Annotated in this window: 78 protein-coding genes and 1 pseudogene (1 of these 79 only partly in view); 37 read left to right on the top strand and 42 right to left on the bottom strand. The window is 66.6% G+C overall.

Features of this window, described 5'->3' with window-relative positions:
- The 3 genes in view from Q8T13_00950 to gnd are tightly spaced (each overlapping or abutting the next) and all read right to left on the bottom strand, a layout consistent with a single transcriptional unit that may run on beyond the window.
- Positions 1-1,229, bottom strand: partial view of a glucosidase gene (locus tag Q8T13_00950; GenBank protein ID MDP3716317.1) — the start only. The gene continues 1,402 nt to the left of window position 1, outside the view; 1,229 of the gene's 2,631 nt are visible here — the first part of the coding sequence; the start codon lies at positions 1,227-1,229; its stop codon lies beyond the left edge, outside the window.
- Positions 1,226-2,605, bottom strand: coding sequence for a glucose-6-phosphate dehydrogenase (gene zwf / locus Q8T13_00955; protein ID MDP3716318.1), 1,380 nt, complete (start codon positions 2,603-2,605; stop codon positions 1,226-1,228). The genes Q8T13_00950 and zwf overlap by 4 nt, the downstream gene beginning before the upstream one ends.
- Positions 2,602-3,615 carry a decarboxylating 6-phosphogluconate dehydrogenase gene (gene gnd / locus Q8T13_00960; GenBank protein ID MDP3716319.1) on the bottom strand — a complete coding sequence of 338 codons (1,014 nt, stop codon included), beginning with the start codon at positions 3,613-3,615 and terminating at the stop codon, positions 2,602-2,604. Before gnd ends, zwf begins: the two co-directional genes overlap by 4 nt.
- Positions 3,616-3,908: 293 nt before the next feature.
- Here gnd and Q8T13_00965 point away from each other — a divergent pair, with 293 nt between their 5' ends.
- Positions 3,909-4,955, top strand: a complete 1,047-nt coding sequence (locus tag Q8T13_00965) for a formylglycine-generating enzyme family protein (GenBank protein MDP3716320.1) — start codon at positions 3,909-3,911, stop codon at positions 4,953-4,955.
- Position 4,956: 1 nt separating this feature from the next.
- Here the strand turns inward: Q8T13_00965 and Q8T13_00970 are convergent, their stop codons facing one another.
- Both Q8T13_00970 and Q8T13_00975 read right to left on the bottom strand, forming a co-directional pair.
- Positions 4,957-5,763, bottom strand: a complete 807-nt coding sequence (locus Q8T13_00970) for a DUF4159 domain-containing protein (protein ID MDP3716321.1) — start codon at positions 5,761-5,763, stop codon at positions 4,957-4,959.
- Between the two features lie 113 nt (positions 5,764-5,876).
- Entirely contained in the window at positions 5,877-7,382 is a 1,506-nt protein-coding gene (locus tag Q8T13_00975; GenBank protein MDP3716322.1) for a radical SAM protein, read from the bottom strand.
- Between the two features lie 111 nt (positions 7,383-7,493).
- Between Q8T13_00975 and Q8T13_00980 the strand changes: the two genes are divergently transcribed.
- Entirely contained in the window at positions 7,494-8,699 is a 1,206-nt protein-coding gene (locus tag Q8T13_00980; protein MDP3716323.1) for a M28 family peptidase, read from the top strand.
- Positions 8,700-8,848: 149 nt separating this feature from the next.
- Here Q8T13_00980 and Q8T13_00985 read toward each other — a convergent pair.
- Together Q8T13_00985 and Q8T13_00990 are read right to left on the bottom strand one after the other, a co-directional pair.
- Positions 8,849-9,034, bottom strand: a pseudogene (locus Q8T13_00985) (hypothetical protein).
- 11 nt (positions 9,035-9,045) lie between these two features.
- Entirely contained in the window at positions 9,046-9,426 is a 381-nt protein-coding gene (locus Q8T13_00990) for an RNA-binding protein (protein MDP3716324.1), read from the bottom strand.
- A 229-nt stretch (positions 9,427-9,655) separates the two neighbouring features.
- Between Q8T13_00990 and Q8T13_00995 the strand changes: the two genes are divergently transcribed.
- Entirely contained in the window at positions 9,656-11,497 is a 1,842-nt protein-coding gene (locus Q8T13_00995) for a histidine kinase N-terminal 7TM domain-containing protein (GenBank protein ID MDP3716325.1), read from the top strand.
- Here the strand turns inward: Q8T13_00995 and Q8T13_01000 are convergent.
- Both Q8T13_01000 and Q8T13_01005 read right to left on the bottom strand, forming a co-directional pair.
- The gene (locus tag Q8T13_01000; GenBank protein MDP3716326.1) at positions 11,398-12,114 is read right to left on the bottom strand and encodes an HAD family hydrolase; all 717 of its coding nucleotides are present in this window, start codon (positions 12,112-12,114) and stop codon (positions 11,398-11,400) included. The two genes, Q8T13_00995 and Q8T13_01000, sit on opposite strands and share 100 nt — an antisense overlap.
- Positions 12,111-14,381 carry a fused MFS/spermidine synthase gene (locus Q8T13_01005; GenBank protein MDP3716327.1) on the bottom strand — a complete coding sequence of 757 codons (2,271 nt, stop codon included), beginning with the start codon at positions 14,379-14,381 and terminating at the stop codon, positions 12,111-12,113. The genes Q8T13_01000 and Q8T13_01005 overlap by 4 nt, the downstream gene beginning before the upstream one ends.
- A gap of 50 nt (positions 14,382-14,431) precedes the next feature.
- Here Q8T13_01005 and Q8T13_01010 point away from each other — a divergent pair, with 50 nt between their 5' ends.
- The 4 genes from Q8T13_01010 (at position 14,432) to Q8T13_01025 (ending at position 18,715) form a co-directional block, all read left to right on the top strand.
- Entirely contained in the window at positions 14,432-14,896 is a 465-nt protein-coding gene (locus tag Q8T13_01010; GenBank protein ID MDP3716328.1) for a BlaI/MecI/CopY family transcriptional regulator, read from the top strand.
- Positions 14,893-15,873 (top strand): M56 family metallopeptidase, encoded by a 981-nt coding sequence (locus tag Q8T13_01015; GenBank protein MDP3716329.1) that lies wholly within the window; start codon positions 14,893-14,895, stop codon positions 15,871-15,873. The genes Q8T13_01010 and Q8T13_01015 overlap by 4 nt, the downstream gene beginning before the upstream one ends.
- 112 nt (positions 15,874-15,985) lie before the next feature.
- On the top strand, positions 15,986-18,169 hold the full coding sequence (locus tag Q8T13_01020) for a TonB-dependent receptor (protein MDP3716330.1): 2,184 nt from the start codon (positions 15,986-15,988) through the stop codon (positions 18,167-18,169).
- Positions 18,170-18,172: 3 nt separating this feature from the next.
- The gene (locus tag Q8T13_01025) at positions 18,173-18,715 is read left to right on the top strand and encodes a PepSY-associated TM helix domain-containing protein (GenBank protein MDP3716331.1); all 543 of its coding nucleotides are present in this window, start codon (positions 18,173-18,175) and stop codon (positions 18,713-18,715) included.
- On the opposite strand, the gene Q8T13_01030 is transcribed toward Q8T13_01025, so the two are convergent.
- The 3 genes from Q8T13_01030 to Q8T13_01040 form a co-directional block, all read right to left on the bottom strand.
- Complete coding sequence (locus Q8T13_01030) at positions 18,687-19,124, bottom strand: 6-carboxytetrahydropterin synthase (protein ID MDP3716332.1); 438 nt, start codon at positions 19,122-19,124, stop codon at positions 18,687-18,689. The genes Q8T13_01025 and Q8T13_01030 overlap by 29 nt on opposite strands.
- 115 nt (positions 19,125-19,239) lie before the next feature.
- Entirely contained in the window at positions 19,240-19,635 is a 396-nt protein-coding gene (locus tag Q8T13_01035; protein ID MDP3716333.1) for a four helix bundle protein, read from the bottom strand.
- A gap of 118 nt (positions 19,636-19,753) precedes the next feature.
- A complete protein-coding gene (locus tag Q8T13_01040) occupies positions 19,754-22,252 on the bottom strand; it encodes an ABC transporter permease (protein MDP3716334.1) in 2,499 nt (832 codons plus the stop codon).
- A 102-nt stretch (positions 22,253-22,354) separates the two neighbouring features.
- On the opposite strand from Q8T13_01040, the gene Q8T13_01045 reads away from it, so the two are divergent.
- Entirely contained in the window at positions 22,355-22,699 is a 345-nt protein-coding gene (locus Q8T13_01045; GenBank protein ID MDP3716335.1) for a n-acetylglutamate synthase, read from the top strand.
- The gene (locus tag Q8T13_01050; protein MDP3716336.1) at positions 22,696-23,157 is read left to right on the top strand and encodes an EVE domain-containing protein; all 462 of its coding nucleotides are present in this window, start codon (positions 22,696-22,698) and stop codon (positions 23,155-23,157) included. The genes Q8T13_01045 and Q8T13_01050 overlap by 4 nt, the downstream gene beginning before the upstream one ends.
- On the opposite strand, the gene Q8T13_01055 is transcribed toward Q8T13_01050, so the two are convergent.
- From Q8T13_01055 to Q8T13_01070, 4 genes are all read right to left on the bottom strand, one after another.
- Entirely contained in the window at positions 23,143-24,612 is a 1,470-nt protein-coding gene (locus Q8T13_01055) for an aldehyde dehydrogenase family protein (protein ID MDP3716337.1), read from the bottom strand. The genes Q8T13_01050 and Q8T13_01055 overlap by 15 nt on opposite strands.
- A gap of 129 nt (positions 24,613-24,741) precedes the next feature.
- Positions 24,742-26,169, bottom strand: coding sequence for an NCS1 family nucleobase:cation symporter-1 (locus Q8T13_01060; GenBank protein MDP3716338.1), 1,428 nt, complete (start codon positions 26,167-26,169; stop codon positions 24,742-24,744).
- A gap of 77 nt (positions 26,170-26,246) precedes the next feature.
- Positions 26,247-27,344, bottom strand: coding sequence for an NAD-dependent dihydropyrimidine dehydrogenase subunit PreA (locus Q8T13_01065; protein ID MDP3716339.1), 1,098 nt, complete (start codon positions 27,342-27,344; stop codon positions 26,247-26,249).
- Complete coding sequence (locus tag Q8T13_01070) at positions 27,341-28,543, bottom strand: serine hydrolase domain-containing protein (protein MDP3716340.1); 1,203 nt, start codon at positions 28,541-28,543, stop codon at positions 27,341-27,343. Before Q8T13_01070 ends, Q8T13_01065 begins: the two co-directional genes overlap by 4 nt.
- Positions 28,544-28,619: 76 nt before the next feature.
- Here Q8T13_01070 and hydA point away from each other — a divergent pair, with 76 nt between their 5' ends.
- The gene (gene hydA, locus Q8T13_01075) at positions 28,620-29,996 is read left to right on the top strand and encodes a dihydropyrimidinase (GenBank protein ID MDP3716341.1); all 1,377 of its coding nucleotides are present in this window, start codon (positions 28,620-28,622) and stop codon (positions 29,994-29,996) included.
- A 191-nt stretch (positions 29,997-30,187) separates the two neighbouring features.
- Entirely contained in the window at positions 30,188-31,342 is a 1,155-nt protein-coding gene (locus Q8T13_01080) for a patatin-like phospholipase family protein (GenBank protein ID MDP3716342.1), read from the top strand.
- A gap of 18 nt (positions 31,343-31,360) precedes the next feature.
- Here the strand turns inward: Q8T13_01080 and Q8T13_01085 are convergent, their stop codons facing one another.
- Positions 31,361-31,861 (bottom strand): hypothetical protein, encoded by a 501-nt coding sequence (locus Q8T13_01085; GenBank protein MDP3716343.1) that lies wholly within the window; start codon positions 31,859-31,861, stop codon positions 31,361-31,363.
- Between the two features lie 171 nt (positions 31,862-32,032).
- Here Q8T13_01085 and Q8T13_01090 point away from each other — a divergent pair, with 171 nt between their 5' ends.
- Together Q8T13_01090 and Q8T13_01095 are read left to right on the top strand one after the other, a co-directional pair.
- Positions 32,033-32,956: an MBL fold metallo-hydrolase gene (locus Q8T13_01090; protein ID MDP3716344.1), complete on the top strand. Its 924-nt coding sequence runs from the start codon at positions 32,033-32,035 to the stop codon at positions 32,954-32,956.
- Positions 32,957-34,513 (top strand): carbon-nitrogen hydrolase family protein, encoded by a 1,557-nt coding sequence (locus tag Q8T13_01095; protein MDP3716345.1) that lies wholly within the window; start codon positions 32,957-32,959, stop codon positions 34,511-34,513. It begins immediately after the preceding gene.
- A 3-nt stretch (positions 34,514-34,516) separates the two neighbouring features.
- Here the strand turns inward: Q8T13_01095 and Q8T13_01100 are convergent, their stop codons facing one another.
- Genes Q8T13_01100 through Q8T13_01110 form a run of 3 tightly spaced genes read right to left on the bottom strand, consistent with a single transcriptional unit; the run spans position 34,517 to position 37,250 of the window.
- Positions 34,517-35,359: an amidohydrolase family protein gene (locus Q8T13_01100; protein MDP3716346.1), complete on the bottom strand. Its 843-nt coding sequence runs from the start codon at positions 35,357-35,359 to the stop codon at positions 34,517-34,519.
- Positions 35,360-35,362: 3 nt separating this feature from the next.
- Positions 35,363-36,025 carry a hypothetical protein gene (locus Q8T13_01105; protein ID MDP3716347.1) on the bottom strand — a complete coding sequence of 221 codons (663 nt, stop codon included), beginning with the start codon at positions 36,023-36,025 and terminating at the stop codon, positions 35,363-35,365.
- Positions 36,018-37,250 carry a hypothetical protein gene (locus Q8T13_01110; protein ID MDP3716348.1) on the bottom strand — a complete coding sequence of 411 codons (1,233 nt, stop codon included), beginning with the start codon at positions 37,248-37,250 and terminating at the stop codon, positions 36,018-36,020. Before Q8T13_01110 ends, Q8T13_01105 begins: the two co-directional genes overlap by 8 nt.
- Positions 37,251-37,385: 135 nt before the next feature.
- Between Q8T13_01110 and Q8T13_01115 the strand changes: the two genes are divergently transcribed.
- From Q8T13_01115 to Q8T13_01125, 3 genes are read left to right on the top strand one after another with little or no spacing between them, the layout of a single operon-like run.
- Positions 37,386-37,700, top strand: coding sequence for a hypothetical protein (locus Q8T13_01115; protein MDP3716349.1), 315 nt, complete (start codon positions 37,386-37,388; stop codon positions 37,698-37,700).
- The gene (locus Q8T13_01120) at positions 37,681-37,932 is read left to right on the top strand and encodes a hypothetical protein (GenBank protein ID MDP3716350.1); all 252 of its coding nucleotides are present in this window, start codon (positions 37,681-37,683) and stop codon (positions 37,930-37,932) included. The genes Q8T13_01115 and Q8T13_01120 overlap by 20 nt, the downstream gene beginning before the upstream one ends.
- Before the next feature lie 51 nt (positions 37,933-37,983).
- Positions 37,984-38,784, top strand: coding sequence for a cyanophycinase (locus Q8T13_01125; protein MDP3716351.1), 801 nt, complete (start codon positions 37,984-37,986; stop codon positions 38,782-38,784).
- Positions 38,785-38,809: 25 nt separating this feature from the next.
- Here Q8T13_01125 and Q8T13_01130 read toward each other — a convergent pair whose 3' ends face one another.
- The 4 genes from Q8T13_01130 to Q8T13_01145 all read right to left on the bottom strand — a co-directional run bounded on the left by Q8T13_01130 (position 38,810) and on the right by Q8T13_01145 (position 48,670).
- Positions 38,810-39,355, bottom strand: a complete 546-nt coding sequence (locus tag Q8T13_01130) for a hypothetical protein (GenBank protein MDP3716352.1) — start codon at positions 39,353-39,355, stop codon at positions 38,810-38,812.
- Positions 39,356-39,673: 318 nt separating this feature from the next.
- Positions 39,674-40,228, bottom strand: coding sequence for a hypothetical protein (locus tag Q8T13_01135; GenBank protein MDP3716353.1), 555 nt, complete (start codon positions 40,226-40,228; stop codon positions 39,674-39,676).
- A 77-nt stretch (positions 40,229-40,305) separates the two neighbouring features.
- The gene (locus Q8T13_01140) at positions 40,306-47,304 is read right to left on the bottom strand and encodes a tandem-95 repeat protein (GenBank protein ID MDP3716354.1); all 6,999 of its coding nucleotides are present in this window, start codon (positions 47,302-47,304) and stop codon (positions 40,306-40,308) included.
- Positions 47,305-47,311: 7 nt separating this feature from the next.
- Entirely contained in the window at positions 47,312-48,670 is a 1,359-nt protein-coding gene (locus Q8T13_01145) for a choice-of-anchor L domain-containing protein (GenBank protein MDP3716355.1), read from the bottom strand.
- A 101-nt stretch (positions 48,671-48,771) separates the two neighbouring features.
- Here Q8T13_01145 and Q8T13_01150 point away from each other — a divergent pair, with 101 nt between their 5' ends.
- From Q8T13_01150 to Q8T13_01160, 3 genes are read left to right on the top strand one after another with little or no spacing between them, the layout of a single operon-like run.
- The gene (locus Q8T13_01150; GenBank protein MDP3716356.1) at positions 48,772-49,290 is read left to right on the top strand and encodes a sigma-70 family RNA polymerase sigma factor; all 519 of its coding nucleotides are present in this window, start codon (positions 48,772-48,774) and stop codon (positions 49,288-49,290) included.
- Complete coding sequence (locus tag Q8T13_01155) at positions 49,283-49,885, top strand: hypothetical protein (protein MDP3716357.1); 603 nt, start codon at positions 49,283-49,285, stop codon at positions 49,883-49,885. The genes Q8T13_01150 and Q8T13_01155 overlap by 8 nt, the downstream gene beginning before the upstream one ends.
- Positions 49,882-52,746, top strand: a complete 2,865-nt coding sequence (locus tag Q8T13_01160) for a CHAT domain-containing protein (GenBank protein MDP3716358.1) — start codon at positions 49,882-49,884, stop codon at positions 52,744-52,746. The genes Q8T13_01155 and Q8T13_01160 overlap by 4 nt, the downstream gene beginning before the upstream one ends.
- Positions 52,747-52,881: 135 nt before the next feature.
- On the opposite strand, the gene Q8T13_01165 is transcribed toward Q8T13_01160, so the two are convergent.
- A complete protein-coding gene (locus Q8T13_01165; protein ID MDP3716359.1) occupies positions 52,882-55,647 on the bottom strand; it encodes a TonB-dependent receptor in 2,766 nt (921 codons plus the stop codon).
- A gap of 177 nt (positions 55,648-55,824) precedes the next feature.
- Here Q8T13_01165 and Q8T13_01170 point away from each other — a divergent pair, with 177 nt between their 5' ends.
- On the top strand, positions 55,825-56,907 hold the full coding sequence (locus Q8T13_01170) for a HAMP domain-containing sensor histidine kinase (GenBank protein MDP3716360.1): 1,083 nt from the start codon (positions 55,825-55,827) through the stop codon (positions 56,905-56,907).
- 5 nt (positions 56,908-56,912) lie between these two features.
- Here Q8T13_01170 and Q8T13_01175 read toward each other — a convergent pair whose 3' ends face one another.
- Both Q8T13_01175 and Q8T13_01180 read right to left on the bottom strand, forming a co-directional pair.
- On the bottom strand, positions 56,913-60,704 hold the full coding sequence (locus Q8T13_01175) for a PAS domain S-box protein (protein MDP3716361.1): 3,792 nt from the start codon (positions 60,702-60,704) through the stop codon (positions 56,913-56,915).
- 158 nt (positions 60,705-60,862) lie between these two features.
- Positions 60,863-61,261 (bottom strand): response regulator, encoded by a 399-nt coding sequence (locus Q8T13_01180; GenBank protein ID MDP3716362.1) that lies wholly within the window; start codon positions 61,259-61,261, stop codon positions 60,863-60,865.
- Here Q8T13_01180 and Q8T13_01185 point away from each other — a divergent pair.
- Entirely contained in the window at positions 61,260-61,478 is a 219-nt protein-coding gene (locus Q8T13_01185; GenBank protein ID MDP3716363.1) for a CsbD family protein, read from the top strand. The two genes, Q8T13_01180 and Q8T13_01185, sit on opposite strands and share 2 nt — an antisense overlap.
- Here the strand turns inward: Q8T13_01185 and Q8T13_01190 are convergent.
- Both Q8T13_01190 and Q8T13_01195 read right to left on the bottom strand, forming a co-directional pair.
- Positions 61,468-63,288, bottom strand: a complete 1,821-nt coding sequence (locus Q8T13_01190; protein MDP3716364.1) for an AAA family ATPase — start codon at positions 63,286-63,288, stop codon at positions 61,468-61,470. The two genes, Q8T13_01185 and Q8T13_01190, sit on opposite strands and share 11 nt — an antisense overlap.
- Before the next feature lie 285 nt (positions 63,289-63,573).
- Positions 63,574-64,311 (bottom strand): polysaccharide deacetylase family protein, encoded by a 738-nt coding sequence (locus Q8T13_01195; GenBank protein ID MDP3716365.1) that lies wholly within the window; start codon positions 64,309-64,311, stop codon positions 63,574-63,576.
- 271 nt (positions 64,312-64,582) lie between these two features.
- Between Q8T13_01195 and Q8T13_01200 the strand changes: the two genes are divergently transcribed.
- The 3 genes from Q8T13_01200 (at position 64,583) to Q8T13_01210 (ending at position 68,505) form a co-directional block, all read left to right on the top strand.
- Entirely contained in the window at positions 64,583-64,825 is a 243-nt protein-coding gene (locus tag Q8T13_01200) for a CsbD family protein (GenBank protein MDP3716366.1), read from the top strand.
- A gap of 89 nt (positions 64,826-64,914) precedes the next feature.
- A complete protein-coding gene (locus Q8T13_01205; protein MDP3716367.1) occupies positions 64,915-67,692 on the top strand; it encodes a phosphoenolpyruvate carboxylase in 2,778 nt (925 codons plus the stop codon).
- Positions 67,693-67,758: 66 nt separating this feature from the next.
- Positions 67,759-68,505: a hypothetical protein gene (locus Q8T13_01210; protein ID MDP3716368.1), complete on the top strand. Its 747-nt coding sequence runs from the start codon at positions 67,759-67,761 to the stop codon at positions 68,503-68,505.
- 93 nt (positions 68,506-68,598) lie between these two features.
- On the opposite strand, the gene Q8T13_01215 is transcribed toward Q8T13_01210, so the two are convergent.
- The 3 genes from Q8T13_01215 to Q8T13_01225 form a co-directional block, all read right to left on the bottom strand.
- Positions 68,599-69,393, bottom strand: a complete 795-nt coding sequence (locus tag Q8T13_01215; protein ID MDP3716369.1) for a PHP-associated domain-containing protein — start codon at positions 69,391-69,393, stop codon at positions 68,599-68,601.
- 202 nt (positions 69,394-69,595) lie between these two features.
- Entirely contained in the window at positions 69,596-70,726 is a 1,131-nt protein-coding gene (locus Q8T13_01220; protein ID MDP3716370.1) for a M42 family metallopeptidase, read from the bottom strand.
- 97 nt (positions 70,727-70,823) lie between these two features.
- Positions 70,824-71,213 (bottom strand): VanZ family protein, encoded by a 390-nt coding sequence (locus tag Q8T13_01225; GenBank protein MDP3716371.1) that lies wholly within the window; start codon positions 71,211-71,213, stop codon positions 70,824-70,826.
- Between the two features lie 235 nt (positions 71,214-71,448).
- Between Q8T13_01225 and Q8T13_01230 the strand changes: the two genes are divergently transcribed.
- The 6 genes from Q8T13_01230 to Q8T13_01255 all read left to right on the top strand — a co-directional run bounded on the left by Q8T13_01230 (position 71,449) and on the right by Q8T13_01255 (position 77,642).
- Positions 71,449-73,644, top strand: coding sequence for a molybdopterin-dependent oxidoreductase (locus tag Q8T13_01230; protein MDP3716372.1), 2,196 nt, complete (start codon positions 71,449-71,451; stop codon positions 73,642-73,644).
- A 1-nt stretch (position 73,645) separates the two neighbouring features.
- Positions 73,646-74,179, top strand: a complete 534-nt coding sequence (locus Q8T13_01235; GenBank protein ID MDP3716373.1) for a 4Fe-4S dicluster domain-containing protein — start codon at positions 73,646-73,648, stop codon at positions 74,177-74,179.
- 39 nt (positions 74,180-74,218) lie between these two features.
- Positions 74,219-75,553 carry a selenite/tellurite reduction operon porin ExtI gene (gene extI, locus Q8T13_01240; protein MDP3716374.1) on the top strand — a complete coding sequence of 445 codons (1,335 nt, stop codon included), beginning with the start codon at positions 74,219-74,221 and terminating at the stop codon, positions 75,551-75,553.
- A 38-nt stretch (positions 75,554-75,591) separates the two neighbouring features.
- Complete coding sequence (locus tag Q8T13_01245; GenBank protein ID MDP3716375.1) at positions 75,592-75,921, top strand: hypothetical protein; 330 nt, start codon at positions 75,592-75,594, stop codon at positions 75,919-75,921.
- Between the two features lie 92 nt (positions 75,922-76,013).
- The gene (gene nrfD, locus Q8T13_01250) at positions 76,014-77,066 is read left to right on the top strand and encodes an NrfD/PsrC family molybdoenzyme membrane anchor subunit (protein MDP3716376.1); all 1,053 of its coding nucleotides are present in this window, start codon (positions 76,014-76,016) and stop codon (positions 77,064-77,066) included.
- Positions 77,067-77,183: 117 nt separating this feature from the next.
- On the top strand, positions 77,184-77,642 hold the full coding sequence (locus Q8T13_01255; protein MDP3716377.1) for an SRPBCC family protein: 459 nt from the start codon (positions 77,184-77,186) through the stop codon (positions 77,640-77,642).
- A 31-nt stretch (positions 77,643-77,673) separates the two neighbouring features.
- Here Q8T13_01255 and Q8T13_01260 read toward each other — a convergent pair whose 3' ends face one another.
- From Q8T13_01260 to Q8T13_01285, 6 genes are all read right to left on the bottom strand, one after another.
- The gene (locus tag Q8T13_01260; protein MDP3716378.1) at positions 77,674-78,084 is read right to left on the bottom strand and encodes a type II toxin-antitoxin system VapC family toxin; all 411 of its coding nucleotides are present in this window, start codon (positions 78,082-78,084) and stop codon (positions 77,674-77,676) included.
- On the bottom strand, positions 78,077-78,331 hold the full coding sequence (locus tag Q8T13_01265) for a hypothetical protein (GenBank protein MDP3716379.1): 255 nt from the start codon (positions 78,329-78,331) through the stop codon (positions 78,077-78,079). Before Q8T13_01265 ends, Q8T13_01260 begins: the two co-directional genes overlap by 8 nt.
- Positions 78,332-78,418: 87 nt before the next feature.
- Positions 78,419-79,474, bottom strand: a complete 1,056-nt coding sequence (locus Q8T13_01270; protein ID MDP3716380.1) for a 2-oxoacid:ferredoxin oxidoreductase subunit beta — start codon at positions 79,472-79,474, stop codon at positions 78,419-78,421.
- Entirely contained in the window at positions 79,471-81,270 is a 1,800-nt protein-coding gene (locus Q8T13_01275) for a 2-oxoacid:acceptor oxidoreductase subunit alpha (protein MDP3716381.1), read from the bottom strand. Before Q8T13_01275 ends, Q8T13_01270 begins: the two co-directional genes overlap by 4 nt.
- Before the next feature lie 94 nt (positions 81,271-81,364).
- A complete protein-coding gene (locus Q8T13_01280; GenBank protein MDP3716382.1) occupies positions 81,365-83,167 on the bottom strand; it encodes an FAD-dependent oxidoreductase in 1,803 nt (600 codons plus the stop codon).
- Positions 83,168-83,262: 95 nt separating this feature from the next.
- Positions 83,263-84,858: an alkaline phosphatase D family protein gene (locus Q8T13_01285; GenBank protein MDP3716383.1), complete on the bottom strand. Its 1,596-nt coding sequence runs from the start codon at positions 84,856-84,858 to the stop codon at positions 83,263-83,265.
- A 71-nt stretch (positions 84,859-84,929) separates the two neighbouring features.
- Here Q8T13_01285 and Q8T13_01290 point away from each other — a divergent pair, with 71 nt between their 5' ends.
- Positions 84,930-87,212, top strand: coding sequence for a PAS domain S-box protein (locus Q8T13_01290; protein MDP3716384.1), 2,283 nt, complete (start codon positions 84,930-84,932; stop codon positions 87,210-87,212).
- Between the two features lie 15 nt (positions 87,213-87,227).
- On the opposite strand, the gene Q8T13_01295 is transcribed toward Q8T13_01290, so the two are convergent.
- A complete protein-coding gene (locus tag Q8T13_01295; GenBank protein ID MDP3716385.1) occupies positions 87,228-87,725 on the bottom strand; it encodes a methylated-DNA--[protein]-cysteine S-methyltransferase in 498 nt (165 codons plus the stop codon).
- Between the two features lie 115 nt (positions 87,726-87,840).
- On the opposite strand from Q8T13_01295, the gene Q8T13_01300 reads away from it, so the two are divergent.
- The 6 genes from Q8T13_01300 to Q8T13_01325 all read left to right on the top strand — a co-directional run bounded on the left by Q8T13_01300 (position 87,841) and on the right by Q8T13_01325 (position 93,459).
- Positions 87,841-89,007 (top strand): DUF1343 domain-containing protein, encoded by a 1,167-nt coding sequence (locus tag Q8T13_01300; protein MDP3716386.1) that lies wholly within the window; start codon positions 87,841-87,843, stop codon positions 89,005-89,007.
- Positions 89,008-89,010: 3 nt separating this feature from the next.
- Positions 89,011-89,511 carry an SRPBCC domain-containing protein gene (locus Q8T13_01305; protein MDP3716387.1) on the top strand — a complete coding sequence of 167 codons (501 nt, stop codon included), beginning with the start codon at positions 89,011-89,013 and terminating at the stop codon, positions 89,509-89,511.
- Positions 89,508-89,873: a DoxX family protein gene (locus tag Q8T13_01310; protein ID MDP3716388.1), complete on the top strand. Its 366-nt coding sequence runs from the start codon at positions 89,508-89,510 to the stop codon at positions 89,871-89,873. The genes Q8T13_01305 and Q8T13_01310 overlap by 4 nt, the downstream gene beginning before the upstream one ends.
- A 198-nt stretch (positions 89,874-90,071) precedes the next feature.
- Positions 90,072-91,295, top strand: coding sequence for an ankyrin repeat domain-containing protein (locus Q8T13_01315; protein ID MDP3716389.1), 1,224 nt, complete (start codon positions 90,072-90,074; stop codon positions 91,293-91,295).
- A 146-nt stretch (positions 91,296-91,441) separates the two neighbouring features.
- On the top strand, positions 91,442-92,269 hold the full coding sequence (locus Q8T13_01320) for a cupin domain-containing protein (protein ID MDP3716390.1): 828 nt from the start codon (positions 91,442-91,444) through the stop codon (positions 92,267-92,269).
- A 2-nt stretch (positions 92,270-92,271) separates the two neighbouring features.
- The gene (locus Q8T13_01325) at positions 92,272-93,459 is read left to right on the top strand and encodes an FAD-binding oxidoreductase (protein ID MDP3716391.1); all 1,188 of its coding nucleotides are present in this window, start codon (positions 92,272-92,274) and stop codon (positions 93,457-93,459) included.
- 6 nt (positions 93,460-93,465) lie between these two features.
- Here Q8T13_01325 and pyk read toward each other — a convergent pair whose 3' ends face one another.
- The 3 genes from pyk to Q8T13_01340 all read right to left on the bottom strand — a co-directional run.
- A complete protein-coding gene (gene pyk / locus Q8T13_01330; protein ID MDP3716392.1) occupies positions 93,466-94,872 on the bottom strand; it encodes a pyruvate kinase in 1,407 nt (468 codons plus the stop codon).
- Between the two features lie 9 nt (positions 94,873-94,881).
- Positions 94,882-95,436 carry a response regulator transcription factor gene (locus Q8T13_01335; protein MDP3716393.1) on the bottom strand — a complete coding sequence of 185 codons (555 nt, stop codon included), beginning with the start codon at positions 95,434-95,436 and terminating at the stop codon, positions 94,882-94,884.
- A 2-nt stretch (positions 95,437-95,438) separates the two neighbouring features.
- A partial coding sequence (locus tag Q8T13_01340) for an Hpt domain-containing protein (GenBank protein MDP3716394.1) occupies positions 95,439-95,836 on the bottom strand: 398 nt, incomplete at its 5' end.

Genomic DNA, 95,836 nt, shown 5'->3' on the forward strand with positions numbered 1-95,836 from the left:
ATGTCCTCGTTGAGCATGTGGAACCAGTTGAGGTTCCTGATGGTACAGCCCGGCGGCGGATGCAACGGATTCACGCCGTGCTCGCGCAGCCACAGGTTCACATCGAAGAAGTAATACTGCTTCGTCCAGAACAGACCGGCAAACGCCTGCCGCATGGTCAGCGCCGCGTCGGCCTCGACCGACGCCGGCGTCAGCGTTGCATAGAACTCATCCGCCTCGCGCTGGCGAATCGCGATCGTCTGATCGAACGACGCGAACGCCTCGGCCGACGTCGCCCGATCGCTCAGGCACAGCCGCACCGAGGCCGACTGACCGGCGGCGAGGTCGAGCCGATAGTGCGCGGCCGCCTTGGTGCCGGTCCGTGCTGGATTCACCGCGGCGGCGTTCCCGTGCACGACGAACTCGTGAAAGGCGTCCTTGACGTACGGCTGCGCATTCGGTGTCCCGTACAACCGGGCGGTGTTCGTGTCATTCTCGGTGAACAGCAGCGACGCCTCGCCCTGGCAGTGCAGCCAGCGCTCGCCCAGCTTGGCGTGCGAGGCCTTCACCCTGCGCCCATCCGCCTCGAGCCGGGGCTTCTTGGCGTCGGGCCACCAGCTCCACGTGTTGCGAAACCACAGCGTCGGCAGCAGGTCGATCGTGGCGGCTTCCGGCCCCCGGTTGGTCGCCGTGATCAGGATCAGCACTTCCTCCGGCGACGCCTTGGCGTATTCGACCTGCACGTCGAAGTAGCGATCGCCGTCGAAGACACCGGTGTCGATCAGCTCGTACTCGAACTCGTGGCGCGACCGGCCGGCGTTGGTGCGCACCAGGTCTTCATACGGGAACGCCGCGTGCGGATACTTGTACAGCCACTTCATGTACGAGTGCGTTGGCGTCGCGTCGAGGTAGAAGTAGTATTCCTTGACGTCCTCGCCGTGATTGCCCTCACCGTTGTTCAGGCCGAACAGCCGTTCTTTCAGGATCGCATCGCGGCCGTTCCAGAGCGTGAGGGCGAAACACAGGCGCTGCTTGTGGTCGCTGAAGCCGGCCAGGCCGTCTTCGCCCCAGTGATAGGCGCGCGACCGGGCCTGGTCGTGCGTGAAGTGACCCCACGCGTCGCCATCGTCGCTGTAGTCCTCGCGGACGGTGCCCCACTGCCGCTCGCTCAGATATGGTCCCCACAGTCGCCAGGGCGCGTTCCACTCGTGATCGCTCTCGAGTCGCTCGCGCTCCGCGGAACCCTTCACTTCGGCGTATTCCAGCCGCCCACGTCAGCGGTGAGCCGCTCGGCTTCCGCCGGCCCCCACGTGCCCTGGTCGTAGAAGTGCAAGCCGGTCGGCGGCAAGTCCAGCAGCGGATCGACGATCGCCCAGGCCGCTTCGACGACGTCCTGGCGGGCGAAGAGCGTCGGGTCGCCGTCGAGCGCATCGCCCAGCAGGCGCTCGTATGCATCCATCGTCCCGTGCGATGGCGGCACGGCCAGCAGTTCCACCGGCCGGCCGGTGAGTCCGTCGCCCGGCTGCTTCACGCGCGCGCCAATGGCAATTTCCACATCCGGGCCCAGTCGAAACCGCACGTAGTTTCCGTGGGCCGGCGCCGCCTCGTCGAACACCACCTGCGGCGAGTTCTTGAACTCGACCATCACTTCCGTGCAGGTGGTCGCCAGCTTCTTGCCGCCACGCACGAAGAACGGCACGCCCTGCCAGCGCCAGGAGTCGATCCACAGCTTCAGCGCCGCGAACGTGCCGACCTCGGAGTCGGCCGCCACGCCGGCTTCGTCGCGGTAGCCTTTGAACTGGCCACGCACGAGGTCGCCGGGATCCAGGGGACGCACTGTGCGCAGCACCTTGGCTTGTTCCGAGCGAATCGCGTCGGAGACCGTGCTCGATGGCGCTTCCATGGCCAGCAGTCCCAGCACCTGGAACAGGTGATTCTGGATCACGTCGCGAATGACGCCGGTTTCTTCATAGAAGCTGCCGCGGCCGCTCACCCCGAACGACTCGGCCATGGTGATCTGCACGTTCTCGACATAGTGCCGGTTCCAAATCGGCTCGAGCATCGCGTTGGCGAAGCGGAAGTAAAGGATGTTCTGGACCGCTTCCTTGCCGAGGTAGTGATCGATCCGGAAAATGCTGTGCTCGGGAATGAACCGGTGCAGCGTCTCGCTCAACTCACGCGCCGAGGCGAGGTCGCGGCCGAACGGTTTCTCGACAATGACGCGCGCGCCGGCCACGCAACCGGCGGCGGCCAGGTTCTGCACCACGGCGGGGAACAGGCTGGGGGGAATCGCGAGGTAATGCGCCGGCCGCTTCGCCCCGCCAAGCTCCTTCTTGAGCGCGGCAAACGTCGCCGGATCGTTGTAGTCGCCGTCAACGTAGCGCAGGCGGGCGGCGAGGATCGCAAACGCGTGCTCGTCGAGGCCGCCGTACTCGGTAACGCTGGCGCGCGCGCGCTCGACGAGTTGGTCGCGCGTCCATCCCGACCACGCCACCCCGATCACCGGGACATCGAGTTGACCGCGCCGGGCCATGGCCTGCAGGGCCGGGAAAATCTTCTTGTAGGCGAGGTCACCGGTGGCGCCGAAGAAGACCAGCGCGTCGCTGCGGTCGCGGCTCCCGGTCACGCCTTCTTCTCGAGGTGACCGCCGAACCCCAGGCGCATGGCCGACAACACCTTGTTCTGGAACAGGTCCTGATCGCGCGACGCAAACCGCGCGAACAGCGAGGCCGCCAGAACATGCGCGGGCACGCCCGCGTCGTTGGCCGCCTGCACCGTCCAGCGGCCCTCGCCGGAGTCCGACACGTGGCCGCCGAACTGATCGAGCGCCGGATCGGTCGCCAGTGCGTCAGCCGTGAGATCGAGCAACCACGAGGTGACCACACTGCCACGACGCCAGACTTCGGTGATGTCGGCCAGGTTGAAGTCGTACTGGAAATGCTCGGGATTGCGCAGCGGCGTCGCGTCGGCGTCGTGCGGGTGGGTCGGCTTGCCGATGTTGGCCCGATGCAGGATGTTGAGGCCCTCGGCGTAGGCGGCCATCATGCCGTATTCAATGCCGTTGTGGATCATCTTGACGAAGTGGCCGGCGCCAGCCGGGCCGCAGTGCAGGTAGCCATGTTCGGCGGTGCCGCCGAGCGCGGCGCGGCCCGCGGTGCGCGGGATCGCGCCAATGCCGGGCGCCAGCGTCTTGAACATGGGTTCGAGCCGCTGGACGATGGCGGCTTCGCCACCGATCATCAGGCAGTAGCCGCGCTCGAGCCCCCACACGCCGCCGGAGGTGCCCATGTCGATGTAGTGCAGGCCGTCGGCAGCCAGCCGGGAGGCGCGGGCGATGTCGTCGTGATAGTGCGAATTGCCGCCATCGATGATGACATCGTCGCTCGACAGCAGGGGCCGCAGCTCGTCAATCACGCGATCGACGATGGCGGCCGGCACCATCATGCAGATGGTTCGCGGAGGGGACAGCTGCTGGACGAACTCCGCCAGTGACGCGGCGCCGGTCGCGCCATCGGCGGTCACTTCCGCCACGGCCTCGGCAGAGCGATCGTAGCCGACCGCGGCATGGCCGCCCTTGATCAAGCGTCGCACCATGTTCGCGCCCATCCGCCCCAGTCCGATCATGCCGATCTGCATCGTGTGCTCCTGATGAGGTACTCGCCCGACTCGCCGGCGCGGCCAAAGCCAGTTTACGGCCGTTCGTGCTCATCCGCGGCGGCGACGGCAGGGAGCGGTAGCATAAGGAATCAATGGGCGGTAGAAGTTCACGAAAGCAGCATCCTCGCGCGGGGTCCCCGCACTCGTCCGCCACCCCGCCATGGGGACCCATTCTCGTGGCCGTCGCGTTGATTGTGGGAGCCGGATGGTGGTTTGCGCGCCCTGATCACTCACCGGTGGGTGGGTCGCCGAACGGGCCGGCCACCTCAGCGATGACCACAACCGCAACGGTGTCGGAGTTTCGGCCAACCGTCGAGAATTCGAGCCGGCCGGCGGGCGGACCTCCAGAGGGCATGGTGTGGATTCCCGGCGGTGAGTTCTCCATGGGCGCCGCCGAGGCGCCGGGCATGAACGAGGTCGGCATGCAAGCGACGCGGGACTCGCGGCCGATTCACCGCGTTTACGTCGATGGCTTCTGGATGGACGCTACCGAGGTCACCAATGCGCAGTTCGCGACGTTTGTCGCCGCGACGAAGTACGTGACGATTGCGGAGCGCGTGCCTCGCGCGGAAGACTTCCCCGGCGCCTCGCCCGAGGACCTGTTCGCCGGCTCCGTCGTGTTCACGCCGCCGGCGCACCCGGTGCTGCTGAACGATCACTTTCAGTGGTGGTCGTACGTCAGGCATGCGAACTGGCGGCAGCCGGAAGGCCCCGCGAGCAACCTGAAGGGCCGCGATCAGTTTCCGGTCGTCCAGATCGCCTTCGATGATGCCGTGGCTTATGCCACGTGGGCGGGCAAGCGGTTGCCGACCGAAGCGGAGTGGGAATTTGCCGCGAGAGGCGGTCTGGACGGAAAGCTCTATCCGTGGGGCGACGACTTCATGCCGGCCAACCGCGCGTCGGCCAATAGCCGTCGCGCGATGGCCAACAGCCATCAAGGACACTTCCCCGATCACGACAACGGCGAAGACGGCTTTCGCGGCATTGGGCCGGTCGGCCAGTTCACCCCGAATGGCTACGGCCTGTACGACGTCGCGGGGAACGTGTGGGAGTGGGTCGCCGACTGGTATCGGCCTGACTACTACGCCCGGCTCGCTTCGGCGGGGGGCGTGGCGCGCAACCCGCAGGGACCCTCGACATCGTTCGACCCTGCGGAGCCGGGTGAGAAGAAGCGCGTCCACCGCGGCGGTTCGTTCCTGTGCACGGACCAGTACTGCTCGCGCTACATGGTGGGCACTCGTGGCAAAGGCGAAAGCAGCACCGCAACCAACCACGTCGGGTTCCGCTTGGTCAGCGCGGCGAGACCGGGCGTGCCGTAGGTTAGTGGGACATCGCGTAGACCAGCACATTGATCCCGAACGCGTAGCCCTTGCTGGACATTTCGTAGAAGTACTGGGGGTTCGACGCTTCCTCTTCCCACGAATCGCCAATGTCGGTGTTGTGCGACATCAGCACGAGAATGCGCCCGTGGCCGTCAACAATGGCGCGTGCGTTTGGCACCGCGCTGTCGGAACCACGCTCGGAAGTGCCGCCGCCGCTGTTCCACCAGTGGCCGATCGAGGCAATCTGCGGCATACCGGCGAGGATGAACTGCGCGCGAAACAACGGGTGATCCGGCGGCAGGTCAATGATTGGGTACTGGGCGGGCGGCAGGGCCTTCGCCAGCTGTTCCGCCCAGACCTGGAAGGCATACTCGCCCCAGAAGTCGTCGGCCCACAGGAAGCCGCCCTTGTCGACGTAGGTGCGCAGGGCAGCGGCCTCTGCCTCATCCAGGTACGCGGCGCCCACCTCGGTCATCATCACGAACGGACATTGGAACAGCGCGTCATCGGTCAGGCGGACGACGGCGTGACGGGGATCCTGGGGACCGTCGAACGCGACCGTGGTCTTGGTGAGTTCCGACAGGCGAATCGATAGGTTAATGTCGGCGCGGGGATAGTCCACAGCCCAGTTGGCGCCATCGCCGGCACGGTTCTGGCGGAACGCGGCGCGGCAGAACTGGAAGCGGCCGTCGAAGTCGTCGGTCGTGGCAAACTGCAGGTCGAAGCCGCGGCCGCCGCGGCGCTGCGCTTCGCCGCTGGCAGCGGCGACAAGCGCTAACGCGACGACCAGAGCGAGGCGTTTCACCGGGTCAGTATAGGAGAAACGGGGCGTGGCGGCCGGCGGGTAATTCCGTTCGGCCGCCGCGAACCAAGAGCAGGTCCAGTTCGGCCCCACCGTAGGGACCGCAGGGCAAGCGACTACACCGGCACCTGCAGCAACGGCATCGGCGTGCCTTTCAGCAGCTTCACCAGCGGCCGGACGATCAGGCGAGTCATCCGCCGCGCCCGGTCGGAGCGCGCGCTGTCGGTGGAAATGCCAGTGTTGGCGTACATCTGCCGGTACAGCTTCGAGATCATCACGAACGCGAGGCGCGACTTCAGCGACTTGACGCACTTGGCGCGCTGCCACACCAGCGGCAGGCGGTAGAACTCGTCCCACACCCGCTGCGTGCGTTGACGGATCTCATCGGCCGACATCACCGGGTGCGGCGCGTAGATCTTGGGCCGCAGGTGCTTCGGGATCAGCCAGTGACGCGTCACCGGCACGCCGCCAATCTTCGGCGCATCGCCGGCCACCGAGGCCTCCCACTTCTTGAAGTCGAGCGTGCCCGGAAACGGCGTCAGCATCACGAACTGCGCCAGCGTCACGTCGGCCTGCTGCGCCAGCGCCGCCGTGGCGTCGAAGGTCTGCGGCTTGTCGCTCGGCAGGCCGAAGATGAACGAACCGAGCACGTGCACGCCGCGCTTCTTGAACTCCTGCAGCCGCGACGCCAGCGCGTCGCCCGACAGATTGAAATCCTTATGGATGTCCTTCAGGCCTTCCGGGGTCACGGCTTCGATGCCAACCAGCGCGCCGCGAATGCGGGCGCGGCCCATCGCATCCAGGTACTCGGGATCCTCCGCCGCCTCCATCGTGATCTGCGTGAAGAACACCATGTCGGACGGCATTCTTGCCAGCAGCGCCATCAACGCGAAGCGCTCGTCGCGCAGCGCCTTGAGGTGCTGGTACGCGGTCTTGTCGACGCGCCGTTCGGCCATCCGCAGGTCGGCCAGCGTCACCGGATAGAAGTTGTCGTCGGCGAGTGCGACCAGGCGGAAGCCGAGGCGGCGCAACTGGACGATCTCGTCAATCACCGCGGCCGCCCCGCGCACGCGCGGCAGTTGGCCGTCGGTGCGCCACACCGAGCAGAACGAACAGTGCTTTGGGCAGCCGCGCAGAGTTTGCACCGACGCGATCATGTACTTGTCGGGCGACAGCAGGTCCCAGCGCGCCGCTTGCATGGCGCAGCCTGGGATGCGGCCGCCATCGTACACGCGTTGAAGGGAACCGGCGTGGCAGTCGGCAATCACCTGCCCCCACACCTGATCGCCATCGCCTTTGACCACCGCCTGCGCAGCGCCCTGCTCGAACGGCTCGTCGGGAAACAGCGTGGCGTGAATGCCGCCGTACACGACATGGGCGCCGCGCGCCCGCACGGCGCGACCCAACTCGTAGCCGCGCAGGGCATTCAAGGTGTGAATGCCAATGCCGACCACGTCGCCGGCGGCGACCGATGCCAAATCGAGCTGTTCGATGGTTTCGTCAACAATGTGGGGATCGCCGAACTGCGCTGGGGTGGCGGCCGCGAGTACGTACAACCATCGGGGGGTAATTACCGCAGCCCCAAATGACACGTCACTTGGGTTGATCAAATGGACAGGCATCAGGAATAACTCCTACCTCGACTGTGCTCCCCTTACGGAACGAAGTCAATTCGGACAGAATAGGGGGCCTGGGGTGCCTGAGGTGCCTAGGGTGCAAAAGGAGACAATGTGATGTCGCGTGTATTGCTCGCCCTCGTGACGACCGTGGTCGTCGCCACTAATCTGCATGGCCAGCAACCGGCGGCGCCGGCGGCGACCGCCGATCCGGTTCGGACGTTGGTCGGCCGGCTGGATCTCGAAAAGTACAAGGCCACGGTGAAGGGCCTGACGCAGTTCGGCGATCGCCGCCAGGGCACCGAGCGCAACCGCAAGGCGGTGGACTGGATCGAGGCGCAGCTCAAGAGCTACGGTTGCACCAACACCGAGCGGCTGAAGTACACCTACACCACGCCGCCGCGAAACCCGAACGCCGGCAGACCGCGCCCGGCGGCCGATCCCAACGCCATCCCGACCGCCTCGGGCGGCGGACGGCCGCGCGGCCTCCGCGCGCCGACCGGGGTCAACAACGACCCCATGAAGCAACCCGACGAGAAGCTGCGCGCGCTTAACAGCGAGCCCGCCACGGACGGCCCGCGCGAACAGGTCTACTGCACCAAGATCGGCGCGACCCGGCCCGACGAGATGTACATCATCGGCGCGCACATGGACGGCCACGGCTGGGGCGAGGCGGTCAACGACAACGGCTCTGGCACCGCGCTCGTCATGGAATTGGCCCGCATCTTCAGCTCACCCGACGTCGTCACCGATCGCTCGATCCGCTTCGCGCTGTGGAACAACGAAGAGACCGGTCTGAACGGCGCCTATGCCTACGTCGAGCAGCGTAAGGACCTGCAGGGCAAGGAAGATCCGCCGGGCTCGGGCCGCTACCCCGAACCGAAGTGGGTCGGCATGATCCAGCACGACATGATGATGTTCGACCACGGCATGCCACGCGCCGACGGCACGGTCAGCCCCGAACAACGGCCGGAAGCCGACGTCAACATCGAGTTCCAGGTCACGTCAAAGTTCCTCGCTGGTGCCAGGGACCTCGCGTGGGCCCTGCACGCGGCGAACGAGAAGTACGCCACCGACTATCCGTCGAACGTCGGTGAGCATATGACCAACACCGACTCCACCGCGTTCATGGATCACGTGCCGTCGATCAGCCTGCGCGAGAACGAGCGCGGCATTCACACCGGCAACGGCTGGAACCCGCACTGGCACCAGCCGACCGACGTGTTCGCGACCTACTCGGACAAGGATTTCCGTCTGGGATTGAACGCCGCGCAGACCACGCTGGCGGGTGTCGCGCAGTTGACCGGCGCGCGCCTGAAATAGAACAGGAGGTCAAGAGGTCAAGAGAAACCATTCTTGAACTCCTTATCTCCTGTTACGACAAAGAAAAAGGCCGGGGGTTAACCCCGGCCTTCGTCGTTGTCGGAAGTGTCTGAGTCCTCGGTTGGCTCGTCTTCCAGGTCATCGAGCCATGGATTGGGCTGCGGACCGGGGACGATGCCCGCGATGTCCGGATCCACTCCAGCTGGGTCGTTCGGGCCAACCTGGCTGCGACGCTGCTTGGTCTCCTCGCGGCGAAGCACTTTCTGCTTCTGCTTCTCCACGCGAGCCCGTTCGCGTTCTCGCTTACCTCTGCCGAGGGGTCCTCGTGTAGCCATTTAGCGTTGGCCTACCAGCGCGGCTCGCGCCGTCCGCCGCCACCGCCACCGCCGCCGTTACCGCCACGGCCGCCGCCGCCGCCACCGAAGCCACCACCGCCGCGGCCGCCGCCGCCACCACCGAAGCCACCGCCGCCGCGGGCTTCCTTGGGACGCGCTTCGTTCACAGTGAGAGTCCGGCCACCCAGCTGCGATTCGTGCAGCTCGGTGATGGCCTTCTGGGCGCCTTCATCGGTGCCCATCTCGACGAACCCGAAACCGCGGGCGCGTCCAGTAGCCATGTCGCGCATCACCGTGACCGATTCCACGGGGCCGACTTTTTCGAACAACTCCTGAAGATCCTGCTCCGCCGCGGTGTAGGGAAGGTTCCCCACGTACAACTTCCGACCCATCGTCTTCTCCTCGTCTCGCTACGCGAGAACGCTTCGCCACAACCCTTGCAGGCTGCCGGCCGCTGGCAGTGACCCCAATTGGCCCTGAAACACGAAAGACCGCCTCTGGGCGGTCCTCCCCTACAGCACCCTTGAGTCTACCAGAAATCACCGTGTCGCCAGCCCGGAGGGCCCCCGTCTGCACGAACGGTTGGGCTGGGACGAATGCCTGGCCGATAATGATTGCTCAGTGCTTTGGACGACCACGCTCCATGCCGCGATTCTCTTCGCCGCCACCGGCCTGTCGATCTGGGCCGCGGTGCTCGCGCGCACGCGCCGCGGCGTGCCCGGCGGCGCTCCGTTCGGCTGGATGATGATCGCCGTCGCGGTGTGGACTTTCACCAGCGCATTGCACGCGCTGGTACCCGACACCGGCACCCGCGTGGCCCTGGCCAAGCTGCAGTACCTCGGCGTGGCGCCGATCGGCGTATTGTGGCTGCTCTTCATCAGCGCCTACAGCCGCGCCGCGTGGCCGGAGAATCGCCTGCTGCGCGCGGCGATCTGGATCGTGCCCGTAATTACTCTGGCACTGGCCGCCACCAACGACTGGCATCACGCGTACTGGACGGCGATTACCGAAGTCGCGACCGCGTCCGGGACGCGGCTCATCTACACCGGCGCAACGTGGTACTGGGTGAATGCCGGCTACAACTACGTGATGATGGCGATCGGCACCTGGATCCTCGTGAGGGGGTTGCGCCGCTTCCCGCCGCCCTATCGCCGCCAGACCGTCTTGATGATCATCGGCGCGATCGTGCCATGGCTCAGCAACGTCCTCTACCTGTCGAGCGCGCTGCCGGCCACCGGCCTCGACCTCACGCCGATCGGCTTCACGGTGTCGGGGGTTTGTTTTACCTGGGCGCTCTCTCGCTATCGCCTGTTCGGCCTGGTGCCGGTCGCCCGCGACATGGTGGTCGACAGCATGGACGACGGCGTGCTGGTGCTCGACGCCGAGCGCCGCCTCGTGGACCTCAACGCCGCGGCCGAGAAGTTCACCGGCTGCACGGCGGCAAGCCTGGGCCGGCCGGTCGAAGAAGTGGTCGGCTGGTGGACGGCCGCAGTGGCCAACGACCGGCCGCTCGGCGAAGGGCAGCCGGCCATTGTCAAGGTGGAGCCCGGACCGCGGTTCTTCGAGGTCAAGGTGACGGCCGTGCGCGACGCCAAGCGCCGGTTCGCCGGCTGGCTGGTGACGGTGCACGACATCTCGGGCCGCCGCCGCAACGAAGCCGAGCGGTACGCCTTTGATCGGCGGGTGCAGGAGCAGCAGAAGGCCGAAAGCCTGATGGTGCTGGCCGGCGGCGTCGCCCATGACTTCAACAACCTGCTGACCGGCATTCTCGGCAACGCTGAGCTGCTGGCGATGCAGGCGCCGGCCGAGTCGGGCCAGCGGCGCGCCGCCGAGTCGATTGTGATCGGCGCCCAACGGGCCGCCGACCTGGTGTCGAAGATGCTGGCCTACGCCGGCGGCGGCCGCGTCGTCGCCGAGCGCGTCGACCTCGACGCGCTGGTGCGCGAGATGGTGGACCTGCTCGAGGCGTCGGTGGCGCGGCACTGTACCCTGACCTACCAGAGCCCGGGACCACTGCCACTGGTCGAGACCGACCCGACGCAGCTGCGCCAGGTGGTGATGAACCTGATCATCAACGCGACCGAAGCGGTCGAAGAAGGAGGCGTGGTGACGGTGGCGACCGGCGAGGAACGACTGGATCGCGAGCTGCTGAAGCGCATGACGTTCGGCGCCGACGTCGAGCCGGGCCGCTACGTGTTCATCGACGTGGTGGACAACGGCGCCGGCATGAGCGAGCACACGCTGGCGCGGATGTTCGATCCGTTCTTCTCGACCAAGGATCAGGGGCGCGGCCTCGGCATGGCCGCGGTGCGGGGCATTGTCGGCAGCCACCACGCCGCGCTGCGGGTGACGTCGGCCCAGGGTCAGGGCACGCGGTTCAGGGTCTGGTTCCCCCTGGTCGTGTCGAGCCACTCGACCAGGCCGGCAAAGGAACTGACCCGCGGGCAGTCGACGCCGCCGTAAAGACCGGCCATGTCGAACAAGACCGCGTCGCGCAGGCCGGCGCGGCGCGCGCCGATTACGTCCACGTGATAGAGGTCGCCAACGTGCACGGTGCGCCCGGGTTCGGCGCGCGCCTGCTGGAGCGCCAGGTGAAACAGCTGCGGGTCGGGCTTCTCAACGCCCCATTCATGTGAATCGAGCAGGTGGTCGAACCAGCGCGTGAGCTGCAGGCGGTCGAACAGGTGACGCAGGCGGCCGTTCGCGTTCGAGACCACGACCAGGCGCAGGCCGCGCTCGCGCAGCGCCGCCAACGCCGGCTCGACATCGGGTTCGACGTGCTCCCAGAGGTTTTCGGCCTTGTGGTACTCGCGCAACTCGGCGAGGGCGGCGTCGGTGGCGGCGCTCTGTGTCACGCCGGCATGCTGCAACACCAGGTTGAAGTAGAGCCAGCCGCGGGAGCGATCGTCGGTGGCGGCAATCACTGACGCCTGGTCAAGCTCGTGGGTGGCGCGTTGTTCGGCGGCGGCGAGCGCGGCTGCGGTCACCGGCGCGCCGTAACCCACCAGGGCCGCGGCCACGCGGGTCCACGACGGATGGCACAGCACGCCGCCCGCGTCGAGAAAGACGGTGTCGATCACCGGCCACCGCCGCTGATGATGCGGTTGACATCACCCTTGACCGACGACAGGTCCAGCGGCGGCTGCTCGCTGGCCGGTGGCAGCCAATGCTGGTACTCCACGAGCGGCCGGTCGTCGGTAAGCACCGGACCCGGACCAATCAAGGCCTGCATCTCCACGGCGCTCGCCGTGTACCAGCTGCGCAGCGCGGCAAAGCTGGTGAGGCCGACGGCGTCGAGCGCGGCGCGCGTCTCGGCCGTGGACCGCAAGCGCTCGAACCGGTCCGGGGCAATCGTCAGCGGCGTGCGCGAGCCGATCATGAAGTTGCCGTCGTACCAGAGCGTGGCGTCGGGAAACACGGCCAGGAACGTCCGCATGATCAGGCCGTACTCGATCGACGGGCGATGACCAATCCACTGGAGCACGAGGCCGTCATCGGTGAGCGCACTGCGGACCAGCTCGAAGTACTCACGCGAATACACGTGACCGGCGCCGGCGTGGCCGGGCTGGATGATGTCGGCGGTAATGACATCGAAGCGGCGGTTGGTCAGCGACAGGAAGTTGCGGCCGTCATCGATGCGAATCGTGACGTTGGGGCGCTCGAGCAGGTCGTAGTTGACGTGCGCGAAGAACGGCGCCGCGCGCCGCACGCTTTCCGACAACTCGACGACCAGCACCTCGGCTTCGGGGTACTGGCTGACCGCGCCCGGCGTGGCGCCGCCGCCCATGCCCACCACCAGGACGTCGCGGGGCGAGCCGTGCAGGACCATGGGCAGATGCCCGATGGCCCGGTGCAATTCCACCATTGGCGGCTGGTCGTTGGCCTGGTGCAGGCCGTCCAGGTACAGCACCCGCTGGAACAGGTTCGCGCGCACGCTGACGGCGGTCTGCGGGCCCTCGTCGCGCCACAACTCGCTCATCGTATTGCCGTAGCGGCGGTCGATCGCCACCGTGAACGGATCGGCCATCCCCCTGGCCACCGGTACGAACGCGATCACGATCAGGGCCACCGCAAGGAGGGCCCCTCGGCCACCGCGGGCCGCCACCATCAACCCGCTGGCGACGAACAACGCGGCCATGGCGATGAGCGCCTGTTGGGCACCGAGCCAGGGCAGCAGCAGGAACCCGGCCGCCAGCGAGCCGGCAATCGCGCCGGCCACGTTCAGCGCGTACATTACGCCGACACGCCGCCCGATTGCGGCGCGGTCGTGACCACCTGCCGCTTTACCAGTGGCGAGGCCGAGGGCCAAGGGGAAGCCGACGCCCATGGCGATCGCCGCCGGCAGGATCGCGATCAGCACCGCCGCCCACAGGCCGGTCGTCTTCCAGCCCGCGGCGATGGTCCACAGCAGGAAGCTCATCGACGCGACGGTGGCGAGCCCGGTGGCCGCCTGTACCACGGCCAGCCACATCGTCGCCCTCGCACCCGTCCGCAGGATGCGCGCGGCCAGGAAGCCGCCCATCGCAATGCCGAACAACACGGTCGCCAGCATCGCGGTAAAGGCCTCGGTGGTGGCCACCACGAACTGCAGCATCAGCCGGAACCAGAGAATCTCGAGACCAAGTGACGCAAAGCCGGAGATGGCCACAACGGCAGCGAGCAGGAGGGGCACGCGCGCGAGGGCCGGCGACGCCTGGGCCTCACTGGCGGTCTCTGGACGCCATGCGGGACCGTGCCCACGGCCGGCCCACAAGGCCAGTATGCCTACCGCAATGTTCACGGCCGCCGCGGTCATGAAGGCGCGCTGGACGCCGATGGCCGGTATCAACAGGAAGCCCGTGAGCACGGTGCCGACCATGGCGCCGGTCGTGTTGACCGCGTAGAGCAGGCTGATGCGCGAGGCGATCGGCGCGTTCGTCGCCGCCACCGAGGCGCTTAACAGCGGCAGCGTCATACCCATCAGCGCCGTGGGCACCACGAGGATTGCCAACGAGGAGGCCAGGCGCGCGACGGTCAACAGCCCCAGCGATTCCGGGGCGGCGGCCTGGAGCGCGCCGTACAGAGCCGAAGCTGCGCTCAGCAGGTACGGCGATGCGAAACCGGTGACGCCAATCAGGATCTCGGCGGCGCCGAAGGCCAGGAGCGGCGGGATGCGCCGGCGCAGGACGTACCCGGCCAGGAGGCTGCCGATCGCCAGCCCGGCCATGAACGCGGCCAGGACCGTGCTGGCCGCGTAGACCGTCACGCCGAACACCAGTGACAACCGTCGCAACCAGAGCACCTGGTAAACGAGGCCCGCGATTCCGGAAAAGAAGAAGAGGGCGAAGACCGCTCGCCGGTTGGACATCCCTTGCCGATTCTACCTTGTCCGTTCAGTCTCGCTATAATCGGGACGTCATGTCCGACACTGCGCGGCCGCCACGCACGCATTTCGACGCGGCTTTCGGGCCGCTCGAAAGCCGCGTGCTCGACGCCCTGTGGTCGCGCACCACGGCGGCGTGCGTCCGCGATCTGCAGCCCGCGTTCCCCGGCGTGGCCTACACCACGCTGATGACCACGCTCGACCGGTTGTTCCGCAAGGGGGTGCTGCGCCGCGACAAGATCGGGCGCGCGTTTTTCTATCAACCGCAGGTCACGCGAGATGAGCTGCGATCACAACTGGCCGGGTCGACGTTCGCGATCATGCTGCCGGGCGACGCCTCTTCGGCGCGGCCGATCCTGTCGCAGTTCGTGGATGCCGTGGGCGATCGCGATCGCGCGCTGCTCGACGAACTCGAAGGCCTGGTGCGGGCCCGCCGGCAACAGCTAGAACGCACAATGGCGACGCCGCGCGACGCCATCAGCCGGAAGGACGCCAAATGAGCCGCGCCATGCTCATGGTTTCGGTGGCGCTCGCCAGCTACGCGCTGCTCAGCAGCCTGGCCTCGCTCCTGGCAGTGGTCGCCTGGCAATGCGGCTGGCTCTCCCGCCAGAAATGGCCACCGGCCATCCGCGCGCGCCGTCTCGTCATGCTCCGCGCCTTCCCCGTTGCGTCTGCGGGCATCATCGTCTCGTTATTGGTCATGCCGGCATTCGTCATGTTCGAGCCGGTGCGGACCACCGAGCCGGTCGGGCCTCTACTTATCGGCCTGGCGCTCGTCGGCCTCGCGCTGCTCGGGTCCGGTGTCGCGACCGCCGCCATCAGCGCCCTTGCCACCTGGCGCGTCGAGCGCCGCTGGCTGCGCGCGGCCAGGCCTCTTGATCTCGATCCGCCGGCCGGCGTTCCCGCCTACGCCGTTGACTCGTTCACGCCAATCGTGGCCCTGGTCGGCGTGTTCGCGCCGAAGCTGATGGCGGCGCGGACCATCATCGATGCCTGCGAACAAGACGAGTTGGCCAGGATCGTCGCGCACGAACGCGGCCACCTGCGCGCCAGGGACAACCTGAAGCGATGGTTGATGGCGTGCGCCCCCGACCTGCTGCGCTGGACCCCCGCGCACCACGCGATCGTCCTGGCTTGGGATGACGCCGCGGAAGATGCGGCCGACGATGTGGCGACGGCCGGCCACGAGAAGGCGCGGCTGGACCTGGCCGCGTTGCTGGTGAAAGTCGCGCGGCTGTCGGCCGGCCCGGGCTGGACCGCCGCGACCATCAGCCCCTTCATCGAGCGCGACCGCCTCGACCGCCGGGTCCGTCGCCTGCTCTCGTCCACGCAGAACGCCGATGCGCCCCGCCCAGCTCCGGCGCAAGCCCTCGTCCTTACCGCCATCGCCGGCGTCGTGTTGACGACCGCCGGCAGTCCGACGGCTATGAAGACCCTGTACGAAGCCGTCGAAGCCGTCGTCGCCTTCGGCCGTTAAGCACCTTAGGCACCCCAGGCACCCTCTAGGCACCTTAGGCACCTTAGGCACCCTGTCTCTGTCTACTAGCACTGGTAGTAAGACGAGCGCGTTCGTATTGTCGTGAAGTCCTATGTACCTTCGGTTTCTGCTGGTCCTGGCGATCCTGGCCCTGCCCTCATCGGCCTTCGCGATGAAGGGGCGAGTGGTGGACCAACAGGGCCGTCCGGTAGCCAATGCCACGGTCTCGGTGCTCGGCCGCCCCGGCGAAGCGATTACCGACGCGGATGGCCGTTTCGAGTGGCAGCCCGATCCGCCGACCCCCTTCGAGGTGCTGGTCATCGACAAGGCGGGGTCGTACTCGCGACCCGTGTTGATCGAGACGGTGGTGCCCGGGCAGGAAGTGCTGATCACGATCGCGCCGTTGCTGAGCGAGTCGGTCACGGTCACCGGCTCGGCGCCCAGTATTGAAGCCACGCCGGCCGCGGCGACGACGAGCGTGAGCGGCCGCGACGTGTCGGTGCGCCAGCCGGCCAACCTGATGCAGGCGATCGAGAACGTCGCCGGCGTCAACCAGGTTTCCGAGGGCCAGGCCGCGGTGCCCGCCATTCGCGGACTGGCGCGCGGCCGTACGCTGATCCTGATCGACGGCGCCCGGGTCAGTTCCGAGCGCCGCGCCGGGGCCAGCGCGACATTCCTGGATCCGTCGCTGGTCGAGGGCGTGGACGTGGCGCGGGGACCGGGTTCGGTCGCCTACGGCTCCGACGCGTTTGGCGGGGTGATCTCGGTGCGCACCAGGCGCGTGCCGCCCGGCTCGCCGTGGGCGGCGCAGTTTTCGGGCACGGCCGGCACCGGGGTGCCGGAACTGCGCGCTTCGGTCGAAGTGTCGAAGGGCTTCGCCCACGGCGGCGTGCTGATGGCGGCGCACGTGCGCGAGGCCGATGATTGGAACAGCCCCCAGGGCGAGGTCTTCAACTCCGGGTTCTCCGATCGCGGGTTCATGGTCCGCGCCGAGCAGCAAGCCAGAGGCGGAGTGCTGAGCGCGGGATGGCAAAGCGATTTCGGCCGTGACATCGAGCGGCCGCGGGACAACTCGCAGGCCGTCCGGTTCTACTACCCGGCCGAGGACTCGCATCGCTTCACCGCCGGCTACGAAGCGCGCGAGATCGCAGGGTTCCAGCGGCTGGGCGTCACCACCTTCGTCGGCAACCACGCCCAGGTCACCGACCAGGATCGGTTCGCGACCGCCACGACCGTCCGCACCATCGAGCGAGCCGACGTGACCGCGAACGACTTCCAGGTGCGGGGCTTTGGCGAGCGGCTGTTCGGCACGTCGCGGTTCGAGATCGGGCTGGACGTCAACGGCCGTGCCGGCCTGCATGCCATCGACGACTTCATCACCTACAACCTGGCGGGCGAGGTGGTCAGCACGCACCCGAGAGTCTCGATCGACTCGGCGCGGCGCACCGACACGGGCGCGTACGCCTCGATCGACTCGGCGCTCAGCAGCGTGCTCGCCGTCGGCGCCGGCGTGCGCGGCGACTACGTGACGACCAGGAACGAAGGCGGCTACTTCGGCGATCACCGCACCAGCAACGGCGCCTTCTCCGGCTTTGCGTCGGCCACGCTCGGCAGCTTCCGGGGAATCAGCCTCACCGGCCAGATTGCGCGGGGCTTCCGCGACCCGGTCCTGTCGGACCGCTACTACCGCGGGCCGACCGGGCGTGGCTACATCACCGGCAACCCCGAACTGGATCCGGAAACCAGCATCCAGGGCGACCTCGCGCTGCGCTATGTCGCACCCAGGTTCCGGCTGGCGACCTACTACTACGATTACCGCATCCACGACCTGATCGAACGCTACGCGACCTCGTCCGACGACTTCTTCTTCCGCAATCGCGGCAGCGCCCGCATCCGCGGGTTCGAGGTCGAAGGCCAGGCCGAGATCGGCGCCGGCCTCTCTCTCGAACTGGCGACCCAGGTAGCCGAAGGGCGTGCGCTGGACGACGACGCCTACCTGGACGACATCTCGCCGACCAACATCTCCGCCGTGCTTCGCCGGCAGTTTGGCGCAGGGGCATTTGGGCAGGTGCGGGTCGCCTACTTTTCAGACGACGAGCACACCGGTCCGACCGAGCGCCGCGTCCCGGGCTACACGCTGCTCGACGCCGCGGCCGGCTTCCGGGTGGCGAAGCCGCTCGAGTTGCGTCTCCAGGCCCGCAACCTGCTCAACCAGGAGTACTATGCAAGCCAGGACGTGCGCGCGGTGCTGGCGCCCGGCCGGTCGGCTTCGCTAATTGCAGCGGTCAAGTTCTAGCGCGTGTCATTCAACGTCCTCAACCGTAAGGTCCACTACTGGATTGGCTTCGGCGCCGCGCTGCCGGTGCTCGTGATGATCCTGAGCGGGCTCCTGTTACAGGCCAAGAAGCAGTCCACGTGGGTGCAGCCGGCCGAGAGGCGCGGCACCGGCGCGAGCCCGGCGATCGATTTCGCGGCCATCCTCGCAGCGGTCAAGACGGTGCCCGGGATGCACGTGCAATCGTGGGACGACGTGAACCGGATGGATGTGCGCATTGCCAGGGGCGTCGCGAAAGTCTGGTTGATGAACGGCTACGAGGTGCAGGTCGACACCGGCACCGGCGCCGTGCTGCAGACCGCCTATCGCCGATCGGACATCATCGAGTCGATCCACGACGGCTCGTTCTTCGGCGGCGACTGGACCAAGCTCGGCATCTTCCTGCCCGCCGGCATCGTCGTGCTGCTGTTGTGGATCAGCGGAATGTGGATGTGGTGGGTGCCCTATGCCGGCAAGCGGCGACTCAGGGCCGAGCGCGCTAAATCGTCACGGCCTTCTCGACGATGAAGGTGTTGTTCTCGGTTTCCTGGATGGTCACCTCGATCGTGTAGCAAATGGCCCTGCCGGGATACTGCGTCCGGATGAGCGCCTCGACGCCGTCGAAGACGTGGTGCGCGACGTTCTCGACGCTGGGTCCCTTGCCCTTCAGCATCACGATCCCCTCCGGCTCGAACAGGCCGGCGTCGAGGAACGCTGTATCCTGGGCGGTGATCAGCATCTTGTGGTCGAGCGCGCGCATCACGTTCTTGATGTCACCGAAGTCGATCGACATGTCGAGGTCGTTGCGGGGAAACTCCTCCGTCGCCACCACCACTTTGCCCTGCCAGGTGTGGCCGTGGACGAACCGGCACTTGCCGGGGTACCCCAGCTGGCGGTGGCCCGCATGGAACTTGGCGGTGACGATGATTTTCTCCATTGCTGATTCGATTATGGTCTATCACGGGGGTTCAAGCACGGGGGTTCAATCACGACGGTTCAAGCACGGGGGTTCAATCACGACGGTTCAATCACGACGGTTCAATCACGACGGTTCAAGCACGGTGGTTCTTTTTGGCTTTCTGTTTTGCTGCCGCCGATCGTAGGTAGACCTGCAGGCTAGTGATGGCGGAGCGGCAGCGAGCGCCTTTTAGGATGAGGGGACCGACCAACGCCGCTGGGAAGTAGCTACTCTCTACCCCGTCTCGTAAGTGGTTCTCCGTCTCGTCCAGTGAGCCGCGAGCGATGCTCAAGAACCTGGCGAAGTCGCCGGGGTCATAGCGGCCAAACCCTTCGGCAATATTGCTGGCAATTGACCGGCTCGAATCATTCAACTGTTCGCAGAATCTGCGATCTCGAGACGCCGGACCGGACTTGGTCAGCTTGAGCACCTGCTCACGAAGCTCGAAGGCAAGTTGCCATGCCACCAGTTCCCGAAAGTGCTTGGCCATGCCCCGCGACGGGAGCACAAACAGTGCCAACGAACCTTCGTGGTAGAACCTTCGTGGTTGAACCCCCGTGGTTGAACCCCCGTAGTTGAACCCCCGTGGTTGAACCCCCGTGGTTGAACTACTCGTATCGCAGCGCACTCATGGGATCGATCCTCGACGCGCGCATGGCCGGAATGAATCCCGCGCCCATGGCCACCAGGGCGAGGGCGACGGTGGAGACGCCGATCACCAGGGGATCGTATCCGGTCATCTCGAACAGCAACGACTCGGCCAGTCGGCCGACGCCGATCGCCACCGCCAGTCCGATGACGCCGCCGATCATCGCCATGACGGCCACCTGCTTCATCACCATGCCGCGCACCGTGCCGCCGTTGGCGCCAAGCGCCATGCGCAGGCCGAACTCGCGCGTCCGCTGGGCCACCGTGAAGGCGAGCACGCCGTAGAGACCCACCGCCGCCAGCACCGTCGCGAGCGCCGCGAACGCGAACGACAGCGTGCTGATCAAGCGGTCCATGAACACGTTCTCCTGAATCTGCATGGCCATGGTCTTCAGGTCGTTGAGCGGCAACCCCGGGTCCAGCTGCTTCATCACCACGGGAATGCTGGCCACCAATTGCTCTGGCGGCAGGGCCGAGCGCACGTAGAAGTAGGCATAGCCCAGGCGCTCTTGCTGCCGGTAGGGCAAGTAGTACTGCGCCGGCACCACCCGCTTGACGTCGCTGTACTTCGCGTCGCGGGCAATGCCGACAATCTCGATGTCGAGCTTGGCGTTGGACCCGCCGATGCCGAAACGCTTGCCGATGGCGTTTTCGGGCAGGTTGAACTTGCGCAGGAAGGCCTGGTTGACGACCGCCACCTTCGGCGCACCGGCGGCATCCGATCGTGTAAATTCTCGCCCGGCCACGAGCAGTACCCCCATCGTCTTGAAGTAGCCGGGGCCGACGGCGTTGAAGGCACCCGTCGTATTGGTATCCGGACCCGCCTCGAAGCCTTCCACGATCAGGCTGCTGTTCCAGTTGTCGCCCGCGAGCACGGGGACGATGGCGGCGGTGACACCGGTGACGCCTGGCAAGGCGGCCAGCTCGTCCTCGGTGCGTTCGAACAGTTCGCGGGTGCGCTCGGTGGAGTACGAATTGAGTTCGGGCGCGATGCCGAACAACACGAGATGGTCGGTGTTGAGGCCAAGGTCAACCCGGCTGACATTGAACAGGCTCTTCGCGAACAAGCCCGCGGGCACGAGCAGCGCCATCGACATGGCGATCTGGACGGTGGCCAGCGTCATGCGGAAACGGCGCGCGGCCTTGGCGCCGCCGGGCTGGCCCGCCTGGTTCTTGAGCGTCGAGGCGAGGTCAGGCCGGGTACTGTGCAGTGCCGGAAAAACGCCGAACAAAAGGCCGGTACCGAGGGCCGTGATCCCCGCGAAGCCGAGCATGGCCGGGTCCATCTTGAACGCCACGAGGGCCGCTGCCTCGGCGGGAACGATCGAGGCAATCACGTCGAGCGTCCACTTGGCGACCAACAGCCCGCCAAGAGCGCCCATGGCCGCGAGCAGTACCGATTCGGTCAGCAACTGCGTGATGAGCTGCCGGCGGTTGGCGCCGATCGACAATCGCACGGCCATCTCCGCCGCCCGGCCGGCGCCGCGTGCCAGCAGCAGGTTGGCGATGTTCGCGCAGGCGATCAGCAGCACGGTGCCGGTCACGGCGAACAGGATGGTCAGGGGCGCGCGCGCTTCGGTGTGCACGCTGCTCTGCCCGCGCTGGCCAGGTGCCAGCACGATGGCTTTCGCCCTGAAGCGCTCCATGGTCTGGTCGCTCATCCCTTTCTGCAACGGCACTTCGACGTCGAGGATGATCGACTTGTAGGGCCCGTTAATGGCCGTCGTCGCCTGCTCAATCGAGACGTTGGGTCTTAGACGCGCGAAGGCATAGACCCAGTAGTTGCGCCGGTTCTCGAAGCCGTCGAAGCCCGGCTGCATGACGGCGCGCATTGAGATCGGGACGAAGAGGTCGGGAACCTCGCCGAGGGTGGTGCCCTTGAACCCGGCCGGCGCCACGCCAATCACCGTGAGGGCCTGGCCGTTGACGATCAGGGTTTCGTTGAGGACCGCCGGGTTCAGCTGGAACCGCGTGCGCCAGTAGTCGTGGCTGAGCACGGTGACGAAGTGGCCGCCAATGGTCCGGTCGTCGTCCGGCGTGAACAGACGTCCCAGGGCCGGGTTGAGACCCAGCACCGGAAAGTAACTGCCCGAGACCAGCAGGCCGTCACCGCCCAGGGTCGTCCCCTGGTAGCCGACGCTGATGCCGGCGCCGCGATGGGCGGCAATTCCCGTAAAGGAGTCCTGGACACGCTCGAGATCCCGGAACATCGGGTAGCTCATCACGTCGTCACAGGGCCCCGCCTGGCCGCACGAGTTCGAGCCCGGCTTGGGACCGGGAGCGCTGATGTTGACGAGTGCGGCCGGTTCGGCGACCGGCAGCGGCCGCATCAGCATCTGGTCGAACAGAGAAAAGATGGCCGAATTGGCGCCAATGCCGAGGGCCAGCGACAGAATGGCCACCGCGGTGACAAAGGGGGTCTTGAACAGCGTACGCAGGGCCAGGCGGAAATTGGGCATGACAGGGTGTTGGACGGATGTCGGAGCCGGAAGGTTTGGAAGGATCTACAGGAGAATAGGAGGTCAGGAGTTAACCCTTTACCTCTTGAGCCCCTGTCAACCATGCCCATCGACTACGACGACCGGATTTTCACCTCAGTTACCAACTCGGCGACCGGGGATGTCGGCAGTGAGACCAGGTTCCACTACCACCATCTTGCTGACGTCGTGTGGGCGACCTACCAGGGCGGCGCGGTCGCGTTCGGCACCCTGATCGCGCAGGTTCAGAAGGACGGTTCGCTCGATATGCGCTACCAGCACGTGACGTCCGACGGCGCCATCAAGGCTGGCAAATGCCAATCGCGACCGGAGATCCTCGTGGACGGCCGTATTCGCCTGCACGAACAATGGCAATGGACCGAGGGCGGCACCGAAGCCGGCGAGTCGATTGTCGAGGAGATGCCGTGACCCGTTACTGGCTGATGAAGTGCGAGCCGAGCGCCTACACCATCGCGGATCTCGAACGCGACGGCAAGACCGGGTGGGAGGGCGTCCGTAACTACCAGGCCCGCAACTTCATGCGCGACGACATGCAGGTGGGCGACGGCGTGCTGTTCTACGCGTCCAATGCCGATCCGTCCGGCGTCGCCGGGTTGGCGACCATCTCGCGGACGGGCTATCCCGACCCGTTCGCCTCACGGAAAGGCCACGACTACTACGACCCAAAGCACACCGCCGACCAGCCGATCTGGTTCAGCGTGGAGATCGCCTTCGTCGAGCGGTTCAAGGAAGTGCTGCCGTTGACCATGCTGAAGCAGGTCAAGGGGCTGCAGAAGATGATGGTGAACCAGAAAGGCAGCCGGCTGTCGGTGCAGCCGGTCACCCAGAAGGAATATGAGATCGTCTGTCGTTTAGCGCGTCATTGAGCGCTCAGCCTTGCCCGAGTAGTTGATGAACACGGTCTTCAACTCGGTGAAGAAGTTCAGGCCTTCCTCGGCCATCTCGCGCTCGCCGACGCCGGTCGACTTGGTGCCGCCAAACGGCAGCTGCGCCTCGCCGCCGACGGTGGGTTCGTTGACGTGGACCATGCCGGTCTCCACTTCGTCCACGAACCTCATCACCGCGGTGATGTTCTCCGTGAAGATCGACGTCGTCAAACCGTACTCGACCGCGTTGGCGAAGCGCAACGCTTCCTCGAGCGACGAGGCGGTCGCGACCGACAGCACCGGTCCGAAGATCTCCTCCTTGAAGATGCGCATGGACGGCGAGACGCCATCGAAAATGGTCGGCTCGACGAAGTATCCGTGGCTGAGCGACTCGGGCCGCGTGCCGCCGGTCAGCAGGCGCGCGCCTTCGCCCTGGCCGACCTTGATGTAGTCCATCACCGTCTGCCACTGGCTGTCGCCGACTGACGGCCCCATGTCAGACGCGTCGTCCAGGCCCGGGCCAAGCTTCATCTTCTGCGCCGCCGCCACCAGCCGTTCGACCAGCGCGTCCTTGACGTCGGGATGGACAATCACGCGTGAGGTCGCCGTGCAGCGCTGCCCGGTGGAACCGAAGGCGCCGCCGTGAATGGCGATGGCGGCCTTGTCGAGATCGGCGTCGGGCATGACGATGACGGCGTTCTTGCCGCCCATTTCGCAGGTCACCTTCGCGCCGCGCTGGGCACACTTCACGTACAGGGCGCCGCCGATGCGATTCGAACCGGTAAACGAGATGGCGCGCAGCTCCGGGGCCTGCACCATCGCTTCGCCAACCTCGGCGCCGGTTCCGACCAACATGTTGAAGACGCCGGGCGGCAGTCCCGCCTCATCGTAGATCTCGGCCAAAAGCGCCGAGGTCGCCGGCGTGAGCTCGGCCGGCTTGAAGACCACGCAGTTGCCGGCGACGATGGCCGGGGCGCTCTTCCACACCGGGATGGCCCACGGGAAATTCCAGGGCGCGATCAGGCCGACCACGCCCAGGGGTTGCCGGAGGGTGTAGGTGAAGGTGTCGCGTGATTCGGACGGCAGCGTCTTGCCGTGCATCCGGAAGCCCTCGCCGGCGTAGTACTCGAGCAGCGAGATGCCCTTCAGCGTTTCGCCACGCGCCTCTTTCAGGATCTTGCCTTCCTCGCGGGTCAGGGTGCGGGCGATCTCGTCGACGCGCCGGCGCGCGATGTCGGCGGCCCGCCACAGCACGCGGCCACGCTCCGGCCCCGGCGTCTTCTTCCACGCCGGCCAGGCCGCCACCGCCGCATCAATGGCCAGCCGCACGTCGGCGGCCGTCGCCAGCGGGTACTCGGCGATCACGTCGCTGGTGTCGGCCGGGTTGATATTCTTCGTGGTCCCGCTCGAAGCCGGGTGATACCACTTGCCGTTGACGTAAGAGCCGGTGTTCATGACTGGGCCATCTTATCCGGATGTGTCTCGAAACAGGAGATCAGGAGAGAAGGAACAAGAACAATTTAAGCTCCTCAGCGCCTTGTCTCCTCTCTGTTCGGCTTGAGAAGCCGGTGGAGTCGAACGAGTTCATGATCGGCGGTTTCGCATCAGCGCCAGGTAGGTCACGCCGCTTAGCGCGAAGGTCACAAACCAGGCATAGGTGTAGAGGTGATCGAAGAACGTGGGGTCCGGCACGGCGCCGCCGGGCGTGATGGCGGCGCGCACGAGGCCGGGAGTCACCGGCAAGATCGAGAGAACCAGAGCGATCATTGCCATCGGATTGACACCGTTGGAATACGAGTAGCGCCCGCGGAGGTCGAACAGCGCAGGCAGCGATAGTTCCTGCTTCCGCAGGATCCAGTAATCGGCGATCAGAATGCCGCCGATGGCGCCCATCAGGCTCGAGTAGCCGATCAGCCAGGTGAAGATGTACGCCGCCGCGTCCGCATACAGCTTCCACGGCATCATCAGGATGCCGATGACGGCCGTGATCAGCCCGCCAGTGACATAGCTGATCCGCTTGGGCGCCAGGCTCGAGAAATCGTTGGCCGGCGACACGACGTTGGCCGCCATGTTGGTGGTGACTTGCGCGGCCAGGATCACCAGGGCGCCGAAGATCACCACCGCGGGGCTGCCGATGCGGGCAATCAGCACAACCGGATCCCACACGGCCTCGCCGAAGATCACGATCGTGGCGCTCGTCACCGCCACTCCCAGGAAGGCAAACGCCGTCATCGTGAGCGGCAGGCCCAGCGCCTGGCCGAGCGCTTGCGATCGCTGGCTCTTCGCGTAGCGCGTGAAGTCGGGAATGTTCAGGCTAAGCGTCGCCCAGTAGCCCACGTTGGCAGTGAGCGCCGCGGGAAACAGCGTCCAGAACGGCGTGCTGCCCTGTTGCAGCTTCGGCGACTCCGACAGGATGTGCATCAGGCCGCCGCCGTTGGCAACCGCCCACCACAACAGCAGCAATCCGCCGCCGAGCAGCAGCGGCGCCGCCCACGCTTCCAGCACCTTGATGCCTTCGAGTCCACGAATGATGATGGCGACCTGCAGCAGCCAGAACGCGGCAAACGCGATCCAGATGCCGCCGGTAATGCCGGCCCAGCCGGGCCACGCCGCCGTCAACAGGGCCTGCAGCGCCAGCGCGCCAATCCAGGTCTGGATGCCGAACCAGCCGCACGCGACGATCGCCCGCAGCACCGCCGGCACGTTCGCGCCCTTCACGCCGAACGCGGCGCGGCACAAGACCGGGAACGACACGCCGTACTTCGTGCCGGCATGCGCGTTCAGGATCATCGGGATGAGGACGACGAGGTTGCCGAGCAGGATGGTGACGAGCGCCTGCCACCACGTCATGCCCTGCTGCATCAGGCCTGAGGCCAGGGTGTAGGTGGTGATCACCACGCTCATCCCGATCCAGAGCGCGGCGATGTGATACGTGGACCAGGTGCGGCTGGCGAGCGACGTCGGTGCGAGGTCGGGATTCCACAGCGGGCTGCCGGAGACGTCCTCCGTCAACTCGACAAAATCGGGACTGGTGGAGGCAACCCCACCGGTGGAGGCAACCCCTTCTTGGGGTTGCCTGTCGGCCGCCCTCAACTCGCATACCCCTCGGCGTCATGCCCGCCGTGGTACTCCTTGCCGTCGGGCCGGCGGATCTTCGAATGCACCACCACGTTGCCACGACGCAGGCCACGGAAGTCCTCGAGCGAGGCGTAGCTGCGCTTCTCCATGAACTGCTGCATGCCGTCGATCAGATTCTTGATCACGGTCGGGCCGATCGCGCGATCGAGCATCGCCGCGGTGCAGACCTGCACGGTGCCGCAGCCCAATAGGAAATAGTTCAGGGCGTGCCCGAAATCGGCAATCCCGCCGATGCCCGAGAAGGCCTGGTCGGGGAACGCGTTGGTGAGCGACGCCATCTTCGCGAGCGACTGCGGCAGAATCGCCGGACCGCCCAGCCCGCCGCTCGACACCAGCCCATCCACGTTCATCTCGAACTCCATCGTCTCCGGATCGATCAACGGCAGCGACGGGAAGGTGTTGGACGAGACGATCGCGTCGGCGCCGCCGCGGAACGCTGCGCTCGCTTCTTCGACAATGTCGGTGGTGGACGGGGTCAGCTTGCACCACACCGGGATCGTCGCGACCTCTTTCACGACCTCGGTGACGATCGAGACCTGCGCCTGGTCCTTGCCGATGTTCGAGCCCATGTCCTTGCGGTCCATGTGCGGGCACGACAGGTTCAACTCGAAGGCATCGGCGCCGGCCGCCTGGCAGGCCTTCGCGAGCGTCTGCCAGTGCGCCAGCTCGGTGTCGCTGCCCGACCCGGCCATGATTGACGCCACCAGGATGCGGTCGGGATGCGCCTTCTTGATGCTCTCGATTTTCGGCACCCACCAGTCGAGCGTCTTGTCGGAAATGAGCTCCCAGTTCCACGACGAGTGCAGTGCCGTGTCGGGCTTCTTCTGCATCGACAGCTTGCCGTCGAGCGTCGAACGCAGGAACTTGGTCTTCGGCCCGGCCACGTTGGTGACCGGATGCAGGCCGATGGTCTTGGTGACGACGCCGCCCCAGCCGGCGTCGAAGGCGCGCATGATGTTCGATTCCGACTCGGTCGGCGGCGCCGACGAGAGCAGGAACGGGTTGGTGAACTTCAGGCCCGTGAACGTAACCGAGATGGCCGGCTTCATGGCTTACCGTCCTTCACCACGGGCCCGTAGGTCCGGGGAATAGGTGTGTCGAGCGCATCCCACTGGTACGCGCGCTCGACCCGGCTGCGGAGCTCCCGCATGAGCGCACCGCCGTTGTCGCCGTTCGTCATCATGACAATACCGTAGCCCTTCAGGCGATGGGCGAGCATCGCGCACTGGAATCCCCAGTTGCTGCCGCTATGACCAAAGTACCAGCCCTCGCCTCGCTTCTCCACCGAGAATCCCACCGCGTACGGTCCGACGCCCACGGGCGTGACCATCTCCAGCATCATCGCGCGCGACAACACTCGGGTGGACTGCCCGGCCAGGGTCGCCTGCACTTCGATCAGGAACTTCGCAAGGTCGGTGGGCGTCGTCCACAGTCCGGCCGCCGCGTGCTCGGGATAGACGTGCCACGGGTCGCCCATCCGCGCGCCCTGGCGATTGTGCGCGCGGGCCGCCTGCGTTTCGCGAGCCGCCGGCAGCGGCTGCTCGAACGTGCTGTTGGTCATGCCAATCGGATTCAAGACCCAGTCGCGAGCCAGTTCCACTAGCGGCTTGTCCATGGCCTCGGTCAAGGCCAACTCCTGCATCGTCACCCCGCCACCGGAGTACTTGTAGCCGGTGAACGGCGGGCGCTCGAGCCTGACCTGCGGACGATTCGACGGCGACTGCCCATCGAGGATCTGCACCAGCGTTGGGATCGGTGCGCTGAGGGCGTAACCGGGGAATCCGAATCCATCACCGGTTCCTGACGTGTGGCTCATCAGCGCGCGCGGGGTGACCGGCCGCTGCTTCGTGAACTCGCCGCCCGGCAGTTGCCACGACTTCAGGATGGTGTTGATGTCTTGATCGAGCCCAAACCGGCCGTCCTGCACCGCCCGCATCGACGCCATCGCGGCCACCGGCTTGCTGATCGACGCGGCTTGAAACATGGTGTCGGCCGTCACGGGAGTGCCGGTGTCGGCATCCGCACGTCCATAGCCCCTGGCCCAGTGGATCTTGAAGTCCTGGATCACGGCGATGCTGACGCCGGGGACATTGAACTGCTTCAACAGCGCGTCGATCTCGGCGGCATCGATCGGCCCAGCCGGCGGCGGCGGGGTGGGAGCTGTGGCCGGCGTCTGGGCGGCGACCAGGCTCGAGGCAAGCAGCAGGGTGACCAGCCATCCGCAGGCGACGCTTCTTGATTGGGCCATGTGAAAACCTCGTGTCTGGAGCTGTTCTTCGCAGGCCTATTCTACTGCCGCCGCCGTTCGACTAGGATCGGGCGTCATGAGCCTCCTGATTAAGCACGGCACCATCGTCACCGCCACCGACCAATACGTGGGCGACGTCTTCATCGAGGGCGAGAAAATCACCACGATTGGCACGGCCTTGACCATGCCAGCTGACCGCGTCATCGATGCCAGGGGCAAGTACGTGTTGCCGGGCGGCATTGATGTGCACACGCACATGGACATGCCGTTTGGCGGCACGACCTCGGCTGACGACTTCGAGTCGGGCACCATCGCCGCCGCCTTCGGCGGCACCACGACCATCGTCGATTTTGCGATTCAGTATCGCGGCGAGCGCCTGCACGATGCCTTCGAAACCTGGTCGAAGAAGGCGCAAGGCAAGGCGGCGATCGATTACGGCTTCCACATGATCATCACGGAGCTGAGCGATCAGGTCGAAGAAGAGATGGACGCGATGGTCCGCCAGGGCGTCAGCTCGTTCAAGCTGTTCATGGCCTATCCCGGCGTGTTCATGCTGGACGATGCGAGCATCTTTCGGGCGATGCTGCGCACTGGCAAGAACGGCGGCACCATCTGCATGCACGCCGAGAACGGCGGCGTGATCGACGTGCTGGTGAAGAAGGCGCTGGCCGAGGGCAAGACGGCGCCGAAGTATCACGCGCTCACGAGGCCGGCGCGCGCCGAGGGCGAAGCCGCCCACCGCGCCATCGCACTGGCGGAGATCGCCGACGTCCCGGTCTACATCGTCCACCTGTCATCGGCCGAGGCGCTGGAACAGGTCACCGAGGCCCGCGATCGTGGCCTGCCGGCATTTGCTGAAACGTGTCCCCAGTATCTGTTCCTGTCGTACGACAACTACGAAGAGCCGGGGTTCGAGGGATCGAAGTACGTGATGAGCCCGCCGCTGCGCGACAAGTCCACGCAGGACCGGTTGTGGCGCGGGCTCGCGTTCAACGATCTGCAGGCGATTGCCACCGACCACTGCCCGTTCTGCATGAAAGAGAAGCATTTGGGCGACGGCGACTTCTCGAAGATTCCCAATGGCGCCCCTGGCGTGGAAACCCGCATGAGCCTGGTCTACGACGGCGGCGTGCGCACCGGCCGGATCACGATGAACCGCTTCGTCGAGCTCACGTCCACGTCGCCCGCCAAGATCTTCGGCATGTTCCCAAAGAAAGGCACCATCGCGCCCGGGTCCGACGCTGACATCGTGATCTTCGATCCCGAAAAGACGACGACGCTCTCCGCGAAGACTCATCACATGAAGGTCGACTACAACCCATACGAAGGACGGCAGGTCACCGGCGTGACCGAAACCGTCCTCTCTCGCGGCAAGGTGATCATCGACGCGGGGAAGTTCACCGGCAGGGCGGGCGCCGGCGCGTTCCTGAAGCGCAGCGCCCGCAGCATCTGATGTGGCATCCGCCTTTAGGCGGATATGCACGCTCCGGCTAACCGCCTCCGCCAAGGCTACGGCGGGTCAAGAAGCCGGAGACAGAAGACGGAAACCTGCCAGTCGCTGTTCCACATCGTAAGAACCGATGAATTTAAGGCGGCGATTGGACCGGAGCGCCCCGGCCACCGTTGATGAGTTAGCATTCCAGCGTGAGCAACGGGACCGAGACGCGTGGATTGGCACTGGTGCTGAGCGGCGGCGGCGCGCGCGCCGCCTATCAAGTGGGCGTGCTGCGCGTGCTGGCGCGCGACTGTCCAGGGGCGGTGCCCGACATCCTGACCGGCGTCTCGGCCGGCGGCATCAACGCGGCATTTCTCGCCACGCACCAGGCGTCGTTCGACGACAAGGTCGAACAACTGGCGCAAATGTGGGCCCGTCTCCGTATCGACAGCGTGTTTCGTGTCGACCTGCGCGACCTGGCGTCGCGCACCGTGCGATGGGGCGGGCGCTTGTTGTCGGGCGGACAGTCGCCGCTGCCGCCGGCCAAGAGCTTCGTCGACACGGTGCCGCTGCGCGAGATGCTCGAACGCGAATTGCAGGCGGATGGCGGGCTCCTGGGCGGCATCCCCAGGAGCTTGCAGGACGGCTGGCTGCGCTCGTTTGCGCTGACCGCGTCGAGCTACACCACCGGCCAGTCGATCACGTGGGTCCAGACGCGAGACGAGGAGTTGATTCCCACGTGGGAACGGCCGCAACGCCGCAGCGAGATCTGCGCGGTTCGGGTGGACCACGTCATGGCCTCCGCGGCGCTGCCCTTCTTCTTCCCCGCCATCGAGGTGGACGGCGGCTGGTACGGCGACGGCGGCATCCGGCTGACCGCGCCGCTTTCGCCGGCCATTCACCTCGGCGCCAGGAAGATCCTGGCGGTGTCGACCCGCTATGCCAGCACCACTCGCGAGGCCGACCGGCCGCAGATCGCCGGCTACCCGCCGCCGGCGCAGGTGGCGGGCGTGCTGTTCAACGCAATCTTCCTCGACCAGCTGGACGGCGATGCCTTGCAGTTGCGGCAGCTCAATCAGCTGATCGACGGCCAGCCCGAGGACAAGCGCAACGGCTTGCGCCACATCGACCTGTTCGTGGTGAGGCCGTCGCAGGACCTGGGCCGGCTCGCCAACGAGTACGAGGCCGACCTCCCGAAGGCGTTCCGCTTCCTGACGCGGGGCTTGGGCACGCGCGAAACGCGCTCGAACGACATGCTCAGCCTGGTGATGTTCCAGCCCGACTACATCGAGCGCTTGATCACCATGGGCGAGACCGATGCCCGGGCCCGGCTGCCCGAGCTATGCGCGTTCCTCGCCGGCTAGCTGTGGCGTCCGCCGGGATTACTTCAGCGTCGGGCCGAACCTGAACACCAGGTAGCTGATCGGTCCGTCGAGCTCGCTGAAGCCGTGCGGCGTGCCGGCGGGGATGACGATCACGTCGCCCGGCTTGACGCGCTGACTGACGCCGCCCTGCCGCGTGCCGTTCTGGCCCATGCCGACGTTCAGGCGCGTGAGGTCGATCGGCTTGGCGCCGACCAGCGAGCCGCCGGTAGCCAACGTGCCCGATCCCGACAGGATGTAGTAGGTCTCGGTCACCGTGTCGTGAATCAGCGACGTGACCTCCGGCTTGACGCGGTGCAGCGTGGCCACCGAGGTCAGGCCACCGAGCACCTCCCCCGACTTGATCGGCTGATCGACCACCCTCTTGGCAATCTGTTCGGCGAGCACCTTTTCGTGTTCTTCCCTGCTGATGTAGATGGCGGGCACGGGGAGCGGCGGCGCCTGGGCCGCTGCCGGGGAATCGACGCTCAAGACGAGGGCGAGGGCGGTGAGTGTGAGCATCCGCGCACTCTACCGTACGAAGAGGCGTCCACAACCGGCGCCGGCAGCCGATGCCGGGGTAGAATATGGCCATCCGGACGTGATCTCTACACCCGGGCTTGAACGGATCGCCCGTTTTCCAGCATTCTTCGTCTCGGCGGTCGATCGAGCACCGCGCGAAAGGATCAACCCGTGAAGCGCATCACTATCCTCGGCACCCTCGTCCTGCTCGGCGGCCTGTCGATGGCGGTCAAGGCAGCGCAGCAGGCGCCACCTCAGCCATCGGCCGACAACCTCACCGTTGAGAAGGTCAAAGACAACCTGTTCGTACTGCGGGGCGGCGGCGGCAACACCGCCGTGTTCGTCACGTCGGACGGCGTGACGTTGGTGGACACCAAGAACCCCGGTTGGGGCCAGCCGCTGCTCGACAAGGTCAAGACGCTGACCGACAAGCCGGTCACGCGCGTGATCAACACCCACACGCACTTCGACCACACCAGCGGCAACGTCGCCATGCCGGCCACGGTGGAAATCGTGGCCCACGAAATGACCTCGAAGAACCTGGCGGCCGGCAACCCCGTCACCGGGCTCGGCGCGACGCCGAACGTGTTCAAGGACAACCCCGGCAAGGGCCTGATCACGCGCACCTTTACCGACAAGCTGACCATTGGCTCAGGCGCCGATCAGATCAACCTGCACTTCTTCGGGCCCGCCCACACGGCCGGTGACGCGTTCGTCGAGTTCCCGGCCCTGCGCGTCATGCACACCGGCGATGCCTTCCCCAACAAGGGCCTGCCGATCATGGACAAGAGCAACGGCGGCTCGGGCGTTGAGTACGCCAACACGATCATGAAGGCCGTGAAGGGCGTGCCCAACGTGGACCTGATCATCAACGGCCACACCCCGGCCCAAACTACGCTGGCCGACATGCGGCAGTTCGCCGAATTCGTGGGCGAGTTCATTGCCACCGCACAGGCCGGCAAGAAGGCGGGCAAGACCGCCGACCAGGTGGCCAAGGAGTGGGTAACGCCGGCCAAGTACACCGGCTTCGCGGCCGCGCCGGCGTTCGAGCGCGTGCGCGCATATGTGCAAGTGATTTTCGACGAAACCAAGTAAATGAACGAATCCGACCTCCAGAAATTCGAGACGCTGCGCCTTCGCCCTCTCACGATCGACGACTTCGACGCGCTCGTGTCGCTGCAACTGAAGAGCTTTCCCGGCATGAAGCCGTGGCGGCGCGAGCAGATTGCCAGCCAGCTCGCGATTTTTCCCGAAGGCCAGAACGTCATCGAGATCGAAGGCCGCATCGTCGCGTCCTCGAGCAGCCTGATCGTCGACTCGGCCAGCCACGGCGACTGGCACGACTGGAAGCTCAGCACGGACGATGGCTTCATCCGCAATCACGAGGCCAAGGGCGACACCCTCTACGGCATCGAGATCATGGTCGACCCCGAGTTCCGGGGCATGAAGCTGTCACGGCGCCTCTACGACGCGCGCAAGCAGTTTGTCCGCGCCCACAACCTGACCGGCATCATCATTGGCGGCCGCATCGCCGGCTACGGCAAGCACGCCGACCAGATGTCGGCGCGCGACTACGTCGAGAAGGTGATCGACAAGTCGCTGATGGATCCGGTGCTGACGCCGCAGCTGTCCAACGGCTTCGTGCTGAAGGGCCTGATCCCGGACTACTTCCCGAGTGATTCGGAATCGCGGGGCTACGCCACGTTTCTCGAGTGGACCAACATCGAGTACGTGCCGGCCAACAAGCAGCAACTGCTGCGGCCGTCGAGCCTGGTGCGCCTGTCGGCGGTGCAGTACCAGATGCGGCGCATCGCCAACTTCGAGGAGTTCGCTACCCAGAGCGAGTTCTTCATCGACGTGGCCTCGGACTACAAGGCCGACTTCCTGCTGTTTCCCGAGCTGTTCACGACGCAGTTGCTGTCGACGATCAAGGCCGATCGGCCTGGGCAGTCGGCGCGCATGCTGGCCGACTTCACCAAGCAATACATCACGCTGTTCCGCGACCTGGCGATGAGTTATCACATCAACATCGTCGGCGGCACGCAGTTCGAGCTCGAGGGCGAGAAGCTCTACAACACCGCCTACCTGTTCCGCCGCGACGGCTCGATCGACAAGCAACGCAAGCTGCACATCACGCCGGACGAGCGCCGCTGGTGGGGCGTGCAGCCGGGCGACGGGCTGCGGACGTTCGAGACCGACCGCGGCCGCATCACCATCCTGGTCGGCTACGACGTCGAGTTTCCGGAGCTGGGGCGGATGGCGTTCGACCAGGGCGCGCAGATCGTGTTCGTGCCGATCAACACCGACGAGCGCCAGGCCTACCTGCGGGCGCGCTATTGCGCGCAGGCGCGCTGCATCGAGAACGCCTTTTACCTGGTCCTGTCGGGCTGCGTCGGCAACCTGCCCGAGGTCGAGCACGCCGACATTCACTACGCGCAGTCGGCGATTCTCACGCCCTCGGATTTCTTCTTCAGCCGGGACGGGATTGCCGCCGAGTGCGAGCCGAACATCGAGACGGTGATTTTCGCGGAACTGGACCTGGTGGCGCTCGATCGGCAGGTGCGCAAGGGCACCGCCCGGCACTGGGAGGATCGCCGCAAGGACCTGTACCGGCTCAACTACACGACCGCGAACGGCCCGAAGGACGTCTAACCGCTACAGCCGGCTGAGGAACGATCCGAAGCCGGTCGCCTGGCGCTTGACGTCGAGCTTGAACAAGGCGGCCGCGTTCTCGAAGAACATCAGGTCCTTGTCGCGGGCCGGCAGCTTCAGTTCTTCCATGAAGGCGAGGTACGACTCCATCGAGGCCAGCGGCCAGTCGGTGCCGTAGAGCACGCGGTTGGGATTGACCCCCCACAGGATCATCTCCTTCAACTGCTGCCGCATGTAGGCCTCGAAGCGATCGGTGAACTGGCCGAGGGTCAGTCCCGAGATGTCGGTATAGACGTTCTCGTTCTTGTAGACCACTTCCATGCAGTCGCGGAACCACGGGTTGCCGAGGTGGCAGATCAGGAACTTCACGCGCGGGAAGTCCACCGCCACTTCGTCGACATGCAGCGGATGCGCGTACTTGACCTTGCCGGTCGGCGCGTAGGTGTCGCCGGTGTGGATCATCACCGGCACGTCGAACTCCTCGGCCAGGAGGTACGCCGGAATGAGCTTCGGGTCAGCGGGATAGAACGGCTCGTAGCCCGGGTAGAGCTTGAGCGCCTTGATCGACCCAGCTTCGAGCAACGACCGCAGTTCCAGCAGGTCGGGCGCCCCGAAGGTCGCCCACGAGATCCCGGCAACGATGTGAATGTTCGGCAGGTGGCGGGTCGCCTCGACCACCGCGCGCGCCGACGGCCGCCCCGGCACGACCTTATAGGAGGTCAGGACCAGCGCCACGTCAACGCGGTTGCGCCGCATCACGGCCTGGAGTTTCTCGATGTCGGAAGAGAGCGACTCGACCGTCTCGTCGTGGTAGTTGTTGAGGTGCGTGTGGCAGTCGATAATCATCAGCTACTTACGAGTGTAGCGGTTGATGACCTTCTCCGCCCAATCGCGTCCCCCCAAACCGAACGCCAGCGCCGCGGCCAGGCACAGGGCCGCGAAGGCAATCTGGAACGCGGACACCAGCACGGCGGTTTGAATCGCCAGTTGCTCGGCGGCCATGAAGACCACGAACACCAGCAGCGCGTACCGCGCCAGGGCGCCGATGGGTTCGGCGGCCGCGGTGCCGATGTTACTGAGGTAGCTGTACACCAACCCACCCACAATGCGCGACAACAGCGACCCGAATACCAGGATGCCGACCGCGACGACCAGGTTGGGCACAAAATTGGCCAGGCGGCTCATCAGCACTTGGGCGGCCTGCAGGCCGAGCGCGTCGAGCAGCGCGATGAAGACCGCGGCCATGATCAGCCAGTAGAGCGCCCCGGCAATCAGGGTGACGGTCGTGTACTCGACGCCGCCCTGCACCAGGAAGTCGTCCAGGCCCGAACGCTCGGCCAGTTCGTCGACGTGGGCGGTCTTCATCACGCGAATGGCCACCTGGCGAATCAGTTTAGCGATCAGCCATCCCGCAACCAGGAGCAGCAGCGCCAGGCCCAGGTCCGGCAGGTGGGCCCAGATATTTCCCGCGGTGTTGCGTAGCGATTGCAGCAGTGTGCTCGATTCAAACATTCAAGGAGGCCTCTGCCGAGTCATCGTAGCGCAGACCGCGCACCTTTCCCATCCTCCGCAGGAGGGCCAGCAGCGGCAAGCCCAGCAGCGAGACCGCACTCATCACCAGGAACGCCGCCGGATACCCCTGCGCCGCGACGATGCGGCCGCTGGTAAAGGCCGACCACGACTCGCACGCGTTGGTAGCCGCCATGTAGGCGCTGAACTGGGTGGCGCCGAGGCGGGGGTCGGTCAGGTCCATGAACAACGCATACGACACGGCGGTGAAGAAACCCACGAAGAAGTACATCCCCGTGAGCAGGGCGATCAGCGTGCCCGCGCCGGCGCCGCCGCTGAGGTCGGCCAGCGCCAGCAGCACAATCATGACGACGAACCCGACCAGCGAGCCGGCGGCCGACGGCAACCGGCCCAGGCGATCCGACAGCATGCCGCCAACCAACCCGCCGGTGAGCATCGCACCGACGACGAGCAAGCCGAAGAAGATGCCGATCGTCCCGCTCGCGACGCCGCGGTCGACCAAAAAGGGACCGGCCAGCTGGCCCGTGGCCTCGAAGGCGGCGGCCGCCACCAGCGCGAAAGCCAGCCCGATCCAGGTGGTGCGCAACCGGATGGCCGCGGCCAGCGCGCCGAAGAAGGCGCCCGCGTCGGCCCGTCGCGGCGGCTCCGCCTCCCGCAGCATCAACGCCCCGGCGAGGGCCACGACAATCCAGGCCACGAGGGAACCGACGATCCACTCGCGGCCGAACCACGCGCCGACCAGCAGCACGCCGCCGCCAAACACGCTTCGGCCGGTCAGCATGCCGGCCTGCATGGCACCGTTCAGCCGCCCGCGCGCTTCGGGCGGCACCGCGCCAATGGCCAGCGCGTCGATTGCCACATCCTGGGTCGAGGCCGCGACGGCGTGCACCAGCAGCAGCATCCGCCACCAGCCGAAATCGGCGACCGGGTCCAGCCACACGAGCGGCACCAGCGCCGCGGCCATCAGCGTCTGCATGCTGAGGATCCAGGCGCGGTAGCCCCAGCGCCGGCTGCGCAGCAGATCAAGGAACGGCGCCCACAGGAACTTGAACATCCACGGCAGCAGCAGCACCGCCGTGAGCGAGGTGATCTGCTCGATCGGCACGTCGGCCGAACGCAGCAACGTGGGCAGCGCCCACCAGATGAAGCCAATGGGTGCGCCTTCGCTGGCGTAGAGCAGCGCAAAGATGGCAATGCGTCTATTCACGCGACGAACGGGATCATAGCGTCCTTGGGGCCACTGTGCCGGCGAATGCAGCTGTGCCGGAGTGGCCGCGCAGCAGACGCGGTCGCCGGGGCGGCCCCGGCGCCCGTCAGGGGTGGCGGCGCTATACTCAGTAGTGTGCGAGCCCACGAGTGGATCGACCGCCGGAGCCTGGCGCTGCACGACGCCGTAGCCGCCAAGCTGGAGGCACAGCCGGAGTTGCTGGAGTTGGCACGGGCGAATCTCCAACGTTGGCTCCGGGTCAACCCGGCCGCGGCGTTGTACGAGTGGGCACAGCTGCTCGACTCCCTGCCGGTGGCGGAGCTGGCCGGGCTGCTCCGCTCCGTCGATGAGCGGGCGACCCGGCTCCGGCAGTCCAGTCCGTTCGCCGGGTTCCTGACGGCACAGGAGCGACAAGCCATCCTCAACGATTATGAATCGCGCCGCCCTTGAACACATCGTGCGAGCCGCTGCGGCGGCGTGCGGCGAACGCGAGATCGTGATCATCGGGAGCCAAGCCGTGCTGGGGCAGTTTCCCGAGGCGCGCGAGAAGATGGCCGCTGCCAGCGTGCTGCGCGAACGACTGAAGGCACTTCCAGTGTCACCGGATCGGCTTGCGGTTATTCAGGCGCGACTGCGGATGGCGGAGGCGGCGGCGAACCCGAAGTCGGGACCTCGCGCCTGATCCATCGTTCAAGGTCGCCGGACGCGGCGATAGCGTGCGAGAATGCGACCCATGTTCAGGTTGCCGGCTGCCCTCCTCCTCCTGGTCGCGCTGTTCGCGGCTTCCCCTCACGCGCAGTCACCGGGCGCCATTGTCGCGGTCGGCGGCGGCGGCACGACGCCGGCGATCGTCGCCCGGACGCTCGAGTTGGCCGGCGGCAAGAAGGCGATCGTCGCCGTGCTGCCACAGGCGTCGGAGCTGCCGACTGCCGGTGACGGTTCGGTGAAGATGTGGACCGAGGCCGGTGCGAAGAGCGTCCGCGTGGTGTCGTTCGACAACCGCGACGCGGCGCGCACGATGTTGGGCGAGGCCACGCTGATCTGGATGCCGGGCGGCAGCCAGGGCCGGTTCATGGAGAAGATCGACGGCACCGGGCTCGCGGAACTGATTGTCGAGCGTCATCGGGCGGGCGCGGTCGTGGGTGGCACCAGTGCCGGCGCGGCCGTGCTGTCGGCCGAGATGATCACCGGCGACGCCGACCTCAAGGGCCTCAAGTCAGGCACCACCGTCCTCAAGAAAGGCTTGGGGCTGCTACCGGGCGTCCTCGTGGATCAGCATTTCCTTCAGCGCCAACGTGGCAACCGGCTGATCAGCGGCGTGCTGGATCACCCCACGCTCGTCGGCGTCGGCATAGACGAGGCGACGGCGGTCATCTTTCAGGGGACGATGATGCATGTCCTGGGAAAGAGCGGCGTGGTGGTGGTTGACCCGAGACCGGCCACGCGCGAGCCCTTCGCGACTGGGCAAGTCGTCGCGGCCACCGGCATCCGCCTGTCCGTGCTGCGCGAGGGAATGACGTACTCGCTCAAGTAAGCATCGGTTCAGCCGAAGGCGGCCCTCATGGAAGGGTCACGACACACCGCCGGTCGCCTGCCAATGTGAAAGTGGTGCCGCAGCTCGAGGTCACGCCCAGGCGGGGCAACCCAATAGTGACCGCGGCGCCGAGTTGCAGACACGCATGTCGTCCATCACTCGCACGCTGGTGGTGCAGGGCTGAGCGTTGCACAGCCGGATCATCATCCCCCTGCCTGAACCCGATCACGTCGGCGCTAACACTCGAGGCGGACAGCTCCACCACGTGACCTCGCTCGACATCCGCTGAACAGCGGGTCCCGGCGGCGCCGCAAGCAAGGCTGCTGGGACTGAGCGACGTGAGGCTGCCGACCCGCGCGCCGCTGCCGGCGACTCCGACCGTCAGTTGCGGCAGGCGGAAGTGCGCCGTGATGGTCGTGTCGTTCTCCAACGTCAGGCGGCACGTCATCGTCGTACCTGCCTGGCACCCATCGATGTGATCGATGAAGCTGCGCGCCTCGCCAGGCGACACAGTGGGGGCCGCCCTCACGGTCACCAAGAGCCGGGTGCCGCGCGGATATCTGCGGGTCATGCTGGCACCGCAGTTGGTCCCGCAGGTGTGCGCAAGCGCCCCCGCCGGTGGCGGCAGCGTGCCCACGGGGCTGTCAATAACGGCTCGATGATGCCAACCCCCGCGCCGTTGCCGGCTTTGGCCAGGGTCAGTGCCCGGGTCGCCTCGATAGGATTCGGCACGCTGACCAGTGGTGGGGGAGGTGGCGGTGGTGGCGGTTGCGGCGGCCACTGGCCGCCGGCGACGCCGGCCGGAACGAGAACCACCAACGCCGTAACGAGGGCAATCGGGACGAAGGACCATTTCACCATCGCACCTCCCCTGCTGTCCGAAACTGCACTACGAGAAGGTGATTCGCACCTTGACCTGGATGATCTGACCGGGCAGCAGGTTCTCCACGATAGGGGGCCCGGAGGTTTGACCATGGCGGGTGAACACCGACCAGTTGCAGGTTGCACCGGCGTCCGAGCCGGAGCAAGTTTCCACGTATGTCCAGACTTGCTGGACAAAACTGGAAGACACGGGGGGCAGTTCAATGCTGCCCGCGAGTTCAACGGTTGCCCCCGTCCGGGCGACCGTCAAGTTCTGGGACCAGGGTGACGTCCCTCTCGGATTGGGCCCCGGCTCCGAGATAGTGCAAAAATTTGCCCCGCACGGGCCGGCCATGTAATTACTGAGGTTGATCTGCCATCGCCTCAGCACCAAAGGTTCGCGGGCCAGCATCCTTGGCAGCAACGAGCCTTGATCGCTGAGCGCGTTCTTGAATTCCGTCTGGCTGGCCAGCGTGCCATCCGGGTTCCGCACTTCGATCACCCAATTCCCATGGACCTTGATGCCCTCGTCCTGCGCCGAGGCCGGCTGAGCCGCGCCCGGCAGGAACAGCAACCCCGCCATGAGCGCCCACCTGACGTTCGTTCGGAATCCCATCGTCTTCTCCCTTTCAGTTCCTCGCCTGCTCGCGGACTGCGCGTTCATCGTTTGCCGACCTTCTTGGATTGGATGTTGCCCGCCGTGATCACGCCGTCAACCGTCGCCACGACCGCGCCCTGCGGGCTGCGGATCGTGATCGCGAACGTGTCACGGCTCTTGCCGGGTTCGCCCCGGTCCTCCGCGCGCGCCTCGAACGTGTAGCCCGACGCGCCGTTCCACGCGCCGGCGCCCGTGATCACGACCGAGTCCACCGTCACGCCCGCCTTCGGCCCGCCCTTCGGCTTGCCGGGGCCGAAGGCTGGGTCGTCGTAAAAGCGGACCGATTGAATCGCGGTGGCCTCGAACCGATCGGTCCGCGTCACCTTCTTCACCACCGGCGGGGCCGCCTTGCCCTTGCCGGCGCTCTTGCCGGGCGACGTCACGCTCTCGGTGGTCGTCACCTCGTAGCGCAGACGGTCGTTCGGTCGCGCCCCCCGCAGTCCTTCAGAGGCGTGCAGGTGAAACTCGTGATCCGCATCAGCCGTCTCGATCCGTCCGTTGCCGATGATCCGGCCATCGAGCGGCACGGGTTCGACCACCGCAAACGGCGAGAAGTGTGTGGTCGTACCGCAGACGGTGGACGTGTCGCGCCGGTTCGACGTGGTGATGTCGGTCCACGCCGATCCGGTGTGGTGGAACAGGCGCTGGTCGCTCGTCTTGAAGGCCAACGGGTCGTAGGCGACGCACACTTCGACGCCGCCCGTGAACTGCGCTGTGGTCGCGATGTCGTAGATCAGGGGCGGCTCCGCCATCACGAAGCCGGCCGGCAGTGCCGGCGCGGCGGGTTCCGGCTCCACCGTCGTCTGGCCCGCGACCGTCACCTCCCTGAACCTGAGCGTCACGCCGCCCTGGGAGAGGACCAGAGGGTTGCCGGTCGGCGTGTTCATCGCCTGCAGGTCAACCGTCTCGGTGACGGTGATGACTTCGTCGATCTCAATCACCACGGGTCCCATCACGTCCACCGTGTCGGTGACGGTAACGACCTCGTCGACGGTGATCATTGCGGATGGCCTCACGTCCACAGAGTCGGTCACCCAAATCTGTTCATTCACCGCGATCTCGACGATCGCCAACGCCACCTGCCAGGTGAACGTCGCACTCGATGTCGCCAGGCCGTCGTAGAGAATCACGGTCACCGGATAGGTGCCGGTGGCGCTCCCGAGCGTGCCGGAGATCACTCCGGTGTCGGCGGCAATCGACAAGCCGGGCGGCAGGCCCACGGCCGTGAAGAACAGCTCGGCCTCGGGATAAGCCGTGAAGGTTACCGGCAGCGACACCGTGCCGTGCACGACGTCGACCTGGGCCTCGGGTGCGGTGAGCGTCGGCGGCGGCGGCAGAATGGTCACGGTGAACGTCCGCGTGGTGCGGTCCTGTCCGCCGTTCTCGGTGCCGCCGTTGTCGGCCACCTCCACCATCACGGTAGCCACCCCAACGTTGTTCCGGACGGGCGGCGTGAACCTCACCTCCCCGAACGTGGCGGTGACCGGTCCTGTCACCGATGGACCCGAGCTCACGGCCGTCACCGTGACGACCTGACCCAGCTCGTTCGCCGGTCCGGCCGCGAGGCCGGCCAGCGGCACCACGACCTGCGTGCCGCCAACCACCCGAACGTTCGCGGGTTGATCCAGTCGCGGCGGGTCGTTCACGGGCGCGACCGTGACGAGGAACTGATCCTGCACCGTGAACTCGCCGTCGCTCACGACGACGGTGACAGTAGCGACACCGAAAGCGTCGGGCACCAGCGTGAGCGTCAGGGTGCCGGTGCCGGCCACGCTGTCGACGGATACCGTCACGACATCTGGGTTGTCCGACGACGCCGTGTACGTCAGCCCGTCGACATCTTCTGCATCCTTGAACACGCCGTCGAGAGTGACGACGAACGGTAGCGCGTCCTCGAGCAGCGACACGTCGGCAACCGGCGAGGCCACGAACGGCGGCTGGTTCACCAGGGTCACGACGAACGTCACCTGCGCCCGCGTCGTCCCGCCGCGGCCGTCGTCGGCCTCCAGTTCGATCTTCTCTGAACCCTCGAAGTCGGCCTCCGGCGTGTAGGTCAGCTGATCGCCGGCCAGTGTTGCCGCGCCGAACTCGGGCCCGACAGTGAGGCGGTAGCTCAACGTATCGCCATCCGGGTCGACGGCCGCGAGGGTGACCGATACCGGACCACTGCCGGACACCTCGACCGTGAGGCTCTCGAACACGGGGGGATCGTTCGTCTTCGTCACCTGGACCCGGATCCGCCCGGTCGCCACGCCGCCGGCGCCGTCGTCGGCCCTCACCACAATCGTGTCGATGCCGTCGAACCCGGCGTCCGCGGTGTACACCACCGTGTCGTCCGCGATCTCGGCGGTGCCGTGCGCCGGGCCCTCGTCGACCGCATAAGCCAGCTTGTCGCCGTCCACGTCGGTGGCGCCAATCGCGACCGTGAGCGGCACGCCGGACACGGCGTTGACGAGTTGGTCGGGCACCGCCGGTTCGTCGTTCACCGAATGCACGGTGATGTGCACGGTGCCCCACGCCGTGGCGTCGTGACCGTCGTCGATGCGGTACTGGAACGAGGCCGCGCCGTGGAAGTCCTGCGCCGGCGTGAACACGATGACGCCGGCCTCGAACGTGACGGTGCCGTTAACCGCGGAGTCGCTCACGGCGACGATCGTCAGCGTGTCGCCGTCCGCGTCGGTGTCGTTGGCCAGCAGCGTCGCGGGCACGATCTCGAGGGGCGTGTCCTCGTCGGTCTCGATGGGGTCGTCCACCGCCACCGGCGCGCGGTTGAGGTTGGCCTCGGTCACGACCTCGACGAAGTTGTTGCCGGGGACGGGATCCGTCATCCAGATCGCCATCGACGCGACCTCGAGTTGCGCACTGCTGACGCGGGTCCCGGCGACCGACGCCACCTGCTCGAAGGTGACCGTCCACGTGTCGCCTTCCGCGAGGCTCGGCACGCTGCAGAACCAGGACTGCTGCCCACTGGCCGCGCCCGACGCGGAACACATCGGCGTCGACGCCGTTCCCGAACCATCGAAGGTCAGGGCAAGCGCGCTGCTCACCGACGCGTCGGGGCCGTGGTTAGTCACGACGGCCGTGAACGTCACGGACTCACCCACGCGATACGACGCGTGCGAGGCCTCGAGCGACACTGCCAAGTCCGACACGACCAGCGGGATCGTGACCGGAGCGGTCACGGCATTGTTGCCATAGTCGGGATCGATCACGGCGGCGAAGGCGTGCGCCGACAGTTGGAACGTGCGCGGGGACTCGGCCGCGAGGGGCGTGGCCGGCAGCTCGAACATCGCCTCGTCGCCGGGGGCCATGGCCGGCACCGTGCAAGAGGCCTGGCCACCGCCGCCAGACATGTCGCACCAGGTGCCAGCGGGGCCCGCCCTGACACGCGCAATGCCGATCGTCGCCGTACTTGACGCGAGTGCCGAGAACCCCAACGATGAAGCCGCCGCTGGCCCGTCGTTTTTCACGAGGACGACGACGAGCGGGATACCCGACTCCGGATCCCGCTCCACCCCGACGATCGTCACCTGCAGGTCGGCCATCTCGCCGGCCGGCGTGGTGATCACGACTGTCGCCGACGCCGTGCCGCCCAGCCCGTCGCTGATCGCGTAGGCGAAGCTGTCGGCGCCGTTGTAGGTCATCGACGTCGGCGTGTAGGTGATCGACGACCCTGCAATGGTGGCCGTGCCCTTCGCTGGCGCCTGCGTGATGCCGGTGATCGTCACCGGGTCGCCGTCGGGATCACGGTCGTTGACCAGTACGTCGATCGTGACCGGCCCGCCCTGCGTCACCGCCGCGTCGTCCGCGGCCACCGGGTCCTCGTTCACCAGCGTCACGGTAATGACGACGTTGGCCGGCGCCGAGCCGCCGCGCCGGTCGCTCGCGTCATAGACGAACGACGCGGTGCCATGGAACACCGGGTCCACTGTAAAGTCGACGTGGCCATCCTCGCGCAGCACGGCGAGACCGTTGGTCGAGCCGCCCACCGCGATGATGAACAGGTCGTCGCCGTCCGGATCAGAGTCGTTGGCCAGCAACTGCGACGCCGGAATCGTGAACGTCGGCGTGTTCCGGTCGATCTCGAGCGCATCGTCCACGGCGACCGGTTCCCGGTTCATGTCGTCGACAAACCACCAGAACGTGATCGGGGTATCGCGCACACCGTCGGAGACCGTCACCGTCACCTGGAACGAGCCGGACGATTCCATGGTCAGCGTGCCGCTGATGACGCCGGTGTTCGGGGCGATCGCCAGCCCAGGCGGAAGCCCCGTCGCCATGAAGGCGACAATCTTGCCCTCGCCGACCGACCAGGTCAGCGGCAACGAGATCGTCTCGCCCTCTTCGCTATGCTGGTCGCCGGGATGATCGATCGACGGCGGCGGCGCACCGGGCTGCACGGCCCATGTGAACGATGCGCTCGACTGCGCCTCCGGATCGCGCACGGTGACTGTCACCGGGTAGCTCCCCGCGGATCCGTACGGCAACGTGCCACTGATCGCGCCCGTTCCCGGATCGATGCCGATCCCGCCCGGCAAACCCGTCGCACTCCACGAGAGCGGATCGCTCTCGGGATCGCTGGCCTCGAGCGCCAGCGTGACGATCTCGCCCTCAGTATGTATCTGGTCGCCCGGTCCCACTATCGCCGGCGCCTGGTTCGGCGCGCCGCACTGGCGCAGCGATGGGCCAGTGGCTGCATTGGCGATCTCCGTGGCGGTCAGCACCCGCTTGTAGAGCGCCACATCGTCGATCGCGCCCGCGAAGAAGTTGGCGTACGCCACGCTCCACCCGGCCTGCGATGCGCCGATCACCAGCGGCTCGCGCTCGAAGTCGCCGTTGGACATCGTCCACCCGTCATGGAGCGCCGCCGAAGCATCGAGGACACCATTCACATAGAGCCGCGCCTGCAGGGCCGGCCGGTCGATCACGAGCGCCGCGTGGTGGAAGGCACCGTCGGCCACCGGCGTCGTGCCCTCGATCACGACCCACGGGGTGCCGTCTGCACCGTTGTAGCCGTTGTCGTGCATCGAGGCGCGGACGACGCCGCCCTGCACGTACAGATACCAGGCCGCGTAGCCCTGAGGGGACCCACAGCACGGCGCATTCGCTGTATCGTTCTGCGAGGCGATCACCTGCGCCGCCGTGCCGCTGACGACGCTGGTCGCAAACCACACCGCGACGCTCGTCGAGCCGGTGCCGGGCCAGTAGTGTTCCGGGTAGCCGTTATCCACGTGGAGGTAGCCCGTCGCACCGTCGAATACGAACGCCTGCCCCACCGCGCCGGGACCGTAGCTGACGCCGCCGACCGCCGTGCCGTGATACGCCGGACCCGACCCGTAGTTGAGCGACGTGCCGTCGCCAGGCCACCACGCCGTGCGTCCCGACACCGGCAGCGCGCAGGTCGCCGCGTTGATGCGGGCCGTGACGACGATGCTGTTGTCGGCGAGGCCGGCGTCCTCTTCCGTGCTGGACACCACCACGGGAAGCTCGGAGATCCCGGTGGTGAGCCCGCTCACGTTGATCGTAATCGTGCCGGTGGCCCCGGACGCGAGACGGTCCTGCCCCACGCCACCGCCGCGCACGCGCCACGCATCGAACGTCAACACACCCGCGGCGTTGCTGATCGGCGCCGGGTTGAGGCTACTGGCCGTGGCCCCGGCCGGCAGCGTCACGCGGACGCGGACGCCCGAGGCTTCCCGCGCCGCGGCGTTGGCGACGTCCAGCGTGTAGGTGACCTGCGTCCCGGCCACCGTCGGATTCGGCGAGGCATTGCCCGTCACGCGCAGGTCGACCGGCGGCTCCCCACCAGCCCCACCACCCGGCCACGGCGACGAGATGCGGATCCGGTTCGACGTCCAGTCGTAGTACGCAATATGCGGGACGCCGGCCGCATCGAACCGCAGGTACGGCGGCTTCACCCACTCCACTCCGCTGAACCCTGGACGCACCACGCGGCTCTCGACCCACGCGCCCGACGCGCGCGAGGTGTAGTACAGGCCCTGGCCATAGCGCCAGTAGGCCACCGCCGGCGCGCCAGAGGGATCCAGCTGCAGGCTCAGGCCATAGGTCACGCGAGAAGCGTCGGCATTGTCCACGTGCGCCCACGTCGCGCCATCGTCGGACGACCGGAAGTAGCCGAGCACGCCGCGATCGAGTTCGCCCGTGAAGTCCAGCCCGCGCGCGACGATGTGAACCGTGCCATTCGGCCCAGGTTGGATCGCCACTTCGTCGCTGTAGTAGTTGACGGTGGCCACCTGGGCCGGTGCAGTGCCGGGCCGCATGTACATCACGTGCCCGTTGACGTTGATGTAGGCGACGTGGGCGCGGCCGTCGGCGTCCATGGCCAGATCGAACCCGCGGATGAGCTGATCAGCGGTGAGCGACTGCCCCTCGAACCTAAAAGGCCCGGAGTTGGTGCAGTGGCCGCGCGCCGTGACCCGGTACGGCCAGGCTTGCCCCGGACCGCCGTCCACCTTGTACCGCACGTAGATGCATTCCTGGTGGTTGCCGACATGCTCGCCCGTTGACACCAGGGCGCCTGGGGTACCGTCGGCATACGCGCGCAGGTCAGCGCGGTAGGTGTGATATGTCAGGTTGCTGCTGTTGCCGCCCACCATGAATAGATAGGGCCGGCCATCGTTCCCCACCGCAAACTCGTGCCCGCTGCCGTTCTGACTGGCAGTCCCCCAGAAACCCTGGCTGCCCCACTGGCGCTTCAGCCAACCGTCCGCCAGCTTCTCGCTCCAGTAGGTATCGTTCGAACCGCCGCATCCCTCGACTTGGGTCCAGCCCACCATCGGCGTGCCGTCGGGAGCGAAGTCGAATCCATTCACCCTGGGATAGCGGGTGCAGTTCGGCTGCCCCAGCGTGACGTCCGCGACGTCGTCGGCCAGCCAGATCACACCCGGCGCCTGCGCCGAGGGAAGGGCCCCGGTCGAGAGAATGAGAGCGGCGACGACCAGCGCCGCGCCAACGAGGGTGCGGGTCGCAACAGGCGGCACGGCTCCCCTAGTTCTTGCGATAGACCCGGACGTCAACGGGACGCTGGCCCTTGACGCCCACCAGTTCCATCACCTGTCTGAACGTCGCAACCAGCGTGTAGCCGTCCGGCGCCGGATCGCCAGGCATCACCAGCACCACCGTGCCGCTGGGCACTGCACCTGGATCACCCTTGTCGCCCTTCTGGCCCTGCGGTCCTGCCTGCCCCTCGGGTCCGGGCGGGCCCTGCGGTCCTGCGGCCCCCTGGGGGCCCGGCGGACCACCTAGGCCGACCGTCGATGAGCCGTGCGGGACGACCGTCACCGTCACGGAGTCCGACACTTGCGCGCCGTCCAACCCGACCACGGTTGCGATAAATGTATGGGTGCCCAAGCCGAGCTGCGCCGACACGGACCAGGAATTCGATACCACGGCGCCGTCCTTCGACCAGTAGATGGCGGACGCGCCCGTGAAGCTCGCCTGGCGCGCGAAGGTGGTCCAGAAGCTGGCCGAGAGCGGATTCGACGGGTCGCTCGGCTGCACGAACGCGGTCAGCGTTTCATCCGGGCCAGCGTCCACGGTGGCCGGCCCGCTGCCGCCGCCGCCCGCCGGGTCGACCAGCCAGCGGAAGTTGTCGAGGAGCACGGTGGAATCGTCGATGCCGTCGCCGGAGTCCCAAATCAAGAAGTGCAGCGTCACCGCCTCGAGTGCCGTGACCGCGGCCGATGCGGTCAGCCATCCGGTGGCGCCTTGCTGCTCGAAACCGGTGCCGGTCAGTAGGGACGACCCCTGCGTATGGGCGAACATGGCCGTGTTCGACGTGACCGGCGAGCCGGTGTCGTCGACGCTGATCGTCGTAAACGTGCCGGCCCGCTCCAGGATGATGGCCATCGCGTCGCCGAACGACGTGCACACATACTTCGGGTAGTCAGCCGAGTAGTAGTTGAAGTCGATCGCCAGCCCGTTGACGTTGCCCGGCGCTGTGAGCGTGACGGCCACATGGGTCTGATCCCGCGGCGCGCCAGCCACGGTGCTTGGGCACTTGGAAGATTGCACCGGGAAGCCGGGCGGAACGACGCCGGCCACATTGTGGTTGACGGTCTTGTTGTAGCCGTTATCGCCGGGCGCGGCCGCTCTGCCCGTTGAGAGGATGGCGATGGACGGGCCGGCCAGCGGCAGCACGGAGCCGAACTTGGCCCGGGCGGCCGACGCGCCGGTCAACACCGGCGCGCTGATCTCGGCCACCAGCACCGCGGTGGTGGCCGGAATGTCCATGGCCTGGACCAGGTGCGAGGCACTCGCCGACTGGCCGGCCGCGCCGGATGGGTGCCACAACATCAGCAACGTCAGACCTATGACGGCCCACTTCACATCTCTTGCTGGCAACATTCGGTCTCCTCGTCGCGCCGGAAGACACGACCTCCCACTAGAGGCGGGCATAGGTTGGTTTTGCTCACGCGGGCTGGGAATGGCAGAATCTTGGGCGATTCATGTCCGGTGCCGACCCCCACGACATCGAGGCGTTCGTGCGCCGCTACGCGCGGCTGGTGCGGACGGTCGCCATGCGGGTGGGTGGCCCCCGGGGCCGGGAAATCGCCGAAGACGTGGAACAGCGCGTGTTCCTCAGCATCTGGCGGCAGATGGAGCGTGAGCAAACCATTACCAACCCGTCCTCTTATGTTTACAGGTGCGCCGTCCGGGAAACGGTCCGGATGCTCACCGAGACCGACGAACCCGCCGAGGCGGATCCGGTCGAGCTCGAGCAGCAACCTGGCGGCGACACGCCCGCGGATCACCTCGCGCGGCGCGAACGGGCGCGGCTGACCGCGGAGGCGTTGCGCGAGATGGCGGCTGACCGGCGGCGCGCGGTGCAAGCGCACCTGGCCGGGTTTTCGGTGAATGAAACAATGACGATGTACGAGTGGTCGTATCAACGCGCGCGCAACCTGGTCGCCAGGGGCATGGCCGACCTGCGTGCCGGACTGCGAAAACGAGGAATCGATGGCTGACGTTCATGCCTTCCGGTCGCCTCATGTCGATGAGGCGGCGTTCGAGCGGCTCGTGCTCAACGAGGTCGGCGCTGCGGAGCGAGCGACGCTGTTCGAACACATCACCGGCTGCGCCTCCTGCGCCCGGGTCTGGCGGGGGTTGCTCGAGCTGCGCCGAGAGGCGGAAACCGAGGGCCTGATTCCAGCCGCGGTTGCGCCGGTCCCCATCTGGCGGTCGCCCATCGTCGCCCTGGCCGTGGCCGCCACGCTGGTCGTGGTGATCGGCGGCGTCGTCCTTAATCGCCAGACGAGCGACGATTCAACCACGCTGCGCAGTGGCACAACCGTGGGCGTGGAGGAACTGTCGGCGGTGGCAGGAGCCGGTGGCACGCCGACGCTCTCCTGGTCACCGGTGCCGGCCGCCACCAGCTATCGCCTTGATGTCTTTTCAGAAGATGGACAACTGGTGTGGACCCGCGACGTCACCGCGCCTCCGCTCTCGTGGCCGGACGACGTGCCCCGGTCAGCCGGCCTGTACCGATGGCGGGTTGAAGCGCTGGCAGCCAACGCGGTGGTCGCCCGCTCCCGGCTGGCCGAGCTCGAGGTTTCACGGTGACGTGGCGGCAACGGGTCGGGACCGTCACCGGGGTCCTGGTCGTCGTCCTGGCCCTCGCAAGTGGTGGCGCGGCGGCGCAGTCCGCCGTCACCGCGGACGAGCGGACGGCTTCGCCGTATCACCTGAGCCAGGGCTCCCGCAGCATGGTGGAACGGGCCGAGCGCCACGAGCGGCTGGCCCGCGTGGCCCAGGCCGGGGGCGACCACGCGCAGGCCGCGCGGCACCTCGCCAAGGCGTGCTACGCGCGTTCGGAACTGACGATCGATGTCGGGTTGAGCGCGCCGGCCTGCCAGCAGGCACGCACGCTCGCGCGCGTCCACAAGGTGGTCGATGCCGAGGTGTCGCTGCTGGCGACCGAAGGCAACATGCGGGCCTGGAGCCTGGACATCCCAGGCGCCGTGAATCGCCTGACGGCGGCCATCGCGCGCGGCGCCGAACTCGATCCCAGCCGGCCGGAAGGTGGCCCGCTGAACGATGCGCACTTCACCTTCGGCGCCATCATGATCGAGGCGGGCCAGTATGACGCCGCGCACCGCGAGCTGACCTTCGCGCGCGACAATTGCACCAAGTCCGGCAACCCCACGTGCCTGGCCTACGCGGAGACCTGGCTGTGCCGCCTCCATACCCAACTGGGCAATTACGGCGCGGCGCGCGCGGCGTGTCAGGCGGCACAGGCGGCGGCCGATGGCGACGTCTTCGTGCTGATGAACCTCGGCTGGATGCGGGCCGACCTCGAAGCCGCATTGGGACGCGACGACGCCTCGCTCGCGGCGTGGCTGGCCGCGTGGCACACGGCGCAGGTCCGCGGCGGCGAGATGCTGTGGCCGACGCTGATGAACAGCATCGCCGACACGCTCGTCCGGCTCGGCCGCCTCGACGAGGCCGACGTCTGGCAGCGAAAACTCGAGCAGGCCAACGCCTCAGGTTTCTTCCCCGACAGCTACCTTCCGCAAATGGCGATGCGCCGCGGGCAGATCGCCATGGCGCGCGGCCGGCCCGACGAGGCCGCCACGGCATTCACGGCGGCCGCGGAGTCGTCCATGTACGAAGTGATGGTCGGGGCCCAGTACGGGCTGGCCGCGGCGCGCCACGCACGCCGCGACTTCGCCGGCGCCGGCGTCGCGCTGGAGCAGGCGATTACCCGCATCGAAGCCGGCCGCACCAGCATCACCGGCGCCACCTTGCGCGCCAGTTATCTGTCACTGCACGCCAAGGCGTACCGCGAGCTGATCCGCGTGCGCTGGGAAGCAGAGGGACCGGCGGCGGCCGCGGCCGCTCTCGAAATTGCCGAAGCCGGGCGGGCCCGCGCCCTGCTCGATGCGCTGTCATCGGCACAGGTAGCCGGCGCCGCGGCGCCGACATTGAGCGCGGCGGCCGTACAAGCCACCCTCGGCCAGGACGATGTGCTCGTCGAGTACGTCTCGGCCGACAACCTGCTGCTGGCGATCACCGTGACCCGCGATCACCTCGCGATGACCGCGCTGCCGCTCGCCGGTACCGCCACCGATCTGGGTCGGCGCATCGACTTCTTCAGCGCGTTGGTGCAGGAGAGCAAGGACGAGACCCGGCTCGGTCCCACCGCAAGCCGGCTCTACAACGACGTCCTCGCGCCGGCGCTGGCCGGCCTGCCGTCAACCGCACGCAACCTGATCATCGCCGCCGATGGTCCGCTGCATCGATTGCCCTTCGACGCGCTCGGCCATCCCGTGCCGCTGATCGAGCGGTGGAACATCGTGACGGTGCCGTCCGCCACTGTGCTCGCCAACCGCGTTCGTCGCGACCAGCACACCGGGGCCGCGCTGGTGGTCGCCGCACCGGCCACCACGGCCGCCCTCGATCCGCTGCCGGCAGCGGCGGCAGAAGCCGCGGCCATCCGCCGGCGCGTCGGCGGTGAAGTGGCTGAGCTGACTGGCACCGAGGCCACCAAGACGCACCTGGCCGCCCACGGGCTGTCCCGTTTTGCGGTCCTGCACTTCGCCAACCACGCGGTGGTGGACGAGGAGCGCCCGCTGCGGTCGGCGCTGATGCTCGCCGGCGACGACCGGTGGACGGCCGAAGAAATCTACCGGCAGAAACTCGGAGCCGACCTGGTGGTGCTGTCGGCGTGCAGCACGGCAGCGGGCGCGCCGTCACCGGGTGAAGGCGTCATGAGCCTGTCGCGAGCGTTCCTCTATGCCGGTGCCGCCGCCACGCTGGCAACCCTGTGGGACGTGCCCGACGCGCCGGGCCCGATCTTCGCCGACGTGCTGTATCGCGAGCTGGCGGCCGGCCAGCCACTCGGGGCGGCAGCGGCCAACGCCCGCCGCGAGCTGCGTCGGCGCGGCGCCCCGCCGCGGGCGTGGGCGGCCTACGTGTTGACCGGCAGTCCAGGCGCGCAGGTGGGCATCACGGCGCGGCCGGCCCCCTGGCATTACTCCGCATCTACCGCCGGCAACCTGGCCGTGATGCTGTTACTGGCAAGCGTGGTGGTGTTCTTTACGACGCCTGGCAGGACGTGGGTCGTGACGTCCGCGGCCGGGGCTGCCGCCGCTGGCGTGGCGGTCATCCTCGTGATGCCCTGGCCGGCAGGGAGCCTGGGGTTGCAATCCGGTGGCGAAGTCGATCGTGGCGCCACCGGGGCGTCCATCGAGCCGATCGTCAGCCATGACCGGTTGGTCTGGATGCCGGTGCCGTCAGCCGACGAGCACATCGTCGAGGTGTTCGACGCCACCGGGCTGCCCATCGGCCCGGCGACGACCACGCCATCTCCCTTCGCGATCCCGGCGACGACCGCCGACGGGTGGATTCGCGTCGAGGCCCGGCGGCAAGGCGAGTTGCTCGCACGCTCGGCCCTGGTGCGACTGGCCGGGCGTCCTCGCTGACCGGTACTTCCTGCAGCGCCAGCGCGGCAACTGGCTGAAGTTCGATCAGCCCTCGCTCGGGGGCGCTGGCATCGACACAGCGACGGCAGGAAGAGTGGCCGGTGGCGCCAGGGCGCCACCGGCTCCAGGCTCACGTTAGAACCGATAGATCAGCGAGAAGCGGTAGCGGCGCGGCTGCAGGAACGAGCCGCGCGCGCTGGCCTTGCCGAAGTTGTTGACCGCGGTCGTGCACGCGGCGGTGGCGGTGTTGCCACACCAGGTGACGTTGTTGCTGATGATCTTCTCCTCGTTGTTGAAGAGGTTGAAGGCCTCCGCCCGGAATCCGGCCTGGTGGCTGCCGGCGACCTTCCAGGTCAGCTCGGTCGAGAAGTCGGTGACGTTCTCCATGCCGTCAAGAACGTCGGAGCCCAACTCGTTGTAGTAGTACGTCGCGGTCGGACCGGCGTTGTTCTGCGTGCCGGGCGTCAGGACGTTGACGGTTCGCTCTTTCTGGTAGCGCCGCTTCGAAATGAAGTCGGTCAACATGCCGACCGTGACATTGACCGGCCCGAACCCGCGCACGTAGGCGGCGTTCAGCTTGAAGTTGTGCGGACGGTCGTAAATCGGCGAGCCGTACTTGTTGGCGCCGTTGTTGACTTCCGCGCACGGGATGATGCCGCCGTTCCCGACCGTGAGGTCGGCGGTGGTCCGGCATTGGGCGTCGAGGTAGTCCCCGAGGGTGGTGAAGTTGTTGGCGAAATGGTTGCCGCGGGTCTGGGAGTAGGTGTAGCTGCCCTGGGCGTTCCAGTTGTTGGCAAACCGCTTTTCGAAGGTGAGCTGAACGCCGCGATACTTGCGCTCGGCGGGTTCGTAATTGACGACCTGGCGCAGGATCGTGTTGTCGGGGTTGAAGGTGCGGACGTCGTCGATCAGGTTGTCCCACTTGCGGGTGATGAACCGCACGCCGGCACCGAGCGACTGGCCAAACTGCCGTTGGAAGCCGATGGTGCCCTCATCCATGTGATACGGCTCGAGGTCGGTGTTCGGCCGGAAGGTCGAGCCACTCAGCTGTACCCGATTCGAGAACACATACGCGCTGCCGTTCCAGACGAAGTTGTCGTAGTTGGTCTGCTGCGGCACGCTGGCGAAGGCGTCGGAGAAGCCCTGGATGATGCTGGCGTAGTAGCGTCCGTAGCTGCCGGTCACCAGCGTCTTGCCGTCGCCGGTGATGTCGTAGGTGCCCGAAACACGCGGCGTGAAGACGGCGGTATCGACCGTGTCGGAGCCGACGTCGCTGGTGCCGGTCTGCAGCTCGTAGCGCACGCCGGCTTCGAGCGAGATGCGATCGCTCAGCTCGAACTTGTCGCGCGCGAAGACCGCGTGAATCTTGCCGGTGGAGGTCGACGGGCCGGCATCGAAGTCGCGCCGCGACTGCGGCACCATGGCGCCGGTGGCCTGGACGTAGGATTCGGCGAAGTAGAGCTGCCGGTTCGGGTAGTCGAACTGGGAGCTGGACTCGAGGTTCTGGAAGTCGTACCCGACCTTGATGTTGTGCGACCGGCCGCCGGGCGACAGGAACCAGTTGCTCGCGACGTTGAACTGCTGCCGCGGGCGCTCGACGAAGCCCGAGAACGTCGCGCCGTTGTAGTACTTGCTCTCGGCGACGTTGAAGATTGGCGCGTTCGCCAGGCGGCCGCTGGCCTCGAACGTGTCGACCGTGATCAGCGAGGCATAGTTCGCGAACGCGGCCTCCATGGACCAGTTGTTGCGCACCACGCCGCTCCACTGCGCCGCCCAGTTGGAGGCGCTCTGGCTCTGTCCGGTCAGGGATTCGCGTTCGGCGGCGGCGCCCCAATAGTCGATGACGAACCCGTCGGAAGGCGACCGGTAATACTTGACCCAGGCCGTGTGTCCCTCGGCGAGCTGCACGGTGCCGCGGATATTCGAGAACTTGTCCTCGCGCACCTGCTGGAAGTCCTCGGGGATCTGGCCGACGGTCTGCCGCTGCGGCGAGGTGCTCTGGGCCAGCTCGTAGGTACCGAAGAACCACGCCCGGTCCCTCCAGATCGGCCCGCCGCCGGTGAACGAATACACCGGATTGACCTGGTCGAACTTGACCCGTGCGAGCGACGCGCCGGTCACCTCGCTCTTGGTCGTGTTCTGCTCGTCCCACTCATCGTTCAGGAAGATGTACTTGGCCGACCCCTCGAAGCGGTTCGTGCCCGACTTGGTGACGACATTGACAATCGCGCCCTGCGCGCGGCTGTACTCAACGCCGGCCGCCGAGGTGTACACGGACACTTCCTGGATGGCTTCGAAATTCAGGTTGGTGCCAAAGGTGCCGGTGGTCGGATCGGTCGTGTCGACCGCGTCGATGATGAACAGGTTGTTGCTCGTCAGCGCTCCGAGCGCATTGACGTTGCCGGTGCCCACCACGCCGGGGGCCGCGCCGATCAGCGACTGATAGTTGCGGCCGACCGGCAGCTTGTCGAACTCTTCGCGGCGCACCGTCGTGGTCGCCGTCGCGGTCGTCGTGTCGACGATCGGGGTGCTCCCGGTCACGACCACGGTGTCCGTCAGGGCGCCCACGGTCAGCGTCAAGGGCAGGTCGGTGTTCTTGCTGGTCTCGACGACGTTATTGGAGGCCTCGGCAGTGTTGAAACCCTGCAGGGTCGCAATCACCCGGTACTGGCCAATCGGCACCGCCGGAAACAGGTAGCGGCCGTTCCCATCAGTCACCGTCGTTCGCATGAACCCGCGGTCCTGGCTGGTGACGGTGACCGTTACGCCGGGCAGAACCGCGTTTGAGCTGTCCATCACGGTGCCGGAGATGGTGCCGGTCTGCGCAGGCTGCGCCCAGCCGGTCAGCGGCATCAGGGCCAGCAGGCCCAACAACAACCCTACGCCTCGTAGCAATCTCATTTCATCCCTCCAGAACAGCAGTTCAAACCTAGCCGTGGCATTTTACCTATAGACTCTCGGCTTTTGTCCCTGGATCCTGCATGGCTCAGCTGGAAGTATGGCGAAAGTGGGAAAAGGTGGGCGGATCGGTCGCCCGGTCTGGGGCTGCAACATTCGGTGATACCGTCTATTGCTGCCATGACGAGCCCGAGGCCCTCCGCCGCGCGCGACAAGACCGACGACAGCCTGCGCGAAGAACGCGACAAGACTGACCTGGCAATCGCCGAGGGCCGAGACCTCGTCCAGGAGAGCGCCGACGAGGTGTTGAAGCGCGCCCGCGAGGAAGCCGACGCGGTGCTCGAGGAGGCGAGGCGGAAAGCCGACCAGTTGCTGAAGGAAAGCGCCGGCACGGTGTCGGCGACCACGGTCGTGGCGATGGAGCGGAAGGTCGAGGACGCCACGGTGCGCGCCGATCGCGAGACCGCCGACCAGACGCTCGAGTTCGAGCGCGTCGAAACCGCCCGGGTGCTGGCGCGGTTGCTGCCGGTCGAGCGGGAAGAGACGGATGGGCGGCTGCAAGCTGAGCGCGTGCAGTCAGACGGCGCGTTGGCCAATCGCGACGACTTCCTCGGCGTGGTCGCGCATGACCTGCGCGACCTGGTGAGCGGCATTGCGATGAGCGGCGCCGCCATTGCCCACATCTCCCGCAACACCGAGCAAGCGGCACAAATCGGCAGCGCGGTCTCCCGTATTCATCGTCTTTCGGTGCGCGCCAGCCGCCTGATTGGCGACCTCATCGACGTGGCCAGCATCGACGCAGGACGCCTCGCGATCGTCAAGGACCCGGGCGATCTGCAGGCGCTGCTCGCCGAGGTGGCCGACGAGTTTCGCCAGTCGGCAGCCGTCAAGGGCATCGACTTGAGTGTCGAGAACACCGGCGCCTTACCGGCCAGATTCGATCACGCGCGGATGGTCCAGGTCTTGGGAAACCTGGTCGTCAACGCCATCCGGTTCAGCCCACGCGACGGCCGGATCGTCCTGCGCGCCGAACGTGCCGGCGACGATGTGCGGTGTTCGGTGGCCGATGCCGGCCCTGGAATCCCCGCCGATCAGCTCGAGAAGGTCTTCGAACGGTTCGTGCAGGTGAATAACGACGACCGGCGCGGGTTGGGACTGGGCCTGTTCATCGCCAAGCGAATTGTCGAGGGACACTCAGGACGGATCTGGGCCGAGAGCACGCCCGGCCAGGGCACGACCGTGCTCTTTACCATTCCGATTTAGTTGGCCTAAGCGAGCAACTTCTCCAGGACTTCAGGCCTCGGCGGTTTGACCAGATGATGGTCGAAACCCGCCTCCGCGGTACGGCGGCGGTCCTCCTGCTGGCCCCAGCCGGTCAACGCCGCCAGCACCACAGTCCCCAGGCCCGGCGTCTGGCGAATGCGGCGGGCGACCTCGTAGCCGTCCATCCCCGGCATCCCAATATCCAGTAACACCACGTCCGGTGTGTAGGTCTTGATCATCTCCAGCGCGGCCAGGCCGCTGTAGGTCACACGGACCTCATGGCGTTGCAGCTGCAGCAGCATGGCGAGGCTGTTTGCGGCGTCTCGATTGTCATCGACGATCAGGAGCCGCTTGCCGGAAGGCGGCGCAACGTGATCTGCCTGCGCCGCTGTGGCCGAGCCATGATCCTGCTCCACCGTCTGCTCCGCGAGCGGGAGTCGTACCACGAACTCGGACCCCTGGCCCAGTCCCTCGCTACGGGCCTCGACGGTCCCGTTATGCATCTCGACAAGGTTCATCACAAGCGTCAACCCGATGCCCAGCCCGCCTTGCGTCTTGGTGGAGCCGTGGTCCGCCTGCTCGAACAACTCGAAAACGCGGGGCAACATTTCTTTGCCGATGCCGATTCCGTTGTCCCGCACCCGCAGCACCACCATGCCGCCGGCCCGCTCCCCCGTCAGCCAGATCTGACCGTTCGGCTCCGTGTACTTGGCCGCGTTGGTCAGCAGGTTGCCGACGACCTGGGCGAGCCGTATTGGGTCGCCGTCGAGCACCAGCGATTCGGCGGAGATGCGAACCTGCAACCGGTGTCCCTGGGCGTCAACGAGCGGCTGCACCGTCTCGATCGCACTGGCCACGATGGTGGCGAGTTCGACCCGCTCCTTACGGAGTTCAACCTTGCCCCGCATCACACGCGACATGTCCAGCAAGTCGTCGACCAGTCGAACGAGATGCTGCACCTGCCGCTCCATGATCTCGCGTGAGCGCTCAGCGGTTTGCGCATCGACCCGCGGCATCTTGAGGATCTCCAGCGCATTGCGGACGGGAGCCAGCGGGTTGCGCAGTTCGTGAGCCAGCGTCGCCAGGAACTCGTCCTTGCGCCGATCGGCTTCGCGCAACGCCTGGTATAGCTTCGTGTTCTCAATGGCAACGGCCGCCCGAAGCGCCAAGTCCATCGCCAAGGCAAGGTCAGTCTCGGTGTAATGCCGGCCGGATTCGGCGGTCGCGAAGGTCAGCAGGCCGAGCGTCCGGCCGGAAATGACCAGCGGCACGCAGATGTAGGACTTCAGCCCGAGCGAACGGATCAGGGCAAGGTGGCGCTTGTCCTGCGCCGCCTGCGCCAGCATTTCGTCAGGAATCTCGCTGATCATTTGCGGCTTGCCGGTGCGAAGAACGGCGTAGCCCCCAGTCGGCGACTGGGGATCTGGCGGGTATTCCCGCATCAACTCACGCACCAGGGCGACTTTGTCGGCGTCCTGGTGGGCGACGGCCAGCCGCCGCAGACTGCCGTCGTCGTCCGCCAGGTCCACGGCGGACCAGTCGGCAAAACGGGGGACAGCCAGATTCGCAACTTTCTGCAACGTGCTTTCGTAATCGACGACGGCCGCCAACTCGGCGCTGGCTTCGGCCAGGAAACGGGAATTCTCCTCGGCCCGCTTTTGCTCGCTAATGTCGGTATTCGTCCCGAACCAATACAGGATGCGCCCGCGCTCGTCGCGCAGCGGGTTGACGCGTGTCAGGAACGGTCGAAACTGCCTGTCCCCACCTTTGATGGGGAACACCATGTCAAACGGCTCGCCGCTGACGATGGATCCCTGCCACCGGTCCAGCACTTTTGGCAGGGTCGCCGGGTCATGAACCGATTGCCAACCCCAACCTTCCATCTCCTCCGGCGTCGTCCCGGTGTACTCGTACCAGCGGCGGTTGTACCAGAAGATGTGTCCGTCCGGCCTGGCCATCCATGCCAGTTGCGGGATCGTATCGGCAAGCAGGCGAAGTTTCTCCTCGCTTTCCCGAAGCGCCGCCTCGGCGCACTGCCGCTCGACCTCGGCTCGTTTGCGATCGGTAATGTCCATGGCTACGGCCACCACATACATCGGGCGACCGTCGCCGTTGCTGATCAGGGAGACGCTATTACTCACCCAGACGTGCGACTCGTCCGGGCGAACGTACCGCTTCTCGATGACGAAGGGCGGGCCGCCGTTTACCATTGCCTGGAACAAGGGCAGGTTGCCGGGTAGATCGTCGGGGTGGGTGATGTCCTGCATCCGCAGGCCAGCCAACTCCTCGGCGGGGCGGCCGACCATCTGGCAGTAGCGCTGGTTGACCAGCACAAACCGGCCGGTGATGTCAGTTTGGGCGATCCCGGCGACGGTCTGGCCGAAAATGCTGCGGAAGCGTTCTTCGCTGTCCCGCAACTGTTCCTCGGCAGTCTTCCGCTCGATGAACTGGCCCAGGCTTCCTGCCACCGTCCCCATCATCTCGAGCAGGTCGGCCTCGGGCTCCCGAATGCGCCGGGTGAAGAACTCGATGACGCCGCTCACGCGGTCGCCGATCACGACCGGGCAGGCGAAGGCGCTGTGGAGGTCGAACTGGGCGGCGGAAGCGGCCCTGGGAAAGTCTGCGTCTCGCACCACGTCGAGCAACCAGCGCGGTTTGCCGGTGGCCCAGACATGTCCCGGTAGCCCTTCACCCTTCTCAAACACGCGGCCGAAACTCGCCACCTCGAATTCGCTCACCGGCAGGTCGGGCCGGTGCCAGCTTTTTCTGCAGACGAGTGCGGTTTGAGCGCCGTCGACTTTCCAGAAGAAGCCCACGTCCCAGCCGAGATTCGCGCAGACCGCCTGCAGCACGCCGATGGCGCCCTCGTCCACCGTGGACGCGTTGCTCAAGGCCTGCGTAACGGCCACTCGGATGTTGCGATGCTGCTCGCTACGCTTCTGGTCGGTGAGGTCCCGCAGGTAGGCCGTGAACAGCGGCGGGCCGTCGGTCACGATGCGAGTGATGGCCAGCTCCACGGGGAACTCGCTGCCGTCCGCGCGCACGGCCGGTACCTCGAGCCGCTGGCCGAGGACCGGGCCTTCCCCGGTGGCAAGGTAATGCGCAATCCCCCGCTGATGTCGCTCCCTGAGCGACGGCGGGATGATCAGATCGGCAAGGTCACGCCCGATGACATCGCCACGAGAATAGCCGAAGGTGCGTTCCGCAGCCGGGTTGAAGTCGACCACCTTTCCCAGGTGGTCCATCGTGATCACGCAATCGAGCGCCGTCTCCAGGATCGCGCTCTTGCGCGCGGCGCTTGCCCGGACCTCCTGTTCGGCCCGCCGCCGCTCGAGGACAATCGCCGCCTGGTTGGCCCCGACTCCTAGGAGCGCCCGATCCCACTCGGTCGGGAAGTCGGGGTGGCGCGAACCGCTGACGAGCACTCCCTCACCGCCAACGGGGGTGACGGTGACATGCAGCGGCCCGTCACCGAACGGATCGGAGAGCGTCACAGACGATTCGGCCTGATCGCTGGATAAGAGCGGCGCGAACGCCGCCCTCGCCACCTCGACTGGCACTGCGTCGGTGCGGTCCTTTCGGCGTACGCATTCAACCACGCCGTCCCCGTCCAGTGCGGCCAGCTGGACGAAGATCACGTCGAGGGAAACTGTGTCGAGCAGTACGTCGGCCAGGCTAGCGGCGATCCGGTCGAGGCCCAGACCGGTCCAGGCGGCGGGCAGGGCCGAGAGCGCGACCAAGTCCCGCACCGTCCGGCGCAGACGCATCTCTTCCGAAACACTCGCGGGTCGCTTCACGTTTCGGTGACCATCGTATGCATCGAATTATATCGATCACCACGATGACGTCGAACCGTGACCAGCTCGTCAGTTTAGACAACCGAAACGTGGAATGCCGGAACAATACGGTTGAGCCGTGTTGGGCCGAGCACGACCGTGCTCTTCACCAGTCCGATTCAGGTGGCCTGGTCAGGCCTGCTGCCGCCGGTGTCCGGCAATGGTGTCTTGAAACGCGGCTGCTGGTACGCCGGCGTTGCGGCGCGCGCGTCAAGCAGTCGCCCGAGCTCGTCGAAGTCGACCGGCTTCACCAGGTGATGATCGAACCCCGCCTCGACGGACCGGTCGCGATCGAGCGGAGATCCGTACCCGGTCAGCGCGACCAGCATCATCCTAGCGCCCTGGTGGTGCGCGCCAACGCGGCGGGCCAGCTGGTAGCCGTCGAGTTCAGGCAGGCCAATGTCGATGATGGCGACGTCGGGATGCTCGCGGGCAATGAGGTCCAGCCCCTGAATCACCAAGTAACGCGCCGCGGCTGTTCTGCCATTCGGAATGTTGGCATCCGGCGAGCGCAACATGGAGTCCACGATGCCGAACAATGATGAGCTGAAGGGCAAGTTCGATCAGATCAAAGGCAAGGTCAAGCAAGAGGTTGGCAAGGCCACTGGCGACGCCGACCTGCGCGACGAGGGCGTGGCGGACGAGGCCGGCGGCGAATTGCGCGAAGGATACGGCACGGCCAAGCGCAAGATCGGCGAAGCCATCGAAGACGTCGGCGATGCGATCAAAAAGTAACTGACGCGGCGGACGCGACCGTGTTCACCACGGTCGCGTCGTCGTATCCGCCCAGTTGCCGCAGCCGCCGCAGGCCGGCCACCGCGTCGGCGCGGTTGGCAAACGGTCCGAGTACTACTTGTTGCACCTCACGGCCGCGGAACTGGAACGGCCGCTGGTTCGCGGGCAGGCCGGCCAGCGTCAGTTCCTGGACGAGCCAGTCGGCGCGATTGAGGTCCGCGAACAGTCCGACCGCGACCAGATAGTCGCCGGCGGCTGCCGCCGGAGCGGGCGTTTCGGCGGACGGAACAGGCGCTTCGACGGACGGCCCCGCCACCGCTTGAAGGGCTGGAACCGCGAAGACCGGCGCGGTTGGCAGTGTGGGCGAGGCCTGCGTGATGGCCGACAGCTGGGCAGGCAGACGCGACGCGACGGACCCGGCCGCGCCCAAGGCCGCAGTACACAGCATGGCGACGGCCGCCCATTTGGCCCACCTGCGTGCGAGCCGGTGGATATAGGTCTCGGGTAGCAGCTCACCTTCCATGTCGATCCAGCCAGATTTCGCCGGCGTTTCACGCGTCACGACGCTCTTGTTGGCCGTTGCTGGCCTTGACGTCTTCGCGTCGCTGGTGTGCGCGGCGATGGCCGGGAGCGGCGAGAGCTTGCGGGACGTCGCCTCGAGCTCCTGCGTCAGCCATTCATTTACGGTCTTGTCAAAGTCCTCGGCGCCCTCGTCGAGCAGCGTGGCATCCCACATGACGTCGACACGGGCCAGGAGCTTCTCGGCGGAATCCACACTGATCGTAGGCGCAGCCGGTGCCGGCGCGGTGACGACAGCCGGTTCTGCCACCGTCACGGGTTCTGCTGCGGTCACGGGCTCTGCAGCGGCGTCGGGCGGGGCGACCAGCGCGGGCATCGGGAAGATGATCGCATCCCACGTCGGCGTGAGCGTCGAGGCGCCGACCTCGATCAGCGCGGTCTCGAGGATTTCGCGGTCGACCCAGGCCAATTGCTGCCGGTGCGCCAGGTCGAGCGCGCGATCGCAGACCCGGTTGATCAGGCGCGGCACGCCGCCGGAGCGGCGATGCAGCAGGTCGACCACGTCGGGAGCAAACAGGACGCGCTCGCGGTTGAGTCCGGCGACGTGCAGCCGGTGCTGGAGGTAGCCGGCCATGGCATCGCGCGTCAACGGCACGAGATGGTTGTAGCCGCACACGCGCTGATCGACCTGCCGCATCTCGGGCAGCTTCATCTTGGCGTGGAGTTCGGGCTGCCCGACAAACACGATCTGCAAGCCGCCCTTGCCGCCAAAGGAGTCGGACAGGATGCGGGTCTCCTCGATCAGCGGCAGCGACATGTTCTGCGCTTCGTCGATGATCACCACGACAAACGCATCGAGCGCCGAGAGCGACTCGAGAAACCCGGCCAGCAGGTAGCTGAGCTCGGTGCGCGACGCGCGTTGCAGCGACCCGGTCGTGAGCTCCTGGACCGTCAGCACGCCAAAATCAAGCAGTAGGGTCTTCAGCAGGTCTTCGCGCGAGGCAAACGGATCGGGGACAAACGAGCTGAACGTCTTGCGGCCCAGGTTCTTGAGCACGGCCTGGCACAGCATCGTCTTGCCGCTGCCGATCTCTCCGGTCAGGACGAGCAGGCCTTCACGACGCCGAATGCCGGCGAGCAGGTTCTCGAACGCGGCCGCGTGCGACGGGCTGTGATACAGGAATCGCGGGTCGGCGTTGAGACTGAACGCCTTCTCCTTCAAGCCATAGAAAGCCTCGTAGGTCAGCGTGTCTGCCTGAGGCTGGAAAGGTACTAGTGCGCCGATACTCATGCCCATCATTTGTATGACTCAATATGACTATAAAGTCGTTACAAATCATCTAGAGCATAGACATTGCCAAGAGGCAAAGCCACGAATTTGAATATTTAGGCTTGAATTGTTAGATCAGATATGCGCTCGGCTCCACGCGTGTATCTTTTTGGAACACATGATTGCACTTTTGTCGTATTGGTTCAGAGGCACCCCATCCTCGAGCCGCTTGGCCAAGTCGCGGGGCGACGGCTCGGTAGAGCTGACGAGCTGGCGCGCCGGTCCAGGCGGCCTACCGGCCTGAGATTATTCTGCTGTGCGGCTAGAGGCCGGGTCGCACAGCGTGCCGAACCGAAACCCTTTCTGGCGGAGCAGCGGCGCCAGGCGGGTCACGGTTTCACCGGCATGCCGACGCTCCGCCCGGGGATTCTTGTGGTGGCCGTCGTGAATCACCACGATGTCGCCCGGTGACGCCTTCTTCACGATCTTCCTGGCCACGTGGTCGCCGGACGGCTCACGCCACCAATCCCAGTCCCACATGCCCCAACTCCAACCGGCGAGCGTGAAACCCGCGTCTTCAAGGCCCTCGTACATCGTGCCGCTGCGCCACCCGGCGTGTGGACGGAACAGCCGGCAGGGCGGCTCGCCGGCAATCGCCTCGATGCGGTCGGCACGGTCGTCGAGCCACGCCGCGAGCGCCTCGGGATCCTCGATCATCTGGGCCCGTGTCCCGCTGTGCAGGCCAATGGCGTGCCCTTCGTCAGCGATGCGCTTGACGATCGCTGCGGTCTCCGGGGTGATGTGATCGTCGATCAGGAAGAACGTGGCATGGGCCCCCTGCTCGCGCAGCGCGTCCAGCAGCGGGGGCGTCCACACCGGATTCGGCCCATCGTCGAAGGTCAGGTAGATCGTGGGCGGTGCGCCTGGTGTGGGTGGGACATGCCAGACTGAACGCGACGGACGAAAGGCCTCGAGCAGGAAGGGAAACGGCGCGGCATGCGCCAGGACCGCCGCGCCGACCAAGAGCACGATCAGCAGAGGCATGGTGGAGGGACGCTCAAAAGCAACACGATCGGCGGCGCATCGCGTGACATAAGGCTATCCTCTCACGATCCCGTCAATCACCGGGGCGCCGTTCCGGGTCACGGCGAAGGACCTGCCGCGGTCCAGGCCCGCATTGACCCGCCCATGGCACAGCTCGTCGATGCCGGCCGGTCGGACGTCGAACGGCGACCAGCCCGTCACTCGCAGACGGACAGGGCACGGCTCTTGCTGAAATTCGAGGTAACGCGCCGCGGTTGCTCTGCCATTCGGGATGTTGGCATCCCGCGAGCGCAACATGGAGTTTACGATGCCAAACAACGATGAATTGAAGGGCAAGTTCGATCAGGTCAAGGGCCAGGTCAAGCAAGAGGTTGGTAAGGCCACTGGCAACGCCGACCTGCGCGATGAGGGAGTCGCAGACGAGGCGGGCGGTGAAGTGCGTGAAGGATACGGCACGGCCAAGCGCAAGGTCGGCGAAGCCATCAAAGACGTCGGCGACGCCATCAAGAAGTAACTGACGCGACGAGAGATACGTGAGGCCCGGCTGGCGGCTGTTGTAGCGCTCGCTGCAGCAGTCGTCCGACGGCCTCGTACAGTATGTCCATGGCACAGCACTCCGACACCCGCCCGCTCTGGGGACACGAGGATCCGGCGTCTCGCCTGGCCGAACTCGTCGCCACCGACGTCGAGTTGAAGGTCGCCCCGCTTCGCCGCGACGTGCGTCTGCTGGGCACGTTGCTCGGCCACGTGATCAGGGAGCAGGCCGGCGCGCGGGTGTTCGACGCGGTCGAGGCGCTGCGGACGCTCGCGATCCGGCATCGTGAGCGCGCGGCGGACGCCAGCGAGACGGACGCCACCGGCGTCGCGTTGATGCAGGAGGCCGATCAGCTGGTCAGCGCACTCCCGGTGGACGAAGCCTACAGTCTGACGCGCGCCTTCGCCATTTACTTCGATCTCACGAACCTCGCGGAAACGGCTCATCGCCGTCGGCGCCGCCGGGCCTCGCGGCTGCGGACCGGCGAGACGCCACAAGCCGGCACCCCGGCCGGCACGCTGCGGCGCCTGCGTGACGCGGGGCTCGACGCCGACACGGTGATCGATCGGCTGCGCGAGGTCGAGGTGGTGCCGGTCTTTACCGCCCATCCCACGGAGGTGTCGCGCCGGACGGTCCTGTTCAAGCACCGCCGGATCGCCGCGGCGCTCGATGCGCTCGACCGGGTGCCGCTGACCGACGCCGAGGCGGCCGCGCAGGAAGCCATCATCGTGGCCGAGGTCACCGCGCTGTGGCAGACCGACGACGTGCGACGCCGCCGGCCGTCGGTGATCGACGAGGTGCGAATGGGCCTCGACTACTACGCCGATGTGCTGATCGACACCATCCCCGTCGTGTATGCCGAACTGGGCTCGGCGTTCGCGGACGCGTACGGCGAGGCGCCGGCCATGGACGCGTTGCCACGCGTCGTGCGATTCGGCTCCTGGATTGGCGGCGACGGCGACGGCAATCCGCACGTGACCCCGGACGTCACGCGCGCGGCCCTGCGGATGGCGCGCGAGACCATCCTCGATGCCTACCGCGGCCGGCTGGAAGCGCTCGTTGAACGGCTCAGTGCCTCGACGCTGCGGGTGCCCGTGTCGGAGGCGCTGCAGCAACGTCTCGCGGAGTACTCGCGGACGATCCCTTCGCTCGACCCGATGCCCGACAGCCGGTCGGACACTGAAGTGTACCGGCGTCTGCTCGGTTACATGGGCTGGCGGCTAGGCGCGGTGCGCCATCAGCCCGGTGCGGACCACGGCTATCCCGACGCGGCCGCGTTCGCGCGCGACCTGCAGATTATCCGCGACAGCCTGCGGGCACATGGCGGCGCACGCGTGGCGGCCCAGCTGGTCGACCCGCTCCTGCAGCAGGTTGACACGTTCGGCTTCCACCTCCACGCGCTCGACCTGCGCCAGCACGCGCGCGTGCATGCGCGGGCGCGCGCCGACCTCGACGGCGCCACCGATCCCCCGGGGCTGCCGGCAGCGCCCTCCGCCGACACGCGGGCGCTCCTCGACCACCTCCGAGGCATCGGCGCCCTCAAGCGCGAGTATCCCCCGCAGGCGATTCGGAGCTACGTCATCAGCGGCGCCCAGGGTGTGGATGATGTGCTCACGCTGGTGCGGCTCCTCGAGACCAGCGGCGTCCAGGTGGCCGCGCGGGACGATGACCCCGGCGTCATGCCGGTCCCCCTGTTCGAGTCGATCGCGGACCTGCGGGCCGCGCCCGGGATTTGCCGCAACTTGTGGACCCGCCCCGACTACGCGCGGCTGCTCACGTCCTGGGGCGGCCGGCAGGAGGTGATGCTCGGGTACTCCGACTCCAACAAGGATGGCGGGATGCTGACGAGCACGTGGGAGATCTATCGCGCACACCAGGCGCTGCACGAGGTCGCCCGCGACTGCGGCGTCCGGCTCTGCCTGTTCCATGGCCGGGGCGGCACGGTCGGCCGCGGCGGCGGGCCGACGCACCGCGCCATCACGTCGCAGCCGCCGGGCGCCTTCGCTGGCGCGATCAAGATCACCGAGCAAGGCGAGGTCCTCAACTGGAAGTACTCGGACCCGGTGCTGGCCGAGCGCAACCTGTCGCTGATGGTGGCGGCCGCACTCGATGCCCGCGTCAACCTGCGCCCCCCCGCCCCCGCCGATCAGGCCCGCTGGCACGCGGCGATGGCGGCGCTCTCCGACGATGCCTACGCGTACTATCGCGCCGAGATCGCGGAGCATCCCGACACGCTCCCCTACTTCGAGCAGGCCACCCCGGTCGCCGAACTCGAGCACGCGCGCATCGGGTCGCGGCCGGCGCGGCGCGGCGAGACGCGCGGCCTCGACGACCTGCGCGCGATCCCCTGGGTCTTCGGCTGGATGCAGAGCCGTCACGTGCTCCCCGCCTGGTTCGGCGTGGGTCACGCCCTCAATCGCTTCGCAGGACGCGGCACTGAACCGGCCGCGTTGCTGCGCGAGATGATGCAGGCGTTCCCGTTCTTCCAGGACCTCGTCCGCAACGTCGAGATCGGCCTCGCCAAGGCGGACCTCCCGATTGCGGCGCGCTATGCCGCGCTCGTCACCGACGCGGCCCTGCGCGACCGCGTCTTCGGGCGGCTGGCCGGCGAATTCGCCCGCACCCGGCGCCTCGTCCTGCAGGTGACGGGACAGTCGGAGCTGCTCGAAAAGAATCCCGTGCTGGCACGATCGATCCGGCTTCGCAACCCGTACGTGGATCCGCTGAGCCTCATCCAGGTGACGCTCCTCGGCCGGGCCCGTGCCGGCGAACGCAACGAAGCCCTCGACTACGCGCTGGCCTCGACGATCAACGGCATCTCGGCGGGCCTGCGCAACACCGGCTGAGGGAGCTGGCCTGGCGGTTTGCTCGCGAGCGCATGTCGGCGGTAAGGTCTACTAGAGGTAAAGCCAATGAGCGTACGCGTGTCGCAATTAATGATGAGCTTGGCGATCGCGGTGCTGGCCGCGGGATGTTCCTCCCCCCCCACTAGCCGGGTCGACGCCGCGAAGTCGCGTCTCGACGCGCTCGGCCCCGAGGCGAAGACCCACGCCCCCGAGGCGTTCGCAGAGGCCCAGGGCGTGGTCGCGCAGCTCGACGCTGAACTGGCAACGCAGTCCGAGAGTTTTGCGATGAGCCGTTCGTACGATCGGACCGGCCAGTTGATCGACCAGGTCAATGCCGCCGCCGATCGCGTACAGACGGCAATCGAGACGGGCAAGCGGCAGGCGGCGGCACAGGCCGAGTCGGCGCGGCGGGCGGAAACGGAACGAGCCGAGGCCGAAAAAGAAGCCGCGGCAGCGGCCGAATTGGCGGCGGCGGTGCCCGAAGTGCGACCGGGGCAGGTCGCCTTGCCGCGCGCCGCCATGGCCGACGGCAAGCGCCTGGCCGCCGGAACCTACAGCCTCAGACTCGGGGACGAAGCGCCTGCCGCTGGTGCCACGATGCGGGCCGGCCGATGGGTCGAGTTCGTCTCGAACGGGTCGGTCGCCGGCCGCGGCCTCGCCGTGGTGATTCCGGACAGCGAGATCAGCGAGGTCACCTCAGGCTCGTCCCCCCGCAACGAAGCGTGGGTGGCGGAACTGCGTGGCGGCGAGTACGTGCGGGTCTGGCTGAATCGGGGCGGCGTGCACTACCTGCTCCACCTGCCGACGTCGTAGCGGGGCCGCTGCGGGCTGACGACCCTCCCGCCCGGGGCGTCGTCAGCCCGCACCCGGCGCTTCACGACAAAGGAAGCACGGATTCGCCCTCTGTCAGCGCACGCGGAGCGCACGGTTGCCGGGTAGCCGCAGGCTGAGCCTGGCGCCATCGTTGCTCTGGATCCGGTATTCATTGGAGTCGATCCCGAGGGCGGCCGGGTCGTCCGTTCCAAGCCCGGCTGATGTCGGACCGAGATGTCCGAACGCCAGGAGGGCCGCCACGCGCGCGACTTCGGCGCAGGTGAGCGGCCGGCTCTTGACCTGCACCCGCCCTGCGGTGATGGCGTCGCAGATCGCGCCGGCGTCCGGCGCCGCGTCCACCAGCGAATACGTCGAGCCCAGTTGCCACAGCCGGTGGACGTCGCAGTTGCCGACCACCGGCTTGCCGTGACGTGCCGCCCATGCCTCGCCGCGGCGATTGAAATCGATCAACCGCGTGAACGCGGCGTTGCGCTCGACGGCGTCGAACAGGCCGGCGTGACGCTCGAGATCACGGCCGAGACACACGGACGCGGGAAAGAAGGGATGCGGCGCGACGACCAGTCCGGGCTGCCGCGATCTCAGCCGGGTCAGGTCGGCGAACGTCCGCACATCTTCCGCGCCATGGCGAAAGTTCAGCAGCAAAACGTGGCGGCCTTCAATGGTGCGTTCGACGCCGGGTATCAGCACCAGCCCGCGTTCGGCGGCGTACGGCATGAAGCGCCGAAGGTCCAGCTGACGTTCGTGCAGCGTAATCGCCAGCGCGTCGTAGCCGAGCGTGACCGCGCGGTCGATCAACGCGGCCGTGGTGTGAGGAATGCGGTCAACGGGATCGTCGGCGGTATGGGTATGGAGTTCAACCTTCAACATGGCGTCGACCCTTTCTTCGGGGGCCGGTGCGCTGACGCGGTTTGCCTCCCACGACATCTGGTAAAGCAACAACGGTTCCAGCAACGCGGGGCCGCTCTTAGGCCCAAAGTCGGCCGGCAGCCATGGCAAGCGGCGCGGATGTCTGCCTCGGGAGAGACAAAAGATCCCCACTCCCTTCGATGCCCACCCGGCGGCGGCGCGATTACGGAGCGAAGCTCGACAGCTGCGCGACCGTCTTGGCGTCGAGCCGCGTCAGCACCTGAAGCAACAACTCCACCGCGCGATCGAAATCCGTCCGTTGAATCACGCCGGTGTGGCCGTGCAGGTACCTGGTCGGCACCGTCATATTGACCGTGGCGCGTCCGGTGTCATACCGCTGAATCTCAGCGCCATCCTCACCGTACCCGGTGAGCACGTTCGGCTGCAGCGGGATGCGCGCTTGCTGGGCGACGTCGAAAAAGAAATCGCGGAACTTGCGGTTGGGAATCATCGAGCTGTCGAGCAGGAAAATGCCCGGCCCGCCGCCCAGCCGCTCCTGCGCCTGGGTCGGCCCGATCGCCGGGTAATCAGCCGACACCCCCGCCTCGATCGAGATGCCGATGTCGGGCCGCGCCTTGTCGACCGCAGTTTGCGCCCCGCGCAACCCGATCTCCTCCTGCGTGGTCGCGACCCAGATGATCTGCGCCGGCAAGGTGAGACCCTCGCTGCGGATGCGGCGCGCCGCCGCGATCATCACGCCGAGTCCAACCCGGTCGTCCCAGGCCTTGCCCGCATACCGGCCATTGGCCATCACCGCAAATTCGCTCTGGGGCGCGATGCCGTCGCCCGGACGAATCCCCATGCGTTCGACCTCTTCGCGAGACAACGCGCCGACGTCGAGGAACGTGTCTTCGAGCGACCAGACGCTCGTGCGTTGTGCCGGGGGCAGGACGTGCGTGGTGCGCAGGCCGCTGACCGCCATCACGGGACCATTGCGGCCGAGGATCGTCCACCGCTGATCGGGGAGGGCCTGATCGAGCACGCCGCCGAGCGTCTTCACGCGGATGAATCCGTCTGGGGTGATGTATTGGACCATCAGGCCGACTTCATCCATGTGCGCGGTCACCATCACGCGCGGCCCGGTGGTATTGCCGGGCAATGTGGCATGCACCGATCCGAGTCCGTCGTAATCAATCGCGGCGCCAACCGCGTTGAACTCGTTGACGACGATGCGGCGGACGTCTTCTTCGAACGCTGATGGGCCTGGGGCCTCCGACAGCGCCTTGAGCAGCTGTGCGGTGGCGTCGAGCGGCGGCGGGACCTGGGCGGCCCCGGCCGCGGCGAGCGCCATCATGCCTCCAGCGACAAGAACCCCGACACGAGAAACGGTGCGCATAAATCCTCCAAGGGTGTGGTCAGACGACGGTGACGATAGCACCGATAGCGCCTTGTCAGACCTTCGGCCTGCGGGACATCGCCGCGCGCGCCCCGATCAGCGCACCGAGCACGTTCGCGACGAGGTCGGTCACGGATGGAAACCGCCCGTGGCTGAAAAGCTGGGATGCCTCCGTCAGACCCGAGAGCAACAGCGCCCACGCCAGGGTGCGCCACAGCACCCCTCTCCGGGTGGGCTGCGTCCATGCGAACAAAGCGCCGAACGGCACGTAGAGGATCACGTTGCTCGCGATCTCCAGGAGCCTGACGGGCGGGGAGACGAAAGGGATCCACTGGACACTGCCCCAGTGAAGGTGGTCCTGGAAACTCCGCCAGGGCACCACCATCCACAGGATGACCAGGATCCACAGCACGAGCATGCCCCGCATGAGCGGGCGGATTCCCATCACGCGATCGTAGCAGGACGATGTTGAACAGGGGTGACTGCGAAATTCTCCCCACGTGATCTGCCCCAGAGTCGGATACGGCCCACTATGTTTCCGAAACACCCAGCGCAATAGGGATTATCGGCGGGAATCGTAGGGAGTCCCTGCGGCGCGTTATTTGCACTCGAACACGAGGGGAAGGCCGGCCCACGTGAGCTTCATCTGAACGGCCTTCACTCTCGCTCGGGACAGTCCCATGAACACCGTGTCGCGCCGTCGTTTTCTCAAGCTCTCGGCCGGAACCGTCGCCGTTGCTGGGGGCACCGCCGGGCTGTGGAGCCTGGCATCGGATGCGAAGGGCGCAACCACCGAGGCCCGCGAAGTCGCAACGATCTGCAATGTCTGCTTCTGGAAGTGTGGCGCGATTGCAACCGTCCGGGACGGCCGCCTCTGGAAGATCTCCGGCAACCCCCACGACCCCTTGAGCCGCGGCCGCCTGTGTCCGCGAGGCACGGGAGGCATCGGCACCAACTTCGACACCGACCGGCTTCGTGCACCCCTTGTCCGGGTTGGGCCGCGCGGCGAAGAACGGTGGCAGGAAGTGACGTGGGACGAAGCCATCCAGCACATCGCTGATCGGATGGCGAAGATCAAGACCGATTACGGCCCCGAGGCGATGGCGTTCTTCAGCCACGGCATCGGCGGCAACTTCCTCAAGCACACGATGGCCGCGTTTGGTTCTCCCAACACGGCTGCCCCCTCCTTCGCGCAGTGCCGGGGCCCCAGAGATGTCGGCTTCGAGCTGACGTTCGGAGACCAGCCTGGCTCTCCCGAACGCACCGACATCGAGAACGCGCGGTGCCTGGTATTGATCGGGAGCCATCTGGGCGAGAACATGCACAACACTCAGGTGCAGGAGTTCGCGGCGGCGGTGGATCGCGGCGCGACGGTGATCGTGGTCGACCCGAGGTTTTCAGTGGCGGCGAGCAAGGCCAAACACTACCTCCCGATCAAGCCCGGGACCGACCTGGCACTGGTGCTCGCATGGATGCACACGTTGGTGGCCGAGAAGCTGTACGACGCCAGCTACGTGGAGCAGTACGGGCACGGCTTCGATCAGTTCCGGGAGGCGATCGCCGACAACACGCCGGAGTGGGCCGCCGCCATCACCGGGCTGTCGCCGGAGGCAATCCGCGAGACCGCGCGGGAAATGGGACGGCACCGCCCGGCCACGCTGGTGCATCCGGGCCGACGCGCGAACTGGTACGGCGACGATGCCCAACGTTCGCGGGCGGTCGCACTGCTGAACGCCTTGCTCGGGAGTTGGGGGCGCAAGGGCGGGTTTTACACGCCGGCGATTATGCCGATCCCCGACTACCCGTATCCCGACTATCCAACGCCGGGACGGCCCAAGGTGGACAACCCCGGGCACCGGTACCCATTCGCCACAGAGGCGATCACGACCGGGATTCGGAACGCGACAATCACTGGTGAGCCGTACCCGATCAAGGGCTGGCTCGTCTATGCGACGAACCTGCTCCAATCACTGCCGTCGAAAGACGAGACGCTCCGGGCAATCCAGAATCTCGACCTGCTCGTGGTGGTGGATTTGGTGCCGAGCGAAATTGCCGGCTGGGCGGATGTCGTCCTGCCGGAGGCCGGGTACCTGGAGCGGTACGACGACCTGCATGTCGGGCCGTTCAAGCGGCCGTTCGTCGGCTTGCGCCAACCCGTCGTGGATCCGCCGCACGGGCAGAAACCGAACTGGTGGATTGCCAAGCGCCTGGCCGAGAAGCTCGGGCTTGGTGCGTACTTTCCCTGGGATCACATCGAACAGTACCTACGCTACCGCGTCGAGGAGGCCGGGCTCAACTGGGAGGAACTCAAGGCCAAGGGCGTGATTGTCGGCGAGGAGGAACCCCTCTACTTCGAGGACGGGGCGGCCGCAGAGTTCGACACGCCGTCGACCAAGATCGAGTTCTACTCGGACCAACTCGCCACCGCCGGCTTCGATCCGGTGCCCCGGTTTACACCGCCGCAGGAGCCGCCCGCGGGGTCGTACCGGCTGTTGTTTGGTCGCTCGCCCGTGCACACCTTCGCGAGCACCCAGACCAACCCGTTGTTGATGGATCTCGTGGGGGAGAACGTCCTCTGGCTCAACCAGGCAGAAGCCCGGCGTCTCGGGATCGCCAATAGCGCCGTGGTTCGCCTCCGCAACCAGGACGGGGTGCTGAGCGAACCGATCCGCGTGAAGGTGACGCAACGTATCCGGCCCGACTGCGTGTACATGGTCCACGGGTTCGGCACCACCGCCAAGGGGATGACACGCGCCTTCGGCAGAGGCGCCAGCACCGCACAGCTGGTAACCCGTTATGCCACCGACCCCCTCATGGGCGGCACTGCGGTCAACGTCAACTTCGTCACGATCGAGCCGTCGCAAGGGGGCAACTGACATGCGCTACGCGATGGCGATTGATACCAGGCTGTGCGTCGGGTGCATGAACTGCGTAGTGGCCTGCAAGAACGAAAACCAGGTGCCTGAGGGCTATTGCCGCGACTGGATCACGGAAACCGTTCGCGGGGAATTCCCCGACCTCAGGCTCGAGATTCGGTCGGAGCGATGCAACCACTGCGACCGGCCCCCGTGCGTGTCCTGCTGCCCGACCGGAGCGAGTTACCGGCGCGAGGACGGCATCGTGCTGGTGGACAAATCCAAATGCATCGGGTGCAAGGCATGCATGGCCGCCTGCCCGTACGATGCGCGTTTCGTGCACCCGGACGGCTACATCAGCAAGTGCACATTCTGCCACCATCTGGTGGACCAGGGACAGGACCCGGCGTGCGTATCGTCGTGCCCGACGCGCTGCATGCACTTTGGCGACGTCGACGATCCCGACAGCGCCATCAGTCGCCTGCTGCGTCGTCGCGCACACCACACGCTCCTGCCGGACACGGGCTGTGGGCCCCACTGCTTCTTCCTCGTTTAACTCGTCATGCCTTATTCCTTTTTACTGGAGCATACGTCGATGACAAGCACGCTTCGTTCCCTCACCGTGCTGACCTTCGCCTTCTGGCTCGTGGGCACGTCCACGGCCCAGGCGCAGGTCGAGATCAATGCCAACATGCTGACGCTGCGGATTCAGCTCACCGGCCAGCTGCTCGCCGAGCACACCGACTACGGCGGCGGCAAGGACGCCCTCGACGATCGCACCGATCTCCGGTTTGCGCGGTTCCGGATCACGTTTACCGGCATGTACGACGACACCTACGGCTTCCATCTGAACACCCAGAGCGCCTTGGGCACCACCAAGGCGGGGATCACGGGCCACACCGTGGCGGCCCAGCAAACCGACGCGAACGACGGCAACATCCGGCTGCACGACGCCTATTTCATCGCCAATTTCAACGACCACCTGAACTTCAAGATCGGATTGACCAAGATCCCGATGACCCGGGGCAACCTCGACGGCTGCTTCGATCCGCTGGGCATCGACCGGTCGCTCTTCGCCTTTACCGGCTACGGCACGGTGCCGATGAAGGCCAGCCGGGACATGGGGGTCAGTCTCTGGGGCAAGGCCGCCGGCGGCCGTTCGGTGTACCAGATCGCCGTATTCCAGGGCCGCGAGGGCTTCGCGCGTAGCACCCACCCGTTCACCGGGGCCACGGTCACCTCGACCCCGACGCCGTCGAACTCCCTGTTCTACGTTGGCCGCGTGCACTACTCATTCCTTGAAATCGAATCTGAGAGCTCCGGGTACGAGGGTTCGTACCTCGGCGACCTCAAAGTCTTGACGATCGGTGGGGGCTTCGGATACGAGGCGGACGCGATCTACAAGAACGTGACGGCGGCTGGTGTCATCCAGAACGACGAGACTGTCGACCACAAGGCCTACACCGTTGACCTCATGTTCGAGTACCCGACCAAGGCCGGCACCTACACGGTAACGTCCGCCTACCTCAAGAAGCACTTCGACGACGTCCACAAGACCAACCTGAGCGGCGGCGATCGCATTACCACCTACGGCGGCCTCAACGGGCAGAAGGAGGGCTGGCACGTCCGGGCCGGCTACCTGCTGCCAGTGAAGGTTGGCAAGGAAGGCAAGGTCCAGCCCTACGGGTACTACGAGAAGTTCGACCTGGCCGCGATCACCGGGGTGAACGAGCAGACCATCACCCAGAAGGCCGCCGGCGTCAACTGGTACATCCGCGGCCAGAACGTCCGGTTCACCGCCGAATACCAGCGCAACGAGTTCGCGAAGCCGCAGGGATTCCAGGGCGGCCGGTTGAACGCTTCCAGCCAGCCGATCGACCTGTTCTCGAAGAACTCCTCGTTCCGCACCATGTTCCAGGTCGCCTTCTAAGTCGAGCCGAGGCAACCACTGTGAGAGAGGTATCTGCCATGTTCAAGTTCAAGTTCCTGCTCGTTCTCCTTGCCCTGCTCGTCTTCGGGTCGCTGTCGCCCGCCGTGGCGGCCGACGACCCCGTCGGGAAGGTCACATCAATCGATGGCAACATCGTCACCGTCCAGGTCACGGGTGACATGCCCGTCTGGGCGAAAAAGGGCGCCTACCTTCGCACCACGACCATGGAGGGCAAGGTCATCTTCCGAGGCGCGAAGATCACGGCCGTCGAGGGCAACGTGATCACCGTGAACACCGTCAGGGCGAAAGAGAAGACGGTGGGCACGACCTACAAGATCTTCCGCGGCAAGCCGTCGGCTGGCTGCTGATCGCTACGGGGCGGTGAGGCGGGCTGCCCGTCCTCCCCGCTCCGAACACGTCGGGAATAGACGGCGCCACCGAGCGCTTGAAGATGGGTGACATGATGGAGTTCTCCAGCACGCGCAACAACCCGCTGGTCGATCCGCACCTGGGCGTGTGGAGTTGGGAGATCCCAATCTACTTGTTCCTCGGCGGCATCGTGGCCGGCCTGATGATACTTGGCGGGCTGGCGCTGCTTCGCGTGGCCAGAGGCGATGACAGCCGGACGTTCTACTCCTGGCAAGCCCCGCTGCTCGGCTTCGCCCTGATGAACGTCGGGATGCTCGCTCTGCTGCTCGACCTCACGCACCGACTCTACGTCTGGCGTCTCTACACCACGTTTCAGCCGGCGTCGCCCATGTCGTGGGGGGCCTGGATATTGATTCTCGTGTACGTCGTGCTGCTCGCCTCGGCGGTGATCCGGCTCCACGAGTCCTGGCCCTGGCTGGGCCAGGAATTTCCTGTGCTTCAGCGATGGTCCAACACGTTCACCGCCGCGCCCCGGCGGTTGGCTGCGCTCGGATGGGCAAACCTCCTGGTCGGCGCCGCGCTCGGCATCTATACGGGCATCTTGTTGAACACGATGGTTGCGCGCCCGCTGTGGAACAGCGCCATCCTGGCCCCACTGTTTCTGGTGTCCGGGCTGTCCACGGGCGCGGCGGCCCTTCACCTGCTCGAGCCGCTTCAGCGGCGCCTGGCTGCACTCCGCTGGCCGGCACCAGGTCGCCTGCCCGGCCTCTTGCAACAGGTCGGCCCGAATCCACCCGGGCATGGGGCGTCAACCTCGTTGGTGCGGTTGGATCAGGTGTTCGTGGTCATCGAACTGACGATCATCATCCTGTTGATAATCGACCTGTCCACCGGCTCGATTTCCAAGGTGGGCGCCGCCTCGTTGATCGTGTCGGGCCCCTACGCGCTGGCCTTCTGGGTCGGGGTGGTCGCGCTCGGTCTGGTCGTACCGCTGGCGTGGCAGGCGATGATGCTGGTTCGCCCATCGGCACAAAGCGTGGTGCCGGCCCTGCTGGTCCTGGCGGGGGGCTACACGCTTCGCTGGGTCATCGTCAACGCGGGCCAGTTGAGCGCCTTCGTCCCAACGGTCGTCAGCGCGCGCTGATTGGAAGTCTCCCGTCGCCAGGGACCATCCGGCCTCAGCCGGCGTCATACCAGATATGAAAGCCGTCTGGAAGGGCACCATCATCGCCGCGTTCTGGAAGGGCGTGGCAATCCAGCCATGAGGCGGTTCGTCAAAGAGACGCGGATTGCCGCGCCTCCGGCCAAGGTCTTTGGTTTCCACGAGAGCCCGGAAGCGCTGACCTCACTGATTCCGCCGTGGGAAAGCATGCGCGTGGCCGAGTCGAGCGGTTCGCTCGTCCCCGGAAGCCGCGTGGTGCTCAAGGGCCGCGTCGCCGGCATCATCCCGGTGCGCTGGGTGGCCGTGCACACCGCGTATGTGCCGCCACATCTGTTCGCCGATCGCCAGGAATCCGGCCCGTTCGCCATGTGGGAACATCGCCACGAATTCCTCGATGACGGGGCGGGCGGCACGATCCTGCGTGATGAGGTGGACTACGCGCTGCCGCTCGGCGGGTTAGGCCAGTGGATGGCGGGCGGATTCGTCGAGCGACAGATCGCGCGCATGTTCGCGTATCGCCACGAGACGACGAAGCGGATCGTCGAATCGGGCGGTTAGGGGGGCGATTGCTGAGTCCGGGCGCGTCGGATCAGACGACGACGATGTCCAGCAGGTCCGACAAGCCCACGAAGTCGTCTGGGTTCCTGGTGTAAAGCGGTAAGCCGGCGGCGACGGCGGTCGCGGCGATGAACAGGTCCACCGCTCGTCGGCCGCGTGCCTTGCGGCCGGACGCGGTCACGGCGGCGTAAATGCGGCCGTAGGCACGAGCGACTTCCGCGTCCATCGGCAATGGTTCGAAGGTGGCTTCAGATCGTTGAAGTCGGTCTTGCCGCCGGGCGCGCTCGGCAGGATCGGCGGTCGCGTGTGGCCCGGCCGCCAGTTCGGCCATGGTCACGGCTGATACGGCCAGTTCCAGCGGTAGTGCGTCTGCCACGATCTGCTCCAAGTCGATGACGACGGAGGTGTCGATGAGTCCGCGAGGGTGCCGCCGCTCAGCCACGGGGGGTGGGATCCTGATCGACCACGTGATCGAGGTCCTTCCGGAATCGTGCGGCCCGGACGCGCGGCGCGCCAGCGAACGCCGCCACGACCGTCTCGGCGGGTACGAACACCCGCTGTCGTAACGGGATCAACTCGCCAACCGGGACGCCGTTCCGGGTGACGATGAAGGACTTGCCGCGGTCCAAGTCGCGCATGACCCGCCCGCTGTCGTTGCGGAGCTCGCGCTGGGTGATCTGCCGGCTCATGACCAATCGTAGCACAGATGCTACACATCGTCCGATCCCGGGATCGGAATCATCGAATCACCAGATCACGAGATCGCAAATCATCTCTTACCGGAACTGCCCCATCAGCTTCTGCAGTGCATCGTTGCCCGGGCAGAGTTGGGCGTGCGGCAGGTTGTAAAGCGAGCCGGGCACCGTTTCGTTCTGGTCGTGCACGTCCTTCGAGTCCGGCGAGATGTAGAGCAGGCCGGTGACGACCTCGCCCTTGCGCTGGTGATCGCGAATGTGCGCGTAGGCGGCGTCGCGGTTGGTCGGGTCGTAGTCCTTCGCCAGCTTGCGAAACTTCACCCAGCTGCCGTCGTGCATCATCACGTTCTTCAGCGAACCCTCTTGATACTCGGCGCTGATCTCCTCGGCGGGCGGCACGAAGTCGGCCTGCACCACCTCCACCGTGTGCTCGCGCGTGTAGGCGTAGCTCTTGGTCGAGCCGTCGTGGTCGTTGAAGGTCACGCAGGGGGAGATGATGTCGATGAACGCGAAGCCGCGGTGGGCCAGGCCGGCCTGGATGATCGGCACCAGCTGCGCCTTGTCGCCCGAAAAGCTGCGGGCGACGAACGTGGCGCCGAGCGTGAGCGCCAGCAGCGCGCTGTCGATCGCCTGCATCTGGTTCGCCTCGCCCTTCTTGGCGGTCGATCCCGGGTCGGCCGACGCCGAGAACTGCCCCTTCGTCAAGCCGTACACGCCGTTGTTCTCGAGCATGTACAGCATGTTCAGGTTGCGGCGAATCGCGTGGCACAGTTGCCCTAAACCAATAGAGAGCGAATCCCCATCGCCCGACACGCCGATCATGATCAGGTCGCCGTTGGCCGCGTTGGCGCCGGTCGCCACGGCCGGCATGCGGCCGTGAACGCTGTTGAAGCCGTGCGCCTCGCGCAGGAAGTAGGCCGGCGTCTTCGACGAGCAGCCAATGCCAGACAGCTTGGCCACCTTGTGCGGCGGAATGCTCAGTTCCCAGAACGCCTGGATGACGGCGGCGGTGATCGAGTCGTGCCCGCAACCGGCGCACAACGTGGTGATCGCGCCCTCGTAGTCGCGGCGGGTCAGCCCGATTTCGTTTTTCTTGAGCGAAGGATGGTGGACCTTGGGTTTCGCAATATACGTCATGCCGCCTTCTCCAACTTCGCCTTCACGCCGCTAATCACATGGTGCGCGCTCATCGGGAAGCCCGCGTAGTAGCGCACGGACTCCAGTTTCTCGAGGTGCACGCCGGTGTCGAGCATCAGCAGGCTCCGCAGTTGCGCGTCGCGATTCTGCTCGACCACGAAATTCACCTCGTGCTGATCGAGGAACTGCTTGACCTCATCGGCGAACGGAAAGCCTCGGACGCGCAGGTAGTTCAGCTTGATGCCGTCCTTGGCGAGCAAATCCATGGCCTCGATGCACGCCGCGTGACAGCCGCCCACCGTCACCAGACCCATGGTCGCGCCCGGGGTCGCCTTCATGAACGGCGCCGGCACCGCCTTCGCGGCTCCCTGCACCTTGCGGGCAATGCGGTCGAGCACTTCCTGGTACTCGTCGCCGTCCTCGGTGTAGCCGCCGAGCTTGTTGTGACCCGAGCCGCGCGTGAAATACGCGCCCTTGGGGTGCACGCCCGGCAGCGAGCGCTGCGGGATGCCGTCGCCATCCACGTCCAGGTAGCGATAGAAGCTCTTGGCCTTCTCGAGGTCCTCGGCCGACAGCACCTTGCCGCGATCGGGTTGATAACTGTCATCCCAGGTGAGCTTCGGCACCATCCAGTCGTTCATGCCGATGTCGAGGTCGCTCACCAGGAACACCGGCGTCTGGAAGCGCTCGGCCAGGTCGAAGGCCTTCGCCGACATCTCGAACGCCTCACGCGGATCCGACGGGTACAGGCAGATGTGGCGCGTGTCGCCATGCGACGCGTAGGCGCACAACATCAGGTCGCCCTGCTGCGTGCGCGTCGGCATGCCGGTGGAGGGGCCGGTGCGCTGCACGTCGACGATCACCGCGGGGATCTCGGCGTAGTAGGCCAGGCCGATAAACTCGTTCATCAGCGAGATGCCGGGGCCGGACGTGGGCGTGAACGCCCGGGCGCCGGCCCACGAGGCGCCGATCACCATGCCGAGCGCAGCCAGTTCGTCTTCAGCCTGCAGGATGGCGAACTTCTTCCGCTTGGTCTCGGGGTCGCGGCGGTACTTCATGCAGAAGCTCTTGAAGGCCTCCATCACCGACGTCGCCGGCGTAATCGGGTACCACGCGCCGACGGTGGCGCCGGCATAGACCGCCCCCAGCGCGGCGGCGGTGTTGCCATCGATCAGGATGCTGTCCCTGGTCTCGTCCATTTTCTCCAGGTGGATCGGCAGCGGGCACTGAAAGTTGGCCTTCGCGTAGTCGTAGCCGAGGGCAATGGCCTTCTCGTTGGAGTCGAGCAGCGGCTTCTTGGCCGCGTACTTCTCCTTGGTGAGCGCCGAGATCACCTCGGTGTCCATGCCGATCAACGCCGCCAGGGCGCCGGCGTAGGCGATGTTCTTCATCAGGATGCGCTCGCGCACGCCCTTGAAGGCGGCGTTGCACATCTCGGCCAGCGGCACGCCCAGGTAGGTGACGTCGGGCCGCGTCAGCTTGTCGTCGAGCGGCCACGACGAGTCGAACAGCAGGTAGCCGCCCGAGCGCACCTCGGCCACGTCCTTGGCGTAGGTGGCCGCGTTCAGCGCGAGCATCAGGTCGAAGGTCGGCGTCCGCGCGGTATAGCCGTGCTTGTTGACCCGGATCTCGTACCACGTCGGCAGGCCCTGGATGTTCGACGGGAACACGTTCTTGCCCGTCACCGGCACGCCCATGCGGAAGATCGCCTGCATGATCAGGCCGTTGGCGCTCGCCGAGCCGGTCCCGTTGGCGGTGGCGATCTTGAAAGCGAAATCGTTGACTCGATTGTTCATGCGTTTCTCGTCGTGAATCCTCGTTCGGAGAGCGAGGGCTTTAGCCGTCGCTGTCACGGCGAGGGCTGAAGCCCTCGCCCTCCGAACGTCAGCGTCAGCGGCCGACCGCCTCCAATGGAATGAATGTCGTGCCCGCGACGGGCAACTGGAGCACGAACTTGCGCATGTCCCACGCATAGGTCGGGCAGCGCTCGGCGCACAGGCCGCAGTGCAGGCAGACGTTCTCGTCTTTCACCATCAGCCGTCCGGTCTGCTTGAGCGGGGACGAGTGGAACAGCGCCTGCTCGAGGTTCTCGGCCGGCGCCAGGGTCTGGGCACGGAGTTCGGCCTCGGTTTCCGCACTAGGAATAAGAGTCAAGCAGTCCACCGGGCAGATGTCGATGCAGGCATCGCACTCGATGCACAACGAATCGGTGAAGTGCGTCTCGACGTCGCAGTTGAGGCAGCGCTCCACTTCGGCGCGGGTCTGCTCTTCGGTGAAGCCCTCTTCCACTTCCATGGTCATCTTCGAGAAGCGCAGCGGCAACTCGACGTGCTTCATCTTCTGACGCTGCACCGGGTCGTAGTTGTTGCTGTACGACCACTCGTGCAGGCCCATCTTGGTGCTGGTCAGCGTCATGCCGTGGGGCGGTCGTTCGGTGACCGGCAGGCCCTGGCAGTACTGATGGATCGAAATCGCCGCCTGGTGGCCATGCTCCACCGCCCAGATGATGTTGGCGGGGCCAAACGCCGCGTCGCCGCCAAAGAACACGCCCGGGCGGGTCGACATGAAGGTGGCCTTGTCGACCACCGGCATGTCCCACTTCTGGTCGAACTCGAGGCCCATGTCGCGCTCGATCCAGGGGAACGCGTTCTCCTGGCCGATCGCCAACACCACCGCGTCGCACGGCAGCGTCACGCGGCCGGCCGGCTCCTGGATGAACTTGCCGTTCTCTTCACGCGACGTGAACTTGTCGAACTCCATCCCGGTCAGCTTGCCGTTCTCGACAATGAAGCGGACCGGCGAGAGGTTCTCGAGAATCTCGACCTGCTCTTCTTCGGCGTCCTCGAGTTCCCAGGGCGACGCCTTGAAGTACTTGCGCGTGCGGCGGGAAATCACCTTCACGTCGGTCGCGCCGAGGCGCTTGGCCGAGCGGCAGCAGTCCATCGCGGTGTTGCCCACGCCGATGATCAGCACCTGCTTGCCGACGTCCTTGATGTGCCCAAAGTGAATCGACTCGAGCCACTCGATGCCGATGAAGATCTGGTCGCTGTCGTTGCGCCCGGGCAGGTCCAGTTCCTTGCCTTTCGGGGCGCCGGTGCCGACATAGACCGCATCGAACTCTTTCGAGTCGACCAGCGACCTCAGGCTCGTGACGGGCGCGTTGTACTTCATCTCGACGCCCATGTTCACGATGTAGCCGATTTCTTCGTCGAGCACTTCTTCGGGGAGGCGGAAGGCGGGGATGTTGATGCGCATCAGGCCGCCCGGGCGCGGACCCTTCTCGAAAACGGTGCACTGGTAGCCGAGCGGCATCAGGTCGTTCGCCACCGTGAGGGCGGACGGACCGGCGCCGATCAGGGCCACCTTCTTGCCATTCTTCGTGGCCGGAGCTTTCGGGATGCGGGCGGTGATGTCGTCCTTGTGATCCGCGGCCACGCGTTTCAGCCGGCAGATGGCGACCGGCTTGCCGTCAACGCGGCCGCGCCGGCAGGCCGGCTCGCACGGGCGGTCGCAGGTGCGGCCCAAAATGCCCGGAAACACGTTCGACTCGCGATTCAGGATGTAGGCATCGTCGAACTGGCCGTTCGCGATCATCCGGATGTATTCGGGAACGTTGGTGTGCGCCGGGCAGGCCCACTGGCAATCAACGACTTTATGGTAGTAGTTCGGGTCCGACGTATCCGTCCGCTGCATATCCTCGCGATTATATCGACAGATACCGCCGGGAGGTTTCTAGAACGTGTCGGGAGGGCACTCTTGGTCGGGACGGCACGCTCTGACGGGAGGCACTACGGGGCTGGATCCGGTGCCGTGGCCGATAGGGCCGCGGTGGCGGCCGGCACCAGGTGGTTGGCGCCCGACGCGGTCACGAAGCCCCGCTCGAACTTCTCCTCGGTGGTGCGGTCGAGAATGGTTGCAACACGGTAGAAATCGGCCTGCAGGCGCTCGCGGGTGAGGTCCAGCACGAAATAGCCGCGATAGCGCCCATCCACGTAGTGCAAATGGGGGCGCGCCTTGCGGAAGCCGGCGAGTTGCTGCTCCCCACCGGGTCCCGCCCCGATGCTGCTTGGGGAGCTCACCGAAGTGCCGGCAAACTCCACGCCGAGCGATCCCTTACCAGACGACTTGTCGTAGCCCGCGAACGGGTCGCGCGGCAGGTCGTAGGCCCACGAGCTGTGGACGTCGCCCGTCAGCACCGCGAAATTGCCGGCCCGGGCGCGTTCGATCATGTCGAACACGCGCGAGCGCGAGGCGCGGTATCCGTCCCACGAGTCGGGGTTCCCCGCCACGGCCCCGCTGGCGGTTTGGGGCGCGAACATCACCTGCTGGCCCAGCAGGTTCCAGTGCGTTTTGTTGCGCACCGACGCCACCACCTGTTCAGCCAGCCAGCCTTCCTGTTCGGCGCCGAGCAGCTGCCGCGCCGCCGACTCGATGGTGGCCGTGTCTTCGCGCCGCACCTGCTCGTCGCGGCCGACGACCCGCGTGTCGAGCATCATCAGCGTCGCGAGATCGCCGAACCGAAACGCGCGATAAATCCGCGACTGCCTGGTCTGCGCGTCTTCGCGAATCGGCATCCACTCGTAGTACGCCTGCTGCGCCGCGGCGCGGCGCGGGCCCCACTCGCCCTCGCCTTCATCCGGATCGTGATTCTCGGCGCCGCCCGACCACGCGTTGTTCGTGAACTCGTGGTCATCCCACACGACGATGAAGGGATGCTGGCGGTGGATCTCCTGCGAGTCGGGATCGGCCTTGTACTGGGCGTGGCGCTCGCGGTAGTCCTGGAGCGCGACTATTTCCCTATTCGGCGCCGGAATGCGGCCGAGCGCCGTGCCGTCGCCGTAGCGCGCGTTGGCGTACTCGTAGATGTAGTCGCCCAGGTGCAGCACCGCGTCGAGGTCGGCACGCTTCGCAAGGCAGGCGTAGGCGTTGAAATACCCCTGCGGCAGGTTCGAGCACGACACCACGCCCAGCCGGAGGCGGGCGACGCCCTCGCGGGGCAACGTGCGCGTGCGGCCAATCGCCGATCGGGCGCCCAGGGACTCAAAGCGGTAGTAGTACGTATTGCCCGGCTGCAGCCCGGAGGCATCGATCTTCACCGTAAAGTCGCGCTCGGCGCCGGTCGTGGTGTCTCCGCGCGACACGATCTGCGTGAACCTGGGGTCACGGGCTACCTGCCACCTGACGCTCATCGAACCAGCCGGCGCCGTCGGTGTCACCCGGGTCCACACGATGACGCGATCGGCCAGCGGATCGCCGCTCGCCACGCCGTGGCGAAACACGCCACGGCCCAGCTGGGCGAACAAGGACACCGGCCTGACCGCGGGCAAGGCGCCAAGTGCCAGACTGCTGGTGGCAAGGAAGCTCCGGCGGGAGATGCGTCGCATGGGCAGCAGTGTAGCCAAACCACGTAACAGCCGCATCGCGAACCTGGGAAGTGTTACAAGTAGGTCGCAGCATGGGCGACTTGGTCCGCATCCTTTTGGTCGAAGACAGCGACGCGTACGCAAACTACATTCGCGACGAGCTGGCGCTTAGTACCGACGCATTCACCGTCAGTCACGCCGACCGGGTCAGCGCCGCGGTGGGCTTCCTCCGGGCTGGCGGAATCGACGTCATCCTGCTGGACCTCGGTTTGCCCGACAGCGACGGGCTGGCAACGATGCACCTGGTGGTCGAGGCCGCGGGAGGCGTGCCCATTGTCGTCTTGTCGAGTCTCGCCGACCCCGGCCTGGCCACCGCTGCGGTACAGGCCGGCGCCCAGGACTACCTCATCAAGTCCGAGATCGAGGGCCGGATCCTGGCGCGGGTCATTCGCTACGCGATCGAGCGGCGCGCGGCCGAAGCGCGGCTGCGCGAGCGTGACGCTCACTACCGATCGATTGTCGAGTCCAGCCTCGACGCCATCATCAGCATGGATCGGGAGGGCCGCGTCGTTGAGTTCAACCCGGCGGCCGAGGCCATGTTCGAGACGCCCCGTGCGCAGGCGCTCGGCCGCGACCTGGCTGGCCTGATCATGCCGGAACACCAGCGCGAGCGGCACCGCCTGGGGCTGGCCCGCCACCTCTCGACCGGCGAGCACACGTTCCTCAATCGACGAGTCGAGTTGACCGGCATTCGCGGCAACGGCAGCGAGTTCCCGCTCGAGGTGAGCATCTCGAAGCTGTCGGTGTCGGCGCCGATCTTCACCGGCTTCATTCGCGACCTGTCCGAACGCCGACGCGCCGACGAAGCGCAGCAGCAGGCCTTGGCGCGGATTGCCGAACAGGCTTCGCTCCTCGACAAGGCGCAGGACGCGATCCTGGTCCGCGATCTGCAGCACCGCGTGACCTATTACAACAAGAGCGCCGAGCGGATTTACGGCTGGACCGCCCAAGACGTCACCGGCTTTTCGGTGCGCGAGCGGTTCTTCCCCGATCCCGGGGTTTTCGATCGCGCCATGGGCGAACTGCTGCGCGACGGCGATTGGCAGGGCGAATTGAGCGTGACGAGGCAGGACGGCAGCAAGCTGATTGTCGAAAGCCGGTGGACCCTGATGCGGGATGCCGCTGACGCGCCGCGGGCGGTCCTGGTGATCGACACCGACATCACCGAGCGCAAGAACCTGGAACAGCGCTTCCTGCGGGCTCAGCGCATGGAAAGCATCGGCACGCTGGCCGGCGGTATTGCTCACGACCTGAACAACGTGCTCGCGCCCGTGCTGATGTCGATCGAATTGCTGAAGGAAGACTTGAGTGCGGAGGAGCGCAACCAGGTTCTCGCCACCATCGAGGCCAGCACCAACCGGGGCGCCGAAATGGTCCGGCAGGTTTTGGCGTTCGCGCGCGGCGTCGAGGGCGAACGCACCGCCGTCGACGTCACCCGGGTGCTCACCGACATCGAGACGTTCGTGCGCGACACGTTCATGAAAGCCATCAGCGTACAGACCGTGATCGCCGATGCGCTGCCCCCAGTCCTCGGCGATTTGACGCAGTTGCACCAGGTGATGGTCAACCTGTGCGTCAATGCGCGCGATGCCATGCCGACCGGCGGCACGCTGACGCTGCAGGCGTCGGTCGAACAGCTTGGCGCGCGCGACGTCGGTCCCTATCCCGGCGCGCGGCCCGGACCCTACGTCGTCGTCCGCGTGACCGACACCGGCGAGGGCATGTCACCCGAGGTGCTGGATCGGATCTTCGACCCGTTCTTCACGAGCAAGCCCGTCGGCAAGGGCACCGGGCTTGGGCTCTCGACCTCGCTGGCCATCGTCAAGAGCCACGGCGGCTTCATTCGCGTCGATAGCGAAGTCGCACGCGGCAGCGTCTTCACCGTGTACCTGCCCGTCCAGGCCGGCGGTGCCGCCACGGTCGCCGCGGTGCCCGCTCCCGCGCTGGCCCGCGGTCACGGCGAGTTGATCCTGGTGGTGGACGATGAAGCACCGTTGCTGCGGATGACCGGGCTGGTGCTCGAGTCATTCGGCTATCGCACACTGTTGGCGGCCAGCGGCGACGAGGCGATCGCGTTGTTTACGGCGCATCGTGACGAGATTCGCGTGGTGTTCACCGACATGACCATGCCGGGAAAGGACGGGGCGGCGGTGATCAGGGCGATTCGCGCGTTCGACACGCCGGTGCGCATTGTTGCAACCAGCGGGCTGGGCGCCGGCGAGGCCTCGAGCAGTGCCGGCGTGCGGCACTTCGTGCCGAAGCCCTACACCGCCGACACCCTGCTCAAAGTCATTACTGACGCCGTGCAAAGCTAGCGGCGCGCCGGGGGGCTAGAGCAGTGTTCTCTGGCCACGTTCGAGTTCCAATAACGCCCGCTTGGTGGGCAGGCCGCCGCCAAACCCCGTTAGCGAACCGTTCGCGCCAATCACGCGATGGCAGGGGACGATGATGGCGATGGGGTTGGCGCCGTTGGCCATGCCCACGGCGCGGACCGCCTTGGGGTTCTGGATGCGGTTGGCCAGTTCCAGGTAGCTGATGGTTTCGCCGTACGGAATGCGGCACAACTGGCGCCACACCTGGTTCTGGAACGGCGTGCCGTCGAACACGACCGGCGTCGTGAACTGCTTGAGTCGGCCGCCGAAGTACTGATCGAGCTCGTTGCGAACGCCGTTCAAGACGCCGGCCGTGTCGGGCCGCCACGACGGCTCGATTGCGCGGGAACGGGAACCCACGCCAAACGCCAGCACGCGCAGGCCATCGCAATCGCCGGCCAGCAGCAGCGGTCCGACCGGGCTGTCGTCGACCTGCGCGTAGTAGAGCGTCGCCATATCGGAACAGTAACCCAAGGCGGCTACAACGCGTTGAAAACAGGAGATCAAGAGATTAGGAGAAGTTGATCAACGTTCTCTTTATCTCATGACCTCCTGTTAGATAATCGGAGCCGTGTCTGTCGTTCTCGGCTCGACCCGCCTGCTGTCGTCCGGCCACCTGAAGGGCCGGCGGGTCGGCATTGTCTCCAACCCCGCGTCGGTCGACGCGGATTTCACGCACATCGTGGACGCCCTGTTCGCGGCGCCCGGGGTCACCGTCGGGGCAATCTTCGGCCCCCAGCACGGATTTCGCTCCGATGTGCAGGACAACATGATCGAGACGCCGCACACCAGCGATTCGGCGCGGCGCGTGCCGGTGTTCTCGCTCTACAGCGAGACGCGCGAACCCACGGCCGAGATGCTCGGGCACATCGACGTACTGGTGATCGATCTCCAGGACATCGGCGCCCGCATCTACACCTACATCTACACCATGGCGAACTGCCTGCGGGCGTGCGCCAGGCACGGCGTTGACGTCATTGTCTGCGACCGGCCCAACCCGATTGGCGGCCTCGCGGTCGAGGGGCCGATGCTCGTCGCCGGCTACGAGTCGTTCGTCGGCCAGTTCCCCATCCCGATGCGTCACGGCATGACCATCGGCGAGCTGGCGCGGTTCTTCAACGATCATTTCGCGATCGGCGCGCCGCTTTCGGTGATCGACATGGCCGGTTGGTCGCGCGAGCTCTGCGGCGACGCCACCGGCCATCCGTTCGTGATGCCGTCGCCGAACATCCCAACGCTCGACAGCGCCATCGTCTATCCGGGCACCGTGCTGTTCGAGGGCACCCTGGCGTCGGAAGGCCGCGGCACGACCAGGCCGTTCGAGCTGGTGGGCGCGCCGTGGGTGCAGGCCGAGTCATTCGCCGCAACCATGAACGCGCGGCGCCTGCCGGGCGTGCACTTTCGGGCCGCGGTCTTCGAGCCGACGTTCCAGAAGCACGCGAAGACCGCGTGTGGCGGCTGCCAGATTCATGTAACCGATCGGGCGGCGTTCAAGCCGGTGCTGACCGGGGTGGCGTTGATCGACGAGATTCGCGCGGCCGATCCGGCGGCGTTCGCGTGGCGGCCGGCGCCGTACGAATACGAGCACGACCAGGAGCCGATCGACATCCTCTCGGGGTCGCCGGCCTTGCGCACCGCCATCGATTCCGGAGTCCGCGCCGAGGAGCTGGCCCGGACGTGGGCCATTGAGAGCCAGCCATTTGAAAAGCTGCGCGAACAGTATCTCGTGTATACCTGAGCCATGGTTGCCAAGGGTGTCGTCCTCGACGTGAAGCGATCGCTGCTGATCCAGGCCCCGCCGGCACGGGTGCTGGCGGCGTTCTTCGACACCCGCGACCTGGCGGGTTGGTGGCAGGTGGTCCGCGCGGTCACGGTCGCCCGGCCGCTCGGCTTGTATGCCGTCGAGTGGGAGTCCACGCCGTTCAAGGACGAGGTGCTGGGGCGGCTCGGCGGCGCCTTCCACGGCACCATCATCGACTACCGCGCGAACGCCGCGTTCTTCGTCGCCGAGGCCTATTGGCAGCCGCCCGACGGCGAGCCGATCGGCCCGATGGCGCTCGAGGTGCACTGCCGCCCCCACGGCAACGGCCGGTCGACGATGGTCTCGGTCAGGCAAAGCGGCCAGGGCGACGGGCCGCGCTGGCAGCGCTACTTCGAGATCATGGGCCACGGCTGGGAGGGCGCGCTGCAGGAGATGAAGGACTACATGGACAAAGAAGTCGAGCGCACCAAACGGCAATGACGATGTTCAAGACCGTCACGCGCTACCTGTTCGGCCTTCTCTTCATCGGCGCCGGCGCGAATCACTTCATCAACCCAGGCTTCTACACGCGAATGATGCCGGCCTACCTGCCGTGGCATGCCGAGCTCGTGGCGATCAGCGGCGTGGCCGAGATCGCTCTCGGTGCGCTGCTCCTGGTTCCGCGATTTCAGGTGATGGCCGCGTGGGGCTTGATCGCGTTGTTGATCGCGGTGTTCCCCGCCAACATCAACATGACGATGCATCCGGAGTTGTATCCGACGATCTCACAGACAGCGCTCTGGACCCGGCTGCCGATCCAGTTCGTGCTGATCGGTTGGGCCTACTGGTACACGCGCCGCTAGCCGTTCGCGCGGGACAATCGCAACCCTTTGTGCCTCTGTCTCTTCGGCGGCCCCGGTGGTATTCTTGCCATCGGCGTTGCAGGACGCCTCCTGTCCGCGGGAAGGACCGAGTCCACCTGATCAGCACTCCGTGATGAAGGTTCACTACGAACCTCCTTCGCCCCAGACAGCGGACCCGGGCATTCGAGGAGGCTCGCTATGTCGTCCGAACGCCGTCTGGCCGTCCGCCCCAATCTCGATCAACTGAAGCACCAGGCCAAGGATCTGCTCGTGCAACTACGCGCCAGTGATCCCGGCGCGAAACTGGCCGACGCTCAGCTCGCGCTCGCGCGCGAATACCAGGCGTCAAGCTGGCCACGTCTCGTTCACGCGGTCCGTCTCGCCAATGCGATCTGGGACGATGACCTCGACGCCGTTCGAGAGCTCGTCATGGGCAATCGGCAGCTGCTGCACGAGCGGGTGCTGATCCGCACCGACAGCAACTGGGGTCCACCCCTTTCGTACGCGGCCAATCTCGGGCGCAATCGAATCATCCGGATGCTGCATGGACTCGGTGCCACAGACCTCGAGAAGGCGTTGGACCGCGCGGCACTGCAAGGACACGTCGAAACCGGAGTGATGCTGCATGGCATGCTGGGAAAGACCACGCCGCCAGACGACTCGCTCGGCGGGCCTGCGTACACACTCAGTGGCGAAGGCACGGCGTTTCTGCTGGGCCTTGGCGTGCGCGTCATTGACGACACCGGCCGGCGGCTGGCGCCGGTCGATGTCGTGCTCGAAACCGACAGCCGCAAGCCGGCGGCCAAGCACGCCATCCTTGAAATGTACGAGCAGCACGGTGTCGAATATCCCGACACCGCCCCCATGGCGCTGCATCGCGGGCGCATCGATCTGCTCGAGCGCCACTTGCAACGCGACCCTGGCCTGTTGAACCGAACGTTCTCGCATCGAGAGATCTATCCAGCAGAAATCGGCTGCGGCGATCCGCTCAACGCCACCACCGGCACGCCCCTTGGCGGGACGACGCTGCTGCATATGTGCGTGGACTACGACGAGATCGAGATCGCGCGCTGGCTGCTCGACCAGGGCATGGACCCGAATGTCCGCTCGGCCGTCGGCCCGAGCGGCTTCGGGGGCTACACGCCGCTGTTCTCGACTGTCGTCTCGCAGCCGAACTTCTGGATGAACTACAACCAGCGCGGACCGTTCGTAGCGCCGTTCACGGAACTGCTGCTGGCACGCGGCGCGGATCCCAACGTGCGGGCATCCATCTGGAAGCGGTTGCATCCCGGCCATGGCGACCCAACCCGGCAGGACTATCGCGACGTCACGGCGCTATCGTGGGGCCGACGATTTCACGCGCCCATCTTCGTCAGCGAGCCGGCCATGCGCCTGATTGCCGACGCCGGAGGCATTGAATGATCGACGGTCGGCTGCTACTGCGAGAGCGAGGCGCGCGGCCATCGCTCGAACTTGCGGCGGCTCCAGCAAGGGGCGCGGGTGATCGCGTAACAGCTGGACGTATTCCGTCATTGATCTGTGTCTAATCTGTGCCTAATCTGTGGCCTATGGTAAAGGCTGACACCAATCGGTGGCCCACGAGGCGATTGGTGGCCGTGGTCGCCGGCCTCGGCTTGAGCTCCGCGCTGCTCGCGCAAGACAGCGTCTACTTTCCACCGGCCGATGCGATCGCCATTCGCGTGATGAGCGACGTTCCGGCGGCGCAGCTGACGAAGGGCTTTCTCGGCCGCACCGTCGTCGGCGCCACCGGCTCCTTCTCGTTCGCCGAGTTTGACGATGGCGCCGGCGCGCCGCTGCATCACCACGAGCGTGAGCAGGTGAATGTCGGGATCCAGGGCGTGATGGAGATGGCCCTTGGCACCCACACCGAGCCGCTGCCGGCCGGCGCCGCGGTCATCACGCCGGCCAACGTCCAGCACGCGATCCGCAACCGAAGCGGCGGCAAGCTCATCTCCCTGGAGTTCCACACCATCAGGCGGCCCGACCTGGTGCCGCCACGGCCACGGCCGGCGGTGCCGTACCCGGTGGCGCCACAGCCCGTCGCGATTCCGGACGACCGGCCACTCGTGGTGCAGCTCGCCCCGCCAGATCAGCCGGCGGGTGTGGCCAAAGCGATCCACGGCGAAACCTGCACGGTGGCGTGGCGCCGCCTGGCTCCAGGAGCGTCAGCGACAGACCTCGCGCCCGCGAAGCGCAGCGCCGAGCTGTTCGTCTACGTCGTCACCGGCGAGGCCGACGTGACCGCCACTGGCATCTCGCAGCGCATCAGCGCCGGCACGCTGCTCATCATCCCGGGCAACCACGCACGCGTGATGCTCAAGGCCGCCGGTTCGGCCGACGTGGCGCTGGTCGAGTTCCGGCCAGCCAGGCGCTGAACATGAGCGATCGCGCCGACGTCGTGATCGTGGGCGGCGGCGTGGTCGGCTGCAGCGCGGCCTGGCACCTGCGCCAGGACGGCTTCACCGGCCGCATTCTCGTCGTCGAACGCGACCCGACGTACCAGCGCGCGTCCTCGTACCTGGCGATGGGCGGCATCCGCCAGCAGTTCTGCACACCGGTGACCGTGCAGATGGTGCAGTTCAGCGTCGAGTTGTGGAAGCGGTTCGACCAGGCCCTGGGCACGCCGGCCAAGCGCCCGCACGCGTGGTTTCGTCAGCGCGGCTATCTCTTCCTCGCCAACGGCGCCACGTCCACCGCGTTGACGAACCGCTATCACGAAGAGAAGCAGGCTGGCGCGTCGGTGCGCATGGTGGCCGTTGACGAGTTGCAGCAGATGCTGCCGGGCGTCATGCTCGACGACATCCTGTTCGGCGTGCTTGGCGACCAGGACGGCTACGCCAATCCGCGCGAGGTGCTGGCCGGTTTTCGTGCCGGGGCCGAACTGGCCGGCGCCGAGTTTCTCGCTGATGAGGTCATCGCCATCGATCGAAAACACGGCGCGGTGACCGGTGTGCGCCTCGCCGGCGGCGCGGCCATCGCCGCGCCGGTGGTCGTGAACGCCGCGGGGCCGTGGGCCGGACGGCTTGCCGCACTCGCCGGAGTGACGGTCCCGGTCGAACCGCTGCGCCAGATGCTGTTCCGCTGCACGCTACCCCGCCCGTGGCCCTCGCGCTTCCCCATGCTGATCGATCCCGGCGGCGTGCACTGGCGGCACGACGATGCCACCGACCCGGGCGGGCCGGACAAGATCATCCTGGCCTTCACGAACTGGCATGAGAAGCCGGGCGAGAACCTGGCCGCCGACGACGACCGGTGGAAGAAGGACTTCTACCCGGCCATGGTCAATCGCGCGCCCGACCTGCATGACGTCACCGAGGTGCAGGGTTGGGCCGGGCTGTACGAGATGACCCCGGACCACAACCCGGTACTCGGGCCGCATCCGGGGCTGGCCGGGTTCATCTTCGCGAACGGCTTCAGCGGACATGGGCTGATGATGTCGCCCGCGACCGGGAAGGTCGTCAGCGAGTTCGTGCGGCTGGGGCGGTCGGAGACGTTCGATGTAGCGATCTTCGCGCCCGACCGTTTCGAGCGCGGCGCCCTGATCCACGACGCCGCGACCATCTGAGCGCGCCTACACGCGGCGGATTCGAACGAAGTTCGATCCGCCGCGATCGAGATCGGCGGCGGTGTTCACGAACACCATGATCGCATCCTCGGGTGCGCCCCAGCGCTGCATGGCTTCGTCGACGACGCGGGTGATCATGTCCTCGGTGTTGCCGCTGAGGTCGCACACCATGGGCAGGACGCCACGCCACAAGGCCAGCCGCTGCGCCACTTCGGCGCTGTCGGTCGCGGCCAGAATGGCGGCCTGCGGCCGCAACGCCGACAGCGACCGCGCCGTCTGTCCTTGACGCGTGACGGCGACAATGGCGTGGGCCCCGGAGCGGCGGGCCAGCGTCACCGCCGCCTCGGTCAACGCGCGGGTGTGGCTTACGTGGGGCTGATCGCCGGCCGGCGCCGGCCACGTCAGCATCGATTCGGCATCCCGGATGATGGCGTCGAGCACCTCGACCGACCGCACCGGGTACCGCCCGGTCGCGGTTTCTCCTGACAGCATGATGGCATCGGCGCCGCCATCGACCGCGCCGGCCGCGTCGCTGGCTTCGGCCCGCGTCGGCCGCGGCTCAGTGCGCATCGACTCCAGCACCTGCGTCGCGACAATCGCCGGCACCGACCGCGCGTGCGCCTTGCGCAGGATCTCCTTCTGCACCCGCGGCACTCGCTCCAGGGGAATCTCGAGGCCCAGGTCGCCGCGCGCCACCATCACCGCGTCGGCGGTGTCGAGAATCTCCTCCAGGTGCTCGATCGCCTCAGGGCGCTCGAGCTTGGCGATAATCGGCACCTTGGGCCGTCCCGCCTCGATCATGAACGCCCGTGCCCGCGTGATGTCGGCGGCCGCCTGCACGAAGCTCAGGGCCACCATGTCAACGCCGAGGGCGAGGCCGAACGCCAGGTCGCGGCGGTCCTTCTCGGTCATGTCCGAACGCAGCGGCACGTGCGGGGCGTTGATGCCCTTGTGTTCGCCGAGCTCGCCGCCGTCGATGACCCTGGTGTGAATCTCCCCCGCCGCTGCCGACTCGACTTCGAGTTCGATCTTGCCGTCGTCAATCAGCAGGCGATCGCCTTTCGTGACCTTGAGGGCCAGCTCCGCATAGGTGGTGTAGACGCGGCCGGGGCCACCCACGGCCTCGCCGATCGCCACCACCAGCGGCTCGCCGCGCCCGAGCGGGATCGGCTGCCCGCCGGCCAGCCGGCCAATCCGGATCTTCGGCCCGCTCAGGTCCTGCAGGATGGCGACGTGCCGCTTCGCCCGCTTTGCCGCCTCGCGCACCATGTGGAACTTCGCCGCATGATCGGCCTGGGTCCCGTGCGAGAAGTTCAGCCGGACGATGTCGACACCTGCGGCAATCAAGTCGTCGAGAGTGGCCGGCCCGCTGCTGGCCGGGCCGATAGTCGCGATGATCTTGGTGTGTCTCACATTCAGAGCTTACGCATCGACGTCGCGCAAGGCAATCTCGAGGCAGGCCGGGCAGATGCCATGGGAGAAGCGGGCATCGGTGTGATCGCTGATGTAGCTCTCGACCTGCTCCCAGTAGTCGGTATCCGAGCGGATGCGCTTGCAGTAGCTGCAGATCGGCAGCAGGCCGGTCAGCCGCTTGATGTTCGCCATCAAACCCAACGTTCGCTCGCCCACGCGAATGCGCGCGCGCAGTTCGGCGGGGTCAAACGGTTTGGTGACGTAGTCGTCGGCGCCGGCTTCGAGGCCGGCGATCAGATCGGCGCTGCCGGTCCGCGCCGTCAGCAGGATCAGGTACAACGCCGACGGTAGCGCGGTCGCGCGAACCCGCCGGCAGAACTCGATGCCCTCGAGTCCCGGCATCATCCAGTCGAGGATCGCGATCGACGGGGGCGCGGCACCGATCACGTGCGCCCAGGCCTCGAGGCCGTCATGGGCGACGACCACCTCGTAGCCCCACTTCTCGAGCGTGCGGCCGAGCATCAGTGTCGACAGTCGGTCGTCGTCAGCAATCAGGATGCGCATGGTCAGGCTCCGGTGGCGGCGGCATGGTACTGCAGGGCGGCGTCGGTCGCGGCCGCCGCGCCCTTGAGTTGATGCCACAGCGCCTCGACACCAGCCAGGTTCGAGGCGGCGGCCATGGTCTCGAGCGCACTGGCGCTCTCGAACAGCGCGATCGCCGACAGGTTGGCGGCCGATCCCTTCAGCGTATGTGCGGCGGAGCGCAGCGCGGCAGCGTCGCCGGCCGTCACCGCCTGCTCGATCGCCGCCAGATGCACCGGCAGATCTTCGCGGAACAGCCGGAGCACGTCGACCATGAGTTCGTGGTCCCCCGACAGGCGGCGCAACAGCGCATCGGCCGCGAAGGCCAGCGGCGCGGCGGCGGCCAGCGGCGCGGCGGCGGCCGGCGGCGGCCGGCGGCGGC

It is taken from the genome of Acidobacteriota bacterium (assembly GCA_030697165.1).
Taxonomy (GTDB): domain Bacteria; phylum Acidobacteriota; class Vicinamibacteria; order Vicinamibacterales; family UBA2999; genus 12-FULL-67-14b.

What these genes read in the sequence shown, in the direction of transcription:
- gnd (MDP3716319.1), bottom strand. Translation starts at nt 3,615, where the DNA reads ATGCAGATCGGCATGATCGGACTGGGGCGGATGGGCGCGAACATGGTG.
- Q8T13_00965 (MDP3716320.1), top strand. Translation starts at nt 3,909, where the DNA reads ATGACCACAACCGCAACGGTGTCGGAGTTTCGGCCAACCGTCGAGAAT.
- Q8T13_00975 (MDP3716322.1), bottom strand. Translation starts at nt 7,382, where the DNA reads ATGCCTGTCCATTTGATCAACCCAAGTGACGTGTCATTTGGGGCTGCG.
- Q8T13_00980 (MDP3716323.1), top strand. Translation starts at nt 7,494, where the DNA reads ATGTCGCGTGTATTGCTCGCCCTCGTGACGACCGTGGTCGTCGCCACT.
- Q8T13_00990 (MDP3716324.1), bottom strand. Translation starts at nt 9,426, where the DNA reads ATGGGTCGGAAGTTGTACGTGGGGAACCTTCCCTACACCGCGGCGGAG.
- Q8T13_01005 (MDP3716327.1), bottom strand. Translation starts at nt 14,381, where the DNA reads ATGTCCAACCGGCGAGCGGTCTTCGCCCTCTTCTTCTTTTCCGGAATC.
- Q8T13_01010 (MDP3716328.1), top strand. Translation starts at nt 14,432, where the DNA reads ATGTCCGACACTGCGCGGCCGCCACGCACGCATTTCGACGCGGCTTTC.
- Q8T13_01015 (MDP3716329.1), top strand. Translation starts at nt 14,893, where the DNA reads ATGAGCCGCGCCATGCTCATGGTTTCGGTGGCGCTCGCCAGCTACGCG.
- Q8T13_01020 (MDP3716330.1), top strand. Translation starts at nt 15,986, where the DNA reads ATGTACCTTCGGTTTCTGCTGGTCCTGGCGATCCTGGCCCTGCCCTCA.
- Q8T13_01030 (MDP3716332.1), bottom strand. Translation starts at nt 19,124, where the DNA reads ATGGAGAAAATCATCGTCACCGCCAAGTTCCATGCGGGCCACCGCCAG.
- Q8T13_01035 (MDP3716333.1), bottom strand. Translation starts at nt 19,635, where the DNA reads ATGGCCAAGCACTTTCGGGAACTGGTGGCATGGCAACTTGCCTTCGAG.
- Q8T13_01040 (MDP3716334.1), bottom strand. Translation starts at nt 22,252, where the DNA reads ATGCCCAATTTCCGCCTGGCCCTGCGTACGCTGTTCAAGACCCCCTTT.
- Q8T13_01045 (MDP3716335.1), top strand. Translation starts at nt 22,355, where the DNA reads ATGCCCATCGACTACGACGACCGGATTTTCACCTCAGTTACCAACTCG.
- Q8T13_01055 (MDP3716337.1), bottom strand. Translation starts at nt 24,612, where the DNA reads ATGAACACCGGCTCTTACGTCAACGGCAAGTGGTATCACCCGGCTTCG.
- Q8T13_01065 (MDP3716339.1), bottom strand. Translation starts at nt 27,344, where the DNA reads ATGAAGCCGGCCATCTCGGTTACGTTCACGGGCCTGAAGTTCACCAAC.
- Q8T13_01070 (MDP3716340.1), bottom strand. Translation starts at nt 28,543, where the DNA reads ATGGCCCAATCAAGAAGCGTCGCCTGCGGATGGCTGGTCACCCTGCTG.
- hydA (MDP3716341.1), top strand. Translation starts at nt 28,620, where the DNA reads ATGAGCCTCCTGATTAAGCACGGCACCATCGTCACCGCCACCGACCAA.
- Q8T13_01085 (MDP3716343.1), bottom strand. Translation starts at nt 31,861, where the DNA reads ATGCTCACACTCACCGCCCTCGCCCTCGTCTTGAGCGTCGATTCCCCG.
- Q8T13_01095 (MDP3716345.1), top strand. Translation starts at nt 32,957, where the DNA reads ATGAACGAATCCGACCTCCAGAAATTCGAGACGCTGCGCCTTCGCCCT.
- Q8T13_01100 (MDP3716346.1), bottom strand. Translation starts at nt 35,359, where the DNA reads ATGATTATCGACTGCCACACGCACCTCAACAACTACCACGACGAGACG.
- Q8T13_01105 (MDP3716347.1), bottom strand. Translation starts at nt 36,025, where the DNA reads ATGTTTGAATCGAGCACACTGCTGCAATCGCTACGCAACACCGCGGGA.
- Q8T13_01120 (MDP3716350.1), top strand. Translation starts at nt 37,681, where the DNA reads ATGAATCGCGCCGCCCTTGAACACATCGTGCGAGCCGCTGCGGCGGCG.
- Q8T13_01125 (MDP3716351.1), top strand. Translation starts at nt 37,984, where the DNA reads ATGTTCAGGTTGCCGGCTGCCCTCCTCCTCCTGGTCGCGCTGTTCGCG.
- Q8T13_01130 (MDP3716352.1), bottom strand. Translation starts at nt 39,355, where the DNA reads ATGACCCGCAGATATCCGCGCGGCACCCGGCTCTTGGTGACCGTGAGG.
- Q8T13_01135 (MDP3716353.1), bottom strand. Translation starts at nt 40,228, where the DNA reads ATGGCGGGGTTGCTGTTCCTGCCGGGCGCGGCTCAGCCGGCCTCGGCG.
- Q8T13_01145 (MDP3716355.1), bottom strand. Translation starts at nt 48,670, where the DNA reads ATGTTGCCAGCAAGAGATGTGAAGTGGGCCGTCATAGGTCTGACGTTG.
- Q8T13_01150 (MDP3716356.1), top strand. Translation starts at nt 48,772, where the DNA reads ATGTCCGGTGCCGACCCCCACGACATCGAGGCGTTCGTGCGCCGCTAC.
- Q8T13_01155 (MDP3716357.1), top strand. Translation starts at nt 49,283, where the DNA reads ATGGCTGACGTTCATGCCTTCCGGTCGCCTCATGTCGATGAGGCGGCG.
- Q8T13_01165 (MDP3716359.1), bottom strand. Translation starts at nt 55,647, where the DNA reads ATGAGATTGCTACGAGGCGTAGGGTTGTTGTTGGGCCTGCTGGCCCTG.
- Q8T13_01170 (MDP3716360.1), top strand. Translation starts at nt 55,825, where the DNA reads ATGACGAGCCCGAGGCCCTCCGCCGCGCGCGACAAGACCGACGACAGC.
- Q8T13_01185 (MDP3716363.1), top strand. Translation starts at nt 61,260, where the DNA reads ATGGAGTCCACGATGCCGAACAATGATGAGCTGAAGGGCAAGTTCGAT.
- Q8T13_01180 (MDP3716362.1), bottom strand. Translation starts at nt 61,261, where the DNA reads ATGTTGCGCTCGCCGGATGCCAACATTCCGAATGGCAGAACAGCCGCG.
- Q8T13_01190 (MDP3716364.1), bottom strand. Translation starts at nt 63,288, where the DNA reads ATGAGTATCGGCGCACTAGTACCTTTCCAGCCTCAGGCAGACACGCTG.
- Q8T13_01195 (MDP3716365.1), bottom strand. Translation starts at nt 64,311, where the DNA reads ATGCCTCTGCTGATCGTGCTCTTGGTCGGCGCGGCGGTCCTGGCGCAT.
- Q8T13_01200 (MDP3716366.1), top strand. Translation starts at nt 64,583, where the DNA reads ATGTTGGCATCCCGCGAGCGCAACATGGAGTTTACGATGCCAAACAAC.
- Q8T13_01205 (MDP3716367.1), top strand. Translation starts at nt 64,915, where the DNA reads ATGGCACAGCACTCCGACACCCGCCCGCTCTGGGGACACGAGGATCCG.
- Q8T13_01210 (MDP3716368.1), top strand. Translation starts at nt 67,759, where the DNA reads ATGAGCGTACGCGTGTCGCAATTAATGATGAGCTTGGCGATCGCGGTG.
- Q8T13_01215 (MDP3716369.1), bottom strand. Translation starts at nt 69,393, where the DNA reads ATGTTGAAGGTTGAACTCCATACCCATACCGCCGACGATCCCGTTGAC.
- Q8T13_01220 (MDP3716370.1), bottom strand. Translation starts at nt 70,726, where the DNA reads ATGATGGCGCTCGCCGCGGCCGGGGCCGCCCAGGTCCCGCCGCCGCTC.
- Q8T13_01225 (MDP3716371.1), bottom strand. Translation starts at nt 71,213, where the DNA reads ATGGGAATCCGCCCGCTCATGCGGGGCATGCTCGTGCTGTGGATCCTG.
- Q8T13_01230 (MDP3716372.1), top strand. Translation starts at nt 71,449, where the DNA reads ATGAACACCGTGTCGCGCCGTCGTTTTCTCAAGCTCTCGGCCGGAACC.
- Q8T13_01235 (MDP3716373.1), top strand. Translation starts at nt 73,646, where the DNA reads ATGCGCTACGCGATGGCGATTGATACCAGGCTGTGCGTCGGGTGCATG.
- extI (MDP3716374.1), top strand. Translation starts at nt 74,219, where the DNA reads ATGACAAGCACGCTTCGTTCCCTCACCGTGCTGACCTTCGCCTTCTGG.
- Q8T13_01245 (MDP3716375.1), top strand. Translation starts at nt 75,592, where the DNA reads ATGTTCAAGTTCAAGTTCCTGCTCGTTCTCCTTGCCCTGCTCGTCTTC.
- nrfD (MDP3716376.1), top strand. Translation starts at nt 76,014, where the DNA reads ATGATGGAGTTCTCCAGCACGCGCAACAACCCGCTGGTCGATCCGCAC.
- Q8T13_01255 (MDP3716377.1), top strand. Translation starts at nt 77,184, where the DNA reads ATGAGGCGGTTCGTCAAAGAGACGCGGATTGCCGCGCCTCCGGCCAAG.
- Q8T13_01265 (MDP3716379.1), bottom strand. Translation starts at nt 78,331, where the DNA reads ATGAGCCGGCAGATCACCCAGCGCGAGCTCCGCAACGACAGCGGGCGG.
- Q8T13_01270 (MDP3716380.1), bottom strand. Translation starts at nt 79,474, where the DNA reads ATGACGTATATTGCGAAACCCAAGGTCCACCATCCTTCGCTCAAGAAA.
- Q8T13_01275 (MDP3716381.1), bottom strand. Translation starts at nt 81,270, where the DNA reads ATGAACAATCGAGTCAACGATTTCGCTTTCAAGATCGCCACCGCCAAC.
- Q8T13_01280 (MDP3716382.1), bottom strand. Translation starts at nt 83,167, where the DNA reads ATGCAGCGGACGGATACGTCGGACCCGAACTACTACCATAAAGTCGTT.
- Q8T13_01285 (MDP3716383.1), bottom strand. Translation starts at nt 84,858, where the DNA reads ATGCGACGCATCTCCCGCCGGAGCTTCCTTGCCACCAGCAGTCTGGCA.
- Q8T13_01290 (MDP3716384.1), top strand. Translation starts at nt 84,930, where the DNA reads ATGGGCGACTTGGTCCGCATCCTTTTGGTCGAAGACAGCGACGCGTAC.
- Q8T13_01295 (MDP3716385.1), bottom strand. Translation starts at nt 87,725, where the DNA reads ATGGCGACGCTCTACTACGCGCAGGTCGACGACAGCCCGGTCGGACCG.
- Q8T13_01305 (MDP3716387.1), top strand. Translation starts at nt 89,011, where the DNA reads ATGGTTGCCAAGGGTGTCGTCCTCGACGTGAAGCGATCGCTGCTGATC.
- Q8T13_01310 (MDP3716388.1), top strand. Translation starts at nt 89,508, where the DNA reads ATGACGATGTTCAAGACCGTCACGCGCTACCTGTTCGGCCTTCTCTTC.
- Q8T13_01315 (MDP3716389.1), top strand. Translation starts at nt 90,072, where the DNA reads ATGTCGTCCGAACGCCGTCTGGCCGTCCGCCCCAATCTCGATCAACTG.
- Q8T13_01320 (MDP3716390.1), top strand. Translation starts at nt 91,442, where the DNA reads ATGGTAAAGGCTGACACCAATCGGTGGCCCACGAGGCGATTGGTGGCC.
- Q8T13_01325 (MDP3716391.1), top strand. Translation starts at nt 92,272, where the DNA reads ATGAGCGATCGCGCCGACGTCGTGATCGTGGGCGGCGGCGTGGTCGGC.
- Q8T13_01335 (MDP3716393.1), bottom strand. Translation starts at nt 95,436, where the DNA reads ATGCGCATCCTGATTGCTGACGACGACCGACTGTCGACACTGATGCTC.